Raw genomic sequence first — 84,006 nt, 5'->3', positions numbered from 1 at the left:
CTAAGCTGTTGTGCAAATAAACATTGTATATTTTGATGACAATCAAAAATCGTCAAATTCTCTCCCCCTCTCCCCTGATCCCCATCGGACCCTCAATCGCCATACACAATCTATATGAGCAACAGCTTACTGCTAATCTCTAGCTGAAAAAACCCGGTTTCTTGTAGAAACCGGGTTTTTAAATTCGCTCAAAATTTCGTGTAAAATTTTGTCAAATCAGCCGCGATTACACGGGGGCCGCTTACTTATGCAAAGCACCGACGCGCTGAGAAGGAATTTCAGCTTTCAGAGCAGATTCCAAAGACGGAATTGCTTCTGTTAAGTCATCTGCTGCGGGTTTCGCCAGCCAGCTTAAGACGATCGCCGGAACTACACCCAGAAGCACAGCTAAGGATGTCGGGAACCAAAACCGAGAATCCAAGGAAGTTACAGTGATAATTGCTCCAAAAGCAAAGTTTACCAAATAAACAATTAACGGCAAACCCATTTCCGATCGATCTAATTTAATCGACGTTTTTCTCCACAAGAAAGCTGCTACTGACATAAATAGCGCTCCCGTACCCATCCAGCCCGCCAAGTTGCGGTAAGGCATCCCGAAGAAAGCCCCAAGTTCTTCAAACTCCCAAAAAGGTACTGAAGTTTGACTCATCGCCGGATCTAGTACAAAATCCCAAGCTGTTAGCAGCAAAGAACCAAGGGCGATCGCCCCGATTTGGCCCACCCAGTTGAGTTTGCCTTTACCGCCACCGACTCCAGCGCGAGCAATTATATAGGAAACCAGTCCGAGATAAAACCACGACAGCGGAATTGTAAACGGAACTAGCCCTGCAATTTTGTAGCCCAAACCGCTCAAGTAGTGATAGTTTCCGAAGGGAAAACCCGTACTCGTTCCCAACAACTCGCTACTTAAGGACAAAAACACAGAAGGCACCAAAAATGCCAGAGTTGCACCCAACCCCAACGTCCGATAGGCATAGATAGCAACCGCTGCTGCACCAAAAATGATATAAACTACTCCACCCCCAGCCATCCCCCATTGGAACAGAGTTTGTCCGGCGGGCGGTAAACTCATCACTAATTCAGGATTGGGTACAATCAGCAGCAGCCCTGCCAATCCAAAAGCCATTGACACGACGTGGGCTATCAAGCAAAAGCGCTCAGCCATCAAAAGTTGCTTCATGGGACTCCTCGAAAAAATATTAGATGCAGAAAGCATCCCCTAACAGTTTACAAATCTTTAACATCTTTAACAAAAAACCAAGACAAACTGGGAAAATCAGAATTTTCTGAATACACTGCGATCGCCCCAATCGCGAACCCGATTATACAGAATCCCCAGCCCAATTAAAAATCAGCAACTGGGAACCCAGCCCGGTCAACCGCAGAGCGATCGCCAGCGAAGTCAATGGCAGCTAGGAGTTGGCTTTCCCCGACGATCCAGAATTTTGCCAAATGCTGCTGTGCGATCGTCCCGCCCGCGGCCTGTCAAATCATGTCAGGTCGATCGACAACAATAAATAAGGTTCGTAGTGCGGACGACCGTCCGCCCTCATGCCCAAGACTTGCATTCGGCACAGATCAGTTTTTATTATGGTCATCAACCATAATATTTGAATTTCTGGTTTTCCCGAAGGGATTATTGGTAAAGCCGCCCCTCCAAATTTTTGGCATTAGTGCCAGATGTGGGTCAGGATTTAAAACCCTTAGAGCTTTTCTTTTTGTCCTGCGGTTTGGACTTTGACTTGTTAACTTCGCCTAAAGCTTGCTGAAATAAGTTGTTCAGGTGCAGGGGAACGCTGGCAATTTCCGGGAGTTCTGGTTCTAAGGGTTTTTTAAACTCTTGCAGTAAAGAATCTAAATCAGTCTCGATCGCAAAATCAGTCCGCTGCAACACAGTTTGCAAAATTTGTTCTAATTTCGCTGGATTAACTTTCGCTAACCGCTGCCAAATCCAGGCATTAATTGCAGCATCTTCAAGATAGCTGCGAACCAACTTTTCGTAACCTGGAATGGTTGAAAAGTCCTCTGCTGCCAGCATTTCGGTAAATTGAGCGTAGGTAGACAAAAAAGTTTGCCCCCAGCGAGGATGAGAAAGTGCTGTCACCTTTTCGGCTTTTTTGAAGCGATCGGGCAATTCGACTTTCGGCGTTACCATTTTTGAACTAGCATTGCTGTCGAGCATTACCTCAACGGCTTTAGCATCCGCGCCTGCTGCTGCGATGGCCGCGGCTTTGACCTCTTCTCGATCGACTCCAGCATCTTCAACCATATCCGCCAGAGATTTAGTTTCATCAACGCCGATCTCAGCTAGGTGTTTTTTAGTGATTACTTCCTGAAATTCAGCCAACTTTTTATTCAGGTGATATCCCGATAGCGTCACTTCATCGCTGCCAAAAAATTCGGTAAAATCTTCATCGTACTTTTCTACCGACTTCCAAGCTTGTTCTAACAGTTCCGGCGCGTCGCTGTACAGGTTATTTTTGTAATTTTGCTTGAAATTGCCGATCGCCACAGCCAACTTCGGCTTGCCCAATTTCCCCATCCCAATCGCAGGGCCCGAGAGTATCCACCAGTCATCGGTGAGGGGCGCAATCCGAGCCCGCAAGATTTCTCCTAACTTTAAGCGAGACATTTGTTCGAGGAAATTAGCGCTGTTGGGCTTGACAGCGTAGTGCTTTGCCGTCAGCCAGTTCATCAGTTCCAAGCTGTCGGGGGAAATTTGAGTAATCTCAAACAACGCAGGGAAGCTTCTGTGCTGCCAACTTTCTAGCAAACCGAGCTCGCTCTGGGTTAAATCCGGCTGACTTTCGATAAAAATGTCGATCGGCGTTTTATCTCCGACTTTACCTTCAACGGTAAAACTGTCAATCACTTGATTTTGCTGAGCAATATCATAGCGTTCGCCAGTCGATCTAGCTGCTGCAAAAGCTTCCAAAGCTACTGCTAAATCTCCTTCAGCATCCATCACAAAGTCAATTAAATTTTGCTTGAGCGTCCAAGCTTTTTCCAACATTTCATCCACAAGTAATACCGATTTTGAATGAGAGGATTTAGATTAACAATTATGGGACTCGATTGCGAACAATCGCCCAGATTGCGAAAAATCGCAGAAATATGCGATCGATGCCTGGTATCGTGTCCGATCGATTGCCATCACAAAACGATTCGTTGAATTGCGTACAAGAGTACCAACTCTGGGAGCGGACTAAAGCCCGCACTACGAACTTTAGGAGCGGACTAAAGTCCACACTACGAACGAATCTTAGATTTGTCAATCGATCCGAATACGATATGAGTCCTGAATTAGTTTAATTTTATGGCTAATAGTCAACAAAAAAGCGCCAATTTCCAACTCTGCTGTTAATATTTTTTTGGGCCATCCCAGTCGGAAAACCCGCCCTGGAAAAATTTTGCTGACAAATGGGATTTCAACGCAGCATAAAAATACCCCTCCCGCTCTAGAGAGCAGCTAAAAATCCCCTATAAATTTGCTAAACTCGCGTTGAAAATAGTTTTTAATTTCAATGTTATCTTGCACCTGTGGCAAAAACCGGGAATAGAACCGAAAATCTAGTATCACAATCTGTATCTCTGGTTCAAAAACCCGGTTTTTATCAGTTGAAAAACCTGGAGCGATCGAGTTTACGTGCATCTAAGACTGAAAAATACTTGCTGACTCGCAAACAACGGATACCGCGCCCCCGACGCTCCAGAGTAAATCTCCCAAAATTTTAGATTTTAGTTCAAGATTCCAGATTCACTGCGCTGCAAGTCAATCTCAAATCCCACATCTAAAATCTAAAATCGATTGTGTTAGCGGCCGTCTTTGTCAATGTCGCCGGGAACAGCGCGTTCCACCCGATCCCAAGCGTCGCGCGTGGCGTGCTTAGCCTTTTCCCACTGTAGGTTCGACTTACCGCGATTTGTTTCGTAGTCGCGCTGCAAATCGTTTTCGATGTCGCTATAGCTTTTACCAGTACCGCCGTAACGGCTGTAACCCTCGTAGCCAGTGCGGTATGCAGGTTGATAGTCGTCGTAAGTAGCGTTCGTGTCCGCGTAAGAACGGGTGCTGTAGTTGTTTTGCCAGTAAGTATCTTCTACTGTAGGGTCGATCGACTCTGCGACACCTTTACCCGCCAAACCGCCACCAAATGCGCCCACAACTGCGCCCACAACTGCGCCCACAGGCCCGCCGATCGCACCGCCGATCGCAGCACCCGCAGCACCCGCACTCGCGGCACCGATACCGGTTCCCACTGGATGAGCTCCTGTTTCCCCAGAAATCGGGTCTAGGTTAGCATCTGTTCCCTTCACTGTTTCTTTATCGTTGCTCATGATATTTTTTTCCTTTTATTTAACTGAATCTATGATTAAATCTACCTTTTAAACTTCTATTTATTCATCTTCCTTTGGGATGAATCTGCTAGCTTAAAAAGCCTGGTCAGCGCCACTAAAAAACTGGTTTGGACGGAAGAACTAAGTCGTTTAACAAGTTACTAAAACAACCTAGGGTGCGCGACAGCACACCCTAGGTCGTTAGGTTCAAGCGAGTTAAGAACGACGATCTATTGTGTTCTCACCAAAGCTCCGTATTTACCAGCAACTTGAATTAGATAGAAAATTGTTAATTTATTATTGACCCGTGACCTTTTCGATCAGCTCTTCAGCTTTTTGAACAATGTTTTCTTGCGGGTGCTCTTCGTTGTATTCCTTTAGACTTTCATCATAAACCTTCTCGACCTTTGCAGGATTTTGAGCTGTGTTGACGAGATCTTCGTAAGCTGCTTGGGGATTGAGATCCTCAAATTTTTCTGCAGGGTCAGTAATTTTACCTGACTGCTGCGCCTGACTGCTGTATTGACCTGCTGCGTAAGCCGGCTGATTGGGTGCTAGCGCCATACCTGCTAAACCAATGAAAGCCAGCGTACAGATCAGCAAAATGCTTTGACTCAATGTTTGCCCGAGAGCTTTTAAAACCCGCTTCATATCGACATCTCCTGGTATTTTTTCGCAAAAACTATGGTGTTTGTTGTCCCGATCGGGCGATCGCGCGTCCAAAACCTTGGTTAAAGTGCAATCTTTGTTGCAGCTACCGTGTGTCGATCGATCCAAAAGGGCTATTTCTGGTGATGTGCAATATCTTAAACTCCTGCTTGCTACAATTACTTCTACCAAAAGATAGATTAGTTAAACAAGCAAAACTCATCTAGTGTGAGGGCCCGCAATTGGGCAAAACACTCAATCTAGCGGTTATCCTACAATTATTATTGCAAACCCTCACTCTTCTCTCCTCTTCCTAGCGCTTACGCGCCGCTTCGCGTACTGCGTTCTTTGCGTCTTCGCGGTTCGTCAAAAACAGCCCGTTCACCACACATCTAAAATTGCCCTCAAAACCCGAACAAACTACACACACACCTGCTCTATGTTGAGGTTTCGACTCTGCATAGCTCTTTCAAATAGTTCGGTAGAAAGAGCTTGTTCCACCGACCAAACGCCAGGTTTTGCCAGTTTGCCTTCTAACATCAATTGAGCGATGCTGCCAGTACCGATACCCGTAGCTGTAGCAGCATTTGGGTGTAGTGCTGTCGATCGAACTTTAGCCGGTTTACCGTTTTTGAGGCCGGTCACTTGCGATCGCACAGCCACACCCACACCGCTAAAATTATTGCTAACAGCAGTCATCCCGTAACTGACATAGGACAAAAATTCAATCACCGAAGGATTTTTCAGCCAGCTATCGGGCCAGTATTTGGCAACAAACCAAGTCAGGTGATTGTAAATATCTGGAGACGTGCCGAATTTAGTAACAACTGTTTTTACTGGGAAAGTTTCGGGCAAAGTAATTGCTTCCGGCATATCGAACCAGTAAACCCCTGTTTGGCCGTAGGGTTCGGGAAATTCTATCGTTTCGCGATCGGTGTATGGCTTAATCTGCTGCATTTTGCCATCAATCAAAGCCTCAAAAGGAGTTTGTAAACCTAAGAAAGTAGTCCGCATCACCGTGACACCAGCACCGCCAGAACCACCGACAACGTAACTCAAATGCACCTGTTCGGCTGTATCTAATTTCTCGATATCTCGGCGTACCATGCTATTAGAAACTCCCGGAAAAATTCCCGTGTTAATAATCGCTGTCACCCCAGTATTCTTAGCTGTTTCGCGCAATTCTAAAGCTCTGCGAGTAAAACTGCGGCTGTCGCTGACATCAGCATAATTAACACCAGCTTCGATGCAAGTTTTCAATACGCTAGCATCTCGGTAGTGAAATGGCCCGGCACAGTGAACGACGAGGTTAGAGGATGAAACAGCTTGTTGCAAAGCGGCGCTGTCTGCTAAATCTAAAGCTAAATAGCGCGATCGATCCGGCGGCAACTCTGGTGGAAGAGAGCCATTAGGGTCGCGTCCGGTAATAGTAATTTCTGCGTCGGTGTGGGTAACAAGGTCTTGGGCAACGCTGCTGCCAATTCGGCCCCGCCCGCCGACAATCAAAACTCGGTTTGTCATCGCTAAAAATAGGGTAACGCTAATATTATTTTCTCATTGTTTGAGTCATATTTTCCATCTGCACAAAGGATGAATTTTTGATAAACAGTCGATCGTTGATAGTTGACAGTGACAGTTGGTAGGGGCCGGTGCCTGTGAGTGTCAGCCAGTTTTGAAAGAGCGCGAACCAGCTCCAAGTTTGGCAAAAAATGCTCCCGATTTAGAGAAGGTGTTAAGTTCGATCGCCCTTCGTTTTCCCTTGATGCGTCATCATGCTGAAGAAATTATCTCGCAATAATTATTCTGGAAAATCACTAACTTTATCAGCTCGGAGGAATAATATATTTCCAAGAGGTAACTCTCACTTTTTCTAGCCCTATGCTTTTAGCAATTTCCAAAACTCGATCGTAATCTTTTGCTTCCACGTAGCTTTTAGCCAGATGCTCCAATGCGACATATTTGATTGATTCATCAGTTGCAGAGCGAGCAAATTTGATAATTTTATCGGAATTATTTTCGGTATTTGCATATTGATAAATAATCGACCTTAACAACGCTCTTTGGTCAAATTCGTTCTCTAAGGTTTTAGTAATTGCTATAATTCTATCGCATTCTAATTCTTGGGAGACCATCAATTCCGCGATTACCGCTAATGGATCGTCACCGGCAGAAATAGAAGCTGGAGCCATTTTAATAATCGACTCAAATTGTCCTAGTTCAGCATAGCGGTAAGCAATTGCCCATAACGCTTCGTCTTTGTGATATTCGTTCTCTAAATTTTCTGCAAATTCAAGTGCTTTGTCAAATTGCCCCGCTTTAGCATAACCGCCAGCTATATCGCTCATTGCCTCCCATTTCCAATCATTCTCATCCTCATCATCTGGATCTTTTATCATTCCTGCAATTTCCTTGGCCTGTTCAAATTGTCCGGATGCGACATAATTTTTGACAATTTGAATTAAGGGTGAGTTTTTCCAATCATTATCTATGGTTGCAACAATTTTCAAGGCTGCATCCGATTGTCCGGCTTTTGCATATTCATCAGCGATCCAAGCTAGAGCTAATTCTTTTTCCTCATTGTCTATTATTATTTCAGCAATCTGGATGGCTCGATCGAATTGCCCTATTTTAGCATATTTTCTGGCGAGCCGATTTAAAATCCAGGCTTTGTCACGGTCATTTTCTACCAGTTGGGCAATCTCAAAAGCTGTATCTAGCTGTCCTAAATTTTCCTGGACATAGTAGGAAAGATGAGTTAACATCCAAGCTGGCTCTCGATCGTTTTTTATGACCCCAGCAATTCGGATAATCTGAGTCAATATCTCAGCAGCTTTGTTGGTTTGTTCTGCCTGACTGTAGCTGTAATAAATATCGATCGAAGCCCGAGCTTTATAATAGTTAATTTCTATTATTTGGGCAATACTGAGAGCCGAGTCAGCTTGTCCAGATGCTGCAACTTGAGACGCGATCGCACTTAACGCACAAGCTTGAAAATCCTCATCTTCTATGCCTCGTGCCACCCGAACAGCAGAGCCGTAGTTTTCTACTTTAGCATAACTGCGGAGGAACAAATCTAACACTTGCTCTCTTACAGAAAATGAGGTTTTAGGCAAAGCTTTAGGAATGTTATTTGGGAATGCTTGGGCTATCTGAAAAGCTCTAGCAAAATTTTCTTCGGCTCGATCGATTTCTGCCAATTTGAGATGACTGTCGCCGATTTCAACCAACTCCAGAGCCTGAAAACGATCTTTTAAAAGTTGGGATGACATTACCTGGACTTCCTCTTGATTTGCTAACTATACAAAGTCATAAATAGGGACTTCCAGCGTGCGACTTGGCTGTTTTCCTTTCCAGATGATTTGCTGTAGTCGCTCTACAGTTTCTGGTGAGAAAAAACGCTCTCCTGTTTCTACACACAATCGGGCTGGCACATTTTCAATAATGATAAAATTTCCATCCATTTCAAGAGTATAGTTAACTCTTTGTTCAATCATGGTTTCTTTCCAGACTTCATTGCTCATTTTGAGTTCTCCTAACTTTGAAATTCATCCACAGTTCAGCGCTCGGTTCGTATAGGGTAATAATTTTTATCAAAGGGCGGGATGGATAACTACACTGGATGTGCAAAGGTCGAGCTGCTAGGGTAAAACCCTGTATCAGGCAGCTTGGACCATATTTGTCGTCTGGATAATCTTCGATAACTTCACCGCTTGAAATAGCGTCGCGCAGTTCTTGCACCGCGATCTGGCGGATGATGCTTTGATTGAGAGCGTGCTGTGAGAACTCAAACTGGCTTTGAACAATTTTATTGCGGATTTCTTCAATCATTACCAGGGTGCATAACAGCTTACGGATTTCCTTTTGATCTAAAACTTAACATTTAATTATACATAAAATCACCCTATTTTTCAACTAAGCTTACCAAAAACAGTCAATCAATAAGGGCGGGGAATGCCCGCCCCCTTAGCTTCTAATTACTCCGAAACACCGACTTAGCCGTCGATTTCAAAGAATTAGCCGCATCCGCCAAAGTTTGCGCGATCGGCTGCTGCGAGTGCATGAAGACGCGAGCCGTATTGCGTCCCGGCATCCCCGAAATCGAGCCGCCAGGGTGCGTACCCGCACCAGTTAAAAACAAACCGTCGATCGGCGTTTTGTAATTGGCCAACTCCGGTAAAGGACGGAAAAATATCATCTGATCCAGCGTCATGTCAACGTGGTAATAATTCCCCTTCAGCGCCCCCAAACGCTCTCCCAATTCGGCCGGACTTTCCACGCGGCGGCCGATAATTGAGTTCTTGATATTCGGCGCGTATTCTGCTAATTTGTCAATGCAGCGATCGGCAACTTTGTTTTTCAGCTCATCCGTCCAACCCGTACCGTGCTGACCGGTTCCCTCAGCATTTTCGATTTGGTAAGGAGCAAAAAATTCAATCCAAGCCGTATGGTGTCCGGGAGGAGCCATCGACGGGTCTCTTACGGTAGGAAACACGACATACATCGACGGATCGGAATCGGGGATTTTGCCGATCGCAGGCTGAGTATGAGCAATTTCCACGTGTTTCACCGAGTCAGCAATCAACACAGAACCCATCAAATATTCATCTCGGTGATTCCAGCGATCGAATTTAGGTACTTCATTGAGAGCTAAATCAATTTTCAGAATTGTCTCGTTGTTATTGACAATTTTGCGCTCCAATCTTTCCCGCAAATTCGGGTCAGCAGCATCAACATCGCTGTCATCCATTAAGTGCAGAAACAGACGCTTAGCATCAATATTAGAAATGACGCCTTTAGTAGCTCGATATTCGGTGCCGCCTGCAACTCGAACTCCCACCGCGCGGCCATTATCAACTAATATTTTCTCAACGTGCTGGTCGGTAAGTATAACACCCGCATAGGTTTTGACTAAATTGACGAGCGCTTGCACCAATGCACCCGTTCCCCCGCGAGGCCTCGCCATGCCGGGATTGTGGCGCATGGCCATCATAATTGCACCGATCGCAATGGTTTTTTGCGAAGGAGGCGCGCCCAATTCTGAAGCGAGTCTCGCTAAGGGTGCTTTCAGAAATTCCTCATCAAACCACTCGTTGAGAATGTCCTCAGCGCTGGTAATCATCGTGCGAATAAAGTCCAGCGTTTTGTCGGGGGAACCGATGACTGAAAATAAGTCTTTGAGTTTGGCAATATCGTAGTTGCCGGCAATATCTATAATAGATTTTGGTGGCGCATTGAACATCGGGATCATTGCACTTAAAGCGCGCTGCCAAAAATCTGTATATTCGGCATATTTTTTCGCGTCGCGCTCGTTGTAGCGGGCAATTTCTGCACAAGTTTTTTCGACGGAAGTGTGTGCTAAGAAATATTTGCCGTCTGGATGCGGACAAAAAACGACTGGATCGCAGTAAAGATATTCTAAACCGTATTTTTCCAGTTCTAATTCTTCTACGACTGGCCCTAGATGGATAAATTCGTGGTCGATCGCGCACAAATTGAATTTAAAATCGGGTAATTCGGGAATCGCAGCTTCGGTAGTCGCCGCGCCGCCGGGAACCGAACGTTTTTCTAACAAAAGGACTGTATATCCGGCTTTGAGGAGATAAGAGGCACAGACAAGTCCGTTGTGACCCGCTCCGATGATAATTACATCATAGGTTTGCATAAATGAAGCTCTGGGGATAGGATATTTTGTTTGATTTTACAAATGTTAACAAGTTGGCAGTCTCTATCAATAGAAATAGATTCATCTTCAGAGATTAGTTTTAGTATCTTACAAAAGATGGAGGTTTTATTAAATGCTGTCGTGCGATCGCCTGCTTGTTTCTTGAATTGACCGATCAATTGTTTGCTTTCAAGTGTCAATTGTTGAACCTTCGATCGCTCCTGCCAACTAGCCCCTGCATCATACCACAGATTTTGGAATTTACTTGCGTCACACAAAAAATTAATTATCAGTACGATTTCCCAAATAAACTCTTGTTTTGTAAACTAATGAAACAAAGCCTCGATCGCCGCAGTGAGCTTGATAAAGCTCGGTTAAATCCGAGATGATTTTCTGCAAGTGAGGCCCGGAGTTGGGAATGTACGACGCGCTTTTGGCCCGCCCGATCAAACCTGCTAAATCTACATTTTGTCTGTGAGCAAATTCGATCGCGCGCACGTCACTAAAATCTGGACTCGCAAGCAATGGCTCGATCGCGCGAGCTCGCTTTTCGGCAGGATGGCTGTTAGAAGCGCTTTTAACAATTTGAGTGTAACCTAGTGTCAGCGCATCCGCGCGATCGCGCAAATTCCAAACTACAGCCAACCTTCCCGACGGCTTGAGAATTCGCCGAAATTCTGGTAAGCTTAAAACAGGATTAAACCAATGAAAAGACTGGAAACACGAGACTAAATCGAGGGATGAGTCGGGCAAATTAGTAGCTTCAGAAGTTCCTTCTCTAAACTCTACCCGCTCGTGAGGTGCAGCCGCTTGTCTCATTTCGGCATTAGGCTCGATCGCTAATACTCGAACACCTCTTTCTGCTAAATGACGCGAAGAAATCCCCGTACCTGCACCGATATCGGCTGCTGTTAATTGCGAAGATTCCCCAAGTCCATCTAAAATCGCCTCAATCGCAGCGGCTGGATAAGTCGGGCGGTATTTGACATAATCGGCGGCGCGATCGGAAAATCGACCTAGCGGATTCATCTCGTATAGCGCAGGTTTAGAATCATTTGAATTCATAGTTGGCAGTTGGCAGTTGGCAGTTGTCAGTTGGCAGTTGGCAGTTGGCAGTTGTCAGTAGTTAGTTGTCAGTTGGCAGTTGGCAGTTGGCAGTTGTCAGTAGTTAGTTGTCAGTAGTTAGTAGACATTTTAACTAATGACTAAGGAATGAAAATTTAATAACTTAAGCAATTGCTCGATACTTTCGCTCTGTCTGGTAATGCAGATAGGCGAGGAAGAGCCTCCTTTTATCTGCTAACTTACAGGATAGAGGACTGTAGGAGGTGTTTAAGTTATTAAGTTTTAGATCCTAATTATAAATCAATACGGTTTACTTAAAATCCTCTTAATAGAGCAACGAAGCAATCGCAGTATTATTTGGTTTTCAGAATATTTTAGCACATGGATCGTCTTAACTAAACCGTATTGGATGACAAGTTAGTTTGCGAGATTAAAAACTAGCTTGTCTAATGACTAATGACTAATAACTAATGACTAATGACTAATGACCAATGACTAATGACCAATGACTAATGACTAATGACCAATGACTAATGACCAATGACCAATGACTAATGACTAATGACTACTGACTAATTATTTGAGTTCATTGAGGGCAGCCTCGGCTTTTTGGGCGCCATCATTGTTTCCTTGCTGGCGGTAAGTGTCTAGAGCTTGTTGGAAAGCTTGAATTGCTTCGGATGTGCGATCGCGCGCTTTGAGTGCTTGACCCATATCGTAATAAGCTTCTGCTCTGTTTGGATCGATCTGGATCACTCGCCTAAAAGTGATAATCGCTCCTACAAAATCTTGTTTTTGGATTTGAATTTCCCCGATCGCCACGTATGCTTCAACTAAATTCGGGCGCACGTCAATCGCCCGCTTATAAGCTACCACGGCTCCGTCTAAGTCGTTTTGAGATCTGAGAAGTTCGGCGATTTCTACTTGCACTTCGGGATTTCGTGGCTCTAGTTTGGCTGCTTCTTCAAAAGCTGCTAGTCCTTCGGAAGTGTTGCCGTTCCGCAGCAAAGCACTACCTAATTTTAACTGGATGCTGGACTGTTTGGGAGCGAGTTTGGCTGCTTCTTCGAGCACGGTGACAGCACTGGCAAAATTTCCCTGCTGGATCAATACTAAACCCATTGAAGAATAAGCTTGCCAATTTTTCGGATCGAGGGCGATCGCCTCTTGGTATGCTTTAAATGAACCGCTGTAATCTTTTTGCTGAAAAAGTACCACTCCCAGACCGATGCGGGCGTTGACATTTTTGCGATCGAGCGCAGTGGCGCGGCGGTAAGCGGAGGCTGCTGCGGGATAGTTTTGTAGGTTCGCCATAGCATATCCTAGGGCGTATTGAAAATCAGCATTTTTGGGTTCGAGACCGATCGCCTGTTGGTAAAATTCTACAGAGGCTTGATAGTTGCCTTGACGCGCTTCTAAATAGCCAATACCGGAAAAAATGCGCGGGTTTTCGGCATCTAAACGCGCTGCTTGCTGATAAACGTCGATCGCCTTACTGTAATCTCCTGCATTTACCAACTCGCGTCCTTGTCGCAGCAGATCGTCTAAATTTGAATCGTTTTTAGGTTGAACTTGAACAGATGTTTCTGCTGATAGCGCTACCTGCGGCGCTGCGATCGCGAATCCCGCTACCAACAGCGTACTTAATACCAAGAGACTTTGTTTGTGGACGGCCATTTGTTTCAAAGAATGTGTGGAATAAAAGAGCGAGTTGCAGCCAGCTTGCTAGCGCTGAGCTGCAAGAAACGGATACAAACCACTGACGCTAGCGTCAGAGTATATCCCAAAATTTTAGAGTTTAGTTCAACCTCCGGTGATTCAAGGTGCTGGAGCGTCAATCCAAAATTCTTCAATTCTTTAATCGACGCTCCAGCTTAGGGTTTGGCTGGAATCTTGGAACGGCGAGATGTAGTAAATCTACAGAACTCGACTCACTCAAAATTTTCGCACTTGAGGGCAACTGATGATTGTAACAACAACTGATATCATCCAAGGAGCAGAAATTCAATCTTACTTGGGAATTGTAACTGCTGAGGTGGTCTACGGCACCAACGCCCTGCGAGATTTTTTCGCGGGGATTCGCGACATCATCGGCGGGCGCACCGGCAGTTATGAGGAAGTGTTTCTCAAAGGACAGCGAGATGCCCTCGCGGAACTGGAAAAACGGGCAGGGCGTCTCGGTGCTAATGCCGTCATCGGGGTGGAAGTTGATACTGGCACGATTAATGTAGACTCTTCGGGAGCTCTCCTGCTGATTACTGCCGTCGGAACGGCTGTAAGATTGCGTTAAGCAGCCTTTCCTCTATACGTCGGCGAACTTTGTTTAACTGGATAAAATAGTTATTCTTGAAATACTCCCCGGCGTAAACGCACGGGGATTCTTTACGCTTCACCGACTGATGCAACCGAAGTTGTCTTACTCTGTCTCTGCGTACATTTAGAGTCGTGGCGATTCCCCATCCCGACTTTCTCTATATTCTTAGCGGCATTTTCATCTCTATCCTGCTCGGTGTTGCAACTTAGACAAAGCACTGAGCGGATAGATAAATCAATTTTGCCCCACTTGAATCCACAATCCGAACACACTTGGCTAGTGGGTTCCCAGCGACTAATTACCTTAAACTCTCTACCAAGTTTCTCTGATTTAGCCTCGCAAAGCGTTCGGAATTCGTACCAGCCTTGCTGACTAATCGCTCTTGAAAGTTTCCGGTTCTTGACCATTCCTGACACATTCAAATCTTCCAAAATAATCACTTGGTTTTCGTTGACTATTTTGGTTGACAGTTTGTGGAGAAAATATGAGCGGGTGTCGGCAATTCCATTATGCAGTTTCGCAATTCTGATGCGAGTTACATTCCTTCTCCTAGAATCTTTGGGCTGATGGGCTAATTTGCGTTGTAGTTTGCGAACTTTTCGGTCTAGTTTTTTATAGCTAGGGCTTTCGACTTTTTCACCGTTACTCATTACTGCAAAAGTTTTAATTCCCAAATCAATCCCGATACTTGGGCTTTTAGCTTCGGATTGAATTGGTTTGACCTCTACAACAAAACTTAGAAAATAGCGGTTCGCACAGTCTTTGATTACCGTGACAGAGCTAGGTTCAGATGGCAATTCTCTAGACCAGACTGGGTTAACAATTCCAATCTTGGCTAAATAAACTCCATCACCTTTGAGGGAAAACCCTCCAACTCTAAAACGCGCCGATTGGCTGTTAGTTCGTTTTTTGAACTTAGGATATCCGACTTTACGTCCTTTTCTTTTCCCTTTGCAGGAGTTGAAGAAGTTCTTAAAAGCAACATCCAGGTCGGCAACCGACTGCTGTAATGGGACGCAGGACACATCTCCTAGCCAAGCTCTTTCCTCAGTATTTTTAGCCTGGGTAATTACGATTTTTTGCAAATCTACTGAACTCGGCTTTTTCTCGGACTGCTTACACAGAGCAAGCGCATCGTTCCAGACTACACGCACGCAGCCAAACAACTGAGCTAGGCTCTGTCGTTGTTGGTCGGTTGGGTAGAATCTGTAACGATATCGTGATTTCATAACTGTGCTAAAGTTGGTCTGCAACTAAATCATATCTTGGTTTGCCAAAAATGACAACCGACTATCGCCGAGAACGACATTCTGTTACAGAACTTAAGATCCACTTGGTCTGCGTGACAAAGTATCGTCGGCCTGTATTTACAAGTGAAAGTCTTGACTTGATTGAAAAATCATTTCGAGAGGTTGCCGAAAAAATGAATTTTCAGGTTCTAGAGTTTAACGGTGAAGGCAATCACGTTCATGCGCTGATTGAGTATCCGCCTAAACTTTCTGTTTCTCAAATAGTGAATGCGCTAAAAGGGGTGTCTAGCCGTCGATATGGGCAAGCCGGACACAAGAAACCACACAAGGAAGCTTTGTGGAGTCCCAGTTATTTCGCAGTTTCCGTAGGTGGTGCACCTCTAGAAGTCTTAAAGGAGTATATTAGGAATCAAGAAAAGCCGTCCTAAAAGGACGGGGCTTGTGTCCCATTTTCTTGGTCATCAGTCATCAGTCATTAGCTAATAGCTTCTGACTGATGGCTGATATCGTTTCCGGTTGCATCGGAATCATAAAATCGAGTCAACAGTTAACACTCAACCATTCAGTTTTTCGCCCCGCCCCTCAACAGTCAACACTCAACAGTTAACAGTCAACAGTCAACAGGAGTGAAACCGGAATTGATATGATGACTTTTTTGTTTCTTTCTTCAGACAGAGATTCTGGTTATTTCCCCAGGCAGATATAGTTTTTATCAATCTCAGCCAAAATCAATACATAAGTTCTAGATTCTTAAAAATAAAAACAGTTCAGAGGAAAAAAATATGTCCTACGTAAATAGACCTGCCGATAACGTTGTTACTGAACCGGTGGTGGTGAATTCAGTGATGGAATACCACGATCGAGTGCGGTGGGGCCCGATATTTTCTGGTTTGGTAATTGCGATCGCCACCCAACTGGTGTTAAGTGCATTGGGCGCGGCGATCGGCTTAAGCAACATCGCTAATTCAGGAGCACCGCGCACTATTGCCAGCAGCGTCGGTACTGGGGTAGGAATTTGGTCAATTATCAGTTTGCTAATTAGCTTAGGCGTTGGCGGCTGGGTAACAGCTCGCGCTTGCGGCCCGATGAACCGTAGCACGGCACTTTTGAACGGAGCAATTTTGTGGGCAACTACCTTAACAATTGGCTCTTGGCTGTTAGCAAACGGCGTGGCCGGTACTTTTGGCATAGTAGCTGCCAATGCCGGAGAAGTGATTAATCAAGCCCAGCAAGGTGTGGTCAATCTGCCGAACCAAGCGCCTAACGTATCGGCTCAAGATACTCGCAATATTGCAGAAAATGCCGCCAAAGCTGGCTGGTCATTTTTGTTCGGCTCCCTATTGGGTTTGGTTGCTTCAATGGCAGGGGCATCTGCAGGGGCGCGCACTCCCCGGAATTACTCGTAAGACAGAGTTCGGGAATTGGGAATCGGGCATCGGCCATTTCTCCTTCGCAGGCTCTACCCGTTGGTGATATCGTTTCCGGTAGCATCGTCAGGTGATTTAACCGCAGAGGGCGCAGAGAACACAGAGGAAGACAAGAGAGAGAGATGAATACAGAAGTATGAAGCGCGGATTTGATCTGACTCGATTTTGTAATTCCGATGCTACCGGATTTGATATGACAACTTAACACTAAAATCCATAATAAATGTCGGTTGTAGCTGAGTCTAGAACCCCCAAAATTCACCTTAACAAGCAGGGTGAATTTTCTCGTTCCCAGGTAGAACCGGGGAACGAGTAACGAGTATAATTTGGGCCTTCCTCACCCTACAAATTAGGCGGTAAAGTATTTAGCCGCTGGGTGATAGGTGATAATTGCAGTGGTGGATTGTTCGGGATAAAGCTGCTCGCTTTCATCCATGTACAAGTTTATCCGATCGCACTTTAGCAATTCCAGTTGCTTGTACTGATCCGCCATATTCGGACAAGCAGGATAGCCAAAACTGTACCGCGAACCGCGATATCTCTGCGCTAGCATATCCCGAATATTGTCCGGTTCTTCGCTACCAAAGCCCAATTCCCGCCGAATCCGCGCGTGAGTCCATTCTGCTATTGCTTCCGCCGTCTGCACCGCTAACCCGTGAAAGTAGAGATAATCGGTATATTGATTGTTAGCAAATAGCTTTTGCGCGTACTCTGTAGCAACTTCTCCCACCGTCGCTACTTGCATCGGAAATACATCGATTTTACCCGATTCTTTCGGTGCGAAGAAGTCGGCAATACACAGCCGGCGCGCCGATTTTTGGCGGGGAAACGTTAATGTTGCTGCGGGTGTCGATAAATCTTGCCCGTTACTCATAATTTCTGGATCGTACACATACAAAGAATTGCCTTCAGATTGACAGGGAAAATACCCGTAAATTGCTTGGGGATTCAATAGCTTTTCGGCAATAATTTTGTGTTTCCATTCCTCCAATATCGGATAAACTTTTTCCGCTAAGAAAGCATCGTATTCTTCCCGCGATTGATCTTTGGGCTTGCGGAACTGCCACTGTCCCGCCACTAATGCTTGCAAATCTAAGTGCCAGAAAATCTCCTCAAAGGGGATGTCTTCTCCCTGCAACAGTTTCGTTCCCCAGAAAGGAGGATTTGGGCGATCGATATCTGCAGCAACCGCTTCGGAACGCCTGGTATCAATCACCACCGGAATATCTGGTTTCCCAGCATCTTCTACAGCAGTTTCTGCCGAAATTTTAGCTGCTTTCACCGTCTTATTTTCTTGCCCTAATTCATCTAAAAATCCTTGCAAATCTTCCCAGTTACCAGCAGATTTGGCTGGCATGAGTTTCTCCATGAAATGCAAGTCAGAAAACGCATCTTTGCCGTAAATTACTTTACCTTTATACGTATTTTGGCAATCTTCATGCACAAACTTTGGAGTCAAAGCTGCACCCCCCAAAATCACGGGAACGGTGATTCCTTTCTGGTTGAATGCTTCCAGATTTTCTTTCATGAATGCGGTGGATTTCACTAGCAAACCGCTCATTGCAATACAGTCGGCTTTGTGCTTTTCGTAGGCTTCGATGATGTTGTCAACCGACTGTTTGATTCCCAAGTTAATCACTCGGTAGCCGTTGTTTGATAGGATAATATCAACCAAGTTTTTGCCGATGTCGTGAACGTCGCCTTTAACAGTCGCGATCAGGAATGTGCCTTTGGCATTATCCCCGGATTCTGACTTTTCCATGTACGGTTCTAAATAGGCAACGGCGGCTTTCATAGTTTCTGCTGACTGCAATACAAACGGTAGCTGCATTTGTCCCGAACCGAACAATTCTCCTACTACTTTCATGCCGTCTAGCAAGAAGGTATTGATAATGTGGAGGGGTGGATAGGTTTCTAATGCTTTGGCGAGTTGGATGTCGAGCCCAATTCGTTCGCCGTCGATGATGTGCTGCTTCAGGCGTTCTTCTACGGGGAGGTTTGCGTCTTCTGTCCGATCGCGCTTGGTAGTTTTGCCAGCAAACACCGTTGTTAGGTCGCCCAAGGGGTCGTAAACGCAAATTTCGCCGTCGAACTCCCTCTCGTCGTAAATCAGTTTACGGCAGATTTCCTGGTGTTTGGGGTCGATTTTGGCGATCGGCAAAATCTTGTTAGCGCTGATAATAGCCGAATCCATCCCCGCCTGCATCGCTTCGTGCAAAAACATGGAATTCAAAACTTGCCGCGCCGCCGGATTCAAGCCGAAGGAAATATTAGAAACTCCCAAAATTACGTGACAACCCGGCAATTCTTGGCGGATGCGGCGGATCGATTCGATGGTAGCTTTGCCGTTTTTTCGGTCTTCTTCAATCCCGGTGGAAATGGGCAAAGCTAAGGGGTCAAAAAAGATTTCCTCAGCGCTAATTCCGAAGGCGACGGCGGCGTTATAGGCGCGTTGGGCGATCGCAAATTTTTGGTCAGCAGTTCTAGCCATCCCATCTTCATCAATCGTCCCAATTACTATCCCTGCGCCGTATTTTTTTGCCAATTCCAAAACTTGATAAAAGCGCGGTTCTCCGTCTTCATAGTTAGTAGAATTCAGCAAACATTTGCCGCCGGCAACTTTTAACCCCGCTTCCATTTTTTCCCATTCGGTGGAATCCAACATTAAGGGCAGAGTTGCATTAGTCACCACGCGGGAAACTAATTGTTTCATGTCGCGCACGCCGTCGCGCCCGACATAATCAACGTTGACATCGAGAACGTGGGCACCTTCTCGCACTTGTTCCCTAGCCATTGCTACTAAACCGTCCCAATCTTCGGCGTTTAGCAAATCGCGGCATTTTTTGGAACCGCTGGCGTTGAGTTTTTCGCCGACAATTAAGAAAGAATTTTCTTGTTCGTAGGGTTGGGCGCTATAAATTGAAGCAGCGGCCGGTTCCCAAGAAAATTCGCGAATTTTTGGCGTGAGAGTTTCGCCAATTTCTGATAGTTGTTGGATGTGATCGTAGCGGGTGCCGCAGCAGCCGCCGATGACTTGCACGCCTAAGTCTTCGACGAAGCGCATCAAGGCCATTTTTAATTCTATTGGCGTGAGTTTGTAGTGCGCGTGGCCACCGATGTTTTCGGGTAAACCGGCGTTGGGAATGCAGGAAATTACGAAGGGCGAATGTTCGGAAAGGTATTTGACGTGTTCCGTCATGCGATCGGGCCCGGTGGCGCAGTTTAATCCTAAAATATCTATGGGATAGGGTTGCAAAATGGCGAGGGCGGCGCTGATGTCGGAACCGACTAACATCGTGCCGGTGGCTTCCATTGTGATTGATACCATTAATGGAATCCGCGCACCTTTTTTCTTAAATACTTCTTCAATAGCATTTAATGCTGATTTAATTTGCAGCACGTCTTGACAAGTTTCGACAAGAAATAAGTCAACGCCGCCGTCATAAAGTCCTTCTGCTTGTTCGGTAAAAGCGGCGGTTAGCGTGTCGAAATCAATGTGTCCTAAGGTTGGCAATTTGGTGCCTGGCCCGATCGATCCTGCGACAAATCTCGGTTTTTCTGGCGTGTCAAATTCGGCGGCGATTCCCTTGGCAAGTTCTGCCGCTGTTTTGTTAAGATAATATGCTTTGTCTGCTAAATCGTATTCGGCGAGCACGATGGAAGCAGCGCCGAAGGTGTCTGTTTCGATGACATCAGCGCCTGCTTCGAGGAATCCTCTGTGCACGGTGGCGACGGCTTCCGGTTTGGTGTGCACGAGATATTCGTTACAGCCTTCGTATTCTTTGCCGCCGAAGTCTTCTGCGGTGAGGTTTTGGACTTGCAGGTTGGTTCCCATGGCGCCGTCGAAGACGATGACTGGGCGCGAGGGGTGGTGGAGTCGATCGAGAAATCTGCTATTCATCGGCGGTAAAAAGACGTAGGTGCTATATGTTTACATTTTGATCTATTGTGCAATATTCTCAACAATTATGCCTATCTTGGGGAATTGCTGATGACTGAAGGATTTAATGTTAGTGACAATAGTTCGTAGGCGCAAGCCGGGGCGTAGCCATCGCACCTGTGATTTTACCGATCGCCCTAGATAATTCTCAAAATTTGGCTGCGGGCGATGCTGCGGGGGAAAAATTGGCCAGTGGCGAGGTTTTTTTTCGCTTAACTGTTGAGGATTTTTGCAAAAATGCGATCGAGATAATTAAACGAGTCATGCAAAAGGGCGATCGAATTATCTTACAGCAAGCCGGGGAAGACATCGCCACCATTGTTTTGGAAGAAGAGTTTCAAAAACTAGATTACCTGCTGGAAGAACTCAAACCGTCACAATTTTTCCCCGACGAAGAAGCCTATTATGAAGATAATGGAGCAATTCACGGCATCTACCCGGACGAACTTGTCAAGGACTTTGATAAAATTTTAGCAGATGTCAAGGAATTTGACGAATTGTTTGGTTTGTTGCCGACTGAGGAAATGGGAGAGAATATTGATATTTTCATATCTGTAGCTATTCTGATGTCTGTCGATCGATTTTGGGTGCCGGAGTACCTGATAGCTGAAAAAGCCAGACTAAAAATGGCATAATATCATCTCCGCTCAATTAGTTGCGATTCCTGTAGGAGTTCGCTTCGCCAATATTTATAAATAAAAAAAATAGATCCGGTAAACCCACCCCGATCGCTGCGGGCAGGCATTCTTGGCACTATCCTACATATTTGTACTGATTGAGGATTGCTATCACTAAATCGGCGCGAATATTTATCCTTGGCATCACGCAGGAGGCAGTTCGGCTTGAGGAGAAGCGTGCGATTGACATTTCATTGCACAGTGCTGTTTATTTGCGCCTTTTTACTTAGTGAGAACAGAAGTAATCAGAAAAATCTCAGGAGTGAAGTTCTCATATCGTTTCCGGTTGCATCGGAATAATAAAATCGAGTCAACAGTCAACAGTCAACAGTCAACAATCAACAATCACCTGACGGTGCAACCGGAATTGATAACACAACCAACCTTTGAATATTAAAAAATATTAAAAAATGTCATTATTTCTTTTTATTCCTTCTCTGTGAACCCCTTTTCGCTAGGTGCTTAATTTCACTTTCACCTCCTGCAACTTCTAATGTAGCGTCTACTTCTTCTATGATTTCTAAATCAACAACTTCAACACCGCCCTCGCTGATTGTTTCCGCTATCTCAACCTCCTCCAAATCCTGCTGATTTTCGATTAAATGCACCTCTAACCCAGCATCTATAATCGGCAAATCATCAATTTCTTGACTAATTTCAGCTTCTCCAATTCCATCCTCAATTTCCGCCGCCAAATCTTCCTCAATGGCTGGAATAATTTGAGTTGCTCTAATTTCCTTCTCTACAAGCTGCGCCGATAACTGCTGATTTTCCCTTAACAATTGTTCAATTTTAGTCGCTTGAATTCTCAGCTGTTCATTCAAAAGACGAATTTCTCGATTTTGCTGCTGAATCATATCTTCGCCCTCAGCAATCGTGCGATTCCTCTCTAATATCACCTCATTTCTCGTTTCTAATTCCAAAGCGCTCATAGCTGCTTTAATCACATTATAAAAATGCGGCTTAGAAACATCAATTTGTTTAGCATTATGGCGACTTTTTCCCAAAAGCCCAATCTTTTCGCCTTGCTTAACAGCTAACACAAAACCTTGATGATTTTTAATTTTTAATTCTTTGACAAAATCAACTTGAACTAAACTACAAATATATCTGTGACAGTCATAATAAAATTCTGCTTTCATAAAAAAGCACTCCTTTCTGCTACAGTGCCGAAGAATTATACCACGAAGAACGTTAAATCTAGAATAAAATTTTAAACGCTATGGTGCGCGCCGATCGCCCTACGATACTGTCCAATGTATGAAATGTCAAGAGTTGCTGCTATAATTCATCAAAAATAAAGAATGTATAGCCGATAATTGCCTTATTTACTGATATATGCCCTTGTCAATCCGTAACGATAATAAGCTGTTTCTAAATCAACTATTTCATCAACTTGAGGTGCTAATTCAAACAAGCTTAACTGAATTGGCAGCTCGTGGTTTTTTGCTTGGTTAAACTTGCTCAAAAGTCTTGCTTCTAAATCCTGGTGCGACTCTAAAGTTCCATCGGACAGAATGTGCTTAATTTGCAAATTAAATGCTTTGAGTTTGTGGCAAACTAAAATAGTGCGATGACAAGTTATCGGGTCTTTTTCGGCACACATTAAACTGATTTTATAATTGGCTGCGCCTTTGAGCAAGCGCTGAATTCCGGCGGAAAATAGAGGAGTTGCTGCTATGCGATCGTACAAAGCTTTACCCTCAGTATCATAACAGCTTAAATCTTCCGGTCTCGCACCTAACTCTTTGCCTAAAAAAACATATTGAATGCGGGCTGCTGACAAAAAAGCGGTAATTTCTGATTTATTGAAATGAGGTAAATAGCGGCTGAAAGGATGCGATCTCACGTCCGCAACCGCTGTTATTCCGTGTTTTTTCAGCAGCAAAAGAAACGATTCAATACTCTGATTGGAGTGTCCGATCGTAAATAATTCCATTGCTTCTATAGCGGTTCGATCGCGTTGTGAGGTATGCCCTGCGCGGGCCAATGCCCTGCGCGGGCCGGTTGGGCCGGTTTGGCCGACAGCACCTCATCTTTCTGATAAAGGCTCTATCTGACTATTCAGTTTTTGCGAGGGGGACGAGAGTTTGTTTGGCCCGATGGTTTCAACCTGTAGACTTCAAACTGTGGGTTTTTTCCCCAATTTTTGAATCCAAATTTGCAAACCCAGCAGCATCAAACCGACAGCCGCCAGTCCAAATACGCCCATACCCAAAGCCGTCATTCCCACTACCAAAGTTCGCACGGCGACACTAATTTTAAGCACAGCAATATTGCTGGACTGCACCGGCTTGCTAGCAAAACTTAGAGCGATCGACATAGTTAGCGAATACAAAGCAAAAGTTAACGCGCTTGCGATTAGGGAACCCGTTATGCACCGCAAAACTGTAGGCTGTCGCCCAGATGCGGGCGCTGCATCCCCAGCAGAATTTAGAGGTTGAGAAGTAGAATTTGGATTAGTTAAATCAGTCATGGCGATTTGAGATTTTAGATTCTTCGACTTCACTCAGAACAAGTATAAGATTTTAGATTTTTGGTGAATTAACCAAACTAAAATCCGTGTTTCATGCCATTTTATCAGTTCTTCTATCTCAATAGACTCTACGCAAAGTTAGATAGATCGGACTCGATCGCCCTAATTGGCCAATTAGGGCGATCGCGATCGCACCACCTGCGAGTTACACCCTCGCAATCGGCGGTTTTGTATCGTTTCCCTCCGAACAAATCCGAATCCCAGTATTGCTAAAATTTGCTACCCAAAAATCCAAATCGGGAGAAGCGATCGCACTTTTCACCCGTTCCACAATCTGCTGAGCCTGCTCTTGAGACTCGCAGAGTGCAAACACCGTCGGCCCGGAACCCGACATCATCGTTCCCAAAACCCCCGCCGACTCAAATGCTTCCCGCAACTGCAACACCTGCGGGTACACGGGTAAAGCCACTTTTTCTAAATCGTTGTGCAGCAATTGACCAATTTTCGATCGATCTTTTTGGGCGATCGCCCCCACCATCGGCCCCGAGTGCAGCCGTTCCCGGCGACAGTCCAAATCCTCCGATCCACAATAGGAACTACTGAACTGCTGGCGATAAGTTTGATACGACCATGCCGTAGAAATACTGAGATTGCGGTACTTCGCCAGCACCACAGAAAAACCTCCCAAATCCGGCAGTGGCGACAGTTTATCCCCGCGACCAGTTGCCAAAGCCGTACCTCCACCAATGCAAAAAGGCACATCCGAACCCAAAGTTCCCCCCAACTCTTGCAACTCCGACTGAGTGAGTCCCAATTGCCAAAGCAAATCCATCCCGACTAAAACCGCAGCCGCATTTGCAGAACCGCCGGCGAGCCCCGCCGCCACCGGAATCTGCTTGTGAATCGCAATCTCGACTCCGCCGTATTTTGCCAAAGCATCGGGGAATTGCTGCGCCAGCAAATCCGCCGCCCGGTAAGCCAAATTATTTTTGTCAGGAGGAACTTGCGGGTGATCGCAACGCACGCGAATCGTGTCGGTACCAATCGCGCGCAAGTCAATTCGATCGGCCAAATCTATGCTTTGAAGTACCATCGCCAGTTCGTGATATCCGTCGGGGCGATCGCCTATTATTTCCAAATACAGATTGATTTTTGCTGAAGCTAGGAGAGAATATGAACGCATAGGTAATTAAGCCGCAGGTGAAAGAAACACCTGGTTGAAATTAATTGATACCAGTCCGAGTCCATTTTCTCACAACTCAAAGGAAATATTATGCAGGATCGGCAGTCATTAGTTATTGGTCATTAGTCAGCAGTCATATCACGTCCGGTCGGTCTATCGAGCTAAAATTAGTTCGTAGTGCGGAATGCGAGTCCGATCCAAGTTGCGGACTCGCATTCCGCACTACGAACCAAACATTTTTGTTATTAATCTACCGAATATGATATCATTAGTGATTGGTCAGTGGTCATCCGAAAACAAATTATTGCTCAAATTTACCCATTGATCCACGCTCAAATCTTCAGCGCGAGATTGAGGATTTATCTGTAAATTTTCTAACAATTGAACGAGCTTATCTAAATCCACAGCCCCTTTCAAATTATTTCGCAGCATCTTGCGCTTGCTGCCAAATCCCAACTTCAATAAAGTCTCTAAATAGCGTGGATTAACAGCCGTAGTTTCTATCTGTCTAGGACGCAGCCGCACCACGGCAGAATCGACTTTTGGAGGCGGATAAAAATCTCTAGAAGGCACATCACAAACTAACTCGCATTCTGCTAAATATTGTACCCGCACCGACAAAGCGCCAAAAGCTGTAGAACCCGGTTTAGCGTAAAGTCTTTGGGCGACTTCTTTCTGCACTAACAGCACGATCGAATCAAAGGGTTTAGCAGCAGGCGCAGATATCGTTCCCAGCAGTTTTTGCAGGATCGGGCCGGTGATATTATAGGGAATGTTGGCAACAACTTTATTGGGATTTTGGAATTTTGGAAAGGCTGTTAGTTCAGCATCTAAGTTTATTTCCAAAAAATCGCCCTGTAGCAGTAAAAAGTTGTCGGTTTTGCCTAGTTGCTTGGCTAGTTTTAGGCACAAATCTCGATCGATCTCCACCGCAACAACAGACTCAGCCTCCGGCAGCAAGCGCCGAGTCAGAATCCCAGTGCCCGGCCCGATTTCCAGGACGCGAGAACCATCCAAATTCGCTGCTTTGACAATCCTATCTAAGGCTTTCTCGCTTTTGAGCCAATGTTGAGCAAACTGTTTCCGGGGTCTGGTCGATCGCATTTTTTGAATTGCTGGGAGAAATCTTAGCCTGTCATTTTATCACAACCTCATATTTTTTCCTCACCTACAGCCATGTTGATTTTTGTTAACATGGCTTGAATTAACCAAAAAACTTAGGCACTATAAAAGCAGCAACGATAAAAAATAAATTTATTTCTTCCCAATTACCAGCAGCACGACACGGAAGTCACGGATACACAGATAGCTATTTTTCCAAATAACCCATAACAACTAACCAATAACAAATAACCAAGAACCAATTAGCAATTCCCCAAAAATGAATTTCCAACGAGTATTTGGTACATTACCCAAAACCCAAGCCAGCGCGCCCGGAAGAGTAAACCTGCTGGGCGAACACACAGACTACAACGACGGATTTGTACTGCCGACGGCAATTCCCCAGCGCACAACAGTACAAATTGGCTTCAGCAGCGACGATCGCCACCATTTTTATTCAGCAGAATATGACGAACTCATAAATTTTTCAGACGACGATACCATACCGCAAACATTCGTAACTTATATCTGCGGCTGCCTCAGACTTTTAGAAAAAGAAGGATACAAAATACCGCCAATAAATCTTTACATTACCTCCAACGTGCCGATCGGCGCAGGTTTGTCCAGCAGCGCAGCCTTAGAAATAGCCACCCTCAGAGGAATGCGCGCTTTGCTCAACCTCCCCCTAGACGACGTGCGGCTAGCTCAAATCGGACAGCTAGCCGAAATCCGGTACGCCGGTTTGAACTGTGGCATCATGGATCAAATGGCATCGAGTTTAGCAGACACCAACACCATGCTATTTCTCGACACCCGCAGCCTCAAATACCGCCCGATACCTTTTCCTCCTGACACCGAAATTTTAGTAATTGACAGCGGCGAAAGCCACCAACTAGCAGCAGGAAGCGGCTACAACAAGCGGCGCGCTGAGTGCGAGGAATCCGCCCGAATATTGGGAGTTAAAGCTCTCAGAGATATCGCCGATCCCAAAGCAGTGGAAGTATTGCCCGAACCCCTCAGAAGGCGAGCTCGCCACGTCATTACCGAAAACAACCGGGTACTGCAAGCGGTAAAATCTTTGTCAGCAAAGCGTTTCGGCGAGTTAATGAATGCTTCCCACGCGAGTTTGCGCGACGACTGCGAAGTTTCAGTGCCCGCTGCAGACACGCTGGCGGCCATCTTGCAGTCAATCCCCCGAGTCTTCGGTGCAAGGCTGACGGGTGGAGGTTTTGGCGGTGCTTGCGTTGCGCTCGTCGAGACAGGTAAAACGGATGTTATCGCAGCAGAGGCGATCGATCGATACCAGCGTGCGGGTTACAGCGGCCGCGTTTTAGTTCCCGAAGTTAAACTTAATTATTAATAACCTCTTGCAAAAATAACTAGGGCAGGCTTTCCGGCCCATCCCACAAGAATTATTTTTTATTGTGGGGTGTCTCGCCTGCCCTATAAATTGATGAAAAAAACTTTTGCCAGAAATCTATTGTGGATGTTGTGAATCTTGGATTGTTGGTAAAACCCACCCCGGAGCGGAATTACAATTAATTTATCCGATGCGATCGCAATTATTACTTGCGGCCAGAAGATTGACCGGCCGTCGTAGCTATTTCCCCAGCTTCCATAAACTGCTTAAACCGGCGCAAATCGTCAGCAATTTGCTGTTCTGGGACTTCCCCAAATAGCTTAGCCGCTGCACCAGCAATCGCACCGCCCGGAGGGTTGTATTCGATCGCAACTTTGACCTCAGTACCGCGTCCTGCAGGTGCTGGTTGAAAGCGTACAAAACCCGAATTCTCAACATCCGCGCCTTCCACAGACACCCACGCAATTAATCGATTTTCTTCTTCGCGGACAATTTCTGCATCCCATTCTACACTATTGCCGATCGGCGCGCTGGCAATCCAGTGAGAACGCTTGTCATCTATTACCGTAACGTGTTTGAGATGCTTCATAAACCGAGGTAAATTTTCAAAATCGCGCCAGAAACGGTACAATTCATCAGCCGGTTTGTCGATCGTCACCGTCTTTTCAACTTTAATGCTTTGATTGGCATCTGCAGCCGACTGCAAACCCTCCGCAACCCCCAGCCCGCGCGCCGCCAAACCGCCACCGGCAACCGCCAGCAAAGCACCTCTCAAAGAACGCTGCGACAAACCAAACAACACCAGCGCCCCGCCACCAATTAACGAAGCCCAGCGTTCGGTATCGCCAGTGTTAGTTTGGTTTTCTTTGTCAGAATTTGCGATCGAATTAGAATCCATTGTTTTAAACCTCATCTATTAATCGAAAAATAGCTAAACGCCGCTAGTCGGGCAGTTCTGCGGCACGCTGCCCACCGTTGGGCTATCATTGAATAGTTTGAATTGCTTTCGCATTCAACAAATCTTCTTCCCCAATTCTGGATCGGCGTGGATTGCTTCACTGCTGAAACTTCTACGCTCAGGCATTTTGTTTTGACAAAACCCGATTCTTTAAAATCTATCTCTCTTTCCCGGGCTCCTGCGTCTGTCTAAAGTAGTTAAGTAGCTGGACAGAATTAATTTAATAAAATTTCACCTAAAAGTCTGTAAGCGTCCAAAGCCTTTTTGTAATTAATTTTTTCCGAACTTAGATAGTATGGTCTGTCAGACCCTTACATTTGCTCCGCTATTTCCAGCCAACAATCTGATGCACCATACTGTAACTCTTGCACTCACGCACAAATCATCTAAAATTATCTGCGTCAATCGATGTTGCATCTGCCTTTCATCTGCGGTTTATGTATTGAACGAAAACTTATGAAGAAGTCTACTACTGATTTGAGACAAAGTTTAGATACAAACCTAAAATTAGGGGTGAGTCCATTTCACTAACCCCTACAAACTTTCTGCGGATTTCACTCTATCCATTAAAGGAAAAATTCCCCAAAACAGCAGCGCAATTGCTCCTAAATATACTTATCGATGCCCATCGTCAAAATCATTAATACTCCTAGAATGTGACCGGCGCTCATTGATGCCAAAAATGCGGGAACACTAACATTGTTAAACAGAGACGGGAAGGGCAAAGGCATTTTAGGGCCGACGTGGGGATGCCAAATTACGCGGCTCAGAACTAGCAATGCTAAAATATTGCAAACAAACATCACTATCGGCTTTTGCCAGTTTCCTGATGCTGTGTCAGTCAGAGCTGATTCTACTACTGCCAGTAAATTTGAGTCGATCATCGTTGATGCTCCTATTTTTCCTATACAATCAGAGGTTATCGATGAAATTTCTTGCCAAAAATACAGCAGGGGCGATCGCATCTCAGGAATAAATATCTGTTTTGCTCTTAATATTCGCTGCGCCAGCGATCGCGCCCCAACTGCAATCATCAAGTCACAGCAATAAATCTTTATAATGCCAGTCAAAAGTAACGCAAGCTACAAACGAACTAAATTATACTCGCTGCTATTTGTAACTTTTAGCCGGTCTGGCAGTTGTGGCATTTACTCATACTGCCAGACCGGAAACAATGCTCGTTATTAGCGAGCAATATAGGTAGGCAGAAAGTGAAGGATGTCGCGTAGAACGCTATATCCAGCCAAGTCCCAGAGCAAATAAGCTAAGAAGCCTATCATCGCTAAGCGGCCGTTCCAAAGTTCTGCTTGCGGGTTGAAGCCAAACAAAAAGGCATTGCGATCTTTGCCGTTGTAAGCATTAGTGGTTGTAGGTACGTTAGTAGGACGAGTTTCCATGTTTTTACATTCCTTAACAATGTTTCGCTTATCATAGTAGCGACCTAATTTTTAGTTTGCTATCTGTCTCTAGGCTCAAGATACACACAAGTCTAAAGGAGGATTCTGAAACACAAAAATATGTGTTAAGTTTTGTTAACGTTTTTTTTTAGCGATCGCCTGTATCAGCAGATACAAAAGACAAGTACAAGTTGAGACTGCTGTTGTCAAAGGAAGTGTCTCATGGCAGGAATGGTAAATTTAAACTTCAAACCACAACACGATCGCCCGGAGTTAAGTAAAATATAAGATTCACAGAGCGCGAGGGAGAAACAGTTATCGAAACCATCTACGGCAATCTTCAAGGTTTAAAGTCCAGCCAGCTCAAGCAACTCGAAAAGCTTTACCACCAGCGACTACCGGGCGATCGCATCACCACGGCAGAATTCGCCCAGCGCGTCGCAGCCATCAGCACCGAAATCGACAAACCAATCTGCACCTACATCAACCGTCGCGGACAAGTAATTCGCGTCGGCGTAGGTACACCCCGCCAAACCCAAATTTCGCCCCTAGAATTGCCCCGATACGGCGGAGGTCGCCTCAGCGGCATTCGCTGCATCGCCACCCACCTGAAGCCAGAAACCCCAAGCGAAGCAGCTCTCACAGCAATGGCAATTCAGCGCCTAGATGCCCTAGTGTGGCTGACGCTGACCGGCGGAGGATTTCAGCGTCGCGGCGGCGGTGCGACAGGTTACATCCAAGAAACTTATCTCGTTCACCTGATACCTCAAGGAGACCGACCAAATTTTGAGTTTTCCGTGTTAAGCGCTCAGTTACAAAAATCTGCAACTGATGAAACTGATGAAACTGATGAAATAGAAGAGTCTTCAGTTCAAAACTCACCAATCAAAACTCAACACTTTCCCTGGACAATCTCAGAACCGCTGAATTTGGACGACCTCGCAGACCAAGATTTTCAGGAGTTGGTGGAAGGACTCGAAGCAGAGTTTCAAGCAGAGTTTGTCGCCAAGCAGGTAGATGCAGACCAAGACAAAGTTCTGCTGGTAGGTGTAATGACTCAGCAGATGACTCTGCTGGATTTTGAGGACGGACTCGCAGAAATAACGCGGCTGGTGGAAAGCGCCGGGGGTCAAGTTCTGCAAACAGTGCGCCAAAAACGATCGCGCCCCCATCCTCAGACAGTCGTTGGCGAAGGCAAAGTTCAAGAAATTGCTCTCACCGCTCAGACGGTTAGCGCTAACCTCGTGGTATTCGATCGCGACCTGGCACCCGCACAAATACGTAACCTAGAAACTCTTCTCGGCATTCGCGTAGTCGATCGCACGGAGGTAATTCTGGACATTTTCGCCCAAAGAGCGCGATCGAGCGAAGGTAAATTGCAAGTCGAACTCGCTCAACTACAATACACCCTGCCCCGACTCAGAGGGATCGGTCAGGCCATGTCAAAGCAGGGCGGTGGCATCGGTACCAGAGGCCCTGGGGAAACTAAACTAGAAACCGAACGGCGGACGATCGCCAAACGCATTACTCGATTGCAGCAAGAAGTAAATCAACTCCTCGCTCACCGCTTCCGGCTGCGGCAGAACCGGCACCACAATGACGTACCCTCAGTCGCCATCGTCGGCTACACAAACGCCGGTAAATCGACTCTGCTCAACCTGCTCACCAATTCCGAGGTCTACGCCGCCGACCAGTTATTTGCCACCCTCGACCCCACCACCCGCAAGCTGACAATTCCTAGCGCCGAGGGCAGGGAACTTTTGTCGCTCGTCCTCACAGACACAGTGGGCTTTATTCGCGAACTGCCCCCCTCACTGATCGACGCTTTTCGGGCTACCCTCGAAGAAGTCACAGACGCCGACGCTTTACTGCACCTCGTCGATCTCTCCCATCCCGCATGGCAAAACCAAATTCGATCGGTCATGAATATTTTGACAGATATGCCCGTAACTCCCGGGCCTGCTCTTGTAGTTTTCAACAAAATCGATGCCGTAGATGAAGATAGACTCGCTCTGGCACGAGAAGAGTTTCCTCAAGCCGTATTTATTTCGGCCGCCAAAGGTCTCGGATTGGAAACTCTGCGCGATCGATTAGCGCAACTCATTGAATACGCCCTCTATCCTCGGTAAATACTTAAATATTCCTTTTAAGTAGTTGACAGTCCCGAATACACGTACATATACTGAGGACAGTTGCTATCGCAGCATGAGACGATAAAAGAGTAGTCAGATTGTGCATTGCCAAGTACGATAAAGCAGAGCTAGTTTGCGAGGAGTTAAATAATTAATTTCAGGAGGTGGCGGTACTGGTAACAACACTCTTTGTTAATGACTGTAACTGCTGGTGGTGGAGATGTTGCCAGAAGATGTTGCTCGATCGCTTCCTACAAAGCACTAAGTAACCTAGTGCCAACCACGAAGTTCTCGACCTCAAGGTGTAAGAAAATAAGATTATTAAAGTGTTTGGGCGACCTCCCCAAGCGCTATACTATACTATACGGGCGCGACAAAAGCATCCATCTATTGTAATAACTCTAAAATCCTTACCAACCCCGCAACGCTCATCTCTAGCACTATTTCTAATTTCCGATTTTACCACTTTTTAACTAAATAGTTATGTGTACGCCACTGGCAAAACTAGCAATCGGACTCTCTGCCACAATGGCAACAGGGTTCTTCTATTTGGCTGCCGCCCCTCCGGGTGTAGCACAGGTAGATGTGTGCGGGCCGGGAAACTTTTCAAGCGCCTGTAGCCCTGACAATTCCCCAAGCCCGACACCACCATCAAGCCCATCCATAGAGTCTCTGCGCTCTGGGACACAAGCATCAGACGCGGTAGAGAAATCGCCAGACCCACCGCCGGCACAATCGCTGAACTTCACAAAAATATACACCAACAACGCCACCCCGCAGAGAGCAGCAACATCTATCCCAGAACCGGGCACTGTGGTAGCACTCCTAGTGACAGGCGCAGGAATCATCGGTTCCGGCAGAAAACGAAACAAGCAGGTCGGTCAGTCACGATAGACCGATCGTGCTGCTAATTGTCAAAATCTCTCCGTTTCAAGAAGGGCGGATATTTTGGTATTTTTAGACAAATTTAAAAAAAGTTGTATAAATAATAACATTACAGGTCGCTGGCTACAACTATATAAAAATAAAAATAAGATTGGTTAAGATTACAATAAAAAAATATTGTTATTGTTTGAGCGCCCGATGACCCCTAAAGTAGAAATTTACACTTGGAGAACCTGCCCGTTTTGCATTCGGGCCAAAGCACTGCTGAAGCGAAAAGGGGTAGATTTTACAGAGTACGCGATCGATGGAGATGCAGCAGCACGGGACAAAATGAGCGATCGAGCCAAGGGAGGCCGCACCCTGCCCCAAATCTTCATTAACGACCAACACATAGGCGGCTGCGACGAACTCCACGCACTCGATGCTCGCGGCCAACTCGACCCGCTGCTGGCAAAATAAACATTAGTCCATCGCTTACCAAATTTTCCTCAAACCAATTCATAAGTGCCAACTGAACAATGAAATTTGCATTCATCATCGATTCCCTCGCGCGACTAATTCCAGGACACGATACCAGCGTAGCGCTGATGGAAGCCGCTCAAGAATTGGGTCACGAAGTTTGGGCGACTCAAGCCAACGAATTAAGCGTCATCGACGGCAAAACCTGGGCTACCCTCAACCGGGTAGCCCTAACCCCTGTAAAAATCGTAGAGGGACGCTGGGAAGCAGCTCAGGTGTGGTACGAAGTAGAACAGCCTACTTTCGGGCCTCTCGAAGCAATGGACGCAGTATTTATGCGGACAGACCCCCCTGTCAATATTCCTTACCTTTACGCTACTTACCTTCTAGACGGCATCGATCCCGCTAAAACTTTGGTAGTTAACAGCCCCAAAGGATTGCGCGCAGCCAATGAAAAAATGTATGCTTTGCAATTTGAGAACTCGATCCCCGAAACAATTGTTTCTCAAAATAAGAGGGTAATTAGGCAATTTGTTGAGAAAAAAGGAGCGGCAGTTCTTAAACCATTAGGTGGGAAAGCTGGCGAAGGGATTTTGTTATTGGAAGCGGGCGATCGCAATCTCAACTCCCTAGTCGAAATCAGCACTCAACAAGGGCAAATCCCAGTGATGATTCAGACATATCTGCCCGCAGCAAAAGACGGAGATAAACGAATCATCCTCTTAAACGGCAAGCCCATCGGCGCTGTCAACCGCATTCCCACCGGCAACGAATTTCGTGGCAACATGGCCGTCGGCGGCCGAGTCGCACAAACAGAAATTACCGATCGCGAATATCAAATTTGCGCTGACTTAGCACCGGTACTGCAACGGGACGGACTGTACTTTGTTGGCATTGATATCATTGGCGGTTATCTCACCGAAGTTAATGTCACCAGCCCTACAGGGATCAGAGAAATTGACTTGCTTGACGGCGTTAGTTTGGGCAAACAAGTAATTGAATGGGTAGTTAGTCATTAGTCAGTAGTCAGTAGTCATCAGTCATTAGTTATTAGTTATTGGTTATTGGTTATTGGTTATTGGTTATTGGTTATTGGTTATTGGTTATTGGTTATTGGTTGCAGCTAATAACAACTAACAACTAACAACTAACAACTAACAACTAACAACTAACAACTAACAACAGTCAACAGTCAACAGTTAACAGTCAACAGCCAACAGTCAACAGTCAACAGTCAACAATTATTAAATCATGTCAAAAATTGGCGTTGCAATAGTCGGTACAGGTTTCGGTCAAAAAGTGCACCTTCCCGGATTCCAGGCACACCACCGGACAGAGGTTGTGGCTGTTTACCACCGGAATTTAGACAAAGCTCAGGCGATCGCCAGCACCCACAACATCCCCTATGCTTGTAACTCGATCGCAGATATAGCAGCCATCCCAGAAGTAGCGGGAGTCAGCATTTCCACCCCGCCATTTTTGCATTTTGAAATGGCAAAAACCGTCTTGCAAGCAGGCAAACATTTATTATTAGAAAAACCGACAGCCCTCACAGCTTATGAAGCCAGGGAACTTTACCGATTAACAAACAGCGAATCTCAAACTAATGTTAACAACAGTGGTTCGAGAGCAATTGCCACAATGGACTTTGAGTTTCGCTTCATCCCCGCATGGCAAATGCTAGCAGAATTATTAGCAGCAGGATATGTAGGAGAAAACCGTTTAATTAAGATTGATTGGTTGGTGTCTGGGCGCGCTGATGCTGCTCGCCCTTGGAATTGGTACGCGCAAAAAGAGCTAGGTGGCGGAGTTTTGGGGGCGACAGGTTCCCACGTTTTTGATTATCTTAGCTGGCTGTTCGGGCCCGTGCAGAGGCTTTCTGGGCAATTGATTACAGGAATTTCGGCGCGACCAGATCCGAAGGATTCGGGAAATTTAAAACCTGTTGATGCTGATGATTCTTGCACGTTGATGTTGGAATTGGCCGGGGGAATGCCTTGTCAAGTTTGTTTGAGTTCCGTTACTTATCAAGGGCGGGGACATTGGGTCGAAATTTACGGGAGTAAGGGTACTTTGGTATTGGGAAGCGACAATCAGCAGGATTACGTCCACGGATTTCGTTTGTGGGGTTCCCAAGCTGGAGAACCTTTAGCTGAAATTAAGATTCCTCAAAGATGGGAGTTTCCTCAAGTTTATCCAGACGGGAGAATTGCACCGTTTATTCGAGTAGTGGATAGGTGGGTAGAAGCAATAGATGCGGGGAAATCTTTGATACCGTCGCTCAAAGAAGGAGTTTACTCGCAGTTGTTGATGGATTTGACTCAGGAGTCAAATGCTACGGGAACTTGGGTGGATGTACCGAATTTAGATAAATTTTTGGGCAGTAAGTAAAATTAAAAACTCACAAAGTAATCTCTCCCACTCGATCGCGCCCCAAACCCGATAAACTACGATATAGATAAACTCGATCACCCCTTATATCCAGAGTCGTAAGATGGCGCGCCCTGAAAGTCCTTGCCTCAGTATAGCGATCGCTCGCCTGAGAACCGCTGGGGCAAACCATTTTGCCACCTGGGTTCTACAAGCTCCCTATCCCAGCGGGTACGTTCACCACGACTGTATGTGGCCCGATACCCTCTCCCAATCCTGGAAAGCTTGGCAGGAAATGTTTTCCCCCTCCGGGACAATTCACGAATTGCCCCTACATCCAGATGGCAGTTTCGTTTCGCCGGAAAACAACCAGAATATACTTGCAGAAACTGAAAAACGAACTCCTAAGTCGCTACAACTACCTCCACCGCTCCCCTCTGTGTCGCTTCAGCTCGGTCAAGGGGGGTGGGGCGACAGGGGCGAGCCGAACCAGCAGCAGCCACCTGCAAGCTACAGCAGCCGCCTGATGCAGCATTTGGGAATCGATCTTTGGCGGTGGCTGTTTGAAGGGCCGATTCAGGGCAGTCTGCAGGAAAGTAAAGGTATCGCGATCGGGCAAAATCTACCCCTGCGGGTTCGCATAGATTTGCGCGAACCCTATTTAATTGCTTTGCCTTGGGAAATTATGCAGCCTCAAGCCGGTCAACCGGCAATTTCTCTGTCGCAGCAATTGCTGTTCAGCCGCACTACCAGCAATGTCGAGCCTTTGCCGCCCCTGCGTCCTGCCGAGTCGCTGAACATTTTGCTAGTTTTGGGACAAGCAGAACCAGGCCGCGGTGCTAATGCTGAATTTTCTACGAGCAATAACCGTCATTTGCAGTTGGAAGCTGAAGCACTCGCCCTCGCTGGGGTTCTTGAAAGTGCTTTTCAAACCGACGACAGCGACAAATATTTCGATATTAGCGTTCCGACTCGCGTTGATACTTTGATCGAACCTACTCCGGCCGAACTAATTTCTCGGCTGGAAACGCAAGCTTATAACATTCTGTTCTACTCGGGCCACGGGATACCGGGGCCTGACGGCGGCTTGCTGTTTTTGGCGCCGGACACGACGATGAACGGTACTGAACTGGCTCAGGTTTTAGTTCGGTGTCGCGTGACTCTGGCAGTGTTTAATGCCTGTTGGGGAGCTCAGCCGGCGGTGGAGAGGCAGCACTCCAATAACGGCCAGCAACAGGCCATCGCCCGCAGCAGTTTGGCTGAGGTACTGATCCATCACGGGGTGCCGGCGGTGTTGGGGATGCGGGACTCGATCGCCGATCGCGAGGCCCTAAGTTTTATCCAAACTTTTGCTCGAGCTTTGGCCGGGCGGATGTCGGTCGATCGGGCCGTCGCCGTCGCCAGACAGCAGCTACTGACGCTTTACAAGTTCAATCAACCGGCTTGGACGCTGCCGGTGCTGTATATGCACCCAGAGTTTGACGGTGAACTGACTGAGCCGGTAGATGACCTGAAAACGGAATTGCCTTTAAATTCTTCTACTTGGCTGGGACGTTTGCCGTCTTGTGCTTACTTGCGGGGGCGCGATCGACCCAATGTCAAATCCACCGAATCAACCAATCAGGTTTGGCAGATTTGCGCCGGGATGGTTCGAGTCGGACGCTGGGAAGAAAACGACGTAGTGATTCGAGAACAGTGGGTTTCTCAGAAACACGCCGAGATTTTCTGCCGCAACAGCATCAGAGATAGCCGGGAAGAACCTAGCTACTTTTTGCGCGATTTTTCTCGTTACGGGACTTTAGTTTTGGGGGCCCAGGGATGGGTGAGAGTTCACCACCAAGAACTGCTGTTGCAATCGGGCACTCAGCTAAAATTTGGCAGTTCTCAAGGTCAGATTTTTGAGTTTACTATTGAGGTTCCAAAAAGTTCGGGCTACAGTGAGACTGATTGCGGAACCAATTAAGGTGCGGGTGTAGTTAATGAATGCGATCGAAACAGCAAACTTCTGAGCGTTAAGTCTCAAGTCTGAAGTTAAAAGAGTTACTCACCGCAGGCCGCTCGCAACTATCACTTAGTAGAATCCACTTTCTGTACTTTCCTTGAAGCACTTAGGTATTACATCATGGCTACCCAATCTCCCGATTCTCAATATTTTCGCGACTCGCTTTCTCAGGCCGAAATGGAACTGCTCGCCACAATTGTTCAGACTGATGTTGCCTATCCCTGGAATCCGGCACAGCTTGAATCAGAATCTTATTGGGCGGATTTAGAGCAGGAATTTTCACTGTCTGACTCTTTCAGCGACAGCGATATTGCCCTGAAGTCGGGAGTTTTATTCGCGCAATTAGAACAAGTTTGGCTTTCTAGCGCCCTGCAAAAGTCTTTGGGCGATAAATTTGCTGGCGTTCCTGAAGATTTTTTGACCCGCATCGCTCAAAGCGTCCAAAATGCAACTGTGAAGTATCAATCTTTAGCTGACCAAATGGTAGAGTGCGTGTTAAATATTTTGCCTCAGTGGGCTGAGGAAGATTTGCAGGTGTTGGCGCGTCCTTTGGCTTATGCCATGCGAGAGGGTGATTCGTCCGGGGTGGAAGCGGTTGTGGAGACTAAAAGACCTTGGGCGCAATTGTCGGAAATAGAACAGGCGAGAGTTGGTTTGACTGTCGCCCGCTATGCAATTTCGCAATTAGAAATTTCTGATTAGTTTTTTCACGGTTGGGTTTTTATACTGCGATCGCCATAATTTTTCAAATTAATATAAAATTAATCTACCTTGAGTTAGATGTTAAATTTGTCTAGTTGTTAAAACACCTGGATTGCTATAGTTTGATATAGCAATCCTATTCAATTTTTAGACTTGATTAGAACTGATACACGGGCGGTCATCAACCTGGTTTTTTTACGAAAAATCTGCGTTTTTAGCTACAAATCGTGTAAAAACGGGTTTTCTGGGTTGGCGGTGTAAACTTTATATAGCGGTTCTCACAAAAGTGAGAACCGCTATATCTCTGGCTGGGATTGTGAGGGCGACTGGGGTTTCGGAACGGTGGTTGCAATACTATATGTTTATAAAAAATTAGGAACTGTAAAAAGACAAGTAGAAGTGAAGTCAAAAAAAAGGGGAAGCTAACAATTCAATGTGATGAAATGTTGTCATTTGTAGGTAATAAGGATAATAAGCAGTAGATTGGGCTTGCCATTGATGCCTCAATATTCATAAATTGTAGGAGTATATATTGGCAAAAAAGATCGAGCTGGCGCTCAAGGATTATGGGATTCTTTGCCACCCGTTTATGGTCAATGTGCCGTAAGTTATATCAAATCCGGTAGCATCGGAATTATAAAATCGAGTCAGATCAAATCCGCGCTTCATAGTTCTGTATTCATCTCTCTCTTGTCTTCCTCTGTGTTCTCTGCGCCCTAGCGCCGGTTAAATCACCTGACGATGCTACCGGAAACGATATTATACAGAATTTTGGAATGCCTAGGTCAGATTTTTTCTCAGAAAATATACAAGAAAGTAGGAAATGAGACTGGTCTGACAAACCATATAGAAAGATTTAATAATACGATGAGACAAAGAATATCTCGATTGGTGAGAAAAAATATTTCATTCTCTAAAAAACTCTCCAATCATATTGGCAGCTCTTTGGCATTTTATTCATGAGTATAACGCCAGTTTATGTATTAATGAAAGTCCTTAATTTTCCTTGCTATGCAGGATTACCTTTATGGGAATGGCAAGTTATGAAACTTGACAAAAATGGGATATCACGATTATCCCATTTTAACTGGTATTTTATTTTTCCGCGAGTACCTTAGCATACCAAGTAAGGAATAACCATTATTTTTAGTCGATTCTATTGCACCTCATAACATCGGGAAGTGCTGTAATTCCCAATTACCGATTCCCAATTAGTCACAAACAATTAATTTTCGGTAGGAGGAGAAGGCGACACTTCGGCGGGAGAAGGCGCAGCTTCCGGCGACGGCGACGGAGCAGCTTCCGGCGATGGCGAGGCTTCGGCGGGAGCAGGCGCAGCTTCCGGTGAGGGCGAGGCTTCGGCGGGAGAAGGCGCAGCTTCCGGTGAGGGCGAGGCTTCCGGTGAGGGAGCAGGAGCAGGAGACGGCGACACTTCGGCGGGAGAAGGCGCAGCTTCCGGCGACGGAGCAGGTTGCGGCGACGGCGACACTTCGCCGGATGGTTTCGGTTGAGGCGAGGGCGACGGTTTGGCGGCGGGCGCAGGTGCCGGCGGCGACTGTTTTGAACCTGGTTGCGGTTTGTTTGGACCGGCGGGTGGCTTCTCAAACTGGGGTTTGACTTCCGCAGGTGCTGGGGATGGCTGGCTTGTCGGACTCGGTTGTGTCGGCGCTAGGGCTGGCGGCTGCTGGCCTGTTGGTCGGGGGCTGGCTGGGGCGGTGGATGGCGTTACAGGAATGCCGCGGCAAATTTTTTCGTCGTATTTAAATGCGACAGCTACCTGGTAAAGCTTGTGCGTGCTGGATGCTGGAAATGTCAGAGCTGGGTTGATAATCGCAGTTTTAGCCGTGTTGTCTAGAATACTGTAACCCGTGGGGACGATCGCCTGTGGCTCGGCTTTGAGCAAACCTTGAGGGCTGACAACTGCTCCAAAAACTGCGACTCCTTCGAGTTTTTGCGAGCAAGCAGCAGCAGGATAAGCCACATCCACAGGAGTAGGCCCGGTCATTTCCAAGTCGGGATAAGCTTTTTTGAATTTCTCAAACAAACCAACATAGGTATTTGCAGCAGCAAGCTGTGTCTCTCTGTCGCGGGGCAAGTTTGAACCGGGAACTCCCTGCTGTTCTAGCTGTTGCTGTCCCTGGTCAAATTGTTGCCTCCTGAGTCTTTCTTCGGGAGTTTCTGCAATCAGATTCCTTTTATTCGGATCTTTTTGAGTCAATTTTGGCCCTCCCTCGATTCCCGAATTCCTGCCGGCAATTGGAAATTCGGGCGTGAAGACTGGAGCACCGTCTGGAAATAGCGGCAGTCCGCCTCTACTACCTATGATTTTTTTGAGCGTTTCTGCCTCGTCTTCCGAGGGCCCGCCGGGAAGCTGGGGCGCTTCTGTCAGCGATGGTGGCGCTGGGATATTGCGATCGAAATTACCGGGCAATGGTGGAAAAATTACACTGCCGGGAGGCAGTGGCGGCAGGATAGTCGGTGTTGTGGGGGAGGGGATTTTGAGAGTTGGGGCTGGAGTTTTGGGAAGCGGCGGGGCTGTTGGGGCTGTTGGGGCTGTTAAGGGCCCGAGAGAGGGAGGGAGAGGGGAAAAGAACCCTGGAGGGGGCATTCCCGGAGGCATGGCGGGCAAGTTAATGCTTGGAGGTGCGGGGGGTAAAGGCGGGGCTAACTTGGGCGTGAGGGGAACAGGAACAGGGGCGACGAGGGAAAACGGTGTATTGGAGGGCTTTGGTGGTATAGTTTGTGGCAAGCGCCCCGCTTGGGCCGGAGTTAATTGTACGAAGCCGACGGAACCGGGGATATTTTTGTTTGAGGAATTTCCACCATTCATTAAGTTTGAAATCGTCGGGGCACCTACTCCGAGGATTCCGTGAACGCCGACAGAGGCTAGGGCTGCCCACCAAAAAGGTTGGCGCACCGGTTCAGAAAGGGTGTTGGCTAGGGACGAAGAGTCTGTCATGACCATAGGGAATAAGTAATTGGTAACTGGTAATTTGGGAATTGATAATTTGGAATAGGAGGTTAATAGTTATTAGTTGATATTTTTTTATTTTGACCGATTTAAAAGCGGTTGTTCTGGAATTCAAAGGTATAATTTTAGCACGGTCGGCATTGAAATTGCCCGATCGACTTTGATGACGATTCCGCTGTTTTTAGGCAGGAGGCTGGATGCTGTACCGGGTTTCTCAGTTATTGCTGAGAATCGTATTCGGGGCATCAGGCCATCTGGCGGATTCATAGAACTATTGCTGCTGGAGGTGATGGCACAGACTGCGCTGTGGTCATACCCCTGTTGTGGGCTGAACCAATTAAACACGATCGCTCGCACAGATCGATCGGCGTAACCGAATTGGAAACGCCATCACAAAAACTCACAACTCAAAATTCGGGGCTGTAAGTAGAAAGGCGTAAATATTTGTAGTTGGGATGAGGCAGGAGTCAGGAGACAGAATGCAGGAGGGATTGGGGTTTTAGCCTCATTTATCTTTCTTAACACAGTTGTGTTTTTCCCCACCGACTTACTTAGCTGGAATCTCAAAACTACTGCCTCGATTCACCAGCGATAGCGGTAAGTTTTAAAAGGAGCTCCCTCGATGCTCAGCAAGTCGATCGGATAAATAGGAGCCCCGCTTGCCAGATACTGAAACATCTCCCGAACTTCCTCTCCCCGCAGCGACAACTGGTCTAATTCTTTGAGAGAATACCAACCAGCACACAAAGTATACTCGTCCGGCTTGCTCTTAGGCGGTGTTTTATCTTCAGGACGAGCCACAAAAATGACTCGGAGGCGCACGTTCCCCCTAGGCATCACCGTATGCTCTACCCTGAGAATTCCTTCCACGATCACAGAAATGCCCGCTTCTTGGACGGTATTGCGAACAGCGGCATCGAGCAAAGTCTCCCCTTTTTCCACCCGCCCTGCTGGGAGATACCACTGCCGATCGTACTTGCGCTCTTGTACCAGTAGAAAACGGTCTTCTAAGTGAACGACAACTAGGGTAAAATACAATGTTGGAATCGGCTCGCGAGCCATAGAAGTAGATATTCCCCAAGCAAAAAGTTTAACCAGCGACAGGTGTTAGCCATCCAAAGAGTGCTTTTTCAAGCGTTTGTGAACTTGAAAAACATATCGTAGCATCCCCTGGCCACCAATCCAATAATCTCAAATCTCAAATCTCAAATCTCAAATCCTACCACCCCCGCACCAGCAATCGAATAATCTAAAATCGATAATCGATTGGCCACCAATCCTAAAATCTAAAATCTAAAATCTAAAATCTATTGTGTCATTACCAACTGTGATTTTGCCTGGATATTTTGCTGCTGCTTCGGACTATCGGGAATTAGAAAAATCTCTAGTCGATCGAGGTTTTCCAACTGTAACAGTACCTCGCTTGCAAGCGAGATTGGTTGCCGACTTTTGGGGGGCAGTCGATGGTGCCTATTTTGCGGCAGCTCAATCGGGCGGTCAAACAAATGTTACAACAATACGGCTGCCAACAGATCAATCTCATCGGTCATTCCGCCGGCGGATGGATTTCTCGCATCTATTTGGGCGAAAAGCCTTACACCATTCACGGGGACGTGCTTGAAGACGCGGGTTTGTGGGAAGCTCACTCATCTGTCAATACTTTAATCTGTTTAGGCACGCCACAAATCTCTCAAGAGTGCTGGACGCGCAAAAATCTAGATTTTGTCAAAATGCACTATCCGGGAGCTTTTCACCCGCAGGTGCGCTAGGTGTGCGCTGCTGGGAAGGCTGTTTTTGGGCAGCCCGGTTTGGGAACTTGGCTGGCTTATAAAAGTTATGAGTTGACTGTGGGGAAGGGCGAAACTTGGGGCGATGGAATTACGCCGGTGGAAGCTGCTCATTTGGAGGGGGCCGAAAATTTGGTGTTGGAGGGAGTGTGGCATTCGCCTCGTTCTCCGGGGAAGTGGTACGGTTCGCCGGAGGTTCTGTCGGCTTGGATTGGATATTTGCGGTAGAAACGAACCGCGAAGGCGCTTTAGGCTTTCGCCGCGCGTCAGCGCTAGGACGCGAAGGAAGAAGCGGAAGATTTGGTTAGAATTTATCTTGGGAGTGAGTTTTTTGCTACGAAACTCGCTCCCCGCGATGCTATGTTTGCTTAATTTTTTATTGAACTGTAACTATTATGATGGCACGCCCGCGATTGCTCAATCCTCTTTTAACTGTACTTCCTTTGGAAAATGGCGATCGGCTCAGCCGCGCTGAATTCGAGCGCCGTTACAGCGCAATGCCGGAACTAAAAAAAGCTGAATTGATTGAAGGAATGGTTTATATGGCATCACCTTTAAGATTCAGAAGTCACGGGAAGCCCCACGCTCATATTATGACTTGGCTGGGGACTTACGAGGCTGCTACACTTGGGGTGGAATTGGGGGACAATGCGACTGTGCGCTTGGATGCGGATAATGAACCTCAGCCGGATGCTTTGTTGAGAATTGATACGGGAGGTCGATCGCACATCAGCGATGATGATTATGTTGAAGGTGCACCGGAATTAATTGTTGAAATTGCCGCCAGCAGCGCTTCCTACGATTTGCACGAAAAACTCCGAGTCTACCGCCGCAACGGAGTACAAGAATACGTAGTTTGGCTGGTTTATAATTGTGAATTAGATTGGTTTAAGTTGAGGGATGGGGAATACGTGCAGCTTGAACCTAATGCTGAAGGGATAATTTGTTCGGAAGTATTTCCGGGTTTGCGGTTGGACAAGTATGCTTTGTTAGCTGGGAATTTGGCGAGGGTGTTGGAGGTTTTGCAGCAGGGATTGACCACAGCCGAACATCAGAGTTTTTTAGAGTCATTGGTCATTAGTCCTTAGTCATTGCTGGGAGGAAGCTGGAGAGTTATTCGAGATGTCTATTTATTTTTTTCTCCGCAAGCCATCAACCAAAAACTCATCATCGATCGATCGCCCTCAGCTAAAAATTTATCCCGCGAAACCAGATAGCTTTCTATTTCCGACTCGGAAATCAACCCTTGTTTGACCATTTGTAAAATAGGCCCGGAGTCCAGCAAAGGTTGAAACGCTTCAATTCCTATGATATCGCTATGGCTGACAACCGCTTCTAAATTGATGCTACCAAACCCAGCTTCTTGGAGAATGCGGCACAGATTTCGCCCGATCGACAAATCGCCGCCCCGACAAGCTATCACCTGCTTAAATTTCTCCCTGACAATCTCGACTGACATGGGTGGATTTGTCAGCCAAAACAGATCCGCGTCGCTATCGACAATCACCAGTTTTCCCCCAGGCTTCAAGATGCGGAATATTTCTCTAGCTGCTGCGACGGGCTCGGGGAGGTGGACGAATAGCAAACGGGCGATCGCAAAATCAAAAGAGTTAGCAGGTAAGCCAGTATCCGCCACCGACGCTTGCACGTAATTTACTCGATCGCCCCCTTTAAGGTGCAAATATTCTACTGCTTTTTCCTGCAGTGCGGGGTCAATTTCTACCGCTGTTATCGAACTATTTGGCAGCAATTCTAACAACTTTTCCGTGAAAAATCCCGGCCCGCTACCCGCTTCCAAAACATTCATCCCGTCGTCCAAACCGAACCACTTTAAATTGCGCGCTTCCTTTTCCCAACTGAGGAGAACTTGAGCTTTTAACCGCTGGATTTCTCCCTCAAATTCCAGATTGTACGTGTTTGCTTGATACGAACCTTCTCCTAGCATAAAATTTTCCTTCTTCTTGCTTCTACAGCATTTTAGCGCAGGTAAGACAGATGAAACTTCGCTTAGCTTAAAAGTCACAAACCATCTTTAAATTATCTGCGTTAATCAGTGTTGCATCTGCCTCACATTTGCGGTTGTTCTATCGATCGAAGTCTTAGGTTAATGCCCCTAACGCGAAACTGGCGGCAAAATTTCAGCCTCTTTTACGATTGCCGCTTCTTTCAAAACAGGCTCTAAAACCGGATCGGGAATCGGCACTTCCTCTACTACCTGATGCTTTTCTAAAGTTAATCGAGACTGCGACCCACCAGATAATCTTTTTAGCAATTTCGGTGTTGGATCGTGCAGCAAATAAATAATTCGATCGCCCGCTTCCCAAATTTGGGCTGCAGACACTACTTGCAAGTATCCCTGTCTTTCCACTAGCAACGGCGCTAATTCCCCGCCTTGCACCAAAGCTTCCAAGTGAGCAATCTGAAACTTCAATCCCTCACTTCTTAACTCGGTTTCTCCCAATTTTACTTCGCTGTTGTTCAAATATTCATTCCAATCCTTCAGCGGCAAATCGGAGACAAAAGCTTGATTTATTTTATTCTGATTTGCGGGCGCATTTCCCTGCGGATCTTTGGGAAACATTGCTAAAACCCTCGGCGGTGCAAATTCCTCGGCTGCTCGTTGAGCTAACACTAAGTTTACTTCACCGTTGTTAGTCATTGCCAAAAAAGTTCCCATCGAATCAAGTCCAGCTTCTTCTAAAATGCTGTGATCCAGAGCACTGCTTAAAAACACTCGCAAACCTGCTTTTTCTGCTTGTTCGCAAGCTTCCGGGTCAGTGTCGATAATGGCGACAGATTCTCCGCGTTCTTGAAACAAGCGAGCAATTAATCTGCTCAAAGGATTTGATCCCACAATCATGGCACCGGTAGCTGATTTTAAGGTGATGTCCAAAATTTTAGCGATCGGGCCTGCAGTCAATCCCTGTAAAAAAACTGTGATAATTATTGTGAGGAAAACTAAGGCTTTAATTGAATCCCCGCCGGTGACTCCTCGCTGGGTGAGCAAAATTGCAAATAAAGAGGCGATTGAAGCGGAAATAATTCCCCTCGGCGCTACCCAACAAGCAAATAATTTTTGCCTCCAGTTTAGCCCGCTGTTGATGGTGCAAAGCCAAATGTTAATCGGTCTCACTATCCACATTAAAGCTAAAACTGTAAACACACTCCCCCAACCGAGGGCGACCACACTTTCGAGGGATAAATCCGCCGCCAGCAGCACGAAAAGTACGGATATAGAGAGGACTGTGAGCTGACCTTTAAACCTCCTCAGCAGCCTTTCTTCCGGCACTGAAGCGGCTCTGAGCACTATGCCCGATAGTACGGCCGCCATCAGTCCCGATTCACTGGTGATTTGTTCTGAAATGGCGAATAATCCCCACAAACCGGCTAAAACTACTAAATTTTTGAGGTCTTCTGACAGGAATTTCGCTCGTTTGAGAATGAGGCCTAGCAGCCAACCTCCGGTAACTCCGATAACTGTGCCAATACCAAGCCGCACCATTAAATCTCTGAACAAAATCAGCAAGTCGGTATTGCCGTTTAAAACCACGTTCAGTACCAATACTGCCAGAATTGCCCCAACGGGATCGACTAAAACACCTTCGCCTTCTAGCAAGGCGGCGACTTTTTTGTCAACGGATACTTGTTTGAGCAAAGGGCCGATGACTGTCGGGCCTGTGACGACTACTAGAGAAGCATACAGAAAGGCGATCGACCAGGGGAATTCCCCCAGCCAGTGCGCTGCCATTCCGCCACCAATTAGCGTAATCAAAGTGCCGAAAGTAACTAAATTGCGGATGCTTCCAGAAACTTTGCCCAAGTCTCGCAATTCTAAATTCAAGCCGCCTTCAAACAGAATTAAGGCTACGCAAAGGGATACCATAACTTCCAAGCCGTTTCCCAACAGACTCGGATGCAGGATTCCCAAGCAATCCGGGCCTGCTAAAATGCCGAACAGCAGCAAAAATACGATCGCCGGAACTTTCAGATAAGCGGCCAGAACTTGAGCGCTGATGCCACAGGTGACGGTCATGACCATCAACAGGGTGATGTTAAAGGGGGTTTCCATAGATCTAATTATGACAGGCTGTCCTATCCGTTTTCAAAGTGCGATCGGGGGTTATGTGATTACAGGCGCTAGATTTTGCGCCGCTACAAACTCGGCACGACCCTAGATTTTTGCTAATAAGATTAAAAAACCTTAATATTCGCTATAACTTTATCAGATAATTCTCTTAGCGTCAAAGATGCCAGTAGCCCCTTCTGAAAGTAGATTCCCAAAGGCTGAAAGTTGAAGGCTTTTTGGCTCAATGGCTAAAATGAGGTCATAATTCGGCAAATATTTGATAATTGCTGAGAATTACTAATTCCCAATCTGTACCTCGCACAAATAAGATTGATTGGTATAGCAGTTCTAGAAAAAAATGAGGCATCCAGCCAGCCATCCCTCAATCCCTCAATCCCTCAATCCCCCAATCTAAAATCTAAAATCTAAAACTTGTACGCTCGCAACTTGTGAGTCAGCGTCTTGTCCTGAGCTTAGTTGAAGGTAGCCGAAGCAAGCCGAAGCATCTAAAATCGACTGACTTCTGACCTTCTTAAAAAAGGCTATAGTTAGGAATTGGGTACTCTGAAAAAATGGTTCGATCTCTGTTTTTTCAACGCTTGAAAGCTATATATCGGTTAAATCGGATAATTGGGACAGCAGGCTTGAGTTGCAAAAAAAAATGATTGATGGATGAACCGCAGATTTCAAGCCGATTAACACTGATGGACGCAGATATTTTTGTGTCGCAGCTAATCTAAAGTTTTGTCTTGGTCTGCGAAACCGCGATCGAGTTTACTGAAATCTATATAATCAAAAATTAGTGTTTTGAGCTAAAGCCTTTGTCCGCAATTGTTGAGTAAAGCATCCTAAAATAGAGGTAAAAACTTGACTTTGCAGTCAAATTAAGGCACTATTTGGACTAGGACTAGGTTGATAACGCTCAGTCCCTAATTATTTTTTGGCAGGGGAGATTGTGCAAGTGAACTTCGATCGCATAGAACCTGGCATTGGTCAAGAGTCTGTTTGGGATTACCCTCGTCCCCCTCGCCTTGAGGAATTGACCAAACACGTACAGATTATTTTTAATGAAGTGACGATCGCCGACACGCGACATCCTCAGCGGGTGTTGGAGACAAGTCACCCTCCAGTCTACTATATCTCCCCCGAGGATATCCAAATGCAATATTTGCACAAAACTTCACGGGGCTCATGGTGCGAGTGGAAGGGACAAGCAGGTTATTACACTGTGACGGTGGGAGAAAAGGAAGTAGTAAATGCTGCTTGGTTTTATCCCGAACCCAATCAGGTTTTTGCAGCTATTAAAGATTATGTGGCTTTTTATCCTAGCAAGATGGATGCCTGTTATGTGGACGGAGAATTAGTACAAGCTCAACCAGGAGATTTTTACGGCGGTTGGATTACTAAAGATATTGTCGGCCCGTTTAAGGGAGGAATGGGAACTTGGGGTTGGTGAGAGAATTAGTTTTGAGTTTGGGCCGCGCAGGGCATTGGGCGGAGCGAAGCGGAGGGATTGGGCCGCGGAGGGATTGGGCCGCGCAGGGCTATCCTCACCACGCTTGAGAACCGCTATAGTGGTGCCAACAACCTAGTTTTTGCCAAAAAAAATGGTTGAAAGCCTTCTCATTGTCAGGCGAAAGAAACAATTAATTGGGTGCATCTGGTGTTTTGCATTTGTAGTGCGAGCGGGGACGCTCGCACTGTAAAAAAAATCCTTTTTGCGATGCAGGAGATGCTCCCAAATTAATTTCCCTCGCAGGAAATTTCAAAAGCGATCGACTATCGGGTAACTGTCCTTTCGTCAACCCGAAGACTTGGTTGGGCTGCGCTATTCTAAAAATTCGCTGGCTGAAGTCGCCCTCAACTGTCAACTCTTGAAAAGTATGGGGGTTAATATTCTCCAGTGAAAATTCACATTTAAATACGATCGATAATTTAAGTGTTATACAATTACATGAATACCAATTAATGAATCAATAGACTCCTGAGATAAGCGACCTTTTTTTATTGTAATTCACAATACAACCAGTTATAGTATATTAAGTTAATCTCGAAAAAATGTTGACAGTAGGTTTGTTGCTGCTGTATAGTTGATTTTGGATATGCGCTGTGTTTGCTAAATTTATCACGCCACCCCTAGAACCCGAAAAACTACCTAAAAATTTATCTTTAGAGTCTACTCTTAAAGATCTAGCTGTATTTAATGTTCAGGTTCAACATTCATGTATTGCCAAAGATGTATCTCGGTTGTTTCAGTCTCACCCGCTGCTTCCGGGAGTTATCTTGACCGTAAATGGCGAATTTTTAGGAATGATATCTCGCCGGCGATTTATGGAACGCATGAGTCGCCCTTACGGAGTAGATATATTTGCTTGCCGACCGATTGTGGCTTTGTATCAAATAGCTAAAACCGATATTTTGATTTTACCAGGAGTCGCCCTAATTGTCATGGCAGCTCAGCGAGCAGTGCAGCGACAGCCAGAACAGCTTTACGAACCGATTGTCGTGCAGTTAGAACCTCAAGTTTACCGACTTTTAGACGTGCATCAAGTGTTAATAGCTTTATCTCAAATCCACCAACAAGCTACTTGGTATATTAGCGAACTTTATTATAATTTATCTGTCACGCAATCGGAGTTAGAAGCAGCAAATTCTCAATTAACAGCAGCTAATTTGGAATTATATCGCCTGGCAAATTCAGATGGTTTAACTCAGGTTGCTAACCGACGATGTTTTAATGAATACTTAGAGAAAAAATGGCAAAGTTTGGGAGAAGAAGCAGCAGAATTATCTTTAATTTTATGCGATATTGACTTTTTTAAGACATACAACGATACTTACGGACATCAGGCGGGAGATGCTTGTTTGCAACAGGTAGCCAAAACTATTGTTGAGGCGGTAAAATTCTCAGCGGGGGAAGTTTTGCGGGAGACGCTGGTGGCCCGTTACGGAGGTGAAGAATTTGCGGTAATTTTGCCTAGAACTTCATCCGAAATGGCTGTCACGATTGCAGAGCAAATTCGAGTCAGGGTGAAAAAACTTGAAATTAAAAATATTAAATCGCCCAACTCTGGTTGTGTTACACTAAGTTTGGGAGTGTCGAGTACGGTGCCTCAACTGGAAATTTCCAAAAAAGATTTGATTGAAGCTGCCGATCGTTCGCTTTATGAAGCTAAAGACGGAGGGCGCGATCGGGCAATTTTAGGTAATATCAAATTAGATAAGTAGAAGAGGTTGAGTTCAGGAACTTTTGGCTTATGGAATTGCAGGAATGGCAAAACTTGAGCGACGAAAAAAAAAATCGCTACTCACAGGAATTAGCAGCACATCTGCCACAGTCAGTAATTTTTAAAGGTTTGCGATTTTACCCTGATGGTGGCAGCGAACTCTCTATTGCCATTTTCGAGTATGGAGGAGCTTTATTTTCTCTGATGCCAGGGGGTGAGGTTCAAATTGGATGCGAAGTCGGCAACTTTCGCCCGACAGACGAGCAAATTGAATCATTTCAAGATACTGCCGAGGTGTATGAGATCGATCGAGATATATACTCTTACGTCCAAAGCGTCACTACACCTCCTCGAAAGGTGACATTTTCGCCGATGCTTGTAGAAATTAAACCAACAAAAATCGGTCTTGAGGCAATTAGTTCGGAGTCACTTAAAATCCAGAATTTATTAAAAGAGTTTCCAGACAGGCAGAGGATGATATGTAACGATAGATACGGATTCGATCGTGCTGAGGATGGCTCGATTGAGGCTTGGCAAATTACGAGCAAAACGCATGAAGAACTCGCGACTGAATTGGCGACTGAAGGACTGCGCTTGCTAACTTTCGACGAATGGGAGTATGCTTGCGGTGCCGGAAGTACCACTCTATTTCGCTGGGGAGACTTAAATCCTAGCGATTGCTACCCAACTGACAAGGCAGCCGACTGGAAACTCCACTTGCAGCCCAACCTTTTCGGACTCCACATCGCTCAAAATCCTTACGATGGCGAGGTAATTAGCGACAAACATACAGTCCGAGGCGGAGACGGCGGATGCTCCATTTGCGGTGGACTTGGCTCTTTTTTTGGTTGGTTGCCGCTAGCAACTGCCTACTGGGAACCCGATGCACTTGAGTGGTTGGATGAAGACATTAGGGGAAACCTCATGCGCCGCATAATTCCATTACCCTAACGCTGATTCTGGCTTTTTCTTCCTATTCTTCCTTCGTGTCCTTCGCGTCTTCGCGGTTCAATCATACTAATTCTTCCTGCCCAAAAGTAGATATTTGCAACCGATCGTCCCAGTTTACAAAGTCTCGCACCAAGCACGCTCAGCCGTCCAGTGCCTGTCCGAAGATTCATAAATCCTCACACCTTCCAATCCTGCAGTTTCCATCATTGTCTGTATTTCAGCCAGAGTAAAAGCCGCGTGCAGCGAATCGCTGAATAACTGTTTTTGATGCGAGTTGCAATCTCCCGCATACATCTCAACTAAATTATCCCTGATTGCTTCATCTTCAGGCCTGAACAAATCCCGCAAAAATATTGCTCCATTTGGTTTTAAGACTCGCCGAACTTCGCGCAAAAACGGCAGCGGATCGGGCAAATGGTGGATAATGCTGTTAGAAATCACCATATCAAAATAACTGTCTGGATACGGCATAGCTTTAGCATCAACTAATTCTAGATTAATTTGCGATCGCACATTCGCCTCAGACACATTTTCCAGTCCTAATTTCAGCATATTTGCCGACATATCGATGCAAGTCAACTCCCAAGCAGGGCGGATTCGAGCAATGGCGATCGGGATTCTCGCCGTACCAGTCCCAGCATCTAAGATTTTCCCAGACATCGGCCCTAATTCGATCGCACTTTTAGCAAAAGCCGCATTCACCTCAGTAAAATCCATCGAGTCATACTCAACAGCTTCTTCCCAAGAATCCATAACCTCCGGCTCTAGAACGCGCTGCATAAAACCTGTCCTACTGTCTGACATTTCCACCAGATACGAACCGAGTTTCGCCTGCAAAATTTCGACCAACTGCGGTTCCATATACTCGTAATTATCGGCGATTTGCAGACAAATAACTTTTTTGCCTTTAAGACTTGCGGGAAACTTGCTAGCAAGTCGATCGCCGTGCTTCTTCTCCATCACAAATATCAAATCTGCCCAACCCAGCAAACCCTCAGTCACTCTAATTCTGGCACCTTTTTCCGTTCCAGCCGATCGCACACTCAAGCCGCTAACATTCTCGCATATCTTCTGTGCAGTCAAACTTCTCCACTTATTCCGGCTGCAAACAAACAATAATTTTGTTTGATCCATCGCACCAAAGTAAACTTTATCTGTATTTTACCCGCCTACATCAAGGTTAAAACTCGATTCGCTCTCAATTTTTGAAATTATCTGTTCGATTGGTGTGTTTATCCGCTGATATCTGCGGTTGACTTATCAATCCCAGATTTATGCAAATTTGCCCCCGCGCCCTGGCACTGCACAAAAGCTGCTATTTGTCAAATCAGCCCCAAATCTCGTTACAATTCTTATCTATCGATTATGCGTTTTTTGCATAAATTCTTTAAGTAATTGCATGAATAGAGTAGAGTGATTTGACGATTTTAAAAGGTTTCAGCCAAAAAACGTAAAAGCAGTCACAAAAACTGTCAGATTATGAAAATCGTACCACAAAGCTCAAACAAAGTAAATACGTCAAATTATTGAGAATGAAGTCAATAAGTTGAGCGGTCTTTAGATTTGCTTAAGATTTGAGGGGGCAAATTAGATACAACATTTAAAACTAAATAGACTTTTCGATTGTCTTTGGTTATGAAACGGGTGGAAGTTGTCGCGAAGCTCGATCGACCTTGAAAAATAGTAAGTACGATCGCACAATAAAACCAACCAGTGAAAAAATAATGCAACTCGCTTGCAAGCTGCAAACCAATACAAAATTAGCCATTGCCAGCTCAAATCTCAAATGGTATCGCCCCAAGCTAGAACTCTGCTAAAATTGAGTTAAACGAAGTCGTTATGAGTTTGAATAAATAACTGTGACCAACGAAACTGTAGAAAACCTAGTAATTATCGGCTCAGGCCCAGCAGGCTACACCGCAGCCATCTACGCCGGGAGAGCCAACCTCAAACCCGTAGTCTTTGAAGGCTACCAAACCGGAGGCATTCCCGGCGGTCAACTGATGACCACCACAGAAGTCGAAAACTTCCCCGGCTTTCCCGAAGGCATCACCGGGCCGCAACTGATGGATCGGATGAAAGCTCAAGCAGTGCGCTGGGGTGCTCAATTATACACCGAAGATGTAATTTCTGTTGATTTAACGAATCGTCCATTTACAGTGCGATCGGAAGACCGAGAAATCAAAACCCACACCATAGTAATCGCTACAGGCGCAACAGCAAAAAGGTTGGGTCTGCCTAGCGAACACGTATTTTGGAGCCACGGCATTTCTGCCTGTGCGATTTGTGACGGCGCTACCCCAATTTTTAAAGGAGTTGATTTAGCAGTCATCGGCGCGGGCGATACCGCAGCGGAAGAATCTATTTATTTGACAAAATACGGCTCTCACGTACATATGCTGGTGCGGCGCGATCGGATGCGCGCCAGCAAAGCCATGCAAGACCGAGTGCTGAGCAATCCCAAAATCACCGTGCACTGGAACACCGAAGCTGTAGATGTTTTGGGAGTGCCCGGAAGCAAAATGGATGGGTTGAGAATTAGAAATGTCGAGACTGGCGCTGAAACAGATTTGCAGGTGAAGGGATTGTTTTACGCGATCGGTCACACTCCCAACACTCAACTGTTCCAAGGTCAGCTAGAACTCGACGAAATAGGTTACATCGCCACCAAACACGGCACAGTAGAAACTAGCGTCGAGGGAGTTTACGCCGTGGGCGACGTGCAAGACCACGAGTTTCGCCAAGCCATTACTGCAGCAGGTAGCGGCTGCATGGGGGCGATGCTAGCAGAGCGTTGGCTCTCGGTCAATGCTTTAACCCAGGAATTCCATCAAACCGAGGAATCCGAGCAGCCAGCCTCTGCGCCGGAAGCTCAAAAAGTACGCAAAACCAGTGAGAACTTTGATATCACAGACACGCGCCACGAAGGAGGTTATGCTTTGCGGAAGTTGTTCCACGATAGCGATCGACTAATTGTGGTCAAATACTCCGCTCCGACTTGTGGCCCTTGTCACAGTCTCAAGCCGATTTTGAGCAAAGTAGTAGATGAGTTCGAGGGCAAAATTCACTATGTGGAAATCGACATTGAAGAAGATCCAGAAATTGCTGAAAATGCTGGCGTGACTGGTACGCCGACGATTCAGTATTTCAAAGACAAAGAATTGGTAGTCGAACTCAAAGGAGTTAAGCCGAAAAGTCAGTACCGCGAGCTAATTGCCAGTAATTTGTAGGACTTACTCGCGGGTTTCCAGAAACCGGGTTTTTCACGAAAATACCTGTTGTAGCTCGATAACCCACAAAAAAACCCGGTTTCTTGAGTCACAGCGGGTAGTTAGTATTCGGCGACTAAGGGAGAGAATTTTTGACTGTTGCGGATTTTTTCGCCTAGGTGCTACTAAAATCGAAAAGTCTCATATTTGTCGATCGCAATTATGGCAACCGCGCCCGACACTTAGAAAATTCTTAATTGCTAAAACCCTTTCATCCCTCTTCCTGATGACGTTGTACGGAAAGCTCAGAGGCGACAGCAAAACATGACTAATGACTGATGACTAATGACTGATGACTGATGACTGATGACTGATGACTAATGACTAATGACTAATGACTAATGACTAATGACTGATGACTGATGACTAATGACTAATGACTGATGACTAATGACTAATGACTAATGACTAATGACTAATGACTGATGACTGATGACTAATGACTAATGACTAATGACTAATGACTAATGACTGATGACTAATGACTAATGACTAATGACTAATGACTAATGACTAATGACATCTTCCCTCATAAATATGACCCAAAGCCGCCTCCGACTACCGAAATTTCTCAACCTTGCCTCAACGTCAAGCCTGTCAATGAAAATGATGTGGGCGGGTTTGACAATAACTGCCGTGTTTGTATTGGTAGCCACTTTGTCTCCGGCCATGCAAGCTTGGGGATGGCTGCAAAATCCTACCGATGCTTTGATTAATCCGATTCACGAACCACCGTCCGCGAATTATTGGTTTGGTACCAGCCGCAGCGGCTACGATGTTTTTTCCCGCACGCTGTTTGCTTCTCGCGCTGCTTGGCAAGTGGTGATTTTAGCCACAAGTTTGAGCTTGTTTATCGGCGTACCGCTAGGTTTGCTTAGCGGTTATTTGGGCGGTAAGCTCGATCGAGCGCTGTTATTTTTAATGGATACAATTTATACTTTGCCGGGGCTGCTGCTGTCCTTGACACTGGCGTTTGTAGTAGGAAGAGGAGTATTCAACGCTGCGATCGCCCTGAGCATTTCCTACATCCCTCAATACTACCGCGTAGTCAGGAATCACACCGCCAGCATCAAAACCGAATTATTTGTCGAAGCCGCCCGAGCAATGGGTGCAGACACTCAGACAGTGCTTTCGCGCTACCTCTTCCTAAACGTGATTCAAAGCGTACCCGTGCTGTTTGCCCTTAACGCCGCCGACGCGATTTTAACATTAGGAGGCTTAGGATTTCTCGGTTTGGGACTTCCCGAACAAACCCCAGAATGGGGACACGACTTGCGTTTAGCCTTGGATGCGTTACCTACAGGCATTTGGTGGACAGCATTATTTCCTGGTTTGGCAATGACTTTAATGGTAATCGGACTATCTTTAGTAGGAGAAGGATTGAACGAATTTGTTAACCCTCGGCTGCGAAATCAACAATAATTTGTCTCGCTGGTGAATTAATCACAATTAAGTTGCGAGTGCATTTTTTAGCGAGAGATGAACTCACAACTTGTTAAATATTTTAATTCACGAGACATAAAATCCAATCAAGGAGGTGAAATGATGAAAAATATTCCCCGTATAGAATATCTAAAAGTCCAAAATTACCGAGCTTTACATAATCTAGAACTTAAAAAAATTACCCCCTTAACTGTCCTCTTAGGACCTAATGGTAGCGGAAAATCAACTATTTTTGATGTTTTTGCTTTTTTGTCTGAATGTTTCAATGAAAGCCTCAGAAAAGCATGGGATAGAAGGGGCAGATTTCGAGAATTACGCACCAGAGATAGTACAGGCTGCATCATTATTGAATTAAAATATCGAGAGACATCAAAATCACCGTTAATTACCTATCATCTCGCCATAGATGAAGAAAATAATCGTCCTTTCATTGCTGAAGAATCGTTACAGTGGAGGCGAGCCAGCCAAGGTAAACCTTTTCGGTTTTTAGACTTCAAAAAAGGCGAAGGACAAGTTATTAGTGGCGAAAGTCCTGATGAAGAAGGTGAAAGGATCACCGAAAAACTAGAATCATCTGAATTTTTAGCAGTAAATACCTTAGGACAATTTGCCAAACATCCTCGCGTCAGCGCATTAAGACGCTTTATTACAGGTTGGTATTTATCCTATTTAACCGCAGATAATACCCGCAGCCTTCCCGAAGCAGGTGCACAGGAAAGATTGTCCCCCACTGGTGACAATTTACCTAATGTTATCCAATACCTAAAAGAACAACATCACCAACGGTTAGAAGAAATACTAAAAACCCTTTCTGCTCGTATTCCACGCCTCGAAAAAGTCGAGGCTCTTGTCATGCAGGATGGCCGACTTTTGTTGGAAATTAAAGATGCTCCTTTTTCTCATCCCATTTTGGCAAAATATGCCTCTGATGGTACCTTAAAACTCTTAGCTTATTTGACAGTTTTATTCGATCCAAATCCCCCGCAATTAGTGGGAATAGAAGAACCAGAAAATCATTTGCATCCGCAATTATTACCTCAGCTTGCAGAAGAATGTCGTTCGGCTTCGGCGAATACTCAATTAATGATAACAACCCATTCTCCCTTTTTTGTAGATCGTTTAAAACCAGAAGAATTATGGGTATTATATAGAGATGAAAAAGGTTTTACTCAAGCCAAAAGAACCGCAGATATGCAGGGAATTAAACAATTTATAGAAAACGGTTCCTTACTCGGTTCGCTGTGGATGGAAGATTTCTTCGATGTGGGAAATCCCCTCAAAAACGCGGGTGCACCGCAATAATTTTAACTTGAAAATTAAGAGGAGGTGAGCATTTTGCATCTTGAATTTTTAGTGGAAGAAGCATCACTAGAATCAGCTTTAACCCAGATTTTACCCAAAATATTGCCATCGACTGTCACCTATAAAATTCATGCTTTTCGAGGGAAAACAGATTTACTGGCTAAATTGCCTAACCGTTTGAAAGGTTATCAAGCATGGCTTCCGCCTGACAGGAAAATAGTTGTTTTAATAGATAAAGATCGAGAAGATTGTCTCAAATTAAAACAACAACTAGAAATAATGGCAATATCATCGGGATTAATCACTAAATCTTCCTGTCAAAAAGATAAATTATTCCAAGTCTTAAATCGAATTGTAGTTGAAGAATTAGAAGCGTGGTTTTTCGGCGATGTTGAAGCAATTTGCCAAGCTTACCCTAAAGTCTCTCCCAATTTAGCTACTCAAAAAAAATATCGAGAGCCTGATGCTATCAAAGGAGGCACCTGGGAGGCTTTAGAAAGAGTATTACGGAAGGCTGGATACCATCAGGGAGGACTAGAAAAATATAAAGCCTCTAGCGAAATTTCTAAATATATGAATCCTGAATTAAATCGCTCTACAAGTTTCCAAGCTTTTTATCGAGGTTTATTAGACTGCATCAATAATAAACAGATATAATCAACTTTGCCGGCGTTGTCAAGACAGATGCGGAGCAGAAATTTATCCTGATAGCGAAATACCCTAGCTATCGAGCCACATGATTTAAACCAGAGTGGCCGGATACCTGCTTTCGGAGGAAGGGCTGTAAATAAATGTAACAAAAATCTTCACATAGCACCAGAGTCCTATTGTTTAACAGCTTTGAACGAACTCGGCAGCTTTTGGACGATCGCCAAACAGCAAGCACATCACTACACTCGGTAAGTTTCTTTTTTTTAAAAGCTATCCTCCGCCCTCCGCTGTAGCAAAGTCTGCTGGGCTTTTGTTCTGTCTGCTGGAAATCTTCCACACAACACCAGTAATTTTACTTGAAATTGATGAATTTGCTTTGTCAAAGCTTCACACTGTTAGGATATATTTAAAGTAAATGTGAAGTTGTGCTTTCGGGAAATAGCGAATTGTCTTGCTTGTGAAAATGGGCGTTAGCGAAGCTTGCAGAAGAGGATCGCGCAAGTGCGAGCCGAAAGCCAGCAAATTTTAGAGACATTTGCTGCCGGGAGTTGCGCGACGGGTTAACTCTCAGTAGAATTTATCCGGGTGGTTTTTGCCACGCTCTGCCATAAACTCGTGTCCCACTGCTTAAATGAAAATGTGACGTTAATAACTTAATGTGATTTAATGTCGAAATTAAACCCAATTTCTGGGATTTGAGCTAACTTAACAAAGAAAGCCCCTGTTGCACTATTAAACCCGCAACGCTTCATTAGGGGAAATCGTCGGTTTCTACTTCAGAGCGGCCGACTTACAACTCAAGTTCGCAAGCTTTATTAGATCGCAGATTGCGTATGATTCAATTCAGGGAAACAGGGTAATGATGGGTGCATCTACAAAGATTTTATTGGTTTCACTTCCAGCAAATCAAAAATTGTCTGCTAACTGTCTGGCAGACTGCGCCGCAGCCGTTCACCCACATCAGCACAAAAAACAGCGCAGTTCGATCGTACCCAGGTTTTTAGGGGGCTTTCTCAGGATTGAGCTGAATCGACCATGAGTCACTATTGTCAAGCTAAGCTGACAAATTTTTCCGAGTTCTTGACAAAAATTGAAAATAACTTCCATTTTTTGTGAGAACGGCTACAATCGGAAGGGTCTTTGCCAGATCCGATTCTCACCATTTGGTGCTACGACTCTCTGCTGTTGCGTTTGAAGCAGCAAACCTACATCCGAGATGGCAAAAATTAGCCGTGCAACTGTGAGATCTGACAACATCGTCACTCGCACCCTGTCGGCTTTCTCAAAAGTTCGACACCTCAAACACAAAAGTTAGAGGGTTCAGTACCAGAAAACTGGTACGGGTAAAAGATCGAAGTACCGGGCAAAAAAAAGCCAGTATTTTGACCTGCGTGCGATCGCATCTCTGGCATTCGTTTTTCTGGGTAAGGTATCGCAGATGAGGCGATAACTCGCTGTGAAAGAAAAAGCTGCACCCTCAATATAGGTTGCAACGTTAAAAATATGCGATAGATTGAATGTACTCGCTGCTTCTTTCAACCAGAAGTCGAAATTTGACTCGTCAAACAAACGCAGTTTCGGTCACTGCTTCATTTAGCAAACTGAAAAGCCCACTATTTCTTACTGCGGAAATGCCAATACTGGCTAACTTGTCTAAACTACAAACAGACACTATTCCACTGTTATTTATTCTTTAATTCAGGAGCATGAGGAAGGCGGCATGATCCAGGCTAACACCGTACTCGAAACCACAATCACACCCGAAATGGAAACCATCGAGTTGCTTAGGAACGCCAAAAGCGTTCTACCCGAAAGCGAGTTGGAACTTTTTATCGACGAAGACGACGATCGAGAAGATTTTCTAGACAGCCCATCTGAAGAAGACGATACTAAAGTTGGCAAAGGTGTCAAAGCCCGCCGTCGGGCCCAAGCCAAGAAAAAGCATTATACAGAAGACTCTATTCGTCTTTACCTCCAAGAAATTGGTAGAATTCGACTGCTGCGAGCCGACGAAGAGATTGAACTCGCCCGCAAGATTGCCGATTTGCTGGAATTAGAGCGAGTTCGAGAACAACTCCTCGAAGAGTTAGACCGCGAACCCAAAGATAACGAATGGGCTAATGCTGTAGATATGGCACTTCCGGCATTCCGTCACAGACTCCATGTCGGTCGGCGGGCCAAGGAGAAGATGGTACAGTCAAACCTGCGTTTGGTGGTGTCGATCGCCAAAAAGTACATGAATCGCGGTTTGTCTTTCCAAGATTTGATTCAGGAAGGCTCTTTGGGTCTGATCCGGGCCGCTGAAAAATTCGATCACGAAAAAGGCTACAAATTTTCCACCTACGCAACTTGGTGGATACGTCAAGCCATCACCAGAGCAATCGCCGACCAATCCCGGACTATCCGCCTACCGGTTCATCTTTACGAAACCATCTCGCGGATTAAGAAAACTACCAAACTTCTTTCTCAGGAAATGGGCCGCAAGCCTACGGAAGAAGAAATCGCGACTAAAATGGAGATGACGATCGAGAAGTTGCGTTTCATCGCTAAGTCCGCACAGTTGCCTATTTCTTTAGAAACTCCAATTGGCAAAGAAGAAGACTCGCGTCTGGGAGACTTTATTGAATCTGACGGAGAAACGCCAGAAGATCAAGTCTCGAAAAACTTGCTAAGAGAAGATTTAGAGAGCGTTTTGGATACTCTAAGCCCTAGAGAACGAGATGTATTGCGACTGCGTTACGGCTTAGACGACGGACGGATGAAGACCTTGGAGGAAATTGGTCAAATCTTTAACGTCACTCGCGAGCGGATTCGTCAAATCGAGGCTAAAGCGCTGCGGAAGCTGCGCCATCCCAACCGCAACAGCATCTTAAAAGAATATATCCGCTAGAGTATTTGTCTGGCATCACCCAAAAGAGTGATTGGCTCTTTTGGGGATCGAACCATAGCTTTTTTGGGAGCGATGGTTGTTAAACTTTTTGTGTTCGCTGCACTGCGAGTCATATCAATTCCGGTGAAACCGGAATGAAGTTAACTGTTAACTGTTAACTGTTAACTGTTAACTGTTAATTTACTATTCCGATGAATAGAGGATTTGATATCATATCATTTCGGGTCGATTACCATCACAAAAACGGTTCGTAGTGCGGACTTCAGTCCGCCAAATTCTGCGGAGTTAAATCCGCACTACAAACGAATCTGATTGCGGTCAATCCAACGGACATGAGATAGCTATTTGCTACAGGTAAATCGCCCTGCAAAAATTGCGCTGCTAAAAGTGCGCGGGAAAAATTTTGGGAGTTCTTTTGGGGACTCCCAAGCTTTCTATTGTCTAAACAATCTCAACTGAAAAATTAGATTCGTTGAAAGCAGTTGGCTCGCGCATTGCAGTTCAAAAACCCGGTTTCTCGATCGGAGTCACTCGAAGAGCAGCTACTCGCGTCAAAGAAACCGGGTTTTTTAATCTTAGTCAGATCGAGAAAAGAATGGTGTCCCAATTCTCCAATCTCAAATCTAAAAGCTAAAATCGTACTAGATCACGCCCCAGAAGTGAAGCAGGCCTTGACCGGAAACCAATTCGATAATCACAGCGGCAGAGAAACCAATCATCGCTAAACGACCGTTCCAATTTTCAGCTCCTTCGCTGAAGCCCCAGTTCCAAGCGTTGCGTTTTTGTTCTTGCATAGTGCGAACTCTTTTTGTTAACTTTTGTAAGGCTTATGTAAATTAATATAACAGCAACTTGAAAAAAATGCAAGTTTATGATGTGTGAGATCGATCGCAAAGGCCGATCGACCTTGAGAATTTCGCCTAACGAGGGAAAATAGCCAACTCCGTATCCGGGTCAAACAAGTGAATCTTGTCATGGGCGACGGCCAGCCAAAGCTCCTCACCAACACGGATCGATCGCTCAGGAGGAACCCGCACCTGCATCCGCACAGCCGGAGCATCAGTCAAACACACCCGCAAATAAGTTTCGTGCCCCAAAGCCTCCACAATTTCCACTTGTACAGACAGATTTTTGGTAGCAGGAGGGTGAATGCTCAGATGTTCGGGCCGGATGCCCAAAATCAGCTCTCGCCCGTCATATTGCTGTAGGTTTTTTGCCCAAATATCCGGTAAAGTAAAGCGAAATTGCGGGTGAGAAATCAACAGCGGGGCTGTAAACTGCACCGGCAAAAAATTCATCGGCGGAGAACCGATAAACTCAGCCACAAATAGATTAGCGGGCTTGTTGTAAAGCTCCAGAGGTTGAGCGACTTGCTGAAGCTGACCTGCATTCATAATCGCAATGCGATCGCCCATAGTCATCGCCTCAGTCTGGTCGTGAGTCACATAAATAGTCGTAGTTCCCAACTGTCGCTGCAACTGCACAATTTGCGATCTCGTTTGGGCCCTCAATTTCGCATCAAGATTAGATAGCGGTTCGTCCATCAAAAAAACTTCAGGATTTCGAGCCATCGCCCTACCCAAAGCTACTCGCTGCTTTTGTCCTCCCGAAAGTTGTTTCGGCAAGCGATTTAAAAGCGGTTCTATTTGCAATAATTGAGCTACCGCCCTAACTCTTTTGCCTACAGCCTTTTCCCGTTCCGAAAAATAGCGCAAACCCGGAGGAAGCTTGCGAGTTGCTCCAACTAAAAAGTCCTCCCCTAAAGTATATATCTGCTCTTTGTTTAAAGTATTAGAAGCTAAATAATTAATCACCTCTTTTAACTGATTTTTTATTTTTTCTGCCTGAACCAGGCTGCTTTTTTCCGCCTCTGTCTCTGTCTTTGTCTCTTCTTCCTTTTTCCCTCTTCCTTCTTCCCTCTTCCCTCGGACTTCTTCCCTCGGACTTCTTCCTTCTTCCTTCTTCCCTCGGACTTCTTCCTTCTGAGAGCGGCGCAATCCAAAGGCGAGATTATCGTAAACTGTTAAGTGAGGATAGAGAGCATAATTTTGAAATACCATAGCGATATTTCGGTCTTTGGGGGGCAAATCGTTGAGGAGGCGATCGCCAATCCAAATATTGCCGGCAGTCAAAACTTCCAAACCGGCGATCGATCGCAGCAGAGTGCTTTTTCCGCAGCCCGAAGGCCCCACCAGCACCATAAATTCCCCGTCTTCGACCGTCAGGTTAATCCGCCGCAAAACGCTGTTAGAAGTTGAAATAGAGGCTTCGGGCGAGACACTTTCTGCGACGTTGTTTGCTTTTTTTTCCTGTTCTCCTTGGCGGAGTGGAAAACTTTTGTAGATATTTTCTAATACAACTTTCGCCATCAAACAATTTTAGATTTTATCTTTTAGAGTTTAGATTTTTAGAATTGGGAATTGGGGGAATTGGAGGCCGAGCCTCCAGGTATGTATTCCCAGGCTCTGCCTGGGAACAAGTCTTATGACTATTGACCAATGACTGTTGACTAATGACTATTGACCAATGACTGTTGACTAATGACTATTGACTATTGACTAATGACTATTGACTGCTAATAACCTTAATAATTTTTTCACCGGGATTGAGGTCAAAAACTCGATCGCCCGGAGCATCTTTCCCCCAAAAAGCTATAGCATCAGTAGTCGATCGCAGCAAGCGGCCAGAAGTAGTAAAAAGTTTAACATCCGTACCCGGAACCGATCGCAGCAAGCCAACCAAAGCATCTTTAGGTTCTGCGAAACGAAAAGCTTGAGTGCCAATTTCGCCGCGATTAGTAAGTCTGACAGAACCTGCGGGCATTCGTTTAGCCCAACCCAACTCCGAAAATAGCACCAGACTGTCTTCGGGCTCGATCGTAATACAACCCACCAAAACTTCCTGCTTCCGCAACCTGGTTACTTGAGAACCTAGGGCGCTGCGGCCCATTGGTGGCAGTTGTTCGTCATCAACATCAAACCGGAGAACTCGGCCTCCCGAAGTTGCGACGGCCACTTGCTCGCCGACTTTGCTCAGACTAGCGCTGCGGAGCCGATCGTCCTCCTTGAGTTTAACAACAGTCATGCCGCGATTAGTCACATCAGCCAATTCCTGCATCGGCAAACGTTTAATTTTGCCTTGCTGAGTCATAGTTACTAAATCCACCCCCTCCGAATTTTCCGGCAAAATAAAGTGTGCGATAGTAATTTCCGACAAAGCGCGATCCGTACTGTCTTTAGTAGCACTAGGGGATAACAAACCGACAATCGGCTTTCCTCGGTCTTTTGGATTGCTGCTAGGAATATCAGCCACTTTCAGCGGGTAAGCTTTGCCGTTAGGAGTTAAGACTACCAAAGTGCGATCGGTTTTAGTCAGCTCTGCAGTCACAATAAAATCTTCATTTTTTTCTAAAGCTGAAACCGATTTTTCGCGACTTTTCGAGCGCGGGCGATCGTGAGCCGGCAAGCGCCGCACGTACTGCTTGTGCGAAAATTCAACAATTGTTTCTTCAGGCTCTAGAACCGGCAATAAGTTAGGCTGAATCGTTGCCGGCGATAACTGCTTGAGTCCAGAATTTTTCTTACCAGAAAATTGTGTGTCTGTCTTGGCCGCGCGTCCTGTTTCCCGAGCAAATTTAGTGCGGCGGGGGTCAGCGTACTTGCGTTTGAGCGATCGCAATTCCTTCTTCAAAGCCTTCAAAAGTTCGCGCCTGTCGCTCAACAACCGCTGCAATTCTTGAATATTTCCCGTCAACTCATCCAGTTCAGCTTGCAAATGTTGCCTTTCCAAACCAGTCAGCCGGCGCATCGGCATCGCCAAAATCGCATCAGATTGACTTTCGCTCAAATCGAGGCGAACTTGGAAAGTTTGCTTAGCAGTAGTACCGTCAGGAGAATTTCTGAGAATGTCGATCGTAGTATCGAGATTTGTCAAAGCCAACATTAAGCCTTGGACAATGTGACACCGACGTTCTGCCACCTGCAACTCGTAATTGTAGCGCCTGGTGAGAGTCACTTCTCGGAAATCCAGAAATTCCTGCAACAATTGTCTGAGCGTCAACTGTCGGGGTTGACCGTTGACAATTGCCAGCAAAATCGCACCAAAATTTGTTTGCAGGTCAGTTTGTTGGTAAAGACGAGCTAGCACCGCTTCGGGAGTAAATTCTCGCTTGAGTTCAATCACAACTCGAATGCCATCGCGATCGCTCTCATCGCGCAAATCAGAAATACCGTCGAGGCGGCCGGCATTCACCAAATCCGCCACCTTTTCAATCCAACTCGCCTTATTCACCTGAAACGGAAACTCCGTCACCACGATCGCCGTTTTAGTCCGCACCTTGCGATTACCAGGCACTTCTTCCACCCCAGCCACACCCCTGACCGCAATGCTGCCTCGACCCTTAGTGTAGGCATCAACAATGCCCTCTGTAGCGACGATTTCCCCTCCCGTCGGGAAATCCGGGCCCGGAATCAGTTCAATCAACTTCTCGTCCGAGACTTCGGGATTTTCAATCAAAGCAATTAAACCGTCTACCACCTCTCCCAAATTGTGCGGCGGAATATTAGTTGCCATCCCCACAGCAATCCCAGTACAGCCATTGAGTAACAGAAACGGCAACTGAGCCGGTAGTGCTGTCGGTTCCTGTTCGGAACTGTCAAAGTTAGCTGCAAAATCAACAGTTGCATCGCCGACTTGGGTTAGCATAGCTTCGTGGGCGATCGGTGCCAGTCTAGTTTCCGTGTAGCGCATCGCAGCAGCCGGGTCATTGTCCACCGAACCGAAATTGCCGTGACCCGCAAGCAAAGGATAGCGGCTCGAAAACTCCTGAACCATACGCACCAGAGCGTCGTAAACCGATTGGTCGCCGTGGGGGTGATATTTTCCCAAAACATCTCCAACTACCCGGGCGCACTTGCGGTAAGGTCTGTCTGGTGTCAAACCAAGTTCGTGCATCGCGTACAAAATTCGACGGTGCACGGGTTTTAAACCGTCGCGGACATCAGGCAAAGCTCGCCCGACGATCACACTCATGGCATATTCGAGGTACGATTGCTGCATCTCGGCGTGCAGAGGCGTAGAAATTACTTGCCCGGAAAGTAGGTTTAGTTGTTTGGCCATGAGTTCTTGTGTCCGTTAATTCCTGAGTGAAGACAGCCTCTGTCAATAATGCTCAGGTTGCCTGTCTCGAATGAAAAGCGTTTGCCTTCAAGCAAACCGATAGTTCGATAAAACCGCCCAGCAGGAGGATAAAAATAAATTTAACAGGTTAAAGCAAAATCAGAGTGCCGAAGACAGACAACACTTGCCTCTTACTCTCCACTCTTACCCTAACCTCTATATTGCCGACCGTTGCGACTACCTGTCTATTTACCGTCCGCCGCGAGAAGGTTGATTTACAGCCATGCTTTTATTTATAATCGCTCACAAATGCCGATCTTTGAGAATTCAGCCGTCAAAAGCTTTTCTCATGAGCTGTCCTAGTCTGACCTGCGATCGATCGAAGCGTCGATATTTTAAAGCAATGTCGATCGGTCTAAACTAAGAATTGCCAATCCTGAACAATCCCCGCTATGTTCCCAACTCCGAATGCTTCAGCGGCAGTACCTGAAACAACATTGCTTGATTTTAAGGGCAGCACATAAAACAATTGTCACACTCCCCCGACTCTAAGTCGCAGGCTTGACCCAGAAAAAAAATCCTAAAAACCTGCTAATCAAGAATTTTGAGACTGTTGTCAGTGTGAGGGGGAGCACCTCAATCAATGCAGTAAGTATTTTTTTGACAGCCCATTTATAGTGCTGTCTGGCGATCGAGTCTTATATAGGTCGATCGCCACCGCCTTGCACTCGCAAAAAAATGCTTGGCGACAGAAATGAGATACTCCCTGGAAAATTTTAGGCATCTGTAGGCTATTTCGCCTAAAAACCAGCGGGCCCAAGACAACCGAGTTGAAGGGAAACGCAATTCGCGGATCGGAGCCACCTAGTGCCATCTGTGATATAACTAGCTTGATGAAACAAGTTTTGACAATAGCTTACAAGCTTGAAGTACCTCCTAAAGTAGCCCCAAAACTGGACGCGACTCTCAAGGTATTTTCTGATGCTTGCAACTACATCAGCCAAACTGTTGACCCAAAACTAATTAATAAACCTCGAATTCAAGGATTGGTCGATCGGCAGCAGAGGGAGGAATTTAGCTTGTCTGCTAACCATGATATAAATATCAATGCTGCGGTTAATATTCTAGTAGCCGCCGTTGCACTCGGAGACGAAAAACAAACGTGGAGTCAAGCACAACACTGCTTTTAAAGTAGCTGCATCCTAGCGCCAAGCGTTAACCCAACCAGAATTTCGACAGTTGTCAATTTTTGACGCTTTGAAATAGATGAAATCCCCGTCCATTTTACGGCGGGGCGGATGTCAAAAGTATTGCAAACACATTCACAAAAAAGATGGCTATTTGTATGCAGCCGTATTGTTGTCCATCCTTTCCACTCGCTTTCCCCGTGCTGAGTAAAGCGCATTGGAAGGTGGTATCTAGGAGATCGCCAAGATGAAAACCGTTCTGATTGTAGAGGACGATTTGGTTAACGCTAGAGTTTTTTCTAAAATTCTGACTAAGCGGGGTGGCTTAGCCGTGAAGCACACAGAAAATGTTGAAGAGGTGATGCAGATTGCTGCGTCTGGAGAAGCTGATTTGATTTTAATGGATGTGTCTCTTTCACGCAGCGTCTATCAAGGAAAAGCTGTTGACGGTATTAAAATTACTCAACTGCTGAAAGCAGACCCGCAAACGGCCTCGCTACCAATTATTTTGGTAACAGCTCACGCGATGGCCGGTGATAGAGAAACTTTTCTAAATCAAAGTGGTGCGGACGGTTACATCTCTAAACCCGTGGTAGACCATCAAGAGTTTGTCGCTCAGATCAAGGCTTTGCTCCCTGATTGAGTGACATATATAGCCTTTCTCGGTAACATGAGGTGCTAGGAGTGGGCATAGGCCAAACCGGGCATAGGCAGGAGTGGAAAGAGCCCGTATACCTCACCAAGCTTGAGAACCGCTATACATGAAGGAGGAAGTTCGGCAACGAGCAATGTACGGGATGTAACGGATGTAAGGAAGAAGGAAGTTCGGCAACGAGCAATGTACGGGATGTAACGGATGTAAGGAAGAAGGAAGTTCGGCAACGAGCAATGTACGGGATGTAACGGATGTAAGGAAGAAGGAAGAAGGAAGTTCGGCAACGAGCAATGTACGGGATGTAACGGATGTAAGGAAGAAGGAAGAAGGAAGAAGGAAGAAGGAAGGAAGAAGGAAGAAAGAATTTTAATTGCATTGGATCTCAATGTTACATTTGTAGCAACAGCTCGCTATCGAGTTTGCACGGGGTGTATGTAACCAGCAGTGCGATCGATAGCGATCGAATATTAGAGCGGTGAATCTACCGGACACGATTTTAAAAAAAAGCTTTTTGTTGAAAAGCCACAGATGCTCCCTTTAACTATTTGTTAGATCAAACACTTAAAACCTCGGAATTATAAATTTTTATGGAATTCTGACTTATATTTTTTGACGAATACACCTATTTCTTTCTTTCTTTCTTTCTTTCTTTCTTCCTTCCTTGTTTAAAGTCCGATCGCGCTTATGGTAGCGAATTAGCCTGTGGAGAACACCAAGCTTTAAAGAAACAAACTTAATATTTTTACACCAGTGCCGAAACCGAAAAAAAATGCCGCGCCGCCCGGTATTACGGGCGTGCGCGACAATTTCATAACTAAGATTACAGCCCTAAATTGATTAAGGCTAAAGAAACCGGGTTTTTTACCAAATCAGTAAGCGAGTGGGAAAAATTGTCGAAAAAACCCGGTTTCTAACCACCCGCGAGTAAGTCCTGTATTAATCCTCGTCCTCATCAAAATCGAAACCAATATCATCATCCTCATCGTCAGCCAAAACTTCTAACGAACCATCATCACTTGAGCCGACAAAATCATCCTCATCAACCTCAATTTCCTCAAACTCCTCATCAGGCTCAAGGTCAGAAACTACCGCAGTATCGAAACTGCTTTCGATCGTATATTTGCGGCGGGCAGTACGGTCATCAAGTACCACATCCTCCTGCAAATCTTGGAAATCGTCATCAAACACGGCACCTTCAAAACCCGCATCCTGAACGCTGGCATCTTCGTAAGCATTGAAACCAGTACCGGCGGGAATCAAGCGGCCGATGATCACGTTTTCCTTCAGGCCTCGGAGCCAGTCGGACTTGCCTTCGATCGCCGCTTCGGTCAGCACCCTGGTGGTTTCTTGGAAAGAAGCCGCAGAAATAAAACTGTCAGTATTGAGCGAAGCCTTAGTAATTCCCAGTAGCACCGGAGTGTAATCTGCCGGAGCCCCGCCAGTAATCGACATAGCCTCGTTCACCTGCTCTACCTGCCGCAGCTCCACCAGCTCCCCCGGTAGCATCGTAGTGTCGCCGCCGTCTTCTACCCGGACCTTGTTGGTCATCTGCCGCACAATTACCTCAATGTGCTTGTCAGAAATATCTACCCCTTGGGATTGATAGACAGATTGCACCTCGTTTACCAAGAGGGTTTGCACCTGCTGGAAACTTTCCAAAGCTGCTTCAAAGGTGGACTGGCGCTCCTTGAGAGCTTGGAAGAAAACCTCGAGAATTTCGTGGGGGTTGGCGGGCCCGTCAGTCAGAGCTTCCGCCACACCTACTCGCTGTCCGTCGGAGACGATCGGATTCTGCCCCGGTAGCAAAGGATATGCTTCGATGCGGCCGTCATCTTCAACTACAGCCAGTTCGACCATATCTTCCTCCGTGGATACGCGGGCAGTCCCCGGGCGATGGGCCAAAATGCAGGCTTCCTTCGGCTTGCGCCCTTCTAGGAGTTCTTCAATCCGGGGCAAACCCTGGATGATGTCGCCTGTTTTCGCCCGCTCGAACACCAGGATGACCAAATTGTCGCCCCGCTGCACCAAGTCACCGTCATCGACGTGGAGGACTGCACCGGCCGAAACCCGGTAAGGACGAGCTATTCTGAGCACCATTTTGGCAGGTTCCGAGCCGTTCGAGGGTACCACCTTGACCACTTGGCCGGATTCTTCCAAAAACGTGCCGGGGGCGATTTCCGTACCGGCTACTAGCAGTTGACCGGGACTGAAATCTGGGGCGACGGGGAGGTCGATCGAAATCGAGTCGGCTTCCCGCATGACCAAGAGGCGGCGCACCGGCTCGTTTTGTCCTTCGCGGATGCCCCGAACCGTCCCTGCTTCTTTGCAGAGAATTTCGGTGCGGGCTACTACTGCGCCCGGAGCGATCGACTGTCCGTCTTCCACCAACAGCCGCGTCTGAGTGCTTCCCTGGGTGGGGTCTGCCGACACGTCGCGCCGAACCACGAGGGATTCTAAAATCACTAACTGCAGGCGGAAGGTCTTGGAAACCGGCGGTGCTTCGTCGCCTTCGACCGCCAATTCTTGGGAGAGGGCGGTGGAGTCGGAGGCGCTTGAGTTAAAGTCATAATCGTTGTCCGACAAGGCGGTATCATCTTCTGGGTCTGGCAAAAGTTCGATATCTGCCGCCAGTTGCGGAGCTCCTGAACCGATTTCTAGGATGAGCTGAGTCCGCAGGAGTTCGAGTCCTTCTACTGATTTGACGCGCTCTCCGTCCTTGTAGGGGAGGCGCTGGACTGCTTTGAGGGCGATCGACTCGTTGAGCGCCGTCTGGGAAGGCACCGGCGGCTTGTCGGGAACAGGAAACTCTACGACGGGCCGCAGCAGCAATGCTGGGCCTTCGGGTGTTTCGATGTATTCGGCATAGGCGAGTTCTTCAGCAACCAAGCCGGGGAAGATTTCTTGACCCGCGTTGACAATTTGACCTTCGGTTGCCGAAAGTGGGGGGCGGTCAACGACGTGCAGGGTTCCAGGTTTGATGACAATTTCCCGCAAAATGTCATTTTTTTGCGTCACTTCTACAGCACCGCTGGTTTGGCAGAAGATATCTTTGACTACTTCAGTGCCGGCTTCGACGTACTGGCCGTCTTCGACTAGCAACAGAGAGATGTCTTTGTTGACTTCGTGGCATTCTTCCGGTATCCACAGCAGGGTGCCGCCCTTGATGACTTCGAGTCCTTGTTTGGCTTTGCCGCGTTTTTGAACTTCGACTCCCGCGTATTTGACAATGCCTCCGGTGGCGGTGCGGTAGGTGTCGTCGAGCAGTTCGGCTACGACTTCGCCGTTGATGACTTTGCTTCCGGGAGTTGTTTTGAGCGAGAACCGCTGGTTGGAAGTTGTTTCGATCGTGTAATATTCTCGGCCGCCGGTGCTTTCGGCTCGGACGACGGCTTGGTCGAGCAATACTTGGGCGGTGATGATTTCAATTTCTCGCTCGTCGGCGATGCGGACTACGCCCCCGTGTTCGGAGACGAGTTTGGTTTCGGCGATGACGCTGTTTTCGGGAATTCGGGAGCCGTTTTTGACTGCCGGTTCCGCGCCGGGAGGGAGGTTGTAGACTTCTCCAGAAAGTATCCAAATCAGTCCGCCCCGGCTGGCGGTGCGGGTGGTGTTACCTTGGCGGTCGGTTTTTTCTTCGGGTACGATGTCGGCAAATTTGGCTTCGCCGGCTAAGTCTGAGGCTACGTCTGTGGTGACTTTTTCGGTGGTTTTGCGGGCTGCGCGTCCGACGATCGGCACTTGGGCTAATATTTGACCTTGGATGGCGCGCTGTCCGTCTTTGACCATGAGCGTGGAACCTTGGGCGATCGCCAGTTCAATCTTTAGTTTCTGATTTTTGGCTCCCGATTTGCCTTCCTCGAAGCCGTCGCCCTCGAATACGAGCTTGCCGCCGTTTTCGGCGATCAGGGCTTCTTCTCCGTGAGAAGTGCGGAAGGAACGGGTTCGCAAGTTCTTAAACTTTGCCACGCCGGGGAATGGTGCCCGTTCTTGTTTGGCGACTTCTCCAGTGAACACGCCTCCGGTGTGGAAAGTACGCATGGTGAGCTGGGTTCCGGGTTCGCCGATCGACTGGGCGGCAATAATCCCGATCGCTTCTCCCATGTCTACCATTTTCAGGTGGGCGAGGCTCCAGCCGTAGCAGCACTGACAGACGGAACGGGTGGCTTCGCAGGTTAGGGGCGATCGCAAATACACCTCGCCAACTCCTGAAGCCCCTACCGCCTCTGCCAGCTCCTCACTAATTGGCTGGTTGCGGACTGCCAGGATGTTGCCAAACCTTACGATTTCTTTGGTTTTGGGGTGCACCACGTCTTTTGCAAACACGCGGCCCAGCAGCCTGTCTTTCAGGGGTATCAGCACCGTAGCTCCGTCGGTCATCGGCCGGACTCGAATCCCGCGTTGGGTGCCACAATCTACTTCCCGGACGATTACGTCTTGGGACACGTCTACCAGGCGGCGCGTCAGGTAGCCGGAGTCGGCGGTGCGGAGGGCCGTATCGACCAGTCCTTTGCGCGCTCCGTAGGAAGAAATAATGTATTCCGTGACAGTGAGGCCTTCTCGGAAGTTGGTTTTAATTGGCAAGTCGATGATTTCTCCCTGGGGGTCTGCCATCAATCCGCGCATTCCGACAAGCTGCCGCACTTGGGAGATATTTCCCCGGGCACCGGAGAAGGCCATCATGTAGACCGAGTTGAGGGGATCCGTGGCTCGGAAGTTTTTGACTACTTCGTCTTTGAGGTCTTCTGAGGTGCTGTTCCAAGTGTCGATTACTTTTTGGAAGCGTTCGACTTCGGTGATTTCGCCTCTGGTGTACCGCTGTTCGGTGATGCGGATTTCTTCTTCGGCTGCATCCAGCAGTTGTCGTTTGATTGGTGGTACTTGCAAGTCGTCTACGCTGATGGAAACTCCGGCGCGCGTAGCAAAGCGAAAACCCAAGTCCTTGAGTTTGTCTGCCATTTGCGCGGTGCGGGCAGTTCCGTATTCCATGAACGACCAAGAGATTAATTTTTTGAGCTGACCTTTGTCAACAACTCGGTTGCGAAAAACAATTTCTTTATTTTCTTTGTATTCAGTCATTTGTTTGCTGTTAGTAATTTACTCGTCAGTCATCAGTTTAGAAACCGGGTTTCTGAGAATATTTCTCCTCACCAAGCCCAACCTGTAGAAACCCGGTTTCTCGCTCCTGGCGCATCACTCATCGGTCATCAGTTCAGAAACCGGGTTTCTGAGAATATTTTTGGTCACATAACCCAACCCTTAGAAACCTAGTTTCTCGCTCCTAGACTGACCGATCGCCTATTACCCGCTGTTATTTCCCAATTTTCCAATTCCTAATTATTAATGACCGATTCGATCGTTTGGTGATAGATAATTCGACCGGGAGTAGTGCGAATAAACTGATTGAGCAAGTTGCCTTCTTTGTCTTCTCGAATCCGGCGAAACTTGAATTCTTTCGTCACCGTACCGTCGGTCGATCGTTCTAGTTTCAGCGGTTCTCCTTCTGGTTCTATATTTTCTATCCGGCCTTGAAATCTCACCCACACGTAGGAATGCAAGTCAACAACTCCTTGTTCGTAGGCTACAACCGCATCGGTGAGGTTAGAGAAATAGTGACCTGCTCCTTTTTGAGCGTCGCGATTTTCCGCTGTCAAGTAATAGCAACCGAGCACCATATCTTGCGAAGGAGTGACAATCGGTCTTCCGGTTGCGGGCGACATAATGTTATTAGAAGCCAGCATCAGCAAGCGGGCTTCCGCCTGAGATTCCAGAGACAAGGGCACGTGCACGGCCATTTGGTCGCCGTCAAAGTCAGCGTTAAAAGCCGGACAAACTAGCGGGTGAAGCTGAATCGCCCTCCCGTCTACCAAAATGGGCTCGAAGGCTTGAATTCCCAAACGGTGCAGGGTGGGGGCCCGGTTCAGCATGACTGGGTGTCCTTCAATCACTTCTTGAAGCACCTCCCAGATGCTTGGGTCGCTGCGCTGAATCAATTTTTTGGCAGCTTTGATGTTATTGACCAATCCTTGGCGGATGAGGCGGTGGATGACGAAGGGCTGGAAAAGTTCGATCGCCATTTCCCTCGGTAAACCGCACTGATGAATTTTCAGTTTCGGCCCCACCACAATCACCGAACGTCCAGAATAGTCAACCCGTTTCCCGAGCAAGTTTTGCCGGAAGCGGCCTTGTTTCCCTTCAATAATGTCCGACAGAGATTTCAGCGGGCGGTTGTTTGCGCCCACGACAGTCCGGCCGCGGCGGCCGTTGTCAATCAGCGCATCCACAGCTTCTTGCAGCATCCGTTTTTCGTTGCGGATGATAATTTCCGGCGCTAGGATTTCTTGCAGTCTCGCCAAGCGGTTGTTACGGTTAATTACTCTCCGATAAAGATCGTTGAGGTCGCTCGTTGCAAAACGCCCGCCGTCTAGCTGTACCATCGGCCGCAAGTCTGGGGGAATCACCGGAATCACCGACAGCACCATCCAATCGGGATGAGAACCCGTAGCGATAAAGTTGTCAATTACCCGCAAACGTTTGATTAACTTCGCTCGTTTTTGACCTTTAGCATTAGCAATATCTTCGCGCAGCTTTTCCGCTTCGCTTTCTAGCGGAATATTTTGCAGCAAAACTTGCAAAGCTTCAGCACCGATTCCTACTTCTACGCCGGTCAGCGTGGAATCTTCGCTGTAAAGTTCATCTTCTATTTCCAGCCAAGCATCTTCTGTGAGCAATTGCTTGTATTGCAGCTTTTCAGCATTGCCAGCATTCAACACAACATAGGCATTGAAATAGACAATTTGTTCGACATCTCGCAGCGGCATATCTAACAGAATCGCCATGTAACTGGGGATACCTTTGAGATACCAAACGTGAGCGACTGGAGCTGCTAATTTGATAAATCCCATGCGGTGGCGACGGACGCGAGATTCGGTTACTTCAACACCGCATCTCTCGCAAACAATGCCTCTATGACGAACTCTCTTGTACTTGCCACAATGACATTCCCAATCTTTTGCAGGCCCAAAAATTCGCTCACAAAACAACCCGTCCATTTCGGGCTTTAATGTTCTGTAATTTATGGTTTCTGGTTTTATGACTTCGCCAGTTAGCTGACCGTTGGGTAAAGTTCTCTCTCCCCATTGTCGAATTCTTTCAGGTGAAGCTAACCCAATCTTTACATAATCAAATCGTTGTTCTATCTTAGCCATTCTTGACTCCAATCGATGATTTACTTGAAATTATTTGCTGTAATTTATCTGTTTTGATTGATTGTTTGGCGATTAAATCAATGTCATACTCCTTGATATGTGGCATTAGTTTTAATGTCATAAATGACACTTTTTGACACTCCAAATTCGCGCGAAATCTTAGCAAGAGATTCTCCAGCTTTAATGCGTTCTCGCACATCCTGTGCTCGATCAAAAGTCAGTTTGCGATCGAGATATCCACCCATGGGAGGAATCGGAATCTCTTCGCCTTCTTCCTTCCATGTCAGGTGATACTTAATATTGTGTATAGTTATCGGATTGACGCTGTATGCTTCAGCTAGATCCTTCATTCTCTCTCCTGCTGCTAGTTTTTGCCGGATTTCTCGCACCTTTTCCCAGTCTAATTTTGCATTGGAAAGGGGATGACTTTTTCCTTGGGTGCGTCCTTTTTTTGAAGCATCTAAGGCATTTTGGGAACGAGTACCAGCCCAGAGGTGTTCTGGATTTATACAACTGGGAGTATCGCAGGTATGACAAGCATCCATATATGTGGGAACTTCATATCCTAATTTCTCTGCTAAAACAGCACGAGTCACTGATTTCAAATTCCCATTTTTCCAGTATCTGCCATAGCCTGAACAATATTTTCCGCCTTGAAAAATTATGCAGCCGTTGTCTTGAATTTCTCCTAAAAAATGTGGAGAAACTGTGGTGAAGTTATCGGGAATATTTGTCTGAACGATCTTAGTAATAGTTTCATGTTGTACCCCATACTCTTTTGCTAGGTGGTTCTTGACTTTTTCCGATAAATATTTAGTCTGAATTTCTCGCAGTTGTACGATCGACAAGTTATCAATTCCCGGAATACTTTTGCGTCTGGGAGTTTTGCGTTAGCGCAGCCCTCGAAGAGGATCGCGCCCCATCATCTGTCCCGTGTTCTCAGCGGCAGACCCCGCTACGAGATGTTCCGGGTTGATGCAGCCTGGATTGTCGCAGGTGTGGCAAGCAAAATAACTGGAATCTAGGAATCCTGCTATTTTTGATTCGAGGACTAATCGGTGGACTAATACCGTTTTGCCCGACATCCACTTACGCCCGTAACCATTGCCAAACTTACTACTTTACCAGTTAATACAGCCTGTCTCCCGATCGAATTCTCCTTCAATTCCGGGGATAACTGTTAAAATAATCATGTCAGCGCATCTCCTTGTTAGAGCGTTGATTCGCCTCAGTAGTGGTACGAACACTGCTGAGGCATTTTTATTCGAGATTGTCGATTTTAAATTTTAGATTAAATATTACTAAAAAATCTAAAATTTAAAATCGAAAAATCTCAAATCCCTAATCTTCGTCTTCGTCGCGAGAAAGCGATTCGTAAGTAGGCCTGGAGGGCGATCGCCGCCCGCCAGCATCCGCCATCAAATCCACCTCAACGTGCTCGCTGCCGTCGTCGTTCGTATTCACTTTGTGCACGGCAATGTCCAAACACAAAGACTGCAACTCCCGCATCAACACTTTGAACGATTCCGGCGTACCGGGGCGCGGGATGGATTTACCCTTGACGATCGCGTTTAAAGCCTCGTTTCTGCCCTGCATATCGTCCGACTTGACTGTCAGCAACTCCTGCAAGGTGTAAGCGCAGCCGAAGGCCTCCAAGGCCCAGACTTCCATTTCCCCGAACCGCTGTCCGCCCTGCTGCGCTTTGCCGCCCAAAGGCTGCTGCGTCACCAAGGAGTAAGGCCCTGTGCTGCGGGCGTGGATTTTGTCGTCTACCAAGTGGACGAGTTTGAGCATATAGGCGATGCCGACTGTGACTGGGCGATCGAACGCTTCCCCAGTTCTGCCGTCATAAACTATAGTCTTGCCTGGGTGTTTGTCGTTAAACACCCAAGGCTTGCCAGTTTTTTCCCGCGCTTCCTCCAACTTGCCGTGAACGGTTTCCCGCGACTTTTCAGCGCCGTGCATTTCGTCAAACGGCACCATCTTGAACCGCATCGACAGATTTTCGCCCGCCCAGCCTAGCAAGCACTCGAAAATTTGACCGACGTTCATCCGCGACGGTACGCCCAAGGGGTTGAGCACGATGTCAATCGGAGTGCCATCGGGCAAGTAGGGCATATCTTCCTTCGGCAGAATCCGGGAGACGATGCCTTTGTTGCCGTGGCGGCCGGCCATTTTATCGCCGACTTGAATTTTTCGCTTTTGGGCGACGTAGACGCGGACGACCATGTTAGCGCCCGGGGGCAGTTCGTCGCCTTGTTCGCGGGTAAAAACGCGCACATCTACGACGCGGCCTTTTTCTCCGTTGGGAACGCGCAGCGAGTTGTCGCGCACGTCGCGAGCTTTTTCACCGAAGATTGCTCTGAGCAGTTTTTCTTCGGGGGGTTGGTCGGATTCGCCTTTGGGGGTGACTTTGCCGACTAGGATGTCGCCAGATTCTACCCAAGCGCCTTTGCGGATGATGCCTCCTTCGTCTAGCTGGCGGAGGGCGTCTTCGCCGACGTTGGGAATTTCGCGGGTGATTTCTTCGGGGCCTAGTTTGGTTTGGCGGGCTTCGATTTCGTATTTCTCGATGTGGATGCTGGTGTATACGTCTTCGTAGACCAATCGCTCGCTGATGAGCATTGCGTCTTCGTAGTTGTATCCTTCCCAAGGCATATAGGCTACGAGGATGTTCTGACCGAGGGCGAGTTCTGCGCCTTCGGTGGAGGAACCGTCGGCGAGGACTTGACCTGCTACGACACGATCGCCCTCATAGATGAGGGGGCGCTGGTTCAAGCAGGTATCTTGGTTAGATCGCTGGTATTTTTGCAGTTCGTGTTCGATGCAGCCGGCGTATTTTTGCTTCCAAACCGAAGGCTGTCTGACTTTGAGTTCGTCGTACTCGCGAATCAGGAAATGTTCTTCGCTGGAATTAGACTCGGCATCTGCAGCCAGGGGCTTGACAATAATCCGGGTCGCATCGATGTAAATGACTTCGCCGTCAATCCGGGAAACTACCACCATCCCGGAATCTCGGGCGGCCTGAGCTTCGAGACCAGTACCGACGAGGGGGCGTTCGGGTTTGAGCAGCGGCACGGCTTGCCGCTGCATATTCGACCCCATCAGAGCGCGGTTGGCGTCGTCGTGTTCCAAGAACGGGATCAGGGAGGTGGCAACGGAGACGATTTGTACGGGTGAAATCGCCATGTAGTCCACCTGCATCGGGGTGGTGGTGGTGAATTCTTGGCGGTAGCGGACGGCTACGGTTTCGCCCAAGAGGTTGTTGTTTTCGTCGAGGCTGATGTCTCCGGGGGCGACGCGCAAGTCGTCTTCTTCATCGGCTGTCATGTAGATGGGGGCTTTGTCCCGCAGCACCTGTCCTTTTTCTACTGGGTAGAATGGTGTTTCGATGAAGCCGTAGGGGTTGACGCGGGCGTGGGTTGCTAGGGAACCGATCAGTCCGGCGTTGGGGCCTTCTGGTGTTTCGATCGGGCAAATCCGGCCGTAGTGGGACGGGTGAATGTCCCGCACTGCGAAACCTGCGCGTTCGCGGGTCAGACCTCCCGGGCCGAGGGCGGAAAGCCGGCGTTTGTGGGTCAGTTCTGCGAGGGGATTGGTTTGATCCATGAACTGGGATAGCTGCGAGGAACCGAAAAATTCCTTGATTGCTGCTACCAGGGGTTTGGGGTTGACTAGGGAGGCGGGGGTGAGGGAGTCTGCGTCGGAGACTGTCATGCGTTCGCGGATGATCCGTTCTAGGCGGTTGAGTCCGACTCTGACTTGGTTTTGCAGCAGTTCGCCGACGCTGCGGACGCGACGGTTTCCTAAGTGGTCGATGTCATCCGTCGAGCCGATGTCGAATTCGAGGTTGATCAAATAGTCGATCGCCGTCAAGATATCTTGGGATGTCAGCACCCGCACGGTGTCGGGGACTGTCAACCGCAGTTTTTTGTTGAGTTTGTAGCGGCCGACTTTGCCTAAATCGTAGCGTTTGGGGTCGAAAAAGCGGGAATTGAGGAGCTGTTCTCCTCCCGCTACGGTGGGGGGTTCGCCCGGTCGCAGTTTGCGGTAGAGCTCCATTAGAGCTTCTTCTTCGCCGAACTGTCCTTCTTTTTCGATGGTTTTTTGGAAGTATTCGGGGTGGCGCAAACTGTCGTAGATTTCCCCGTCTGTGAGTCCTAGGGCTTTGAGGAGGACTTGGGCCGATAGTTTGCGGGTTTTGTCGATTCTGACCCAAACTAAGTCGTTTTTGTCGGTCTCGAATTTCAGCCACGCGCCGCGGTTGGGGATGAGACTGGCGTTGTAGGTGCGGCGGCCGTTTTTGTCGGTTTCCGATTTGTAGTATACGCCGGGGGAACGGACGATTTGGTTGACGATTACTCGTTCCGCACCGTTGATGATGAAGGTTCCCCGTTCTGTCATCAATGGCAAGTCGCCGATGAAGACTTCTTGTTCTTTAATTTCGCCTGTTTCTTTGTTGATCAGGCGGGTTGGTACGTACATTTGTACCGAGTAGGTGCTGTCCCGGCGCTTGGCTTCGTCCACGTCGTATTTCGGGCGCTTGAGTTTGAAGTCTTTGCCCATGAAGTGGAGTTCTAGTTTGCCGGTGTAGTCTGAGATCGGGGAAAAGCTATCGAGTTCTTCGATCAGTCCGGCTTCTAGGAACCAGCGAAAACTTGCCCGCTGGATTTCGATCAGGTCGGGCAAGGTGAAGGCGAATTCTGCGTAATCTTTAGTGATCATGGGTGTCCTTTTTTCCGCTGTGGCTCTAGCTTTTTACATTGCGCCAAGGCTTGGCGTTTTTACTTTGTTGTGTTTTTTTGATGGATTGTGTGAGAGAATGTATATGATATTTTCGATCGCGATCGGACTGTTGCAACGGTTATTTTTGCGGGTTGCTCGCATTATCTTTCTGCGGATTTGCGCTTGATTGAGATGTTTTTAGAACCGATGTTCGGCTGTTTTAGGGTAAATTTCCCATACATTTGACTCCTCAAATTGACTCTAAAGCTATTGCCAAATTGCTGAGGTTCTAAGTTTATTCCGATCTGTTGTAAGTTTTACTGTGTAAGGAAAGAGTTTTTGCTGGAAGTTTTGGCGAGCGTTGGGACGGCGTGTTGGCCCGATTGCTTGCAGTTCGCCGGCTGCTGCGATCGCGGGGATAGTCAGCCAAAGCTCGATCGGCTGGTTCTATTATTATAGGACGCAAATTCGATCGCGTGCCGCCAACGTCAAAGGAATTGATCGAGGCTGAATCCGGTTTTTAGGGCAAACAAAATATAGATGAGATTACCCCTTACCCCGAAGGCTTGCCTCTAAATCGATTAGTTTTCCTCGTTTCCTTGCTCTATAGCGAGTGAAAGGCCGAATAGCTGACAGGCATTTTCGGTTGTCTGCCGCGACAAAGTTAAAAGAGAAACTCCTCTCAATTTCGCAACTTGCTCGGCTACGTAGTATACGTAAGCTGGTTCGTTGCGTTTTCCCCGCTGGGGTGCGGGGGCGAGAAAAGGGCAATCCGTCTCAACTAAGATGCGATCGCTATTTACCATACAAGCTGATTCTTGTATTTGCAAGGCTTTTTTAAAGGTTACTGTACCGCTAAAACTGATGTAGAAACCCAAGTCTAAAAACCACTGGGTTTCTTCGGGCGTACCTCCCCAGCAGTGCATCACTCCCCGCACCGGGCCGCGTTTTTCCCAAAAGTTCCGCAGCATTTCGGCCATTGGGGCGGCAGCGTCGCGACAGTGGATAATGACTGGTTTGTCAAGTTCCCTGGCGATTTCAAGCTGTGCCTCAAACACTTTAAACTGGTGTTCGCGATCGTCAGCTTTAAAAAAGTCGAGTCCGGTTTCGCCGATCGCCACTACCCTAGAGTCAGAACTTGCCTTGAAGCGAATCTGATTCGCAGTTTCGTCTTTCCACTTGGCGGCATCTAGGGGGTGAAGCCCCACCGCAAACGAGACTTCTGGAAATTGATCGGCGATTGCTTGAATTGAGGCAAACTCTGCAGGCTCCACACAAGAATGAACTAGCCGAACCACACCAGCTTCGCGCCAGCGTTGTCGAATAGTTTCTAATTCAGACTTGTAAGTCTCAAAGTTGATATGAACGTGAGTGTCAATGAGCTGCATGGGGGAAGCAGATTAGATTTGATACCAGAGCATCCGAGTTGTTGACGGGAGAGTTGGGATGGGGAGAGTGGGAGATGGGGAGAGTGGGAGATGGGGAGAGTTGGGATGGGGAGAGTGGGAGAGTGGGAGAGTGGGAGAGTGGAAGAGTGGGAGAGGAAGTGGGAAAAATTCTCTTTCTTCCCTCTTCCCTCGGACCTCTTCCCTTTTCCTTCTTCCGACGGACTTACATCCGTTACATCCGTTACATCCCGTACATTGCTCGTTGCCGAACTTCCTTCTTCCTTCTTCCTTCTGTCTTAGGATGCTGCTTGTGTTTCGTGCGGCTTTAGGGTTCTTGCCAAGCGGGACTTTTTGCGAGCGCCGTTGTTGCGGTGGAGTACGCCTTTTTTGACAGCTTTGTCAATTTTGCTGTAGGCCTCAGACATCCGCTGCTGAACTTCTTGCATTAATTCAGGACTCGGAGTTGCGGCGTACTTTTCGACGGCTACAAAATACTTCTTCATCAAAGTTTTGACGGCTGACTTGTAAGACTTGTTGTACAAGCGGTTGCGCTCGGCGATTTTGATTCGTTTGACTGAGGACTTAATATTTGCCATAGTTCAGTTGCTGGAAGTAGGTATTCATTGATACATCCCCGTCTGGACATTTTCTCCAGACACGGGAATTTTGCGACAAGCTTTTCGGGAGCGAGCCACAAAAAGCTTGATTTTTAAAGGCTGAGTCTGTCGATTTGAGGTTGAAAATTTTAGATTTAGTCCGCAGGTGAACCTGGGATCTCGAACCAAAGTCTAAAATTTTGAGTTCTCCACGACTCACGACTAGGCGAGTGTCGGGGGCTTCCGTTTTTGGGCGGTTCGGACAGCCACTACCGCTAGCTCAGATCGAGATGAGTCTGTGGGTACTTTCGGGCGACGCAATAATTTTTTATTGACTCATTTAACTGCCAATTTTTTATCCCTGACGATACCCAAAGGTATGATACAGGTGTTACAGAGGCTAGTTGCGGGCGATCGACCGTCACGAGTTAAAGTCACGGTTTCTGACACGCAATTTTCAATTATACAATAATTTGGCGTTTTTCTATAAAAAAACTATCGGGTGTTGGAAAAACTAATATAGCATCTATTCTGCTTAAAATCCCATTCCCGGAAAAATCAAAATTAAACTATAGCCTTTCTGTGCTCTGGTATGAGGTACTATGCGCCATAGGCCTCCGTGGATATAGGTTTCCGTGGGCATAGGGCATAAGGCATACCTCACCACGCTTGAGAAAGGCTATATAGAGTAAATCTTCAGAAACCGGGTTTCTCTCTATATTTCTCGTCACCCAACCAAAAACTCCAAGAATACCCGGTTTCTCGCCCGCGTAAATCTCAGAAACCAGTTTCTCTCTATATTTCTCGTCACCCAACCCAAAAACTCAAAGATGTCCAATGGGGAAGAAACTGTAACTAAATTCTTAGACATCTATTGACATCCTTCCCGGATTGGGCAAGAATAATGGTGTAGTCTGTATCAGTTGAGTTGATGGAGAATACATCAGAAGTGACGGTCAGTATCGGAGACGCCGCAAAGGAATTAGGCGTTTCTACCAAGACTTTAAGACGCTGGGCCGACTCTGGCAAGATTAAATCAGAGCGATCGCCCACTGGTCAAAGAAGATTCTTTCTAGCTGATATTAAACGCATTACGCCCAGAGATTTAAAGCAGCTAGATGAACGCATAACTATCAACTATGCTCGTGTTTCAAGCCATGACCAGAAAGAAGATTTAGTCCGTCAAGCCCAAGTTTTAGAAGCTTTTAGCAGCGTTAACGGTTGGCAGTACGAAACAATTCAGGATTTAGGAAGTGGCTTGAACTACCAAAAAAAAGGACTCCAAAAACTGCTAAAACGCATCATGCAAGGTGATGTTGCAAGACTGGTGATAACGCACAAAGATAGGTTGCTACGATTCGGTGCAGAGCTTGTATTTGCTATCTGTGAGGAGTTTGAGACAGAGGTTGTAATCATTAACAAAACTTCGGAGGAAGTGACATTTGAGCAGGAATTAGTACAAGACATGATTGAGCTTATTACTGTGTTTTCGGCACGTCTTTACGGATCGAGAAGCAAGAAAAACAAAAAGCTAATTGATGGCATGACTGCTGCTGTAAACGAGGCAAAGCAATGATGTTGTTAGGATTCAAGACAGAGTTGAAACTAAATAATCAACAGCGAACGCAGTTAGCCAAGCATTGTGGAGTAGCGCGTCACGCTTGGAATTGGGGATTGTGGCTGACCAAAAACATACTCAACCACAATAAAACCAATCCCAACGAAAAACTCAAATTTCCCACAGCTATTGACTTGCACAAATTGTTAGTAGCACTCGTGAAGTCGGAGAATGCTTGGTACTATGAATGCTCCAAATCTACACCGCAACAGGCATTAATGGCATTGCGGGAAGCATGGAAGCGGTGTTTTAAAAAAACTGCTGGCGTACCTAAGTTTAAGAAGAAAGGGCGGCGTGACTCTTTCACATTGGAAGGAACAGTCAAAATCTTGGGGAACCACAAAATTCAAGTTCCTGTAATTGGAATTCTGAAAACTTATGAAAGGCTACCGCAAGTATCAATCAAGTCTTGTACGATATCCCGTCAAGCCGACAGGTGGTTTATCAGTTTCAGATTTGACATAGAACAGAAAGAGTTAGGCAATGCAAGTCAGGGCTATTTCATTCTGAATAGGGTTTTGAGGAATTCAAGGCCAAATCCTGCCTGACGTTGAGCTTGAGCCATATTAGTTTCCCCCTGCTCCCGATAGAGATTGAGGGCCAAATTACGGGCG

Annotated in this window: 67 protein-coding genes and 2 pseudogenes; 31 read left to right on the top strand and 38 right to left on the bottom strand. The window is 46.6% G+C overall.

Annotation, left to right across the window (positions count from 1 at the left end; all coding sequences use genetic code 11):
* Positions 1–241: 241 nt before the first annotated feature.
* The 5 genes from cruF to IQ263_RS06150 form a co-directional block, all read right to left on the bottom strand.
* The gene (gene cruF / locus IQ263_RS06170; RefSeq protein WP_194066640.1) at positions 242–1,180 is read right to left on the bottom strand and encodes a gamma-carotene 1'-hydroxylase CruF; all 939 of its coding nucleotides are present in this window, start codon (positions 1,178–1,180) and stop codon (positions 242–244) included.
* 507 nt (positions 1,181–1,687) lie between these two features.
* A complete protein-coding gene (locus tag IQ263_RS06165; RefSeq protein WP_228049832.1) occupies positions 1,688–3,013 on the bottom strand; it encodes a hypothetical protein in 1,326 nt (441 codons plus the stop codon).
* 800 nt (positions 3,014–3,813) lie between these two features.
* The gene (locus tag IQ263_RS06160; RefSeq protein ID WP_194066638.1) at positions 3,814–4,335 is read right to left on the bottom strand and encodes a hypothetical protein; all 522 of its coding nucleotides are present in this window, start codon (positions 4,333–4,335) and stop codon (positions 3,814–3,816) included.
* 297 nt (positions 4,336–4,632) lie between these two features.
* A complete protein-coding gene (locus IQ263_RS06155; RefSeq protein ID WP_228049828.1) occupies positions 4,633–5,112 on the bottom strand; it encodes a hypothetical protein in 480 nt (159 codons plus the stop codon).
* A 291-nt stretch (positions 5,113–5,403) separates the two neighbouring features.
* Entirely contained in the window at positions 5,404–6,504 is a 1,101-nt protein-coding gene (locus IQ263_RS06150; protein WP_194066637.1) for a saccharopine dehydrogenase family protein, read from the bottom strand.
* A 151-nt stretch (positions 6,505–6,655) separates the two neighbouring features.
* On the opposite strand from IQ263_RS06150, the gene IQ263_RS29190 reads away from it, so the two are divergent.
* On the top strand, positions 6,656–6,781 hold the full coding sequence (locus IQ263_RS29190) for a hypothetical protein (RefSeq protein ID WP_255513389.1): 126 nt from the start codon (positions 6,656–6,658) through the stop codon (positions 6,779–6,781).
* 25 nt (positions 6,782–6,806) lie between these two features.
* Here the strand turns inward: IQ263_RS29190 and IQ263_RS06145 are convergent, their stop codons facing one another.
* From IQ263_RS06145 to IQ263_RS06120, 6 genes are all read right to left on the bottom strand, one after another.
* On the bottom strand, positions 6,807–8,252 hold the full coding sequence (locus IQ263_RS06145; RefSeq protein ID WP_194066636.1) for a tetratricopeptide repeat protein: 1,446 nt from the start codon (positions 8,250–8,252) through the stop codon (positions 6,807–6,809).
* Between the two features lie 27 nt (positions 8,253–8,279).
* Positions 8,280–8,504, bottom strand: a complete 225-nt coding sequence (locus IQ263_RS06140) for a YgiT-type zinc finger protein (RefSeq protein WP_194066635.1) — start codon at positions 8,502–8,504, stop codon at positions 8,280–8,282.
* Complete coding sequence (locus IQ263_RS06135) at positions 8,494–8,811, bottom strand: DUF4258 domain-containing protein (RefSeq protein WP_194066634.1); 318 nt, start codon at positions 8,809–8,811, stop codon at positions 8,494–8,496. The genes IQ263_RS06140 and IQ263_RS06135 overlap by 11 nt, the downstream gene beginning before the upstream one ends.
* A 142-nt stretch (positions 8,812–8,953) precedes the next feature.
* Positions 8,954–10,645, bottom strand: coding sequence for a beta-carotene ketolase CrtO (gene crtO / locus IQ263_RS06130; RefSeq protein ID WP_194066633.1), 1,692 nt, complete (start codon positions 10,643–10,645; stop codon positions 8,954–8,956).
* Between the two features lie 282 nt (positions 10,646–10,927).
* Positions 10,928–11,710, bottom strand: coding sequence for a class I SAM-dependent methyltransferase (locus IQ263_RS06125; protein WP_194066632.1), 783 nt, complete (start codon positions 11,708–11,710; stop codon positions 10,928–10,930).
* 576 nt (positions 11,711–12,286) lie between these two features.
* Complete coding sequence (locus IQ263_RS06120; protein ID WP_194066631.1) at positions 12,287–13,387, bottom strand: tetratricopeptide repeat protein; 1,101 nt, start codon at positions 13,385–13,387, stop codon at positions 12,287–12,289.
* Positions 13,388–13,673: 286 nt separating this feature from the next.
* Between IQ263_RS06120 and IQ263_RS06115 the strand changes: the two genes are divergently transcribed.
* Entirely contained in the window at positions 13,674–14,000 is a 327-nt protein-coding gene (locus tag IQ263_RS06115) for a YbjQ family protein (RefSeq protein ID WP_194011360.1), read from the top strand.
* Between the two features lie 92 nt (positions 14,001–14,092).
* Here the strand turns inward: IQ263_RS06115 and IQ263_RS06110 are convergent, their stop codons facing one another.
* Positions 14,093–15,253, bottom strand: coding sequence for an RNA-guided endonuclease InsQ/TnpB family protein (locus tag IQ263_RS06110; protein ID WP_194066630.1), 1,161 nt, complete (start codon positions 15,251–15,253; stop codon positions 14,093–14,095).
* 50 nt (positions 15,254–15,303) lie between these two features.
* Between IQ263_RS06110 and tnpA the strand changes: the two genes are divergently transcribed.
* Entirely contained in the window at positions 15,304–15,702 is a 399-nt protein-coding gene (gene tnpA, locus IQ263_RS06105) for an IS200/IS605 family transposase (protein WP_015175779.1), read from the top strand.
* A gap of 354 nt (positions 15,703–16,056) precedes the next feature.
* Entirely contained in the window at positions 16,057–16,680 is a 624-nt protein-coding gene (locus IQ263_RS06100; RefSeq protein WP_194066629.1) for a hypothetical protein, read from the top strand.
* Positions 16,681–17,050: 370 nt separating this feature from the next.
* Here IQ263_RS06100 and metH read toward each other — a convergent pair whose 3' ends face one another.
* Positions 17,051–20,602 carry a methionine synthase gene (gene metH, locus IQ263_RS06095; protein WP_194066628.1) on the bottom strand — a complete coding sequence of 1,184 codons (3,552 nt, stop codon included), beginning with the start codon at positions 20,600–20,602 and terminating at the stop codon, positions 17,051–17,053.
* A 158-nt stretch (positions 20,603–20,760) separates the two neighbouring features.
* On the opposite strand from metH, the gene IQ263_RS06090 reads away from it, so the two are divergent.
* The gene (locus IQ263_RS06090; protein ID WP_339384766.1) at positions 20,761–21,276 is read left to right on the top strand and encodes a type II toxin-antitoxin system Phd/YefM family antitoxin; all 516 of its coding nucleotides are present in this window, start codon (positions 20,761–20,763) and stop codon (positions 21,274–21,276) included.
* Between the two features lie 458 nt (positions 21,277–21,734).
* On the opposite strand, the gene IQ263_RS06085 is transcribed toward IQ263_RS06090, so the two are convergent.
* The 5 genes from IQ263_RS06085 to rsmA form a co-directional block, all read right to left on the bottom strand.
* Positions 21,735–22,460, bottom strand: a complete 726-nt coding sequence (locus IQ263_RS06085; RefSeq protein WP_194066627.1) for a hypothetical protein — start codon at positions 22,458–22,460, stop codon at positions 21,735–21,737.
* Between the two features lie 182 nt (positions 22,461–22,642).
* Complete coding sequence (locus tag IQ263_RS06080; RefSeq protein ID WP_194066626.1) at positions 22,643–23,257, bottom strand: DUF488 domain-containing protein; 615 nt, start codon at positions 23,255–23,257, stop codon at positions 22,643–22,645.
* A gap of 183 nt (positions 23,258–23,440) precedes the next feature.
* Positions 23,441–23,794, bottom strand: coding sequence for a DUF3082 domain-containing protein (locus IQ263_RS06075; RefSeq protein ID WP_194066625.1), 354 nt, complete (start codon positions 23,792–23,794; stop codon positions 23,441–23,443).
* 205 nt (positions 23,795–23,999) lie between these two features.
* Positions 24,000–24,977 (bottom strand): 4-(cytidine 5'-diphospho)-2-C-methyl-D-erythritol kinase, encoded by a 978-nt coding sequence (ispE, locus tag IQ263_RS06070; protein WP_194066624.1) that lies wholly within the window; start codon positions 24,975–24,977, stop codon positions 24,000–24,002.
* Between the two features lie 279 nt (positions 24,978–25,256).
* Positions 25,257–26,081, bottom strand: coding sequence for a 16S rRNA (adenine(1518)-N(6)/adenine(1519)-N(6))-dimethyltransferase RsmA (gene rsmA, locus IQ263_RS06065; RefSeq protein WP_194066623.1), 825 nt, complete (start codon positions 26,079–26,081; stop codon positions 25,257–25,259).
* A 277-nt stretch (positions 26,082–26,358) separates the two neighbouring features.
* Here rsmA and galK point away from each other — a divergent pair, with 277 nt between their 5' ends.
* The gene (galK, locus tag IQ263_RS06060) at positions 26,359–27,438 is read left to right on the top strand and encodes a galactokinase (RefSeq protein WP_194066622.1); all 1,080 of its coding nucleotides are present in this window, start codon (positions 26,359–26,361) and stop codon (positions 27,436–27,438) included.
* A gap of 205 nt (positions 27,439–27,643) precedes the next feature.
* Here galK and IQ263_RS06055 read toward each other — a convergent pair whose 3' ends face one another.
* The 4 genes from IQ263_RS06055 to IQ263_RS28230 all read right to left on the bottom strand — a co-directional run bounded on the left by IQ263_RS06055 (position 27,644) and on the right by IQ263_RS28230 (position 30,326).
* Positions 27,644–28,336, bottom strand: a complete 693-nt coding sequence (locus tag IQ263_RS06055) for an SRPBCC family protein (RefSeq protein ID WP_194066621.1) — start codon at positions 28,334–28,336, stop codon at positions 27,644–27,646.
* Between the two features lie 665 nt (positions 28,337–29,001).
* The gene (locus tag IQ263_RS06050; protein WP_228049830.1) at positions 29,002–29,430 is read right to left on the bottom strand and encodes a photosystem I reaction center subunit PsaK; all 429 of its coding nucleotides are present in this window, start codon (positions 29,428–29,430) and stop codon (positions 29,002–29,004) included.
* Positions 29,431–29,580: 150 nt separating this feature from the next.
* Positions 29,581–29,793: a chlorophyll a/b-binding protein gene (locus tag IQ263_RS06045; RefSeq protein ID WP_194066620.1), complete on the bottom strand. Its 213-nt coding sequence runs from the start codon at positions 29,791–29,793 to the stop codon at positions 29,581–29,583.
* Between the two features lie 395 nt (positions 29,794–30,188).
* Entirely contained in the window at positions 30,189–30,326 is a 138-nt protein-coding gene (locus tag IQ263_RS28230) for a hypothetical protein (protein ID WP_228049827.1), read from the bottom strand.
* A 21-nt stretch (positions 30,327–30,347) separates the two neighbouring features.
* Here IQ263_RS28230 and hflX point away from each other — a divergent pair, with 21 nt between their 5' ends.
* The 8 genes and pseudogenes from hflX to IQ263_RS06005 form a co-directional block, all read left to right on the top strand.
* Positions 30,348–31,922 (top strand): GTPase HflX, encoded by a 1,575-nt coding sequence (gene hflX / locus IQ263_RS06040; RefSeq protein ID WP_228049826.1) that lies wholly within the window; start codon positions 30,348–30,350, stop codon positions 31,920–31,922.
* Between the two features lie 486 nt (positions 31,923–32,408).
* On the top strand, positions 32,409–32,819 hold the full coding sequence (locus tag IQ263_RS06035) for a PEP-CTERM sorting domain-containing protein (protein WP_194066619.1): 411 nt from the start codon (positions 32,409–32,411) through the stop codon (positions 32,817–32,819).
* A 189-nt stretch (positions 32,820–33,008) separates the two neighbouring features.
* Positions 33,009–33,269: a glutaredoxin 3 gene (gene grxC / locus IQ263_RS06030; RefSeq protein ID WP_194011375.1), complete on the top strand. Its 261-nt coding sequence runs from the start codon at positions 33,009–33,011 to the stop codon at positions 33,267–33,269.
* Between the two features lie 59 nt (positions 33,270–33,328).
* Positions 33,329–34,288, top strand: a complete 960-nt coding sequence (gene gshB, locus IQ263_RS06025; RefSeq protein ID WP_194066618.1) for a glutathione synthase — start codon at positions 33,329–33,331, stop codon at positions 34,286–34,288.
* A gap of 232 nt (positions 34,289–34,520) precedes the next feature.
* Positions 34,521–35,660 carry a Gfo/Idh/MocA family protein gene (locus IQ263_RS06020; protein WP_194011377.1) on the top strand — a complete coding sequence of 380 codons (1,140 nt, stop codon included), beginning with the start codon at positions 34,521–34,523 and terminating at the stop codon, positions 35,658–35,660.
* A 103-nt stretch (positions 35,661–35,763) separates the two neighbouring features.
* A complete protein-coding gene (locus IQ263_RS06015; protein WP_194066617.1) occupies positions 35,764–37,602 on the top strand; it encodes a CHAT domain-containing protein in 1,839 nt (612 codons plus the stop codon).
* A 159-nt stretch (positions 37,603–37,761) separates the two neighbouring features.
* The gene (locus IQ263_RS06010) at positions 37,762–38,343 is read left to right on the top strand and encodes a hypothetical protein (RefSeq protein ID WP_194066616.1); all 582 of its coding nucleotides are present in this window, start codon (positions 37,762–37,764) and stop codon (positions 38,341–38,343) included.
* Positions 38,344–39,159: 816 nt separating this feature from the next.
* A pseudogene (locus tag IQ263_RS06005) lies at positions 39,160–39,343 on the top strand (IS1 family transposase); the annotation flags it as partial.
* 225 nt (positions 39,344–39,568) lie between these two features.
* Here the strand turns inward: IQ263_RS06005 and IQ263_RS06000 are convergent.
* Positions 39,569–41,302: a hypothetical protein gene (locus IQ263_RS06000; protein ID WP_194066615.1), complete on the bottom strand. Its 1,734-nt coding sequence runs from the start codon at positions 41,300–41,302 to the stop codon at positions 39,569–39,571.
* 76 nt (positions 41,303–41,378) lie between these two features.
* Here IQ263_RS06000 and IQ263_RS05995 point away from each other — a divergent pair, with 76 nt between their 5' ends.
* Positions 41,379–41,687, top strand: a complete 309-nt coding sequence (locus tag IQ263_RS05995; RefSeq protein WP_194066614.1) for a hypothetical protein — start codon at positions 41,379–41,381, stop codon at positions 41,685–41,687.
* A 209-nt stretch (positions 41,688–41,896) separates the two neighbouring features.
* Here the strand turns inward: IQ263_RS05995 and IQ263_RS05990 are convergent, their stop codons facing one another.
* Positions 41,897–42,376 (bottom strand): NUDIX domain-containing protein, encoded by a 480-nt coding sequence (locus tag IQ263_RS05990; protein ID WP_194009867.1) that lies wholly within the window; start codon positions 42,374–42,376, stop codon positions 41,897–41,899.
* Positions 42,377–42,626: 250 nt separating this feature from the next.
* On the opposite strand from IQ263_RS05990, the pseudogene IQ263_RS05985 reads away from it, so the two are divergent.
* Together IQ263_RS05985 and IQ263_RS05980 are read left to right on the top strand one after the other, a co-directional pair.
* Positions 42,627–43,329, top strand: a pseudogene (locus tag IQ263_RS05985) (esterase/lipase family protein).
* 170 nt (positions 43,330–43,499) lie between these two features.
* On the top strand, positions 43,500–44,189 hold the full coding sequence (locus IQ263_RS05980) for a Uma2 family endonuclease (protein WP_370589001.1): 690 nt from the start codon (positions 43,500–43,502) through the stop codon (positions 44,187–44,189).
* Between the two features lie 38 nt (positions 44,190–44,227).
* Here the strand turns inward: IQ263_RS05980 and IQ263_RS05975 are convergent, their stop codons facing one another.
* Together IQ263_RS05975 and IQ263_RS05970 are read right to left on the bottom strand one after the other, a co-directional pair.
* Positions 44,228–45,046, bottom strand: a complete 819-nt coding sequence (locus IQ263_RS05975; protein WP_194066612.1) for a class I SAM-dependent methyltransferase — start codon at positions 45,044–45,046, stop codon at positions 44,228–44,230.
* Between the two features lie 168 nt (positions 45,047–45,214).
* The gene (locus tag IQ263_RS05970) at positions 45,215–47,170 is read right to left on the bottom strand and encodes a cation:proton antiporter (protein ID WP_194066610.1); all 1,956 of its coding nucleotides are present in this window, start codon (positions 47,168–47,170) and stop codon (positions 45,215–45,217) included.
* A 958-nt stretch (positions 47,171–48,128) separates the two neighbouring features.
* Between IQ263_RS05970 and IQ263_RS05965 the strand changes: the two genes are divergently transcribed.
* From IQ263_RS05965 to IQ263_RS05955, 3 genes are all read left to right on the top strand, one after another.
* Positions 48,129–48,623: a DUF427 domain-containing protein gene (locus IQ263_RS05965; protein ID WP_194066609.1), complete on the top strand. Its 495-nt coding sequence runs from the start codon at positions 48,129–48,131 to the stop codon at positions 48,621–48,623.
* A 653-nt stretch (positions 48,624–49,276) separates the two neighbouring features.
* Positions 49,277–50,395 carry a GGDEF domain-containing protein gene (locus IQ263_RS05960; protein WP_194066607.1) on the top strand — a complete coding sequence of 373 codons (1,119 nt, stop codon included), beginning with the start codon at positions 49,277–49,279 and terminating at the stop codon, positions 50,393–50,395.
* 29 nt (positions 50,396–50,424) lie between these two features.
* The gene (locus IQ263_RS05955; RefSeq protein ID WP_194066604.1) at positions 50,425–51,345 is read left to right on the top strand and encodes a hypothetical protein; all 921 of its coding nucleotides are present in this window, start codon (positions 50,425–50,427) and stop codon (positions 51,343–51,345) included.
* Positions 51,346–51,459: 114 nt separating this feature from the next.
* Here the strand turns inward: IQ263_RS05955 and IQ263_RS05950 are convergent, their stop codons facing one another.
* Positions 51,460–52,479 carry a methyltransferase domain-containing protein gene (locus IQ263_RS05950; protein WP_228049825.1) on the bottom strand — a complete coding sequence of 340 codons (1,020 nt, stop codon included), beginning with the start codon at positions 52,477–52,479 and terminating at the stop codon, positions 51,460–51,462.
* Positions 52,480–52,978: 499 nt separating this feature from the next.
* The gene (locus tag IQ263_RS29185) at positions 52,979–53,113 is read right to left on the bottom strand and encodes a hypothetical protein (RefSeq protein WP_255515817.1); all 135 of its coding nucleotides are present in this window, start codon (positions 53,111–53,113) and stop codon (positions 52,979–52,981) included.
* A gap of 91 nt (positions 53,114–53,204) precedes the next feature.
* Here IQ263_RS29185 and trxB point away from each other — a divergent pair, with 91 nt between their 5' ends.
* From trxB to rpoD, 6 genes are all read left to right on the top strand, one after another.
* Positions 53,205–54,575 carry a thioredoxin-disulfide reductase gene (gene trxB, locus IQ263_RS05940; RefSeq protein ID WP_194066603.1) on the top strand — a complete coding sequence of 457 codons (1,371 nt, stop codon included), beginning with the start codon at positions 53,205–53,207 and terminating at the stop codon, positions 54,573–54,575.
* A 576-nt stretch (positions 54,576–55,151) separates the two neighbouring features.
* Positions 55,152–56,036 (top strand): ABC transporter permease, encoded by an 885-nt coding sequence (locus IQ263_RS05935; protein ID WP_194066641.1) that lies wholly within the window; start codon positions 55,152–55,154, stop codon positions 56,034–56,036.
* Positions 56,037–56,156: 120 nt separating this feature from the next.
* The gene (locus IQ263_RS05930) at positions 56,157–57,359 is read left to right on the top strand and encodes an AAA family ATPase (RefSeq protein ID WP_194066602.1); all 1,203 of its coding nucleotides are present in this window, start codon (positions 56,157–56,159) and stop codon (positions 57,357–57,359) included.
* A gap of 33 nt (positions 57,360–57,392) precedes the next feature.
* Positions 57,393–58,016 (top strand): DUF4276 family protein, encoded by a 624-nt coding sequence (locus IQ263_RS05925; RefSeq protein ID WP_194066601.1) that lies wholly within the window; start codon positions 57,393–57,395, stop codon positions 58,014–58,016.
* Positions 58,017–58,869: 853 nt separating this feature from the next.
* A complete protein-coding gene (locus tag IQ263_RS28225) occupies positions 58,870–59,049 on the top strand; it encodes a hypothetical protein (protein ID WP_228049824.1) in 180 nt (59 codons plus the stop codon).
* A gap of 681 nt (positions 59,050–59,730) precedes the next feature.
* Entirely contained in the window at positions 59,731–60,900 is a 1,170-nt protein-coding gene (gene rpoD / locus IQ263_RS05915; RefSeq protein ID WP_194066600.1) for an RNA polymerase sigma factor RpoD, read from the top strand.
* A 641-nt stretch (positions 60,901–61,541) separates the two neighbouring features.
* Here the strand turns inward: rpoD and IQ263_RS05910 are convergent.
* The 3 genes from IQ263_RS05910 to IQ263_RS05900 form a co-directional block, all read right to left on the bottom strand.
* A complete protein-coding gene (locus tag IQ263_RS05910; RefSeq protein WP_194066599.1) occupies positions 61,542–61,694 on the bottom strand; it encodes a chlorophyll A-B binding protein in 153 nt (50 codons plus the stop codon).
* A 126-nt stretch (positions 61,695–61,820) separates the two neighbouring features.
* Positions 61,821–63,101, bottom strand: a complete 1,281-nt coding sequence (locus IQ263_RS05905) for an ABC transporter ATP-binding protein (RefSeq protein WP_442922597.1) — start codon at positions 63,099–63,101, stop codon at positions 61,821–61,823.
* Positions 63,102–63,465: 364 nt separating this feature from the next.
* Positions 63,466–66,018 carry a DNA gyrase/topoisomerase IV subunit A gene (locus IQ263_RS05900; protein ID WP_194066597.1) on the bottom strand — a complete coding sequence of 851 codons (2,553 nt, stop codon included), beginning with the start codon at positions 66,016–66,018 and terminating at the stop codon, positions 63,466–63,468.
* Positions 66,019–66,911: 893 nt separating this feature from the next.
* Here IQ263_RS05900 and IQ263_RS05895 point away from each other — a divergent pair.
* Positions 66,912–67,208 (top strand): hypothetical protein, encoded by a 297-nt coding sequence (locus IQ263_RS05895; protein ID WP_194066596.1) that lies wholly within the window; start codon positions 66,912–66,914, stop codon positions 67,206–67,208.
* A gap of 244 nt (positions 67,209–67,452) precedes the next feature.
* Positions 67,453–67,848 (top strand): response regulator, encoded by a 396-nt coding sequence (locus tag IQ263_RS05890; protein WP_194009855.1) that lies wholly within the window; start codon positions 67,453–67,455, stop codon positions 67,846–67,848.
* 948 nt (positions 67,849–68,796) lie between these two features.
* Here IQ263_RS05890 and IQ263_RS05880 read toward each other — a convergent pair.
* The 5 genes from IQ263_RS05880 to rpoB all read right to left on the bottom strand — a co-directional run bounded on the left by IQ263_RS05880 (position 68,797) and on the right by rpoB (position 79,790).
* The gene (locus IQ263_RS05880) at positions 68,797–72,936 is read right to left on the bottom strand and encodes a DNA-directed RNA polymerase subunit beta'' (protein ID WP_194066595.1); all 4,140 of its coding nucleotides are present in this window, start codon (positions 72,934–72,936) and stop codon (positions 68,797–68,799) included.
* A gap of 254 nt (positions 72,937–73,190) precedes the next feature.
* Positions 73,191–75,065: a DNA-directed RNA polymerase subunit gamma gene (locus IQ263_RS05875; protein WP_194066594.1), complete on the bottom strand. Its 1,875-nt coding sequence runs from the start codon at positions 75,063–75,065 to the stop codon at positions 73,191–73,193.
* An 83-nt stretch (positions 75,066–75,148) separates the two neighbouring features.
* On the bottom strand, positions 75,149–75,913 hold the full coding sequence (locus IQ263_RS05870; RefSeq protein WP_228049823.1) for an HNH endonuclease: 765 nt from the start codon (positions 75,911–75,913) through the stop codon (positions 75,149–75,151).
* Between the two features lie 42 nt (positions 75,914–75,955).
* Positions 75,956–76,150 carry an HNH endonuclease family protein gene (locus tag IQ263_RS28220; RefSeq protein ID WP_228049822.1) on the bottom strand — a complete coding sequence of 65 codons (195 nt, stop codon included), beginning with the start codon at positions 76,148–76,150 and terminating at the stop codon, positions 75,956–75,958.
* Positions 76,151–76,406: 256 nt separating this feature from the next.
* Positions 76,407–79,790: a DNA-directed RNA polymerase subunit beta gene (rpoB, locus tag IQ263_RS05865; RefSeq protein ID WP_194066593.1), complete on the bottom strand. Its 3,384-nt coding sequence runs from the start codon at positions 79,788–79,790 to the stop codon at positions 76,407–76,409.
* Positions 79,791–80,151: 361 nt separating this feature from the next.
* On the opposite strand from rpoB, the gene IQ263_RS05860 reads away from it, so the two are divergent.
* A complete protein-coding gene (locus IQ263_RS05860) occupies positions 80,152–80,301 on the top strand; it encodes a hypothetical protein (protein ID WP_194066592.1) in 150 nt (49 codons plus the stop codon).
* Between the two features lie 70 nt (positions 80,302–80,371).
* Here the strand turns inward: IQ263_RS05860 and IQ263_RS05855 are convergent, their stop codons facing one another.
* Positions 80,372–81,178: a TatD family hydrolase gene (locus IQ263_RS05855; protein ID WP_194066591.1), complete on the bottom strand. Its 807-nt coding sequence runs from the start codon at positions 81,176–81,178 to the stop codon at positions 80,372–80,374.
* Positions 81,179–81,474: 296 nt separating this feature from the next.
* Entirely contained in the window at positions 81,475–81,774 is a 300-nt protein-coding gene (gene rpsT / locus IQ263_RS05850) for a 30S ribosomal protein S20 (protein WP_194066590.1), read from the bottom strand.
* Positions 81,775–82,705: 931 nt separating this feature from the next.
* On the opposite strand from rpsT, the gene IQ263_RS05845 reads away from it, so the two are divergent.
* Positions 82,706–83,350 (top strand): IS607 family transposase, encoded by a 645-nt coding sequence (locus IQ263_RS05845; protein ID WP_194066589.1) that lies wholly within the window; start codon positions 82,706–82,708, stop codon positions 83,348–83,350.
* Entirely contained in the window at positions 83,347–83,940 is a 594-nt protein-coding gene (locus IQ263_RS05840; protein WP_228049821.1) for an RNA-guided endonuclease InsQ/TnpB family protein, read from the top strand. Before IQ263_RS05845 ends, IQ263_RS05840 begins: the two co-directional genes overlap by 4 nt.
* The last annotated feature ends 66 nt before the right edge of the window (positions 83,941–84,006 follow it).

This window comes from Tychonema sp. LEGE 06208 (genome assembly GCF_015207505.1).
GTDB lineage: Bacteria > Cyanobacteriota > Cyanobacteriia > Cyanobacteriales > Microcoleaceae > Microcoleus.
Note: the sequence above shows the minus strand (reverse complement) of the source record. Positions and strands in the feature narration are given on the sequence as shown.

Excerpts from the sequence above, each read along its gene's own strand:
- cruF (WP_194066640.1), bottom strand. The coding sequence starts at position 1,180 with ATGAAGCAACTTTTGATGGCTGAGCGCTTTTGCTTGATAGCCCACGTC.
- IQ263_RS06165 (WP_228049832.1), bottom strand. The coding sequence starts at position 3,013 with ATGTTGGAAAAAGCTTGGACGCTCAAGCAAAATTTAATTGACTTTGTG.
- IQ263_RS06160 (WP_194066638.1), bottom strand. The coding sequence starts at position 4,335 with ATGAGCAACGATAAAGAAACAGTGAAGGGAACAGATGCTAACCTAGAC.
- IQ263_RS06150 (WP_194066637.1), bottom strand. The coding sequence starts at position 6,504 with ATGACAAACCGAGTTTTGATTGTCGGCGGGCGGGGCCGAATTGGCAGC.
- IQ263_RS06145 (WP_194066636.1), bottom strand. The coding sequence starts at position 8,252 with ATGTCATCCCAACTTTTAAAAGATCGTTTTCAGGCTCTGGAGTTGGTT.
- IQ263_RS06140 (WP_194066635.1), bottom strand. The coding sequence starts at position 8,504 with ATGAGCAATGAAGTCTGGAAAGAAACCATGATTGAACAAAGAGTTAAC.
- IQ263_RS06135 (WP_194066634.1), bottom strand. The coding sequence starts at position 8,811 with ATGATTGAAGAAATCCGCAATAAAATTGTTCAAAGCCAGTTTGAGTTC.
- crtO (WP_194066633.1), bottom strand. The coding sequence starts at position 10,645 with ATGCAAACCTATGATGTAATTATCATCGGAGCGGGTCACAACGGACTT.
- IQ263_RS06125 (WP_194066632.1), bottom strand. The coding sequence starts at position 11,710 with ATGAATTCAAATGATTCTAAACCTGCGCTATACGAGATGAATCCGCTA.
- IQ263_RS06120 (WP_194066631.1), bottom strand. The coding sequence starts at position 13,387 with ATGGCCGTCCACAAACAAAGTCTCTTGGTATTAAGTACGCTGTTGGTA.
- IQ263_RS06115 (WP_194011360.1), top strand. The coding sequence starts at position 13,674 with ATGATTGTAACAACAACTGATATCATCCAAGGAGCAGAAATTCAATCT.
- IQ263_RS06110 (WP_194066630.1), bottom strand. The coding sequence starts at position 15,253 with ATGAAATCACGATATCGTTACAGATTCTACCCAACCGACCAACAACGA.
- tnpA (WP_015175779.1), top strand. The coding sequence starts at position 15,304 with ATGACAACCGACTATCGCCGAGAACGACATTCTGTTACAGAACTTAAG.
- IQ263_RS06100 (WP_194066629.1), top strand. The coding sequence starts at position 16,057 with ATGTCCTACGTAAATAGACCTGCCGATAACGTTGTTACTGAACCGGTG.
- metH (WP_194066628.1), bottom strand. The coding sequence starts at position 20,602 with ATGAATAGCAGATTTCTCGATCGACTCCACCACCCCTCGCGCCCAGTC.
- IQ263_RS06085 (WP_194066627.1), bottom strand. The coding sequence starts at position 22,460 with ATGAAAGCAGAATTTTATTATGACTGTCACAGATATATTTGTAGTTTA.
- IQ263_RS06080 (WP_194066626.1), bottom strand. The coding sequence starts at position 23,257 with ATGGAATTATTTACGATCGGACACTCCAATCAGAGTATTGAATCGTTT.
- IQ263_RS06075 (WP_194066625.1), bottom strand. The coding sequence starts at position 23,794 with ATGACTGATTTAACTAATCCAAATTCTACTTCTCAACCTCTAAATTCT.
- ispE (WP_194066624.1), bottom strand. The coding sequence starts at position 24,977 with ATGCGTTCATATTCTCTCCTAGCTTCAGCAAAAATCAATCTGTATTTG.
- rsmA (WP_194066623.1), bottom strand. The coding sequence starts at position 26,081 with ATGCGATCGACCAGACCCCGGAAACAGTTTGCTCAACATTGGCTCAAA.
- galK (WP_194066622.1), top strand. The coding sequence starts at position 26,359 with ATGAATTTCCAACGAGTATTTGGTACATTACCCAAAACCCAAGCCAGC.
- IQ263_RS06055 (WP_194066621.1), bottom strand. The coding sequence starts at position 28,336 with ATGGATTCTAATTCGATCGCAAATTCTGACAAAGAAAACCAAACTAAC.
- IQ263_RS06050 (WP_228049830.1), bottom strand. The coding sequence starts at position 29,430 with ATGATTGCAGTTGGGGCGCGATCGCTGGCGCAGCGAATATTAAGAGCA.
- IQ263_RS06045 (WP_194066620.1), bottom strand. The coding sequence starts at position 29,793 with ATGGAAACTCGTCCTACTAACGTACCTACAACCACTAATGCTTACAAC.
- IQ263_RS06035 (WP_194066619.1), top strand. The coding sequence starts at position 32,409 with ATGTGTACGCCACTGGCAAAACTAGCAATCGGACTCTCTGCCACAATG.
- grxC (WP_194011375.1), top strand. The coding sequence starts at position 33,009 with ATGACCCCTAAAGTAGAAATTTACACTTGGAGAACCTGCCCGTTTTGC.
- gshB (WP_194066618.1), top strand. The coding sequence starts at position 33,329 with ATGAAATTTGCATTCATCATCGATTCCCTCGCGCGACTAATTCCAGGA.
- IQ263_RS06020 (WP_194011377.1), top strand. The coding sequence starts at position 34,521 with ATGTCAAAAATTGGCGTTGCAATAGTCGGTACAGGTTTCGGTCAAAAA.
- IQ263_RS06015 (WP_194066617.1), top strand. The coding sequence starts at position 35,764 with ATGGCGCGCCCTGAAAGTCCTTGCCTCAGTATAGCGATCGCTCGCCTG.
- IQ263_RS06010 (WP_194066616.1), top strand. The coding sequence starts at position 37,762 with ATGGCTACCCAATCTCCCGATTCTCAATATTTTCGCGACTCGCTTTCT.
- IQ263_RS06000 (WP_194066615.1), bottom strand. The coding sequence starts at position 41,302 with ATGACAGACTCTTCGTCCCTAGCCAACACCCTTTCTGAACCGGTGCGC.
- IQ263_RS05990 (WP_194009867.1), bottom strand. The coding sequence starts at position 42,376 with ATGGCTCGCGAGCCGATTCCAACATTGTATTTTACCCTAGTTGTCGTT.
- IQ263_RS05980 (WP_370589001.1), top strand. The coding sequence starts at position 43,500 with ATGGCACGCCCGCGATTGCTCAATCCTCTTTTAACTGTACTTCCTTTG.
- IQ263_RS05975 (WP_194066612.1), bottom strand. The coding sequence starts at position 45,046 with ATGCTAGGAGAAGGTTCGTATCAAGCAAACACGTACAATCTGGAATTT.
- IQ263_RS05970 (WP_194066610.1), bottom strand. The coding sequence starts at position 47,170 with ATGGAAACCCCCTTTAACATCACCCTGTTGATGGTCATGACCGTCACC.
- IQ263_RS05955 (WP_194066604.1), top strand. The coding sequence starts at position 50,425 with ATGGAATTGCAGGAATGGCAAAACTTGAGCGACGAAAAAAAAAATCGC.
- IQ263_RS05950 (WP_228049825.1), bottom strand. The coding sequence starts at position 52,479 with ATGGATCAAACAAAATTATTGTTTGTTTGCAGCCGGAATAAGTGGAGA.
- IQ263_RS29185 (WP_255515817.1), bottom strand. The coding sequence starts at position 53,113 with ATGGCTAATTTTGTATTGGTTTGCAGCTTGCAAGCGAGTTGCATTATT.
- IQ263_RS05935 (WP_194066641.1), top strand. The coding sequence starts at position 55,152 with ATGACCCAAAGCCGCCTCCGACTACCGAAATTTCTCAACCTTGCCTCA.
- IQ263_RS05930 (WP_194066602.1), top strand. The coding sequence starts at position 56,157 with ATGATGAAAAATATTCCCCGTATAGAATATCTAAAAGTCCAAAATTAC.
- IQ263_RS28225 (WP_228049824.1), top strand. The coding sequence starts at position 58,870 with ATGATGGGTGCATCTACAAAGATTTTATTGGTTTCACTTCCAGCAAAT.
- rpoD (WP_194066600.1), top strand. The coding sequence starts at position 59,731 with ATGATCCAGGCTAACACCGTACTCGAAACCACAATCACACCCGAAATG.
- IQ263_RS05910 (WP_194066599.1), bottom strand. The coding sequence starts at position 61,694 with ATGCAAGAACAAAAACGCAACGCTTGGAACTGGGGCTTCAGCGAAGGA.
- IQ263_RS05905 (WP_442922597.1), bottom strand. The coding sequence starts at position 63,101 with ATGGTGCTGGTGGGGCCTTCGGGCTGCGGAAAAAGCACTCTGCTGCGA.
- IQ263_RS05900 (WP_194066597.1), bottom strand. The coding sequence starts at position 66,018 with ATGGCCAAACAACTAAACCTACTTTCCGGGCAAGTAATTTCTACGCCT.
- IQ263_RS05895 (WP_194066596.1), top strand. The coding sequence starts at position 66,912 with ATGAAACAAGTTTTGACAATAGCTTACAAGCTTGAAGTACCTCCTAAA.
- IQ263_RS05890 (WP_194009855.1), top strand. The coding sequence starts at position 67,453 with ATGAAAACCGTTCTGATTGTAGAGGACGATTTGGTTAACGCTAGAGTT.
- IQ263_RS05880 (WP_194066595.1), bottom strand. The coding sequence starts at position 72,936 with ATGACTGAATACAAAGAAAATAAAGAAATTGTTTTTCGCAACCGAGTT.
- IQ263_RS05875 (WP_194066594.1), bottom strand. The coding sequence starts at position 75,065 with ATGGCTAAGATAGAACAACGATTTGATTATGTAAAGATTGGGTTAGCT.
- IQ263_RS28220 (WP_228049822.1), bottom strand. The coding sequence starts at position 76,150 with ATGTCGGGCAAAACGGTATTAGTCCACCGATTAGTCCTCGAATCAAAA.
- rpoB (WP_194066593.1), bottom strand. The coding sequence starts at position 79,790 with ATGATCACTAAAGATTACGCAGAATTCGCCTTCACCTTGCCCGACCTG.
- IQ263_RS05855 (WP_194066591.1), bottom strand. The coding sequence starts at position 81,178 with ATGCAGCTCATTGACACTCACGTTCATATCAACTTTGAGACTTACAAG.
- rpsT (WP_194066590.1), bottom strand. The coding sequence starts at position 81,774 with ATGGCAAATATTAAGTCCTCAGTCAAACGAATCAAAATCGCCGAGCGC.
- IQ263_RS05845 (WP_194066589.1), top strand. The coding sequence starts at position 82,706 with ATGGAGAATACATCAGAAGTGACGGTCAGTATCGGAGACGCCGCAAAG.
- IQ263_RS05840 (WP_228049821.1), top strand. The coding sequence starts at position 83,347 with ATGATGTTGTTAGGATTCAAGACAGAGTTGAAACTAAATAATCAACAG.